Source organism: Sphingobacterium sp. Mn56C (assembly GCF_049319645.1).
Classification (GTDB): Bacteria; Bacteroidota; Bacteroidia; order Sphingobacteriales; family Sphingobacteriaceae; genus Sphingobacterium.
In genome coordinates this window covers 115344-230686 of record NZ_JBMOUC010000001.1, presented here as the reverse complement: position 1 = coordinate 230686, position 115343 = coordinate 115344, and the positions used below count along the sequence as shown (strand labels likewise).

General features: G+C 40.4%; 93 protein-coding genes, 3 tRNA genes and 3 pseudogenes (2 of these 99 cut by a window edge). 35 read left to right on the top strand and 64 right to left on the bottom strand.

Annotation, left to right across the window (positions count from 1 at the left end; genetic code table 11):
• Together ACL9RF_RS01050 and ACL9RF_RS01045 are read left to right on the top strand one after the other, a co-directional pair.
• Positions 1-197, top strand: partial view of a GNAT family N-acetyltransferase gene (locus tag ACL9RF_RS01050; RefSeq protein WP_422798735.1) — the 3' portion only. Its footprint begins 343 nt before the window's first position; the window shows 197 of its 540 coding nt (coding positions 344-540); its start codon lies beyond the left edge, outside the window; the stop codon is at positions 195-197.
• Between the two features lie 100 nt (positions 198-297).
• On the top strand, positions 298-744 hold the full coding sequence (locus ACL9RF_RS01045) for a GNAT family N-acetyltransferase (RefSeq protein ID WP_422798734.1): 447 nt from the start codon (positions 298-300) through the stop codon (positions 742-744).
• A gap of 1898 nt (positions 745-2642) precedes the next feature.
• Here ACL9RF_RS01045 and ACL9RF_RS01040 read toward each other — a convergent pair.
• From ACL9RF_RS01040 to tnpA, 12 genes are all read right to left on the bottom strand, one after another.
• Positions 2643-4802, bottom strand: coding sequence for an IPT/TIG domain-containing protein (locus tag ACL9RF_RS01040; RefSeq protein WP_422798733.1), 2160 nt, complete (start codon positions 4800-4802; stop codon positions 2643-2645).
• A gap of 56 nt (positions 4803-4858) precedes the next feature.
• Entirely contained in the window at positions 4859-8140 is a 3282-nt protein-coding gene (locus tag ACL9RF_RS01035; protein WP_422798732.1) for a TonB-dependent receptor, read from the bottom strand.
• A 22-nt stretch (positions 8141-8162) separates the two neighbouring features.
• Positions 8163-9161, bottom strand: coding sequence for a fasciclin domain-containing protein (locus ACL9RF_RS01030; RefSeq protein ID WP_422798731.1), 999 nt, complete (start codon positions 9159-9161; stop codon positions 8163-8165).
• A complete protein-coding gene (locus tag ACL9RF_RS01025; RefSeq protein WP_422798730.1) occupies positions 9162-10508 on the bottom strand; it encodes a fasciclin domain-containing protein in 1347 nt (448 codons plus the stop codon).
• Positions 10509-10512: 4 nt separating this feature from the next.
• Positions 10513-11625, bottom strand: coding sequence for a fasciclin domain-containing protein (locus ACL9RF_RS01020; RefSeq protein ID WP_422798729.1), 1113 nt, complete (start codon positions 11623-11625; stop codon positions 10513-10515).
• A gap of 22 nt (positions 11626-11647) precedes the next feature.
• Entirely contained in the window at positions 11648-12850 is a 1203-nt protein-coding gene (locus tag ACL9RF_RS01015) for a hypothetical protein (RefSeq protein ID WP_422798728.1), read from the bottom strand.
• Complete coding sequence (locus tag ACL9RF_RS01010; protein ID WP_422798727.1) at positions 12850-14562, bottom strand: DUF4397 domain-containing protein; 1713 nt, start codon at positions 14560-14562, stop codon at positions 12850-12852. The genes ACL9RF_RS01015 and ACL9RF_RS01010 overlap by 1 nt, the downstream gene beginning before the upstream one ends.
• 2 nt (positions 14563-14564) lie before the next feature.
• Positions 14565-18038 (bottom strand): carboxypeptidase-like regulatory domain-containing protein, encoded by a 3474-nt coding sequence (locus tag ACL9RF_RS01005; protein ID WP_422798726.1) that lies wholly within the window; start codon positions 18036-18038, stop codon positions 14565-14567.
• 130 nt (positions 18039-18168) lie between these two features.
• Positions 18169-19380, bottom strand: a complete 1212-nt coding sequence (locus ACL9RF_RS01000) for a FecR family protein (RefSeq protein ID WP_422798725.1) — start codon at positions 19378-19380, stop codon at positions 18169-18171.
• A gap of 193 nt (positions 19381-19573) precedes the next feature.
• Positions 19574-20203: an RNA polymerase sigma-70 factor gene (locus ACL9RF_RS00995; RefSeq protein ID WP_422798724.1), complete on the bottom strand. Its 630-nt coding sequence runs from the start codon at positions 20201-20203 to the stop codon at positions 19574-19576.
• Between the two features lie 172 nt (positions 20204-20375).
• Complete coding sequence (locus ACL9RF_RS00990) at positions 20376-20924, bottom strand: DDE-type integrase/transposase/recombinase (RefSeq protein WP_422799977.1); 549 nt, start codon at positions 20922-20924, stop codon at positions 20376-20378.
• A 54-nt stretch (positions 20925-20978) separates the two neighbouring features.
• A complete protein-coding gene (tnpA, locus tag ACL9RF_RS00985; protein WP_422799976.1) occupies positions 20979-21236 on the bottom strand; it encodes an IS66 family insertion sequence element accessory protein TnpA in 258 nt (85 codons plus the stop codon).
• A 226-nt stretch (positions 21237-21462) separates the two neighbouring features.
• On the opposite strand from tnpA, the gene ACL9RF_RS00980 reads away from it, so the two are divergent.
• Positions 21463-21795: a hypothetical protein gene (locus tag ACL9RF_RS00980; protein WP_422798723.1), complete on the top strand. Its 333-nt coding sequence runs from the start codon at positions 21463-21465 to the stop codon at positions 21793-21795.
• Between the two features lie 658 nt (positions 21796-22453).
• On the opposite strand, the pseudogene ACL9RF_RS00975 reads toward ACL9RF_RS00980, so the two are convergent.
• The 12 genes and pseudogenes from ACL9RF_RS00975 to ACL9RF_RS00920 form a co-directional block, all read right to left on the bottom strand.
• A pseudogene (locus tag ACL9RF_RS00975) lies at positions 22454-23138 on the bottom strand (transposase).
• Between the two features lie 654 nt (positions 23139-23792).
• Positions 23793-24629: an alpha/beta fold hydrolase gene (locus tag ACL9RF_RS00970; protein ID WP_422798722.1), complete on the bottom strand. Its 837-nt coding sequence runs from the start codon at positions 24627-24629 to the stop codon at positions 23793-23795.
• The gene (locus tag ACL9RF_RS00965) at positions 24626-24991 is read right to left on the bottom strand and encodes a DUF4180 domain-containing protein (protein ID WP_422798721.1); all 366 of its coding nucleotides are present in this window, start codon (positions 24989-24991) and stop codon (positions 24626-24628) included. Before ACL9RF_RS00965 ends, ACL9RF_RS00970 begins: the two co-directional genes overlap by 4 nt.
• Before the next feature lie 33 nt (positions 24992-25024).
• Entirely contained in the window at positions 25025-25747 is a 723-nt protein-coding gene (locus ACL9RF_RS00960; RefSeq protein WP_422798720.1) for a class I SAM-dependent methyltransferase, read from the bottom strand.
• A gap of 93 nt (positions 25748-25840) precedes the next feature.
• Complete coding sequence (locus tag ACL9RF_RS00955; protein ID WP_422798719.1) at positions 25841-26296, bottom strand: VOC family protein; 456 nt, start codon at positions 26294-26296, stop codon at positions 25841-25843.
• Between the two features lie 44 nt (positions 26297-26340).
• A complete protein-coding gene (locus ACL9RF_RS00950) occupies positions 26341-26775 on the bottom strand; it encodes a GNAT family N-acetyltransferase (RefSeq protein ID WP_422798718.1) in 435 nt (144 codons plus the stop codon).
• A gap of 17 nt (positions 26776-26792) precedes the next feature.
• The gene (gene lpdA / locus ACL9RF_RS00945) at positions 26793-28205 is read right to left on the bottom strand and encodes a dihydrolipoyl dehydrogenase (protein ID WP_422798717.1); all 1413 of its coding nucleotides are present in this window, start codon (positions 28203-28205) and stop codon (positions 26793-26795) included.
• Positions 28206-28261: 56 nt separating this feature from the next.
• Positions 28262-28858, bottom strand: a complete 597-nt coding sequence (locus ACL9RF_RS00940) for a TetR/AcrR family transcriptional regulator (RefSeq protein WP_422798716.1) — start codon at positions 28856-28858, stop codon at positions 28262-28264.
• Between the two features lie 337 nt (positions 28859-29195).
• A complete protein-coding gene (locus ACL9RF_RS00935) occupies positions 29196-30038 on the bottom strand; it encodes an NAD-dependent epimerase/dehydratase family protein (protein ID WP_422798715.1) in 843 nt (280 codons plus the stop codon).
• Positions 30039-30344: 306 nt separating this feature from the next.
• The gene (locus tag ACL9RF_RS00930) at positions 30345-31244 is read right to left on the bottom strand and encodes an alpha/beta fold hydrolase (protein WP_422798714.1); all 900 of its coding nucleotides are present in this window, start codon (positions 31242-31244) and stop codon (positions 30345-30347) included.
• Between the two features lie 11 nt (positions 31245-31255).
• Positions 31256-31603: a GIY-YIG nuclease family protein gene (locus ACL9RF_RS00925; RefSeq protein WP_422798713.1), complete on the bottom strand. Its 348-nt coding sequence runs from the start codon at positions 31601-31603 to the stop codon at positions 31256-31258.
• 9 nt (positions 31604-31612) lie between these two features.
• The gene (locus ACL9RF_RS00920) at positions 31613-32038 is read right to left on the bottom strand and encodes a MarR family winged helix-turn-helix transcriptional regulator (protein WP_422798712.1); all 426 of its coding nucleotides are present in this window, start codon (positions 32036-32038) and stop codon (positions 31613-31615) included.
• A gap of 295 nt (positions 32039-32333) precedes the next feature.
• On the opposite strand from ACL9RF_RS00920, the gene ACL9RF_RS00915 reads away from it, so the two are divergent.
• Positions 32334-33499 (top strand): IS3 family transposase gene (locus tag ACL9RF_RS00915; RefSeq protein ID WP_422798711.1). Its coding sequence is split into 2 segments (ribosomal slippage): positions 32334-32574 and positions 32574-33499, totalling 1167 coding nucleotides; the frame shifts between segments, so codons are not numbered across the junction.
• A gap of 20 nt (positions 33500-33519) precedes the next feature.
• Here the strand turns inward: ACL9RF_RS00915 and ACL9RF_RS00910 are convergent.
• From ACL9RF_RS00910 to mobB, 4 genes and pseudogenes are all read right to left on the bottom strand, one after another.
• Complete coding sequence (locus ACL9RF_RS00910; protein WP_422798710.1) at positions 33520-33948, bottom strand: helix-turn-helix domain-containing protein; 429 nt, start codon at positions 33946-33948, stop codon at positions 33520-33522.
• Positions 33949-34179: 231 nt separating this feature from the next.
• Positions 34180-34299, bottom strand: a pseudogene (locus ACL9RF_RS00905) (YWFCY domain-containing protein); the annotation flags it as partial.
• A 139-nt stretch (positions 34300-34438) separates the two neighbouring features.
• Positions 34439-35137 carry a hypothetical protein gene (locus ACL9RF_RS00900; protein WP_260040329.1) on the bottom strand — a complete coding sequence of 233 codons (699 nt, stop codon included), beginning with the start codon at positions 35135-35137 and terminating at the stop codon, positions 34439-34441.
• Between the two features lie 270 nt (positions 35138-35407).
• The gene (mobB, locus tag ACL9RF_RS00895) at positions 35408-36706 is read right to left on the bottom strand and encodes a conjugal transfer protein MobB (protein ID WP_422798709.1); all 1299 of its coding nucleotides are present in this window, start codon (positions 36704-36706) and stop codon (positions 35408-35410) included.
• Positions 36707-36791: 85 nt separating this feature from the next.
• Between mobB and ACL9RF_RS00890 the strand changes: the two genes are divergently transcribed.
• Positions 36792-37166: a hypothetical protein gene (locus ACL9RF_RS00890; protein ID WP_422798708.1), complete on the top strand. Its 375-nt coding sequence runs from the start codon at positions 36792-36794 to the stop codon at positions 37164-37166.
• A 38-nt stretch (positions 37167-37204) separates the two neighbouring features.
• On the opposite strand, the gene mobA is transcribed toward ACL9RF_RS00890, so the two are convergent.
• On the bottom strand, positions 37205-37642 hold the full coding sequence (gene mobA, locus ACL9RF_RS00885) for a conjugal transfer protein MobA (RefSeq protein WP_422798707.1): 438 nt from the start codon (positions 37640-37642) through the stop codon (positions 37205-37207).
• A gap of 695 nt (positions 37643-38337) precedes the next feature.
• Here mobA and ACL9RF_RS00880 point away from each other — a divergent pair.
• Genes ACL9RF_RS00880 through ACL9RF_RS00865 form a run of 4 tightly spaced genes read left to right on the top strand, consistent with a single transcriptional unit; the run spans position 38338 to position 40452 of the window.
• Positions 38338-39105 (top strand): ParA family protein, encoded by a 768-nt coding sequence (locus ACL9RF_RS00880; protein WP_422798706.1) that lies wholly within the window; start codon positions 38338-38340, stop codon positions 39103-39105.
• A 5-nt stretch (positions 39106-39110) separates the two neighbouring features.
• Positions 39111-39524: a DUF3408 domain-containing protein gene (locus ACL9RF_RS00875; RefSeq protein ID WP_422798705.1), complete on the top strand. Its 414-nt coding sequence runs from the start codon at positions 39111-39113 to the stop codon at positions 39522-39524.
• A gap of 11 nt (positions 39525-39535) precedes the next feature.
• Positions 39536-39811, top strand: a complete 276-nt coding sequence (locus ACL9RF_RS00870) for a DUF3408 domain-containing protein (RefSeq protein WP_422798704.1) — start codon at positions 39536-39538, stop codon at positions 39809-39811.
• 2 nt (positions 39812-39813) lie between these two features.
• On the top strand, positions 39814-40452 hold the full coding sequence (locus ACL9RF_RS00865; RefSeq protein WP_422798703.1) for a conjugal transfer protein TraD: 639 nt from the start codon (positions 39814-39816) through the stop codon (positions 40450-40452).
• A gap of 15 nt (positions 40453-40467) precedes the next feature.
• Here ACL9RF_RS00865 and ACL9RF_RS00860 read toward each other — a convergent pair whose 3' ends face one another.
• Positions 40468-42228 (bottom strand): DUF4209 domain-containing protein, encoded by a 1761-nt coding sequence (locus tag ACL9RF_RS00860; RefSeq protein WP_422798702.1) that lies wholly within the window; start codon positions 42226-42228, stop codon positions 40468-40470.
• 338 nt (positions 42229-42566) lie between these two features.
• Between ACL9RF_RS00860 and ACL9RF_RS00855 the strand changes: the two genes are divergently transcribed.
• From ACL9RF_RS00855 to ACL9RF_RS00845, 3 genes and pseudogenes are all read left to right on the top strand, one after another.
• On the top strand, positions 42567-42872 hold the full coding sequence (locus ACL9RF_RS00855; protein ID WP_058699049.1) for a DUF4134 domain-containing protein: 306 nt from the start codon (positions 42567-42569) through the stop codon (positions 42870-42872).
• 11 nt (positions 42873-42883) lie between these two features.
• Positions 42884-43216 (top strand): DUF4133 domain-containing protein, encoded by a 333-nt coding sequence (locus ACL9RF_RS00850; protein ID WP_422798701.1) that lies wholly within the window; start codon positions 42884-42886, stop codon positions 43214-43216.
• Positions 43213-43734: pseudogene (locus tag ACL9RF_RS00845) on the top strand (TraG family conjugative transposon ATPase); the annotation flags it as partial. The gene ACL9RF_RS00850 and the pseudogene ACL9RF_RS00845, both read left to right, overlap by 4 nt.
• Before the next feature lie 16 nt (positions 43735-43750).
• Here the strand turns inward: ACL9RF_RS00845 and ACL9RF_RS00840 are convergent.
• The 12 genes from ACL9RF_RS00840 to ACL9RF_RS00785 all read right to left on the bottom strand — a co-directional run bounded on the left by ACL9RF_RS00840 (position 43751) and on the right by ACL9RF_RS00785 (position 59600).
• Positions 43751-44629, bottom strand: a complete 879-nt coding sequence (locus tag ACL9RF_RS00840) for a phage integrase SAM-like domain-containing protein (protein WP_422798700.1) — start codon at positions 44627-44629, stop codon at positions 43751-43753.
• A gap of 578 nt (positions 44630-45207) precedes the next feature.
• A tRNA-Lys gene (locus tag ACL9RF_RS00835) sits at positions 45208-45280 on the bottom strand.
• 214 nt (positions 45281-45494) lie between these two features.
• Positions 45495-48875: a DEAD/DEAH box helicase gene (locus ACL9RF_RS00830; RefSeq protein ID WP_422798699.1), complete on the bottom strand. Its 3381-nt coding sequence runs from the start codon at positions 48873-48875 to the stop codon at positions 45495-45497.
• A gap of 217 nt (positions 48876-49092) precedes the next feature.
• Positions 49093-50340, bottom strand: a complete 1248-nt coding sequence (locus ACL9RF_RS00825; protein WP_422798698.1) for a peroxiredoxin family protein — start codon at positions 50338-50340, stop codon at positions 49093-49095.
• Between the two features lie 215 nt (positions 50341-50555).
• Positions 50556-51554 carry a GTPase ObgE gene (gene obgE / locus ACL9RF_RS00820; RefSeq protein ID WP_422798697.1) on the bottom strand — a complete coding sequence of 333 codons (999 nt, stop codon included), beginning with the start codon at positions 51552-51554 and terminating at the stop codon, positions 50556-50558.
• 122 nt (positions 51555-51676) lie between these two features.
• Positions 51677-52246, bottom strand: coding sequence for an adenylate kinase (locus ACL9RF_RS00815; protein ID WP_422798696.1), 570 nt, complete (start codon positions 52244-52246; stop codon positions 51677-51679).
• Between the two features lie 74 nt (positions 52247-52320).
• A tRNA-Arg gene (locus ACL9RF_RS00810) sits at positions 52321-52394 on the bottom strand.
• A 209-nt stretch (positions 52395-52603) separates the two neighbouring features.
• Positions 52604-55765 (bottom strand): efflux RND transporter permease subunit, encoded by a 3162-nt coding sequence (locus ACL9RF_RS00805; RefSeq protein WP_422798695.1) that lies wholly within the window; start codon positions 55763-55765, stop codon positions 52604-52606.
• 19 nt (positions 55766-55784) lie between these two features.
• Positions 55785-56843 (bottom strand): efflux RND transporter periplasmic adaptor subunit, encoded by a 1059-nt coding sequence (locus ACL9RF_RS00800; RefSeq protein WP_422798694.1) that lies wholly within the window; start codon positions 56841-56843, stop codon positions 55785-55787.
• 14 nt (positions 56844-56857) lie between these two features.
• Positions 56858-58207 (bottom strand): TolC family protein, encoded by a 1350-nt coding sequence (locus ACL9RF_RS00795; RefSeq protein WP_422798693.1) that lies wholly within the window; start codon positions 58205-58207, stop codon positions 56858-56860.
• Entirely contained in the window at positions 58208-58816 is a 609-nt protein-coding gene (locus ACL9RF_RS00790) for a TetR/AcrR family transcriptional regulator (protein WP_422798692.1), read from the bottom strand. It abuts the gene before it with no gap.
• A gap of 127 nt (positions 58817-58943) precedes the next feature.
• Positions 58944-59600, bottom strand: coding sequence for an NrtR DNA-binding winged helix domain-containing protein (locus tag ACL9RF_RS00785; protein WP_422798691.1), 657 nt, complete (start codon positions 59598-59600; stop codon positions 58944-58946).
• Between the two features lie 145 nt (positions 59601-59745).
• Here ACL9RF_RS00785 and pfkA point away from each other — a divergent pair, with 145 nt between their 5' ends.
• Genes pfkA through gap (ACL9RF_RS00770) form a run of 3 tightly spaced genes read left to right on the top strand, consistent with a single transcriptional unit; the run spans position 59746 to position 62588 of the window.
• Positions 59746-60729 (top strand): 6-phosphofructokinase, encoded by a 984-nt coding sequence (pfkA, locus tag ACL9RF_RS00780; protein WP_422798690.1) that lies wholly within the window; start codon positions 59746-59748, stop codon positions 60727-60729.
• A gap of 4 nt (positions 60730-60733) precedes the next feature.
• Positions 60734-61582 (top strand): hypothetical protein, encoded by an 849-nt coding sequence (locus ACL9RF_RS00775; RefSeq protein ID WP_422798689.1) that lies wholly within the window; start codon positions 60734-60736, stop codon positions 61580-61582.
• Positions 61583-61589: 7 nt separating this feature from the next.
• Complete coding sequence (gene gap / locus ACL9RF_RS00770) at positions 61590-62588, top strand: type I glyceraldehyde-3-phosphate dehydrogenase (protein WP_422798688.1); 999 nt, start codon at positions 61590-61592, stop codon at positions 62586-62588.
• Positions 62589-62629: 41 nt separating this feature from the next.
• Here gap (ACL9RF_RS00770) and radC read toward each other — a convergent pair whose 3' ends face one another.
• Positions 62630-63316, bottom strand: a complete 687-nt coding sequence (radC, locus tag ACL9RF_RS00765) for a RadC family protein (RefSeq protein ID WP_422798687.1) — start codon at positions 63314-63316, stop codon at positions 62630-62632.
• A gap of 151 nt (positions 63317-63467) precedes the next feature.
• Between radC and ACL9RF_RS00760 the strand changes: the two genes are divergently transcribed.
• Both ACL9RF_RS00760 and ACL9RF_RS00755 read left to right on the top strand, forming a co-directional pair.
• Positions 63468-63926: a peptidylprolyl isomerase gene (locus ACL9RF_RS00760; RefSeq protein ID WP_422798686.1), complete on the top strand. Its 459-nt coding sequence runs from the start codon at positions 63468-63470 to the stop codon at positions 63924-63926.
• A 15-nt stretch (positions 63927-63941) separates the two neighbouring features.
• On the top strand, positions 63942-64346 hold the full coding sequence (locus ACL9RF_RS00755) for a DUF5606 domain-containing protein (protein WP_422798685.1): 405 nt from the start codon (positions 63942-63944) through the stop codon (positions 64344-64346).
• 82 nt (positions 64347-64428) lie between these two features.
• On the opposite strand, the gene ACL9RF_RS00750 is transcribed toward ACL9RF_RS00755, so the two are convergent.
• Positions 64429-65112, bottom strand: coding sequence for a prolyl oligopeptidase family serine peptidase (locus ACL9RF_RS00750; protein ID WP_422798684.1), 684 nt, complete (start codon positions 65110-65112; stop codon positions 64429-64431).
• A gap of 132 nt (positions 65113-65244) precedes the next feature.
• Between ACL9RF_RS00750 and ACL9RF_RS00745 the strand changes: the two genes are divergently transcribed.
• The 3 genes from ACL9RF_RS00745 (at position 65245) to ACL9RF_RS00735 (ending at position 70148) form a co-directional block, all read left to right on the top strand.
• On the top strand, positions 65245-65658 hold the full coding sequence (locus tag ACL9RF_RS00745) for a c-type cytochrome (RefSeq protein ID WP_422798683.1): 414 nt from the start codon (positions 65245-65247) through the stop codon (positions 65656-65658).
• Between the two features lie 230 nt (positions 65659-65888).
• Positions 65889-67115, top strand: a complete 1227-nt coding sequence (locus ACL9RF_RS00740) for a metallophosphoesterase family protein (protein WP_422798682.1) — start codon at positions 65889-65891, stop codon at positions 67113-67115.
• A gap of 3 nt (positions 67116-67118) precedes the next feature.
• Positions 67119-70148, top strand: coding sequence for an AAA family ATPase (locus tag ACL9RF_RS00735; RefSeq protein ID WP_422798681.1), 3030 nt, complete (start codon positions 67119-67121; stop codon positions 70146-70148).
• Positions 70149-70217: 69 nt separating this feature from the next.
• Here the strand turns inward: ACL9RF_RS00735 and ACL9RF_RS00730 are convergent, their stop codons facing one another.
• The 4 genes from ACL9RF_RS00730 to ACL9RF_RS00715 form a co-directional block, all read right to left on the bottom strand.
• A complete protein-coding gene (locus ACL9RF_RS00730) occupies positions 70218-70949 on the bottom strand; it encodes a menaquinone biosynthetic enzyme MqnA/MqnD family protein (protein WP_422798680.1) in 732 nt (243 codons plus the stop codon).
• Between the two features lie 78 nt (positions 70950-71027).
• Entirely contained in the window at positions 71028-71648 is a 621-nt protein-coding gene (locus ACL9RF_RS00725; protein WP_422798679.1) for a histidine phosphatase family protein, read from the bottom strand.
• 9 nt (positions 71649-71657) lie between these two features.
• On the bottom strand, positions 71658-72851 hold the full coding sequence (gene mqnE / locus ACL9RF_RS00720; protein ID WP_422798678.1) for an aminofutalosine synthase MqnE: 1194 nt from the start codon (positions 72849-72851) through the stop codon (positions 71658-71660).
• A 66-nt stretch (positions 72852-72917) separates the two neighbouring features.
• The gene (locus ACL9RF_RS00715; protein WP_422798677.1) at positions 72918-74756 is read right to left on the bottom strand and encodes an ABC transporter ATP-binding protein; all 1839 of its coding nucleotides are present in this window, start codon (positions 74754-74756) and stop codon (positions 72918-72920) included.
• Positions 74757-74945: 189 nt separating this feature from the next.
• Here ACL9RF_RS00715 and ACL9RF_RS00710 point away from each other — a divergent pair, with 189 nt between their 5' ends.
• Positions 74946-76112, top strand: coding sequence for a pyridoxal phosphate-dependent aminotransferase (locus tag ACL9RF_RS00710; RefSeq protein ID WP_422798676.1), 1167 nt, complete (start codon positions 74946-74948; stop codon positions 76110-76112).
• Between the two features lie 40 nt (positions 76113-76152).
• Positions 76153-76992, top strand: coding sequence for a prephenate dehydrogenase (locus ACL9RF_RS00705; protein WP_422798675.1), 840 nt, complete (start codon positions 76153-76155; stop codon positions 76990-76992).
• Between the two features lie 71 nt (positions 76993-77063).
• On the opposite strand, the gene ACL9RF_RS00700 is transcribed toward ACL9RF_RS00705, so the two are convergent.
• The 3 genes from ACL9RF_RS00700 to ACL9RF_RS00690 are packed head-to-tail and all read right to left on the bottom strand — an operon-like array spanning position 77064 to position 79625.
• Entirely contained in the window at positions 77064-77903 is an 840-nt protein-coding gene (locus tag ACL9RF_RS00700; RefSeq protein ID WP_422798674.1) for an aldo/keto reductase, read from the bottom strand.
• Entirely contained in the window at positions 77869-78645 is a 777-nt protein-coding gene (locus tag ACL9RF_RS00695) for an FKBP-type peptidyl-prolyl cis-trans isomerase (protein WP_422798673.1), read from the bottom strand. The genes ACL9RF_RS00700 and ACL9RF_RS00695 overlap by 35 nt, the downstream gene beginning before the upstream one ends.
• Positions 78642-79625, bottom strand: coding sequence for a glycosyltransferase family protein (locus ACL9RF_RS00690; protein WP_422798672.1), 984 nt, complete (start codon positions 79623-79625; stop codon positions 78642-78644). Before ACL9RF_RS00690 ends, ACL9RF_RS00695 begins: the two co-directional genes overlap by 4 nt.
• Positions 79626-79729: 104 nt before the next feature.
• On the opposite strand from ACL9RF_RS00690, the gene ACL9RF_RS00685 reads away from it, so the two are divergent.
• Positions 79730-80605 carry a zinc dependent phospholipase C family protein gene (locus ACL9RF_RS00685; protein ID WP_422798671.1) on the top strand — a complete coding sequence of 292 codons (876 nt, stop codon included), beginning with the start codon at positions 79730-79732 and terminating at the stop codon, positions 80603-80605.
• 115 nt (positions 80606-80720) lie between these two features.
• Positions 80721-81344: a 7-carboxy-7-deazaguanine synthase QueE gene (locus tag ACL9RF_RS00680; protein WP_422798670.1), complete on the top strand. Its 624-nt coding sequence runs from the start codon at positions 80721-80723 to the stop codon at positions 81342-81344.
• A 94-nt stretch (positions 81345-81438) separates the two neighbouring features.
• Here the strand turns inward: ACL9RF_RS00680 and ACL9RF_RS00675 are convergent, their stop codons facing one another.
• Positions 81439-83280, bottom strand: a complete 1842-nt coding sequence (locus ACL9RF_RS00675) for a UbiD family decarboxylase (RefSeq protein WP_422798669.1) — start codon at positions 83278-83280, stop codon at positions 81439-81441.
• 72 nt (positions 83281-83352) lie between these two features.
• Positions 83353-84213, bottom strand: coding sequence for a hypothetical protein (locus ACL9RF_RS00670; RefSeq protein WP_422798668.1), 861 nt, complete (start codon positions 84211-84213; stop codon positions 83353-83355).
• Between the two features lie 177 nt (positions 84214-84390).
• Here ACL9RF_RS00670 and ACL9RF_RS00665 point away from each other — a divergent pair, with 177 nt between their 5' ends.
• The 4 genes from ACL9RF_RS00665 (at position 84391) to ACL9RF_RS00650 (ending at position 90987) form a co-directional block, all read left to right on the top strand.
• Positions 84391-85587: a deoxyribodipyrimidine photo-lyase gene (locus ACL9RF_RS00665; RefSeq protein ID WP_422798667.1), complete on the top strand. Its 1197-nt coding sequence runs from the start codon at positions 84391-84393 to the stop codon at positions 85585-85587.
• A 136-nt stretch (positions 85588-85723) separates the two neighbouring features.
• Positions 85724-88462 carry a 2-oxoglutarate dehydrogenase E1 component gene (locus ACL9RF_RS00660; RefSeq protein ID WP_422798666.1) on the top strand — a complete coding sequence of 913 codons (2739 nt, stop codon included), beginning with the start codon at positions 85724-85726 and terminating at the stop codon, positions 88460-88462.
• Positions 88463-88526: 64 nt separating this feature from the next.
• Positions 88527-89762: a 2-oxoglutarate dehydrogenase complex dihydrolipoyllysine-residue succinyltransferase gene (gene odhB / locus ACL9RF_RS00655; protein WP_422798665.1), complete on the top strand. Its 1236-nt coding sequence runs from the start codon at positions 88527-88529 to the stop codon at positions 89760-89762.
• A 202-nt stretch (positions 89763-89964) separates the two neighbouring features.
• A complete protein-coding gene (locus ACL9RF_RS00650) occupies positions 89965-90987 on the top strand; it encodes a hypothetical protein (RefSeq protein WP_422798664.1) in 1023 nt (340 codons plus the stop codon).
• A gap of 55 nt (positions 90988-91042) precedes the next feature.
• On the opposite strand, the gene ACL9RF_RS00645 is transcribed toward ACL9RF_RS00650, so the two are convergent.
• Together ACL9RF_RS00645 and ACL9RF_RS00640 are read right to left on the bottom strand one after the other, a co-directional pair.
• Positions 91043-92980 (bottom strand): LTA synthase family protein, encoded by a 1938-nt coding sequence (locus tag ACL9RF_RS00645; RefSeq protein WP_422798663.1) that lies wholly within the window; start codon positions 92978-92980, stop codon positions 91043-91045.
• Position 92981: 1 nt separating this feature from the next.
• A complete protein-coding gene (locus ACL9RF_RS00640) occupies positions 92982-94604 on the bottom strand; it encodes an LTA synthase family protein (protein WP_422798662.1) in 1623 nt (540 codons plus the stop codon).
• 105 nt (positions 94605-94709) lie between these two features.
• Here ACL9RF_RS00640 and ACL9RF_RS00635 point away from each other — a divergent pair, with 105 nt between their 5' ends.
• Complete coding sequence (locus ACL9RF_RS00635) at positions 94710-94832, top strand: hypothetical protein (RefSeq protein WP_422798661.1); 123 nt, start codon at positions 94710-94712, stop codon at positions 94830-94832.
• 199 nt (positions 94833-95031) lie between these two features.
• Positions 95032-97647: a valine--tRNA ligase gene (locus ACL9RF_RS00630; RefSeq protein WP_422798660.1), complete on the top strand. Its 2616-nt coding sequence runs from the start codon at positions 95032-95034 to the stop codon at positions 97645-97647.
• A 44-nt stretch (positions 97648-97691) separates the two neighbouring features.
• Here the strand turns inward: ACL9RF_RS00630 and ACL9RF_RS00625 are convergent.
• The 5 genes from ACL9RF_RS00625 to guaB all read right to left on the bottom strand — a co-directional run bounded on the left by ACL9RF_RS00625 (position 97692) and on the right by guaB (position 103923).
• Positions 97692-97775, bottom strand: a tRNA-Leu gene (locus tag ACL9RF_RS00625).
• 54 nt (positions 97776-97829) lie between these two features.
• A complete protein-coding gene (locus ACL9RF_RS00620; protein WP_422798659.1) occupies positions 97830-98708 on the bottom strand; it encodes an exopolyphosphatase in 879 nt (292 codons plus the stop codon).
• Between the two features lie 209 nt (positions 98709-98917).
• Positions 98918-99511, bottom strand: a complete 594-nt coding sequence (locus ACL9RF_RS00615) for a hypothetical protein (protein WP_422798658.1) — start codon at positions 99509-99511, stop codon at positions 98918-98920.
• A gap of 71 nt (positions 99512-99582) precedes the next feature.
• Positions 99583-102159 carry a phosphoenolpyruvate carboxylase gene (locus tag ACL9RF_RS00610; RefSeq protein ID WP_422798657.1) on the bottom strand — a complete coding sequence of 859 codons (2577 nt, stop codon included), beginning with the start codon at positions 102157-102159 and terminating at the stop codon, positions 99583-99585.
• 288 nt (positions 102160-102447) lie between these two features.
• Positions 102448-103923 (bottom strand): IMP dehydrogenase, encoded by a 1476-nt coding sequence (gene guaB, locus ACL9RF_RS00605; RefSeq protein ID WP_422798656.1) that lies wholly within the window; start codon positions 103921-103923, stop codon positions 102448-102450.
• 296 nt (positions 103924-104219) lie between these two features.
• On the opposite strand from guaB, the gene secDF reads away from it, so the two are divergent.
• The 3 genes from secDF to gap (ACL9RF_RS00590) all read left to right on the top strand — a co-directional run bounded on the left by secDF (position 104220) and on the right by gap (ACL9RF_RS00590) (position 109114).
• Entirely contained in the window at positions 104220-107222 is a 3003-nt protein-coding gene (secDF, locus tag ACL9RF_RS00600) for a protein translocase subunit SecDF (RefSeq protein ID WP_422798655.1), read from the top strand.
• Between the two features lie 222 nt (positions 107223-107444).
• Entirely contained in the window at positions 107445-108077 is a 633-nt protein-coding gene (locus tag ACL9RF_RS00595; protein WP_422798654.1) for a peroxiredoxin family protein, read from the top strand.
• 44 nt (positions 108078-108121) lie between these two features.
• Positions 108122-109114 carry a type I glyceraldehyde-3-phosphate dehydrogenase gene (gene gap, locus ACL9RF_RS00590; protein WP_422798653.1) on the top strand — a complete coding sequence of 331 codons (993 nt, stop codon included), beginning with the start codon at positions 108122-108124 and terminating at the stop codon, positions 109112-109114.
• A 55-nt stretch (positions 109115-109169) separates the two neighbouring features.
• On the opposite strand, the gene ACL9RF_RS00585 is transcribed toward gap (ACL9RF_RS00590), so the two are convergent.
• The 4 genes from ACL9RF_RS00585 to proS all read right to left on the bottom strand — a co-directional run bounded on the left by ACL9RF_RS00585 (position 109170) and on the right by proS (position 113508).
• Positions 109170-109937, bottom strand: coding sequence for a TIGR02757 family protein (locus ACL9RF_RS00585; protein WP_422798652.1), 768 nt, complete (start codon positions 109935-109937; stop codon positions 109170-109172).
• Between the two features lie 45 nt (positions 109938-109982).
• Entirely contained in the window at positions 109983-111131 is a 1149-nt protein-coding gene (locus tag ACL9RF_RS00580; RefSeq protein ID WP_422798651.1) for a cystathionine gamma-synthase, read from the bottom strand.
• Positions 111132-111167: 36 nt separating this feature from the next.
• On the bottom strand, positions 111168-111953 hold the full coding sequence (locus tag ACL9RF_RS00575) for a GDP-L-fucose synthase (protein ID WP_422798650.1): 786 nt from the start codon (positions 111951-111953) through the stop codon (positions 111168-111170).
• A 79-nt stretch (positions 111954-112032) separates the two neighbouring features.
• The gene (gene proS, locus ACL9RF_RS00570; protein ID WP_422798649.1) at positions 112033-113508 is read right to left on the bottom strand and encodes a proline--tRNA ligase; all 1476 of its coding nucleotides are present in this window, start codon (positions 113506-113508) and stop codon (positions 112033-112035) included.
• 178 nt (positions 113509-113686) lie between these two features.
• On the opposite strand from proS, the gene ACL9RF_RS00565 reads away from it, so the two are divergent.
• Together ACL9RF_RS00565 and ACL9RF_RS00560 are read left to right on the top strand one after the other, a co-directional pair.
• On the top strand, positions 113687-114856 hold the full coding sequence (locus tag ACL9RF_RS00565; protein ID WP_422798648.1) for a hypothetical protein: 1170 nt from the start codon (positions 113687-113689) through the stop codon (positions 114854-114856).
• Between the two features lie 100 nt (positions 114857-114956).
• On the top strand, positions 114957-115343 hold the start of the coding sequence (locus ACL9RF_RS00560) for an OmpP1/FadL family transporter (protein ID WP_422798647.1). It continues 1182 nt past the right edge of the window; the window shows 387 of its 1569 coding nt (coding positions 1-387); its start codon is at positions 114957-114959; its stop codon lies beyond the right edge, outside the window.

Sequence of the window (115343 nt, the reverse complement as noted above, 5' to 3'; positions counted from 1 at the left end):
TATTGGATTATATTTTTCAATCCCTTTCCATGGTGTATTTCCATATCGGGGCAAATAATATCCGGTCGCAGATTGCCATCGCGCGTATCGGTGCAAAAAAAATTGCGGAAGAGGTTGTAACCTATATGGATGGAACATCCCGATTGAATTTTTTGTACGCAATACGGAAAGATGATTGGTGTAATATGGAACAGTAATTTAGTTTTTTTTGGACTACCTACTTATCCCTAAACTGTACCATTAAGTTAAGTCTGGAAGCTGATATTTTTGTGCAATAAATCAAAATAATTTATCGAAATGGAATACACTATTAAAAAAGTAGGACTTAAAGATTTGGACACAACAGCAGCGTTATTTAACCTTTATCGTATTTTTTATCGCCAAGCTGACGATTACCAGAAATGCAAAGCATTTATACAGGAGAGGTTGAACAATGAGCAGTCGCATATTTTTGTCTTGTATGCTGGCGCACATGCTGTCGGATTTGTGCAGTTGTTTAAACTCTACCATTATATCAAGCTTCAAAAGCAGTGGTTACTGAGTGATTTGTTTGTTCATCCCGATTACCGAGGTAATGGGTTCTCCGTGGCCTTGATAGATCGGGCAAAACAATGGTGCGATGAAACAGGGGCTTGTGGATTGATGCTGGAAACCGAAAAAACAAACGCTATAGGCAATAAGCTGTATCCACGTTGTGGTTTTGAATACGATGGTAATCACAATTATTACTATTGGTGGAAGTAAAATAAACGGTGGACTGAATAAGTTCGCCGTTTTGGAATTTGAACGGTGGCTATTGTGAATCATTCTGATCTTTATTTAAAGGGCACAATTTTAAAACGCTTATGCATGCTGCGGAATTACGCTTATGTGCTGTGCATCCCTTAAAAAATATTGCTGTATGTTAATGCTCCTCTTGGGCAGACCATGACTGCCCACAGGGAATTGCATACCTTCAGCCCCGCAGTCCCCTATCCTATACCCTAACTCGGCCTTCCTGGTTGGAACCCGCTGGCTGCATTATCCCCAAGGGAAACCATATAGCAACGCCCCTTTTGAGTTGCTATTTTTTATGAAAATATAGGTCCAAATCTCGAACTGTTTAACAGAAGCTTTTAGACAGCTTAACCTATCAAAAGCTATTCAAATTAAAACAATAGAATAGTACAATAAGGAAAAAGTTATCAGTGGAGAATAGGAATGTATTAATGTTGGATAATACATTATTCGTACTATAGCTACAGATTTGGCTTAATGCCATTCAGACAACCTATCCCCCACCGATGAACAAAACAAATGGTAGATGTGGTTAGCTTTTTTATTTCTGCATTACGGAACCATCTTCTACAGCCCGCTAACTATCCTTTTTGTCATATTATTTAATACCGATTAGACAAAACCCATCGACTGCATCGCTATCAGCTAAGAGTCGATGGGTTCATATAATCTAAAAAGATTAGGTATTAAATACATAGGCTATTATGAGTTGATGATCGATTTACAACTCATAAATATTTAACCATTCCTAAATATCTCCTCAAGTTAGTAATGGGTTTGTTATGGTGTCGGAAACCATATCTTCAACTATTTCATTAATACTAACTCTTTCAGAATTAATCTTATTTTCTCTTGTTTTAGAATTTATTACTGTCTTAATCTCAAATGTTGTTAATTCTCTTCTATCTCCAATTTAGTGAGATAAAATTCGAACAATTTCTCTTTTTGTTTTGTCAATAGAGTTTTCTTTGCTTTTAATGAATAAGTAAATAGATAATGGCACAGAACCTACTGATGCAATAGTTCCAATTATTGATAAAATATCATTCTTTTAAAATAGTAGTTTTACTGCTTTGTTAGCCATAATTATAAACAATGTTTTGTGTATTGCCGAAGGTGGGGAAATTTCAATACAAAAATTCAACCGAAGAACAAGAGTTTAGCCTTGTACAAATGCTCAATCGAAGAACTTTAGCCCCGCTTTTGGCAATGCCTGTTTATATACCATTTTTAAATCGTCATTTTCCCAAGTAAAAGAAATGAATGTTGTCGGATTGTTACTCATATTTTTCACTTTTGTTGATCTCACTAAAATGGAATATAACAATTGGTTTAGCAAGACGAATATTCATAATCTTTCGCCAATCCATCTCTATAGGTACATTTTGACTTTTGGGTATTATAAAACCGTAAGAGTTTCTTTTATCTCTTATTCAGACTTTTGAATCTAAGGAAAGCGAAATTATTTGGTTAACTATAATAATCTAAATCAAATGTCAGCAGGTGGTAAACTGCTTAATCTTATTCTTAAATATACAATGATATAAGGCGAAACATCTTAATACAGGGTTGCATATATATCCCCTATCTTTATAGGACATGAAGAAATCTTTGAAATTTAGGTCTATATATTTGTCAATTAACATATACTCCTCCCCGGCTTGTTCTATTAATTGCTTCACAAGATCATAAATTTTAAGTTCTGCATGTGCAAATAAAGATATAATACATTACGCTAAAATAAAACCAAAGTAAAGTTAATATTAATAGAAGTTCAGACAAGGAGAGTCCAACCGCACAAAAAAAGAAACGAGGCAGACATTAGTCTACCCCGCTCTTACAATTAATCACCTTTTATTATTATGCTATTGGAAAAACACTTTTCGAATTGCTTTATTTGCCGCATCTAGAATATACATATTACCGTCTTTATCAACAGCAAAATCATTCATACCATTAAACTTCGCTGTAAATAATGAACCATCTTGAAACCCACGTCCGTTGCCTGGTTTATATATTGTTTTTACGGTACGTGTTGCCGGATCAATTTCGCGGATATAGAGTACATAACTTTCTATAGTATACAGCTTATTTTTACTCATCGCAATACTCGAAACACCATAAAACCTAGCGTTATCTCCCACACCATCTTCCGTACCACCATCAGAGTATCCCACCCAATTACTTACTCGAGAACCATCAACACCTGCGAAATTAATAGAATTATTACCGCCTGAATTCTGATCGGCGTAATAGAAGTTGCCCATATTGTCGACTAATGGACGAGTATTTACCCAAAATGGACCTGGGAATCTTACTGCACTATTTGGAGTCGCTATCCGCATTACCCCACCACTTATTTGGTTTACACCAGCATAGAGCATCCCATTATCATTGATTGTTAAATGCGCTGGAGGAAAACCAGAAGCGTATACAGATCGTTGTCCTGAAGAAGTAATTTTTACAATCTCATTGGTTTCCATATCCCCCACGTAAATATTATTCTGCTTATCGATAGTTATACCATAAGGCCTACTAAACACCGCATCTGAACCATTCACTTGCAATACAGAAACTGTACCCGAAGGTGTAATTTTCTTTACTTTTTTAGCTTGCGTATCTGTTACATAAACATTTCCTAACAGATCAAGAGCAATTGCTGTCATGTGATTTTCGAATAGGTCGGAATTCGGCCCACCAGCCAGCGTCATTACGCCTGCACGGCGGAACTGTACTGGAGCTACAGCCTCTAGCCCTGCCACCGTTACACGAACAGCACCTGTACGTAAACCTTCAGGAGCATCAAGCACCAATTTATTCTCGGTTGCTGTTTTTACTGTCGCTAAAACACCATCAAAGTAAACTTTATTCTCCGACACATTGGTACTGAACCCCATACCATTTATGGTAATGGTTGTACCTGTTAAACCATTGTCTGGAGTAAGGCTAATAATACCTAAATTCTGATCTTTAAACTCTGGCCCTACTACTGCTTGATCATTAACGACCAAGCGAACTATTCCAGAACCTGTACCACCAGGAAGATCTAGTTTAATCTCGTTGTTGGAAGCCGATTTAATAGGTATCAATACGTTGTTAATATATACCTTGTTTTCATCCAACTCTTTACTGAAGATGTCACCAGTAATTGTCATCTCAGCACCTTTAGGTCCACTTAGTGGCGAAACCGTTTGGATAATAGGTTTGCCAACAACTGTAAATGCTGGACCTGTTATTTTTTGAGAATTGATATTTACCGAAAGAGGTCCGGTAGAAACATCATCTGGAGCAATTACAACCAATTGCTTTTCAGTAGCCTCTAACACTACTGCAACTTTACCATTAAAATCTACAACATTACCTTTTAAATCGGTTTCAAAGCCATCACCATTAATAACAACCTTTGTTCCTTTACCCCCTGTTAATGGTTTTACACCAAAGATACCTTGGTATTTAAAACGTTGCCCTTGCGACTGTTTGCCATCAACCTTAACAGCTACGGCTCCAGACCCTGAGTTTTCAGGTATTTCTGCTACAATAACTTTATCCGAGGCACTTACTACAAGTGCCTTTATGCCATTAACAAATACTTCGGCAGGTTTGTCCATACTTCCAAACCCTTCACCTTCAATACGCACCTGCGTACCTGCCCCACCGTTGGTAGGAAAAATACTTTTAATGGTTAAGTCTTGATAAGTATACGCCCCTATTGACAAAGTTTTACCATTGAATTTTAATTCGATGTTTCCCGATGTACCAGTCTCTGGCATACGCATTACAACAGCCATCTCTGTTGCTGATATAACTTCAACTGGTTTACCACCAATTGTAGCGGTATACTCGCTAATGTCGGTGCCAAACCCCTCCCCCTCGATAGTTACAAGCGTACCTGCTTTTCCAGAGTTCGGGTAATAACTCGTCATCTTGGGTTCAAGTCGAAAACCTTCGATCTCCTTCTTTTTACAACCAACTACTCCTAGTACAACAAGAAGTATTACCGTGGTTATGTGTATTACGTTTTTCATTTCTATTTCAATTTATAACTCCAAACTAATTATATCTCCATTGCACCTTACATCCTTTAAAAGGTGTAGCGTACACCAAACTGCATTTGTGTTCTAGAACTATAGTAATCTATACTGTATGGTTTTCCTGGATCAGCGAAATTAAATACTGGCCAATTTCCAGCATTTTGCTGTGGTGGAAATAAAGATGGCGTAAGACCAACACTGCTGGTTGAGTTAAATGTATTTGGAGAAAAGTATTGTACGCCCCAACTTTTGTTCAACAAATTCGTCAGATTCATAATATCAGCAGAGATTGTAAGAAACTGTCCTTTTTTACCATTTACGAAAATATCATGTGCAATGCGTACATCTGCTTGTACATTCCAAGGTGTTCTACCCATATTACGTTCGGTAAAATTGCCTCTACGGCTGCTCAAGTAATCATTGCCATCAATAAAATGATTAAAGGCTTCTGCCTGCTGTACTGCCGAAGCTCCATTTTCAATATCTTTGAAATAGTTTACAGCCTCTGCATGCGTAGGGATGTACACCAATGACACTTGTTGTGGTAAACCTTGAATAGTATTGTTTACAATACCATAAGTAAAAGGACTTCCAGACTGCGCAGAGAAGAATAAACTAATATTTGTTTTTCCTGCTGTTCGCCATGGCTGTTGGTAGTTTACACTGGTTACAATTCTATGGCGAATATCAAAGTTGCTATACGATAATTTAGGATTGTTTGGCACCAAAGCTTGGTTCAACTGCCAGTTACTTTCCATAGAGTTACGTACACCATTACTTAAGTCTTTCGACTGTCCGTAGGTATAACTTGCCGTAGCATTCAACTTTTGGTTTATAGCTTTGCTAATTGTAGCCGTTAAACTATAGCGATAACCTTGGTTTGAATTGCTCAATAAATAGATGTTTGAAAAACGAGGATCTACGTTTCCAGAATATACAGGTTGCTGATGATTTTTATCATAACCATTCCATGTTGGGTTATCCTTGGTATTTAATTGTTGGAAAAGCACATCATTTAAGTTGCGTGTATACATTCCTTCAACTGTAAATTTCCAGTTATCTGTAGTTTCATAGTCAATACCCAAACTACCACGCAATACCTGTGGCAATACAAATCCATTGTCTACTAAATCCACTTGCGTTTTCCCAGAATTAGGATCGTTGATTACCGCACCATTCTGAGCAATAAAGTCTGCCAAACCATTTGGACTCGGTTTAATCGCATCGCTACCCGGAGCAAAAGGTTTCTGGTCTGCACGTTGATCAAAAGCTCCATACTTATCACCAGTATTGTAATAAGCGTATGCCAACCAAGCAAAAGGAATACGTCCAGTAAATAAACCAGCACCACCACGTAGTACTAAACGCCTATCTTCAGTAGCCTCCCAACGGAACCCTATACGAGGAGAAATCTGAACACGGTTCATAAAGTCGTTTTTAATTCGACTAAGCGGCGTATACGAATAAGTCATCCCAAAATTAGGGTCAGAATTGATTGTTTTAATCTTCTCACTCAGCGTTGGCATATTGGGTAGTGCAGCAAAATCTGCACGTAAACCTGGGGTTATTTTCAACCTATCGTTTACGCGTATTTCATCCTGTACGTACAAGCTGTACATATTTACATTAAAATCTGCAGCAGGATTGTTTAATATATAGTCTCTGCTATTGTTAATGTAGTTGTAACTTCCTCTAACACGGTAAGGGTTGTTGCTTAAGAAATCTTGAATACTATTGTAGTCTACACGACCATTCCAAGCATTTACAAACCCATAACGAATTTTATAAAGCTCGTTGTGCGTACCTACCAAAAACTTATGTATACCCACATTCCAATTTAAGTTTGCTGTAATTTCAAAAGTGCGTTGCTGCATATCAAAAATACTCGCCTCTCTATCGGTACCTAAGTAAATTGTAGTACCCGGTGTACGTCCTTGAATTTGTACCTGCGGAAGCGTAGGATCACTTAAAGGGTTACGGCTATCGTTTACCTGTGTAAAACCTATAAGGGCATTACCAGACAAGGAATTGCTAAACCTGCTTTTTAACTCGGCAACGGTACTGGTTTGGTTATTCTTTTGCTCAAATGCCATACTAGAGAAGCGAAAATCTTGCTGATCTCTATCCATGTGTGTCGCTTTACTGAAGATGGTATTATTACGAATTGAGAGCTGATGTTTGTCATTAATATTCCAGTCTAAGCGATTGAAAAACTTGAGCGATTTAGACCAATTTGTATAAGAGCCTGCTGTGCCTACATCAAAAATATTTCCGTAACGGCTTTGTGCGGCAGAGCTTATTGCATTGGCATCTGCTTCGCTTAATATATGCGCAATTTCAGAGGTGCCAATAAACAACTGTGTAGGGTCTTGGCGACGAGTAACTTCTTCATTTGAAAAGAAGAATAGTTTGTTTTTAATAATTGGAAAGCCAATACGAAAACCACCTTGATAATCATAAAAGTCTGAATTCATTCTTCCCAATCCACCAACTCTGTCCTTGCCTGTTACAGCAGCATTACGTCCGAAACCATATATTGAACCTTCCACTTTATTTGTACCACTACGTGTTACTGCATTAATAGAACCACCGGTAAAATTTCCGATTTTAACATCAAAAGGCGCAAGATATACCTGCATATCTTGAATTGCATCAATAGATACGGGATTTGTACGTGTACTACTACCAGCCATGCCCGATGTCCCTGTTTGTCCACCTAATGAAGGGCTAAAACCGATGGCATCGTTATTTATGGCACCATCTATAGTTACGTTATTATAACGAAAGTTGGTACCGCCAAAACTATTATCACGACTGGCTTGCGGCGTTAGGCGCGTTACATCTGTAATAGAGCGACTTACTGTAGGTGCATTACGCACTTGCTCGGCAGAGATGTTTTTGCCCGTACCATAACTATCAGCACGTTGTTTCTGACCAGCTCTTGCCGATACCACAACCTCGTCCAACGCTTTTGAGCCTTCTTGCATAATAAAGTCCAAGTCTTGGGCTGCTCCTAAACGAACAAAGATATCTTCTCTTGTTTGTGTATTCTGCCCAACCATTTTTACCGTTATTTTGTATGGCCCACCAATACGCATATTGTTAATGGTATAACGACCAGATTTATCTGTAGAAATGGTATATCGTGTTCCTGAAGGCAAGTGAATAGCTTCTATAGATACCCCTGCCAACACCTGCTTAGACACATTTTCTACAGATCCTGTTAGGGCTCCTGTAGTTTCTTGCGACCATGACAATTGTGGTGTAATAAATAATAGAAAGAGTGATATTAAAACACTGGGCCAACTCTTTATTTTATGAATCAAATTCATTTTTTTGTTCCTTAATAATTGATTATTGGGTAATACGTAAAGTTTGGTCTATAATATGCAGCACCCCATTACCCGTTAAAATATCCTGTTTTATTACTTCTACGTTTTTTGTATTTCCAATACCACGCAACGTAATACCCTCAAAAGCCACTGTAGAACCAGCTGCTTTAATTAGAGTTACCGTAACACTGTTTCCATCAAGCATAGCTTGTTTTGAAGCATTACTAGGTCCCGTACTTAGGATATAATCATAGATAAATCGTCGATCTTTAATAATATGGTAATTTACCAATCGTTTAAGCTCTTCCACACTGGTCGCTTCGATCTGTTGAACAGATCTATAACCTAAAGTAGCCATAGCGCTATTATCTGGAGCAAATACAGTATAAGGCCCTGCTTCTGAAAGGGTTTGTGCTAACCCTGAACGTTGCAAAGCTTGTGCAAACAATGTAATATTTGTTTGTGCTGTTATGGCGTCCATAATTTTATCGTGTTGATAAGGTGTAAGCACGCGATCTAAGACCTGTAATAAGCCATTTGATGAGGGTATATTGCTAGCAATTACCCTTGCCCCATTTAAGGTTAATACGGTATCCACTCCCTTTATCCAATGCGTTGCAAAAACGTTCCCTCCACGGGTACGGATTTCCTGGTTAAAAAGAAATGGTAGCTTGTTTAACTCGTATTTACCATCCAAAACATGGTACTTTACCATCTGCGAAATAACCGATGGTTTTTCACTTAGTACTGCCACCGTATTTCTGTAACCAGCCTTGTTAAATGCTGCGTCCGAAGGAGCAAGCACCGTTAAGGGGCCAGCATTACTTTGTAAATCCTTATCTACACCACTTAGGCGTAAAGCTGCATTTAATAAGGAAAGGTTAAAGTTGTCGGCAATAACCATATTCAGTTTATTGCTATCAAAATCAACTTCGCTTTTGTTATCCTTCTTACAGGCTACAGCCAACAACCCCAAGAGCAAGACTGCAGATAATTTATGTTGTTTTATGTACTGTATCATCTATTTAAATTTAAATCCCTTCGGAACAAAAAGATTATCTACGACATGGATAGGCCCGTTTAAGCTCAAGATATCAGCGTCAATAACTGTTGCTGCAGGCGCACTAGAACCTTTAATTTTAATCTGAGTACGACCATTATTAAAAGAAAATTCTAAAGGCATAGTGAAAGCATATTCTGGCCCCACATTTCCTCCAAGCCCCACTAAATAATTGTTTAATTGAGGTCCTAAATCATTACTAAAGAAAACTGTAGCATTGTTTGAAGGCCCATCTCCACCAGGAGTGCGAGGTCGGTTAAAACGCCCGAAATCACGATGATAGTTGTAAAGTGTATCCATTGGATACCCTCCTTTAATTTCAAAATAATCTTCATCAAAACGTGCATCCCCATGTTCAAGATTAAAACGAACAATATCTTCAGCAGTATTAAAACCTACTTTACGGAAAGCCTCATCGGTTGGAGCAAACAAAGTAGAAACAGTAAGATTTTGCCCAATAAATCCTTCATAAATAGGTTTTGTGAATTTCCAACCCGTCGTATAATAGAATCTATAAGTAGCCCATGCAGACCTCATTTCCTCATCATCTGGAATATACCCTATATAAGGTTCTAAGACTGGGGCAATGGTTTCAAAAAACAACTGATCTGTTAAGCGCTGTGATTCTAAAAATAGCTTGAACCTACCATTCGCTTCTAAAATTTCCAGGATTGTTTTAGTTGGTTTTTCTATCGTACGCGTTAGGGTATATAAACCGCCGTCTGTTGCTGGGATATAATTTAACTTGCCTGTTTTTTTACCATTTGCAAGCAATTCATCACCCTGAATTTTCATGTAATACCTATGGAAGTATAGATCGTAACTCATCGTTCCAGGTACATTCCCCTCATAGTACTTTACATAAACCCCAGGTTTTGGTAAAAGTGATTTCACCATTAAATTATCTGAACGGTCCTGTAGATTAATCGGTTTGATATCACCTAAACTCACATAAAATAATAGTAGGCTATCAATGTTTGCTGCAGTCATTTTTTGGATGCTAGCCACGGTAATTCCTTGACTTTGAAAAGCTGCATCTGAAGGAGCAAAAACAGTAAATCTTGCCTTGTCGCCCTTTTCTTTTAAAAGGTTTTTAATATTTCCCTTTTCCCAAGCGGCATAAAATGTTTTTAACGTTGGGGTAGCACGAATAATATCTACTAAGGAAGACTTTACAGTATCTGGAAAAGGTACTTTTTCACCTTCCGGGTCCGGCATAAATTCTGTTTTCTGGCAAGCCGTAAAAAATAAGGCTACTGCCAAAAACAATAATCCAAATACCGGTATAAAATTTTTTCGGTTTTTCATTTTCTTATTTTTTAATTGCTTGTTCTGGCTTCATTAATCCGGTGCTAACCTTATGAATTAGCCCATTGCTACATAGATAATCCATCTCGGCTTGAACATTAGAAGATACACTGCCTATAACACCATCAAAAGGACCTGTACCAGCTCTAACCCCTAAACCAAAGGTCAGATACCAGGTAGGGTATTCTTCCAATGAAGAGAAGGTAGCATTATGCTTATTATCACGAAGCATATAGGTTATACTCCCCTTGCCACTAATTTTGCTAAACACCACAGGATCTGAGATAAAGTAGTGCTTCTTATAAATTATATAAGCGCCAAACAATACATTTCCATCGTATTTTTCGGGTGTTAAACTTTTTAGGTTTGCTGCAGTAATACCTATTTTCTCCAAGGCTTCATTATTGGGCACTATGATAGTAAAAGGGCCTTTTCCTGCAAGTTCATCCCAAAGGCCAAACTGTTTTAGCCCTTCTACAAAAACACTATATTTAGGCTGTTTTGATAACCAATCGTGTACCGAAGTTTCAAATTGTGGTTTCATTACTTTCTCTAGAATGTGCAATACACCATTTGCTACAGCCACATCTGTACGAATAGCTTTTGCTCCCGAGAAATAAAGCTTATCATAATCACTTACCTTACCTGGTTTATCTGATGCTAAAGAGGTATACAATTCACTGCCTTCTAGGGTAGCATAACGTACGTCCACCGAATTTGAAGGGATATCTTGTACATACAAACGACGAGGTAAAATATGGTAACCAATTACGCGTTTTAAACTATCGATATTCATCTTATCAAAATCGCTAGCACGCATTATCCCCATTTCCTTAAAAGCATTGTCGCTAGGAGCCAATACCGTAAAAGGACCATTTTCATTAAGTTGTTTGTCGTAGCCTGTTTTCTTTAAAGCCGCATTAAAAAGCTGTGTATCGTAATTGTTTTGAATGAATTCTCCGGCTAAACGGACATTTTCATTCGGTACAGGCATTGTCAAATCGTCGTATTTACACCCTGTAAAACTTAGGGTAATCAGCAATACTAAGTATCTGTAATAGGAACTGAATAGCTGCTTTTGCACACGCACCCCAATATTCCAATTTGTTGTTTTCATTTTTATAATCTCCTTTTCCGAATTAATAAATAGGGGGTGCATATTTACGTTGAATCGTGGTTAAATAGATTCTCCCGTTAACCACTTCAATAGTATTTACTGTAGCAAAGGTTTTAGGATTATCTTTTCCAGAATGTATATTCACCAATAGATTGGGTAGTAAAGTCCCATTATCATTACTCTGCAGACGGACCTTTCCATTCAATAACAAGTTTACGGATGCCCAATTGGCACCAGTTCGTGTATCACCGTCATAAAACGGGTTTGTACTTGGGCTCATTCCTGGAACAAAAAAGTCTAATCGTTGCCAGATATCAGTTTTTATACCGTTAGATTTATTACTCGCCCATAGTGGGAAATTAACATAAGGACTTACTGCCGATGAGGTAGTATTTCGCTTTACGGATGCCAGGTATTTACCCTTAAAGCCTGGAACAGTTGCGCCAGTATGCTGCAATACCGCCTGGCTCTCGTATAAAGAAAGGTAGATATTCATCTCATCTCTAATGCCGCTTTTAAAGCTTCTCAAATCAGAATCGTTATCTTTTAAGGATTCATCTGCTTCCCAAAACCCCTTAGAACTCATGTTATAAAAATTTACATACACCAAGGAGTCTGATAGAGGTAGCTTATAGAAATTTTCATGACGCAATAAAACATCATGCTGTTTGGTGTTAAAGTCGGTCTGCAATAAATGTAAAGTATACACTTCTTTACTATCCAAATTTATTACAGTATCGATAAGGATATCCTTTTTTAAGCGTTCTTCAAGTTGAAAGAAGGGCACTGTATTTTTAGGTCTGTATGCAAAAACAATACGAACCTTTCCAGAAGGAACCTGTGCCCAACTGCTTAAATCAAATCCATTTAATATAGGCCCTACTAATACGTTTTCTTTACCAGGGTATTCTGGATTGTTGACAGAGGTGCTACTTCCTACATGTGATGGATATGGCGGTGCGTATGCATCTCTTTTATCTAAGAAGTCTCCTACAATTTCTGCCCCTGTTAACATTCCACCTGCATCTGTAGTTGGATTAATTAACATACAGAAATAAGGAACCTTATCATCCTTGGTTTCTAGTGTTTGAATATAATTCAGGTTATTGAAAACACGTAAATATGCTGGCTCATTAATTTTGGTATACTCCACCTTTGTACAACTTGTAATTGCTAAAAAGGAAATAAGCATTCCCAAAACGAGATATAAACTATTTCTTTTCATTACTTATTATGTTTAATAATGACTATTCTTGCTTTTTCGTTGGCATTAACATTACTACCTGTTTTTCCAATTAAGGCTACCGTAAACACGCCTGCCTCTTGTGTTGGTAGCTTTCTGCCTGCTTTAAGGTATAGTTCCTTGTTTGCAATAAACTGTTCGCTAGATAACACTTCGATATCTTTGGCCCAAATACCTGGCACTACGGTTGGTGTAGAGCGATAAGCCATAATTTGATAGGAAGGCAGCATTAGATTAGCACGTATATACGGCTGCTCAAAAATTGGAATTCCTGGTTGAAGATTTATTTTTGCCGTACTTAAAGCCTGACCATTATCTGCCGTAAACGTGATATATGGGTTTCCAACAGAAAGATTAAGGTACCTGTCAAAATTGAAAAAGTTTATCTCTGTACGACCATAAGTCCCATCTTCTTCAACAGGCAAAGACTGTGTACCACTCAAGTCATTTGAAAGCACTAACAATTTTGGATTTCCATTTGCTTCAGGATGTAACCATAGGGTATAATTCTGAGCGGGTCTTAGCAATTGATTGGCCTCTGCAAGGACTTTACCCGATGCATCTATCGCTTCAATTTTAGCCTGCCCATGTACAAATGTGCTATAACCACTGGCTTTACCAAAGTCTATGCTTTTTGCAATTTCATTTCCATTCACACGAAAACCAATGGGCTGATTGTTAAAAGCATTTGCACCCTGTACACGATAGTAAGTTTGGTTCGCGGCAGCACTAATATCAGAAAGAACCTGAAACGAATTTTGATACATGGTAACGGTTTCACCAAGTTCATTGCTTATGTATTCGAACTTTTGTGGTGTAATTACAATAGTATATACTCCACCCGGTTGATAAGTCTGAATAGGTGCAAAAGTTAAATTCGTTATACCCTTGTAATCTACAGGCATGGTAGATGTAGGTGGATCTATGATTGCAGATTCTGGAAAGGATTTGCTTTGTGAAGGCACCTGACGGCCATCTGCCATCAATACTTTAAACTGATAGGTTCCATAAGGCACTTCGACATACTCCGAAAACTTCGCTGCGGTAGTAATATTACTTGTTTTCGCGTCTACTAAGGTTCCATCGGCAAAGGCTAAAGACACCGGTCCAGATAGGTTTTCTTGTGCCCCTGTAGGTCCGTTAGCTAGGCTTTTCAATTGTCCTGAAAGGTTAACTATACGGATTTTAAAATGATCGGCCTTTTTAGGCGCTGTCACATCACGTGGAACAGGCACTACTTCGGGCTGTCCTGTCATAAAAAAAGTAGGCAACAAGTAATAATCCGTAGGGTTTTGGTAGCTATTTACAGCTTGAAATGTAATATCTTCATTAACGCCACTTCCTAAGTATACACGTGTAGCAATATGAAAGTTAATTTTTTCATTTTTATCAAAAAGGTCCTGTGGTACATTCCAAGTTTTCCCCAATCGCCCGTCACCAGGAAAATAAGAGGTGGCAGGATATTTATAATAATCAGGACCACGTGGGTTTTGTACAACGAAATTAGTTAAGCTATCGCCATTTGCTATGACCTGATTAAAGCTTGATAAATTTATAATACGAACATTAGAATTTGTGCGGTTTTGAGGCACCAAACGATTGTCTACCTTCATATCCATTTTATCCTTTTTACACGCAGCAAATAGGAGTGCAACAAATCCCAAAAACAAAAGATAATTTCTTTTATGTTTCATGGTTAAAACAAGTTATAGGTAAAGCCTAACATAATTTCGGCTCCACGTTGAAAACTACGGTTGATATAAGAGTTGCCATACCATTTTCCTCCCGTTTGTGGATTCGCATATACGGTTTGTATAGCAGGATTTAAGATGTTTTTGGCATAGCCTTTAAACTGAATGTGTTTGTTGATACGCTGGCGCCAAACAAAATCTAAATAAGGTACTGGACGACTATAAAGGTCTGGTTCCCCGGTTAGGTTAATTTGTACTAAACGTTCACCAACAATATTAAAGGTCAGGGTTAAATCGGTACCGATTTTCTTGTTATCATAGTTTAACCAAGCATTAACTGAATAAGGAGCTTGCTCAAACAAAGGGCTATTTTTAGGCGTATAACGGTCTAACGAACGGTTAGCTTCATAGCGCTCTTTCGTTTTTTTGATATCACTTTGTGCAAGCAATAAGTTTGAACCTAAGAAAAAGTTTTCCAAAGGATCATACCATAAACCTAAGTTTTTAACCAACTCTAATTCTATACCCCAAACCTTACCTACATTCGGATCGTTTTGGAACTGAATAGTAGGGAACTCAGGATAAGTTGCAGCCAACCCTTCAGTTTGTAAATTAAATACCTTTACCAATTGGTTTTCTATGCGTTTTCCAAATGCTGATACGGCAATAACTTCCCCTTTTTCTGGAAACCATTCCCATCTAAAATCGGCATTTTGCGTATACTGATTTTTAAGGTTTGGATTACCTACAACTAAGCCCATTTGAAAGGCATCAAACTCAAATACATTGGTAATTTCTCGTAATTCAGGACGGGCCAATGTAGAGTTAAACGCCGCTCTGAAGTTCATGTTCTCGTTTAGTGTATAAGTAGCGTTTACCGAATAGAATGGTTTGTATCCCGTTTTATACACCGAATTCGGATTCGTAGGATTTAATGGAATACGAGTTCCATTTGGTGATGTTGCTGTCAAAGACGGGTCTAAAAACACGTTTGCTGTATCTACAGCCGATCCTATATTTGTTCTTTCGAAACGTACACCACCAGCCATTCTAAAGGTTTTGGTAAGTCTTAAATCCACCATACCATAAATGGCGTTGGTTTCAAAGTGTCCTTTATAGTTATTAGGTGATTTCTGCATATTATACAAAAAGCCTCCTACCGGCATTGTGCCTTCACCCTGCCCTGAGGTTGGCAACCTCACTCCAATAACTTCATTACTAACCAGGCGGTCTAGGTTTCCTTGAACATCATATAAAGCATTTGCTTTGTTTTGAGAGAAATTTGATCCTGGAAGGAATAACTGATTCTCGGTAAACTTACGGTCGCGAAATAAATAGTTAAATCCTGTTTTGAACTCTTGTTTCTCACCAAACAATTTAAACGGTATGGTTAAGTCTGCTTTATAGTTATAGTTTTGTTCATCCAAGTTGCGCCATCTACGCCCGTTTGGTTCTGCCTGCATAACACCAAAAGGACCAAAACCGTTAACGTATCCTGAAGTAAGTGCGTATAAATGGTCTGAGTATACTATTTCATCCGCTCCTGCTTGAGGTCCAACCCTAGAACGACGATAATACCCTCCTCCACGTGGTGTGTAATCAGCAAGACTTATAAAACGAAAATCGGGATCATTTTGAGTAGATTTAGATTGCGCAGCATTGTAACTTAAACGAGGAGATAGTTCGGTATTTAAAAACTTATGCTCTCCTTGTACGTTAAAAGTGTTTAGGGTGCGGTACGATTGCTTTAAGGAATAAATGGTACTACGTACATCTCCTGGTAAACCTGTATATTCATAACGACCATTTAAATTTGTTGACATGGTCTCCCCTCCCCAGCTACCTAAGTACTGCATACTTATTTCATGCCTAGGATTAAAACGATAAGTTAGTCCAGCTAGTGAACCGTAGTTTAAAGTTTCTGTACCTGTATTTTCTTTATAGGTTTGGTATTTACCCATAAACAAGCTATTTGGCGTGATGTAGTTAGGGATATTACGGAAGCTATAAACATCTGGGTTTCCTGTTACCACACCTTGATAAATGCTATATTGTGTAAGGTCTCCTTGGCTAATATCGGTGGTTCTACGGTAGTAGTTAGCCCCTAAAACTACACCTAACTTATGTTTTTTAAATACGGTATAGCTATTTCCAAATGTTGCAGAATACAATTGATTTAAAGGAGCTTTACGATAAGAAGAGGTCATAACGGGATCAAAGCGTTGCATAATCCCGTTTATACGATTTACCTCTTGATATGCGGTAGGGCTATAATTACTGTTAGCAATCATCGTTTGGATAGATGAAAGTCCTCCAGGATATTCTTTCGAAAGGTTTAAGAAGTCATTAGGTAAATTCTTATTGTTAATCTTAGTACCCAAGAATCCCATATCACTATTCCAGAAACTATTGTAACTCCCCCCGAAACCGATATTAGAATTCATACCGGTTTGTGCTATAAGCTCAAAGGTCATTTTATCAGGAACAGACTTTGTTTTCAACTCAACAATACCAGATGCCGCATCAGCGGGTTTATCTGGAGTTACAGTCTTATAAATTGTAATATTATCCAATAACGAGGCCGGTACTAGATCCAACGGTATAGCACTTCTATCGGGGTCTGATGACGCTAAACGCACGCCGTTAAGTTGTCCAATAACCGAACGATCACCAAGACCACGTACCGCGACATATTTATCATCGGTAACGGTAACCCCCGTTACGCGTTGTAAGGCTTGGGTTGTAGTTAAACTTCCTGTTCGTTCAATAAGTTCTGCAGAAATGGCATCTTGTACGATGGAAGCCTTTTTACGTTCTTCTAATACAGCAACTTCGGTATTAGCTTTACGTCGAGCCTGTACGGTAACTTCTACTTCTTCCAACTTGGCCATTGCAGGCTGCAAACGAATGGTAATATTGCCGCTATTGGCATCAACTCTTTCTTCCTGAGTTTGGTACCCTATATAGGTAAATACCAAAACGGCACCCTTTTCGGGTACGTTGATGGCGAAGCTTCCTTTTCCATCCGTTAAGGCAGAACTAGTAGCACCTTTTACTTTTACTGATACCCCTTGCAAAACGGCCATACTACTTACATCAACTACCCGCCCCATAATACGTATGGTTTGTTGTACACTCGTAGTGGTAGCTTTAGCCTGTTTATCCTCAGTTATAATTACCGATCCATCTTGAATACGATAGGTAAATGGCTGTCCTAAAAAGCAAATCTGTAACACTTGCGCTAAACTTGCCTGACTAACCTGTACGGTTACAGGTTTAGCTTTTTTAAATAAGTCCATGTCATAAAAGAAATCGTACTTTGTTTGCTTTCTGATTTCTTCTAGTACAGCTTGGATATGGCTGTTTTGCTTGTTCATTGTAACACGTTGTGCATAAGTATTTGCACTCAACTGTACCAATAAGCAAGTCATTAATACCATGGTGATTTTCATAACACGCATGATTTGATAAAAATTCATACTTTTGTTTACGTTAATGTTATCCAACTATTGATGTTTTTCCGACATTGTAATACGATAGTTTTAACTTTTAGTCCAAAGGTGTTCCCGCACCTTTGGATTTTTTTTATAGCCTATCGTAGCGATTGTATTATTCTGTCACGATAAGCCTCCTTCCTTGTAATTCTATATTAACTTTCTGTGTAGATTGAATAATATTAATTAATGACGACAGAGGTTTACTGCGCGACACCATCCCATTAAACCGAAGTTTCCCTAATTCTTCAGGGCAGTCAATATCAACATCGTACCAACGTGATACTTGACGTAAAATATTCGCTAAGGATTCTCCTTGAAAAACAAAGTCACCATTTTTCCAAGAAATAACTCCCTGTACAGCAATCGTATTCACTGTAAATTGATCTTTTAAAACAGCTTGTTGTCCAGGTTTTAATAATATGCTATTAGAAGAGTTTGCTGCATGTATACGTACACTGCCTTCAACTAAGGTCGTTCGAGTAAAGGGTTCGTCGGTATAGGCATTCACATTAAACTGGGTTCCTAAAACTTGAATAGTTTGTTTATCTGTTTCTACAAAAAACGGTACACGACCGGTACGTTCTTTATTCGCTAATTTTGCAACCTCAAAATATACCTCCCCTGTCATTTTTACTCTACGTTCATTGGGTTGAAACTGTACCGGAAAACTTAAAGAGGACGCTGCGTTTAACCAAGCTTTAGAGCCATCTGGAAGAACCACTTGATATTGTCCGCCACGAGGAGTGGCAATAGTATTGTATGCACTAGTAGCAATAGCATCTTCTTTTACGCTATATACAACATTACCATCTGCTGTTTTTTCAATCTGTACACCAGACTGCTCGGCAATCTCTCCATTGCTAGCTTCTGACAAGGAAACAACTTTTCCATTTGCTAAGGTCAAAGTCGCTTGGTCAACTCCTGGCAATACTTGCTCATTCTTCTGTGCAAAATCTTGTGTGCTTGGGGCTATTTTCGATTTTATTAAAAACCATGCTCCTGATGCTAAAAAGATAAGGCCAATTACTGCTGCGGCATAACGCATAATATTTTGGTTCCATAATTTCTTTGGAGAATTGTTTTTGTCGAATTCATCTAAAACAGACTGGCCTATTCGAGAGGAAATTTCTTTTTGCCAACCCAACATTTTAGAATCTGTATCTAGAGCATCATTTGTTTCTTCCACATTCCGATCAATCTCTTCCATCAACCTATATAACAAGGCTAACATCTCCGGCTGATTGAGGAGCTCATTAACTTGCTCTTCCTCTTGAGCGGTACATGTATTGTTTAAATATTTTATAAATAATTCTCTTATTTCCATTGTATACTAAAAGCCTCTTTTAGACTCTATATACTACTACTCGTAAACATGTACAGCTTACCACCTAGTGGAAAGAAAAAAATATTAAAAAAAATATTTCTGAAAGATAAAATGCTATATATATATACGCGTTGCCGTTTAATTTCTGCAAAAACAAAGGGAAAGAATACCTACAATAAGGGGGGGGGGGGAATTAAATGTACAATACAGAAACAAGCATAAACAACATTCCTAAGGTTATATAAGCATTAGTCTGCGCGCGAAAAATTATCAATGCTGAAGCCATATAGTTTTCAACCGTATTGACTGAAAGATTCATTTCTTGGGCTATTTCTTTATAGGTAAAAGCTTGTTCGCGGCTCATTTGAAAAACTTTACGACGCTGAGGGCTCATCTTTTCCAAAGCTTGAATATATACCTTTTCAGCATCATCACACATTATTCTATCATCGCCCTTACTGCTCTCGGTTAGGGTATCCAATAGCAATCCTTCTTCTATAGGTATAGTTTTAGGAACCATTTTACGACGTTGATCAACAATCTTATTTCGCATGCAACGGTATAGGTAGGCAGACAATTCACCACTAATATCGCGGACATGTCGTTTCTCCCATAGGGACAACATAATATCCAGCATCAATTCTTCTGCAACCTCAGGATTAACAAGATATCGGTTGCCCTGTTTATACAAAGGCGTTGCATAACGTCGGAAAAGTTCGTTAAAAGCCTTTATGTCATCATGCTTGCAGGATGCTAATAATTCAGAATCTAATGCTTGATAATAATCCACCACGTAGTTAGTTTTCGAACGTAAAATTGTCAAAGTGGCGTGTGCTCAGTATAAGCATAGTATTAAGTTTCTGTTAAATAGGTTTAGGGTGGAAACTTTTTAAGAGAGTTTATTACACGCAAAATGATCGAATTGGAGTTTTAATTTTTTTTCTATAAATTCTTTTTAGCCAATTATTACCTGACCTGGCATTTTAGACACACTTTCAATAGGTACACCATCCATTGTCCGATAGTAATTTCGGCTTGGCTTTCGATTTCAATTTTGCTTTAGCAATCGCTGTATCTACTGTCCTTTTTACATCGTCAGCTTTCATCGAGTCGCATAATTCCCAATGAATAATATAGCGGCTAAAATCGTCCAAAACAGTACTCAAATAGTACCATCCCCAACTGGTAATCTTGAAATAAGTGAAGTCCGTCTGCCACATTTGATGTACAAATGCTGTTTTATCTTTGAACTCATTAGCTGCTGAAATAAGAAAATGATTGGGTGCAGGAATTAAATCTCTTTGTTTTAATATTCTATAAACACTTGATTCAGAAATAAAAACACCTTGTTCATCCGTTATTATGTAAGCTAATTCTATTGAAGACAACTCGGTATGTTCCAGTGCAATTTCTACAACCAGATCCTTTTGCTGTTGGGGGATACTATTCCACTGCCTACGACAACTTCTTTTGCTTGTTTTCAAACCATCAAAGCCACTTTTGAGATAATTCTGGTACCATTTGTAAAAAGTGCTACGTGCAATCCCAAAACTATCTAAAGTACGTTTTACACCGATTTCACTCTCTGTGCCAACATCCTAATAGATATGGATTAGCCTAGCGATCAATGAAAGATCTCCATCAGTGCAGATCTTGATTCCGTTGGGGTAGATAATCTCAATCCGCTGGGATGGATTGGAAGTAGGAAGAATCTCCTTAAATCCAGAGCCATCATAATCTTGCTCATCACTACGCTTAATCCAACGCCCCAATGTACAACTCTTAATCCCGTGGATGAGGCAGAAATCTTTCCGGTTCTGTCCGCTCTGACGCCACTGCTCGACTAATACCAACATGCGCTCACGTTTATTTAATGTGAAATTCATGGAAGCAAAGGTAAAGTCTACAGAAGGTTAATTACATATGTATTTGGTAGGGCGGATACCTATGCCCTATAACCGGAGAACAAGAGAAAAATAGACAGAACCCTTAATGTTCTGCAATAATTATCTGAAAATCAAAACAATATAAAATTTAATTTGTTTTGTAATTATAACTATTCTAAATAAAAAACATTAGATCATGAATAAATTAATTTACATTTTAACACTTTTATTTGTTTTATTTTCATGTGATAAAGATTATAATACGGAAGATATTCCTAGAAAAGTAAATGAAAGATTACATATAACAAGACTTGAATTATTAGATATTTCAAAAAATAAAACAAACATTGATTATTTCAAAAATTTCCAAGAGAAGAATTCTTATAAGCCATTAATCAAAATTAATTCAATTAAAGCAAAGAGTTCTAATATAATTAGTTTAGATTCTAAAAGTGCGTTTTTAGGACTATTTAATTCAGATAACGTGTTTCAATTTGATAATTACATTGTATTTTTAGAAAATACATAGAATGTTAGTGATAACATTATTATAAAATAATAAATGTTAAAGAATATGATGAATTTATTTCTAATAATCCACCTAAAAAGTTTAATATTCCAGATAATATAGTTCTATTTTCATATACTATTAAATCACCACTTCCAAAATCTAATTGCACTGATTGTGAAGATAAAATAGATAAATGGGCATGTGGACTTTGTGCTGTTGCTATCGGTGGAACTTTTTTTGGATGTGGAGCTGGACTATTAGAAATAGCTGCTTGTGTAAGTTGTATTGTTAGTGTTAAAGAATATAGAAAATGCGTAGATTCTCAATAGATAATATAATCTATAAACCAAAAATTAGATGTAATAAATACTACTTTATAGGATTTATAATATTTATAATAATAATAATATTGCTTAAGTTATGAAGTTTACTCACTCTATAACATTTTGATTAAATATATAGTTGAAGATTCAATTTTCTAATCTATCAAAATATTAGAAACCTTTCGCAAAAACAGCTTTACAAAAGACCCCGTTCTCCACTATCTCTAGGGCTTTAATTAGGGCTTTTGTTTGTTTACTACAAAAAAAACTTCACTCCAAGGGAGTGTAATGCGAACTGTCACTAGTTCCTTTAGGAATCGGATTTAAGAGGCTGTAAGCCTCGAATCCGATGCCTAAAAGGAACCGCAGAAGGCTTTAATCTTATCCCCAAATTTAATGTGTAGCTGTTGCATTGTCATGCCCCAATTGTGAATAGGCATTGTCCATTTTTTTGTAATATCTTGAATAACCAAGTAAATGAGCTTTAAGAGAGCCTGGTCAGAAGTATAAGCTCCCTTACTTTTAGTAACTATCCTGACTTGCCGGTGCATTGCTTCATAGCATTAGTTGTGTAAATTGCTCGTCTTATCTCTGGTGAATACTCAAAATAAGTGGAAAGATTTACCCAGTTATCCAGCCAGCCTTTGACTGAAAGCGGGTATTTCTTACCGCATTTATCCTCAAATTCAAGGAGTTTCTCGTAGCCCTGCTCTTGGTTGACTGCTTGATATACTGGTTTCAGGTCAGTAACAACTGCTTTTTTGTCCAACGACCGCTCTCCAGTTCATAATGTCCCGATTGAAGGCTACGAACCGTCTTTTTTGTCTTCCCATTTTTACGGTTAGTCTCTCCAGAATCTTTACTCTCATGCAGATGGTGATCAAGCTCGCCTTCCAACATAGATTCCAAAAGGTGTTTCAGCATAGGAGCAAAAACACCATCGGTACCGCCCATTTTTCTACCTTCATAAAGGCCTCGTATTGCTTCCTCTTTGAAGCGCTCAAAACGGCGAAGCCCTCTTGAATACCCTAGAAACAAACATTCATGAAAAATCAAATTCCTCTTTCATGATTATCTTCATCCAATCCACAGGGAAACAAAAAAAGCAACCCTTTTGGAGTTGCTTTTTTTTGTGATCCCGCTGGTACAAAACTCGAACTCTTTTTTGGAAGATTTGAGACGACTGAATCAACTAAAAGATATATCAATTCGAAACAATGGAGCCTCTAAAGAAAGTGAAAATGCCACAAAAGATAAACCGCAGCAAAAAGGAAAGGTATACAAATCAAAAAGATAAATATTTGAATAATCAGCAAAACATCTATTTAATCGGATGAGGCTGTATCATAAATCATGGGTAGGCTCCTTTTTGCTTAGTCTATTCCGGAATCTGATGGAATTATTATTCTTATAACCTATTTTCAGGGGGAAATTTTGAGTGCTGGAATAGGTTAGTATCTGTTTTTTCATTTTTTTAGTTTTTGTAAAGGTAATTCCTCACTTAAGGTTATTTATTTTAAAATAGCAGAATAGCTTGCAAATCCGTATTCACTATTTGGTTTAAGCTACAAATGTTCTTCAAAAGAATAGTTTGTAAAAACACTCGTTCTATTTCAAAGGAACATTGCAGAAAGATTAACAAGGGATACAAAATACGTACAACGTATCTAAGACCCCTTGCTGTTTAACGGTTTATCCTTTTAAAAACTGATTAATAGTCGCTGCGGTATCGACTAACACATGGCCCTTTGCAGGATCAATGATCGACTTGAAATTTGGCAATACGGCCTGAAGGCGTGCGGCTATCTTATCTGCAGAGCGAATAACATCTTTTGCTCCGCCAATAAACAATGTAGGCATGGTAACTTTGCTAAGCTCTTGATCTTTAAATAGATATTCCTTATCCATCCGCGCTTGAAAATTACTTTGCGTTAAATCCATAAAGCTCCTAACTTTTGGGTCTACCACTTGGCCCCCAAGTACAAGTTTATTTATTTTTTTCTTTCCTAAAGTTCCTAATAGACTATATAAAATCGCTTTAAGAATAAACTTTCCCTCGGTTGGAACAATTCCGGCCGGGGCAAGTAGCACTATTTTATTTACTTTTTGAGGGAAAGAACTTGCAAAACGAATGGCTAACCACCCCCCCTGAGATAAACCAACGATGTTTACTTTCTGAACATCAAGGGCAGTTAGTACTTCGTTAAGCCAATTAGCATAGTCGTTAGTCGTATAAGGAAGTCTTGTTTCGGCACTTTTCCCTGCTTCACCAATTATATCTATTGCAATAATGCGGAAATCTTTCTTGTAGATTTCCCAGTCCGAAAGCCAGGAGCTGGCATTTGATGAGGCGCCATGCAACAGTAACAGGACTTCTTTTCCTTCATTTTCATTAGTTAAGAGGTGCGTATCACCAAAGCTTGTGTGAATAAAGCTTGATTGTAACTGTCCATCCAACTTTTGCAAAGCTTCATCATAAGCTTTGATGATTTGTAACTTTCCTGCCTCTGATTTAAAGATACTTTTCATGGCTTACTTAATTTTTCCAAAGCAACAGCTTTGCTTTCCACAAAGTTGATCTTGCCTCCCTTATTACTTTCGTAAATAAAGTCATTCAGACTCTTGCTTCCATAGCTCGAAAATTCACCAACGATAGCAATATCAAAACCATATTGCGTAAATTTTTGTAGAATTTCACCCGCCAGTTTGGTTTTTAACGCAAAGAAATCTGCCGTGATATTCTCCTGGTAAAAAATAGCTTTATAAGCATTATGACCATATTTGCAGTCCATCATAAGTTGGACGGCCTCATCCGCTGTTTTGATAAAAACGCCTTCACCTACAATTTCAGCGATATTCTCATCAGCTATTGTAATTATGTTAATTTCCATACGTATTTTTTTTAGGTTGAAAAAGCCTATATTTTATTTATCTCTTTTTTTTGATGCCGTCAAAGCATACAACATTGGGATCTTATCGCCTAGATGAGCAATCCTGAACTTTCCAGGCTCAAATTCAACGGAATTATTGAAATTAGGATAAGGTGAATAATTAAATTCTTCAAAGGAGTTTAAGTCCAAATCAATTTTCATCAATGCGCCTATTACCTCGCCTAAACTATGATTCCAACCGATTGATTTCAATTCGACTTTGGCTTCTTTATCCGCATAAGTCCCGGTTTCTGTTTCTACAATAGGGCCTGTATTAAAATAGCTGTAGTCAATTGTTTTAAAAGCCGAATCATACATCCAAACAAATGGATGAAATTCAACAAAAACAAATTTACCTCCTGGTTTCAAAAATCTTGAAACGACCTGCGCCCAGTTATCCAAGTCAGGGAGCCAGCCAATGGTGCCATAACTGGTAAAGACAATATCAAACTGACGATCTAAATGATTGGGCAAATCATAAACATCACTACAAATAAACTCCGTGGAAGTATGGAGTTGTTTGGCCAATTGTTGTGCCTGATAAATAGCCGCATCGGATAAGTCAATACCAACAACTTCAGCACCTAAACGGCTTAAAGAAATACTATCATGTCCGAAATGACACTGCAGGTGTAAGACCGATTTGCCAGACAAGTTTCCGAGTAAACGGAGTTCGATATCGTTTAACGAATTTTTGCCATTCAAGAAACCCTCCAAATCATAAAAATTAGATCTGAGATGTGTCTCTGTTCTCGTATTCCACGAATGACGATTGATGTCTAAATAGTTTTCTGCTAAATTCATATTGTTCTAATGAGATGAATTCAGCTTTGTCCATTTTTCGTAACTAACCACACCAAGCTCTGGTTTACTTTCACCTTCCAGAATATGGATAAACTCCAGCTGATTTCCGTCTGGATCGTCAAAGTAAAGGGCTAATGCAGGCATCCACGCAAAAACCATTGGTTCGTTGGTACCGTCTTTAAGGAAATTATACGCTTTTAATTCTCTTTCCTGTAAAAAAGTATTTGCCGATTTTAGTATAAAATCTTTGGAACAGCTGAAAGCAAAGTGTCTTTTCTGTAAATTCTCCGGCTGTTCCCACAGTCCGAGCATGGCCTTCTTGTTTTCACCGATCCAAAGAAATGCGATAGGTCTGGTTTCATCGTAATGTGCCAGTTGCAGTCCTATGATTTCAGTATAAAACTGAACAGCTGCGTTCAAGTTACTCACCTGAATATGTGTTTCATATAGTCCGTCAATCATATGTTTATTATTAACAATACATTTAATTTTAAGCAGGTTTTCTTTTAAAGCCCCATATGTATAATAGGATAGTTTTTACCCGAACCATCCTGTTCAGATCTTCCTATTTTCTTAAATCCTAATTTTTCATAAAAGCCAATGGCCTGAATATTCTGTTCATTGACATCGACCTTATCAACAGCACAGCTCGCTTTCATAAATTGAAATAGCCTTTTACCGTATTTTTTCCCTCGATAATCATTATGGATAAAAAGCATTTCCAGATTTCCTTCTGCTGCTGCAGAAAATCCGATAGGTATCTCATTTTCGATAAGTAAGAATACCTCCAGGTTGGGCAGATAATCTGTTGGAATAACCTGTTTAAAATGTATAAAATCTTCCTCGCTTAGAAAGTGATGTGTAGCGCTTACCGCTGATTCCCAGATTTCCATAATTCTTGGATAATCTTCGATGGTTGCAAGCCTGAATTGTTCTGTCATTCTTGTAAAATTAACAATTAAATATTCAAAGATGCCTTGCCTGATGCAATGGTATATGCTTCTTTTAACACCTCAGCATAGGTTGGATGTGCATAGCAAACGGAAGCCATATCTTTCGCTGTAACCTCATATTCCAAGCCCACAACTGCTTGTGCAATTAAATCTGCGGCTCGGGCACCTATAATATGCACCCCCAATAATTCGCCGTATTTGGGGTCAGAAAGTACTTTTACAAAACCATCTGTTTCCATGCCAGCCCTGGCTCGGGCATTTACCGCAAATGGAAATTTACCAACATTATAAGCTAATCCTTGTTTTTTTAATTCTTCTTCTGTAGCACCGACCGAAGCAACCTCTGGCCAGGTGTATACAACAGCGGGAATACGATTATAATCTAAATGAGGCTGCTGTCCATGTATTGTTTCGACAACGAACACCGCCTCTTCTTCTGCCTTGTGGGCCAACATCGCCCCACCGATTACATCACCGATAGCATAGATATTAGGCACCGTTGTTTCAAGCATAGCATTCACATTAATAGTCCCATTGCCATTTAGCTCTACGTTTGTATTTTCTAAACCCAGATTGGTTACATAAGGTTTTCTGCCTACGGCAACCAATATATAATCAGCGGTCAGTTCCTGTTCGGCACCTTCTTTATTTTTAAAATAGACTTTGGCACTGTTGCCTAAATTTTCAGCTTTATATACCGCTTCGCTAAGCTTGATTTCTACGCCTTCCTTTGTTAAGATTTTGGTGAGTGTACTGCCCAATTCATGATCCATAGTAGCAATCAGGTTATCGGCATACTCTAAAATAGTCACTTTTGTTCCCATTCTATTGAAGATTGAAGCCATTTCCACACCAATTACGCCTCCGCCAATGATCACCATGCTATCTGGCTTTTCTTTCATTGTCAATGCTTCAGTAGAGGTAATGATCCTTTCTTTATCAATTGTCACGCCAGGGATAGTAGCGGGTTTAGATCCCGTAGCAATGATGAACTTCTTTGACCTGATAACGATCTCATTTTGATCCTTATCTTTAATTTTCAAAGATTCATTATTGAGAAAATTGCCTGAACCTTGTAAAACTTTAATCTTGTTTTTTCTCATCAGAAAATCTAGTCCCTGTGTATTTTTAGTGACCACATCAGCTTTGCGTTTAAAAACCTGTTCGAAATTGAGTCGAAGGTCAGAAAATTCAATCCCATGATTTTCAAACTTCTTAACGGCATCGGCATAATGATGTGTTGTATCTAAGAGTGCTTTCGTCGGGATACATCCTACATTGGTGCACGTGCCACCAAGAGTATTGTATTTTTCTACTAAGGCAGTTTTATAGCCCAGTTGTGCACTTCTTATAGCGGCTACATATCCACCAGGTCCTGAGCCGATAACGGCTATATCAAATTCTTCTATTTCTTTCATTGTTACTCGTATTTTACAAAAATAGACCGATTGGTTTATTTTGCGTTAAAAAAAATTTAATTCGTTAGATTTTTAATTAATTTTTCTAAAAAGGACATGGCAATATGGAGTTCTGCCATGCGATTGTTGACCTTTGCCTGCATAAAGGCGCCTTCAATCATGGAAATCATAATCACGGCAATTTCGGTTGGATCCGTATCTTCTTTTATTTCTTTTCTTGCAATACCACGTTTTATTTGATTCTCAATGGAAATCTTCCAAATATCAAGTGCTTTTTGAACACGTTCTTTTAGCTTTGGATGCGTATCATCAGCTTCTGTAGCGGTATTCAAAATCGGACAACCAGCCTGTAAATAGGGGTATCTGAAATAGTTTCTATAGGTTTTCGGATAAACCAGCAAGCGCTCTATGGCAAAGTCTGTAGCCAAGATACGTTCTTTCATATGCTGGGTAACCTTAGCAAAGTTGTAATCAAAAACATGCAATGCAATCTCATCTTTGTTTTCGAAATTACCGTAGATGCAACCTTTTGAAAGACCAGTAGCCATCATTAAATCACTTATCGATGTACCCGCATAGCCTTTCGTATTAAAAACTGTTGCAGTTTTTTCAATAATAAATCTTTTGGTATGATCTGACTTTGTCGTTTTCATCGCGTTGTACCTCTAAGTGGATACAAAGTTAAATAAAAAAAACCGATCGGTTTTATTTTGTATAAAAAATAATCATTGTGATTTTTTTTGTAATTCCGCTGGGATTGGTTTAGTCGCGCTGTGCCCGTACGCTTGGCCTGAACCTTCTGCGAATTGCATTTAGTGCTAAAATCCACGTTTTTACAATATCTAATGGCTTTTGCTACTGGACTCCCAGAATAATGCACCTTTTTTAATATACTTAGGTTACAAATACTATACCCTGATATAAGAATTTACTTGATATAATTGAAGAATTGTTCCGTTTAATTATCTTTTTAACAACGCTGACGATCAATTAATTATGCAAAAGAAAATCAAACGTATATTTAGGGCGATAACCAAAAATAGTCCGGGCTTTATCAGAGCTATATACCCGATCAATGGTAATGGGAAATGTCCAGCCTTTTTTCTTATATATTTCTTCTGCTTCAGGATAATATTTTATGATAACATCAAACGGAGAAGATTTTAATGTAGGCAAATCTTCTTTGCGAAACGGAGAACCACTTGAAATATTAAAAATATCAAACTGTTTGAAGGTATGTCTTAAAGATAATCTAATCGCTTCGGCACCATCTCTTTCATCTAATCCCCGGTATAACCTATGATTTAGTTTCAAGTTTTCAACTTCAGGTAAAAATCGGGCAACCCTGAGTACAATTGCTTCCAATCCTTCTTTATCAAAAAAATCTCTACATAGCTGTTCGCAACATTGTTTCGTGATATCGTAAATATCTCTGGGTTCTTCAATTAAAGTCTCATCGACCCAAACGGCTTGTGTTTCACTATTCATTGCTGTGCCGTAGATGGACGTTGTACTCGTATATATAAATTTCTTGACTCCATTTTTAACGGCAGCATTTAGTAGATTAAGGGTTCCTTTGATATTTACATCTATAAAAGCTTCCCGAGAATAGTTTAGATCATAGTGTCTGCCATGAAGGGCTGCTGTATGGACGATAGCATCTACGCCTTTTGAAATATGTTCTATGGCTTCAAAATCTAAAATATCAATCAATTCATCTGTTGAAGGGTGTTCCATCAAATCTATGCCTGTAACCTCATAGCCATATCTTCTTAGATGATCTACTGTAACTGAGCCTAAACGACCCGATGCACCTGTAACTAAAATTTTCATGCTTTTTTTACAAAAAAAAAAATTAAGGAAGGGCTATGCAAACCCTTGAAAGTAAATCGAAGAATCAAATTTTTACAAACCATAATTTTCCTTTTGGAAAGATTACCCCATTGGTTCATGGCTAAGAAACCATAAACCGATAAGCTGCCTCCTGTTTAGCTTTTGGCCTATACGAAAAGTATACTTCCAGTTCCTGCTGTTAAAAATTGATGCTGTGGTATTCAATCGGTAACATCGCAGGGCTGTAAAAAACAAGTCTTGCAATTTGTGGCCAGTTTATATATCTGTTGTTGTGACCGATCAATTTTATTCTAATTTATTTAAATGTGTAAAATTATTCTCCATAAATGCATCAACGACAGTTATATTCAAGTCATTAGGGAGAGAATGTCCCATCCCTTCAATTTCCATAAAACATGCATTCGGAATCGAGTTGGCGATGTCTTTGCCACAGGCTAGGGGAAATAAAGAGTCTTCTGATCCATGAATTACTAAAGTAGGTTTATTTATTTTTTTTAATCGATCCAGATTATAAGATGTTAATGCTATTGCACAGATTTGTCCTAAAATATTGGCCGATGGCGACCTTTGCAGGTCTTTTAAAATATTTTCTTTTTCTTCATCTATATTAATTGGAAAACCACTTCCCGCTATGGCTTTGACAAATTCTAGTCTCATGTTCAGATATAAATCCAAATCTTCTTTAAAATTGGGCATTGGACGAAGCATTAACCCCATTACTTCCGCTTTTGGCTGGGGCAAGGTAGGATTTAAAGAAGTCGACATAATAATGGTTAAACTCTGTACCCGTTCTGGATAATCTGATGCGATGATTTGACCCACTATTCCACCCAAAGAACGGCCAATTACATGAACTTTTTCGACCTTCAATTCATCCAACAAAGATATCACATCATTGGCCATATCGGCCAATTTATAAGCGTTTTTTGGATATCTTCCTTGTTGTAGAAGACCGATCATTTCATTCACATTTTTAATATCAAATTCTATAAAGGTTGACAAACCTGAATCTCTATTATCAAAACGAATGACTCTAAACCCCTTATCTACGAATTCTTGACAAAATGAAGAACTCCAACTTGTCAATTGACTTCCTAATCCTGAAATCAACAATACCGTTTTTGTATTTTCAGGCCCCATGACATCGTAGAAAAGGTTAATTTTATTTAACTTGGCTATCGGCATTTTTAGTAAAATTAATAATGTTCAACCTCATTCTTTAACAAGCCTTCATACACAGCCTGTTTCATTTTTGTCAGTTCTTTTCGATAATCAAAAAATTGATTCTCATTTTCTTTTAACACTGCAATCATCTCAAAGCTGAAATTATTTTCCCCTAGGGTAGTCCAATCATTTTGGAGCTCAGTGTTTTCAAACTGTCCGTTTTTCAACATAAATTTTGTTTTATTTATCCAGGCCTCTGCATTTAGGGTGGGTTTTAAAAATACTTTTCTATTTTCTTTATTTTTTATAACAAGAATTCCCATCTCCACATTCTTGTTTTCAAACTCCTCTTTGTACCTCTTTTTTGTGTTTTTATCCATAATATTATTTTAATTAAACTTTGCAATCAAATCATTTAAAACATCGATCATTATGCCGTGATTTTTCTTTTTCACAGCGGAGAAAATTTCTTCGGCAACTTCTTCTGCAGTTAATTTAGCCTCTTCAAATATCTGTTCACCTGTTTTGGTCAATACAACATAGCTCACTCGTGCATCACGAGCATTTGACTGCCGATCAACTAAACCTATTTTCTCCATCGGAGCAAGTAATCTTGTAACTCCAGATGCAGTAATGCCCATTTTACCTGCCAAATCAATCCTTCTACATTGATTACCAGGGCTATTTTTCAATAGATAAAGTATGATGAAATCACTCATACCCAGACCGTGCATATTCAGTTTATCGAATTTTTTTGAAAGGATCGATTGTGTTTTTATAATAGCTAAAGCTGAATTTAAATTTTTACTAATCATTGAAAAGTATTTGAGTTCTTAAGTAATTGCAAAGATAGTTTTTTATTTGGATACTAAATATAGTTTTTAATAGATGTATCGTTTTCAGTAAATACTTACCATGCATCGCAATAGCAGTACGTTTGTCGCTGATAAAAAAATCGAATTCTTTATTGGAAGATTTGAGACGTTTAAACCAGCTAAAAGACATTCAAAGTCAATTAGATATAAGTTCTAAAAAGGAGGACAAACCTAATTGGAGTGTCTACCTTTGTTGAGACGAATTACTTGAGTTCGAAATTTATATATTTGAACAATGGCAAAACAATATGACAATGAATTCAAGGTTATGATAGCCGAGCTATATAAATCTGGAATAACGGCAAAACAGATCAGTGATGATTACTCTATCCATGACAGTATTATAAGACGATGGAGCCGTGAGTATGATTCCAAGTCTGGTGATTTCTCTAAAAAGAAGGGATTATCAATTGAGGAGAAAGAGTTGAAGGATTTAAGAAAGCAATTAAAGGATGTAACCGAAGAGAGAGATATATTAAAAAAGGTAGTAGCCATCTTCTCCAAGAGCGACAAGTAATATATGAGTTTATCTTAAAGAACAAGGATATTCATACTGTTGAGAAGATGTGCAAGTGCATGAGATTGAGTAAAAACTCTTATTATCATTGGCTTCGAAATAAGGATAGGCAGAGGATTACCTCATCATCGACATTATTTCTTAAAGACCGAATCAATACTATATTTGAGCAGAGTAGACAGATCTATGGGAGTTACAGAGTTCAAAAAATACTGGAACGCGAAGGGCTTATTTACTCCCGTTCTTATGTAGGATTCTTGATGAAGAAAATGGGGCTGAAAAGTGTCTTGAGAAGAAAATTCACGATAACTACCGATTCAAAACATTCTTTTCCAATAGCAAGTAATGTTCTTGATAGAAGTGTTGAAAGTCTAGAAATAGGCAAAAAGTGGGTATCTGACATTACCTACATAAGAGTGAATGATGGGGGGAATTATCTGACTACAATTATTGATCTTGCGGATAGAAAAGTGATTGGATGGTCTTTAAGTGATGATATGACAACCAAAAATACAATACTTAAAGCTTGGTTATCAGCGAGAGGAAACAGAGATATTCAACAAGGACTCATTTTTCATTCAGATCGCGGAGTACAGTATGCTTCAACTAAAATGACCAATCTTTTTTCTTTTAATAGAAAGATAATACAAAGCATGAGTAGAAAAGGTAATTGTTGGGACAATGCTGTAGCCGAAAGTTTCTTTAAAACAATAAAGTATGAGTGGCTATATAGATTCAAATACAATTCCTTGGAACAATTATCTGATTCTATTGCCGAGTATATAAAATGGTATAATACAAAAAGAATACATTCCAGTCTAGGCTATCGAACTCCGCTGGAAATGGAAATCAAATTAAAGAGTATAAGTAAAAAGGTGGCTTGAGAAAATTAGTCCTAAAAACATTAGGTAGTCCAGATCTTATCTCCTGCTTTATGATCAAGGTGCATCACAGGCTTAGAAAGTTGAAGATAGGTATGGATGGCATTATTGAAACGGGAGCGCGCATAACCCTCGGGGTGCTTCGAGATATATTCCAGATGAAGTAACTCACGGGTTACACCTTTCTTTTTTAGTCGTTTACAGTAGTCTGGCAGCAGCAGTTCCAACTCCTGCATACGTGAGCTACATATCGATTTGGTAGCCGTCGTATTAAAAAGAATGGATAGTTCACTATCGCTCTTGGAATTGAACTCCTCGTGGGTGAGACCCAGTTCGTGCCAGATTCGCACATATTTTTTGATAGTCGTACGGGAAGTACCTAAAATCCCATGAATAGTTTTTGTGCCGGTTCCCTGGCAATAAAGGCGGATAATCTGTCGTAGTTTATTCATTTTTATCGGTGTATTGGACATCGTAATCAAGGGTTTTTGTTCATCAAAAATCTAAACAAAAACCACATCTAACGAAACCGATTAGTAAACTACTTTATATTCTTTTCAGGGGATCACTTTCCTCTGGCCAAAGGGGGACACTTTGCTTTGGCCGAAGGGGATAACTTTCCTCTGGTAGAAGGGGACAGTTTCAGATGGTATAGGGGGACCATTTTGGAGAGGTTTATCCACCCGTTCGGCAAAGAACCCGTAACAGAACCAGTAAAAGTGCATCATTACCAACAGAATACTTACGGCACGCATAAAATCCATGATTTTGGCTAATCCTCTCAAATCGTCTTTACCTTGCATAACAAAAAATTTTAGTGATGCAGGGAATTTAGAGGCTATTTAAAAGCACTTACACAAAGGGGGGGCGGATGGCTTTTGGTGGCGATGTTTGGCTATAGAAATCGGGTACAATGAAAAACTGTACCCGATGATATGTATTCTAAAAGAAAAACTCGCCCTCTGTTTTATATCCTGTTGCTGTCTGTGGGGGTAGATTAAATAATTCCTCTTTATCTACATTTCTTGTGTAGATGTCATAAATTCTTTCTCTTCCTTTGCCCTGAATAAACTTTCCGGTTTTTCTTTCCAACCATGCGCTTGCTGTAACACCTACAATTTTTTTGTAGTGTTGTCTTTTTGCCAAAGGGCTTGTTGTGGTAAAACGCTCACGACTGTTTCCGCTAAGGTTAGCTTGTGGATGTTGGCTGTGGTCATATTTCCACCAAACTGATATCCTTAGTTCTTCATAGCCTATGTCCTGCCACATTACAACAGACGGATAACCAAATAAATCAGTAAATAAATGTCCATCTTCATTATCCTTAGGTGAGTAGTCCAGTGAGATAAGACCTTTATCAAGTAAAATATTTATCCCTGCAACAAGTAGATTTCTATATGGATTGACTGCTTTTTGAGTGGTTGCAGGCTTAGTTTGAGTAATACCGTGTTCAAAGTTTTCTTTAAGATTTGTTTGGTTTGCATCTTTACTGGCATTAAGAAAGTGTTTCCAATTCTTAAAGCCTGCATTTATAGATGCTTTTTCCAATGCTTGAACATGGCTGATATTTTCCTGCTTTTTGATTTTCTTGGCTTGACGTTTAATGAAATCGCCTGTATGCCCATTTACTTTATTATTCATCTTTCTACAATTTCTCGTCTGAAAAATGTCACCCATCTACCATATTCTCGAAACGAGATAGTTGTTTCGATGATAATAATATATTAAGAGGTACGGTGCTGATACAGCTTTGCTATGATGAGTGGCACGCTTCCGTCTAAAGCATAGGACAAAGTTAAACAATTATGGGATAAATTTTTTAGTGCTTAAAAATAATTGAATTTAAGTAACTGTTGAAACCAAAACCACAAAGACCAAGATGTTAATCCTGGTCTTTGATGGTCAAAAAAGCTATTGCTGTCTTCCATGCTTTTTGCGTTTCTTCTTTTTCTTCATACGGTTGGCAAATTCCTGCTCCTCGTAGTCTTCGCCCTGTGCCTCCGGCAGTAGCCCACCCAATCCGTCTATCAACAAATCATCGTTCGACTGTCCTTTATTCAGAAAGTCAAAAAGTGCATGGGCTTCCTCTTTCTCTACGGTGTTGCTCGTGGTCGATGGCTGATTTTGTGTGGATGTTTTTTCGGCTTCTTGGCGTTGCCCGATTGCCTGCACGTTCCACCAATCATTAAAGACATTAGCCGAGAGGTTTTTGCCCAAAGCTGAACCGTTACAAACGGTACGGCTTTCGTGGTCGATAAAAGTCATACCATATATACGCCCCTCATCGTTGCGCCGTACCACGGTATTGATACCCTGTTCCAATAATTGCTTTTTAAAATCGGCTTCATTAATGGCGGTGTGCATTGCGACTTCAATAGTGCTTTTGAGGACGGCTCTTACAGGGTCGGATTTCATTTTCTCCTTAGCTGTTGCGAATTGGTTTTGCAGTTCGTCCAGTCCTGCCTGCTTGCCGAAAAGGGATGCCTTAAAAGGATTGCTCGCTTTTTCTCCCTGCTCGTTCAGTGCAAAATAGACAAGCCCATTTTTGGGCTGTCCGTGCAGTTCCCCTTTGACTTCCTCGGCGATGATATTGAAAAGTGAAAGCAAGGCGTTGTATGCTCCGAGGCTTGCGTACCCGTAATACTTCGGCAGGTGTCGCACCACCGAAGCGATTTGGCTCTTAACGTCTCCGGCTCTGTAATCCACCGGACGGAATACCTGCTCATTTCCCGTGCGCTGTTTCTCCGTGGCAGGTATCAGATTATACGTTTGTTCCAAATCCCGACAGATTGCCATTGAACGTGGATGGTCGTAGCTGTCCGGTAGTTTCTTCCCGTCCAAACCCACACAGACCGTTACGATATGGATATGGGTGCGCTCAATATCCGTATGCTTGAAAACGATATAGGGTTGCTTGCCATACCCCATGCGCTCCATATACTCCTGCGCCATTTCCACGAACTGCCCATCGCTGACCCTATCCGCAGGATCAGGGTTCAGCGATATGTGGCGCACTGGCTTTTCTGTTCTGATATTTGCGGACAGGTACGGCTCAAAACACTGGTGCAGGTAGCTTGTCGAATAGGTATTATCCAACGTTTCGGGTATTCTATTCAGCAACAAAACCTGCCCGTTTTCACTGTCAATCTTCTTTTGGTTATAGGAGATAGTCCCGTATAAATTATCACCCTTTCCAATTTTTGCTATCATCTCTTTCCTTTTTGATTATATTAAATATCACGAATTTTCCTCTTTGATAAAAAAAAGCTTATTATTATAATAAAATCGTATAATCATGACCAGAATTTTTACCTTTTTTATCGTTGTTTTATTGTTTTCCTCTATTACCAGTTGTGAAAAGTCAGATGACACTTCCCCTGTGTTAAATCTGAGTGGGACTGAATGGCAGATGTCTAATGAGGAATTTCGTGTCAATCTTCGTTTTATGAACGATAGTGTCTGTGCTATTACTACAGGTGCTACTGATGGTAGATTAGGAGTAAATTATTCTGAATACACCTACAAAAGAGCTTTTGGGATAGATTTGATGATATTAAACCACTCTACTGTAGAATATACTGTTAATTTTTTGGATAGCCATAATCTCCAATTGAGCCGTTCGGTTGAAAATAAAAGTGTAGACCCCATCGTTTTGGAAAAGCTTAAATAATAAAAATTATCCTAAAGACTTCTTTTTTCGCTATCATCCTATCCGTGTTTTTGCAGGTGTTCTTTTTCAAATTCCTGTGTTAGCTCAATCACTTTCCGGCATAAGTCCGCCATTTCTGCCGTCTGCTTTTCCAGTTTAAAGAGGTAAGCCGATGCCTTTTTCTCCGAGAAATTGCTGTAAAGTATCTTCACGATTTGGTTGTAGTTCACGCCAACCGCTCTAAACTGGCTGTAAAAATTGGTGAGCATCGTATGAAAATCGACTGCATCCATATCAATTTTTACGGTCTTGATTGGCTTCTGAAAAATGCAGGCTGTAATGAAATGTGCCATTACTTTCATTTCCGATTGCTCGAACAAAGTAAGGAACTTTGCATTTTCTTCGTCCGTAAGACGAAATACATAACGGTGGATGCTTGGGTCTGCTTTAGGCTTGCGCCCACCTTTGTTTGTTCGGTTTCTTCTGTTGTCTTCCATATCTAAATCCATTAATAACCGAGCTTCAGCGAGCTCAACTTTAGTTAATTAACATAAACTCCGACTGCGGAGGGTGTTTACCAAGCCCCCTGCAAGGGCAAGTGGTTTTGAGGCACGAAACGGGTTTCGAGTGCCTCAAAACATAACTTGCTCTGTTCGGGTGAACAGAAAATCCGCCCTACGGGTCGGATTGGGTAAAGCGGAAAAAAACGGCTTTTCGCCGTTCCGCCCACAACTTCCATACGCCAATAATTTTTTCATTTACCCCTTGTATTTAAGTCCTTACAAAGTAAGGGTAGCTTTTCCGAACGATTGCCCTGTTGCCCACAACCAAACATTGCCAACAAATGCCCCGAACTACCGCATTAAAAGAGTGCATCGGAATAACCTGCTTCTTTGCGCTATCAGTCACGCAAGCCTGTTTGCAGGCATCCACTCCCGATGGCAGTTAGGAAAGCCGGAGCGCAGGATTGCAGGAAAACAGGAACGCCGGAAAGCATGACGGTATTCCATACGGCAGGCAGGACAACAGGCAAGCAAGCTATCGGTCTTGCCTGCATGAAAGCTCGAATGACGGCAAGCCGGACAGATGGAATTGTATCAAGACTGCCGGACGGTGTGCAGGAGTGACAGCCCTGCTCCATGCAGGACGGCAGGCAGTCCACGGAAACAGAAAACTTTAAAATAGAATAGAAATGGAAGCAACAAACAGGACAAAATTTATTGCCTTTTCAAGCCAAAAGGGAGGCGTTGGAAAAAGCACGTTTACGACAGTTACGGCAAGCATACTCCATTACCAAATGGGGTATAATGTAGCCGTCTTTGACTGTGACTATCCACAGCACAGCATCTGCCAAATAAGGGAACGGGATTTGAAAGCGGTCATGCAAAACGAGGTGCTGAAAAAACTGGCGCACCGCCAATTCTCCACCATCAACAAGAAAGCCTATCCGGTACTGCAAAGCAAGGCTGACAATGCAATAACAGATGCGCAGGCATTCGTACAGGCTTCGACTGTTCCCGTGGACATGGTTTTCTTTGACTTGACCGGAACGGTGAACACTACAGGCTTGCTCAACACACTGGCAGGGATGCACCACATCTTTTCGCCCATCACGGCAGACCGTGTGGTCATGGAAAGCACATTGAGCTTTACCGATGTGCTGACCAATGTCCTTATGAAGCACGGACAGACCTCCATCGAAACGATACGGCTGTTTTGGAACATGGTCGATGGCAGGGATAAATCCCAACTGTACGAAATCTACGGCAACGTCATTAAGGAAGTCGGACTGCAAGCAATGGAAACACGCATTGCCGATAGCAAACGCTTCCGCAAGGAAAGCGAGGCAACGGCAAAGACCGTCTTCCGTTCCACACTATTGCCCCCCGATAAAAGGTTGATGAAAAACTCTGGACTGGATTTGTTCATCGGTGAATTTTTAAGAACCATTGACCTGTAATCGCTATGGACAACGACAACAAGAAAAAGCCGATTGACGAGGCGTATCTCATGTCGATTATGGCAGGCGAAACAAAGAAGCCCCAACAGGCGGTAGCCCCCCAAGAGCCAACGGCAGAACCGCCAAAGGAAAGGGCAACAGAAAAGCCCGTAGCCAAAGAGCGTACCCGACAAAAAAGGGTTTCCGATATAGGCTACGGCGAGCGGTTTCTCGATAGCCATACCATGACACGTCGAGGCGATAAGAGTATCTACATCCGGCAGGAATACCACGAACGGCTTTCCCGTATCGTGCAGGTTATCGGCAAGGATAATATACCCCTATATGCCTATTTGGACAATATTCTCGAACATCATTTTGAACAGTTTGAAAAAGCTATCACCGAGGATTTCAACAATAAGTTTAAACCCATTTTTTAAAATATTCGATTATGAACAAGACACAGCAAAACCAACCGAAAAAGGTACTGCGCATAGCCCGATATAAGTCGGTTTTTCTAAGACCGACCGGAGTTGTCGCAAGGTGTGGCAAGTCGGTGTACATCTGCCCCGATTTCCACAAGAAGTTATCCCGTATCGTCTGTATTCTCGGAGACGGGGAAATTAAGCTTACCGATTATCTGCACAGCGTATTGAAACACCACTTTGAGGATTTCGGCGAGGAAATAAATACCATCCATGCCCGAAACCAAAAGCCAATCTTATAGCTATGGAAACATTGATTGTAATATGCCTTATCATCGTCATCATCCTTTTGCTGAAAGATAAGGTGGTCATCTATAAGACCGTCCGCAGGGAGGCAAAGCCGGAAAAGCAAAGACCCGACCTGCCGGATATTATGGGGCTTCCAAAGCCTGTGGAACGACACACGTTGCCACTGAATGCCACAAAGAGCCAATCCGGCGAAAGTGACGGGATAGCTGATAATTTTGATGCAGAAACCTACGGGATAGGTTTTGGATTGGAAAATCCGCAGATTGAGGGAGAACCGGATGAAGTCTTCGGAAGTATGTCCGATTTTGAAAATGAGGAAGACGAATGGGATGAATACGGGTTTGAGTACAGCGACAATGAGTTTGCCACAGGGGTTACCTTTGACGAATTAACAACCGTGGGAGCATGGTTGGAGCAAGATGCGCTCGAACCTGCTCAGCAACAAAAAGCGGTCGATATAGTTCAGCGATTACAGGGAACAGAATTGTTCGGTCTGCTCGAAAACTCAATGGAGGGGGCTTCACGGAAGATTGCAAAGCTGTTGGACAAGAGCCTCTCCGCCGGAACGGATTTCAGTTCTCCCGATTTGCGGAACAATGATTTGGATGGTTTCGATATTGGGGAGTTTGTGTAAGCAAACTCCCTTTTGTTATGAAAAATTAATAAGTCCCAAGCATATTAATGAGTGTAACACTCTATCTGCTGTTTGTTGGTTAAACATATCAGGATTTGCCATACCGTGACATACACTATTCCGTAAATTCCATCCTCTTTGGTCGGTAAATAGTATTCTAAAATAGTCGGCAAAATCTTCTCCTAAAGATTCTCTTATTATTTCGTCTCTAAGAATTTCATCAAATGTCTTTAAATGATATCCACCACCTCTTGAAGACTTTAAAACATTACCTCCAGCCATCTCAACAATATTTCTAATGGCTTCTTCTATTTGAGGAATTATTAAGTGGATAAATACTAAGTAATCATTTTCAAAGTATGCACCCAAAGCTCTTTCTATTACAGGTATTCTTTCAGGATTTAAGATTGGTGTTTTTACTACAAAATCCAAAATATTTGTTTTGGAAAGACCTTTATTTGTTATAGATTCATTTAAAACTGCTCTGATAAAAACAGATGAAAATGAAAGACTTTGTGAAATCTGTCTTATAATATGTCCCTCTAAGTCATTTTCCAACGAACCAATTGTTGCAACTACACGTCCTTTTTCATCCTGAATTTGTTGAGGTATTAAAAACACCAAAGATGCCTGATTTGATAAATGAAACACCTGCTCCTTTACTTGTTCTTTGATTGGAATGTATTTACTTGCAATACGTGTAATTATTTCATCAGGATTACCATCAGTCATATAATTTATATATTCATCTACTTTATCCTTTGGAAATTCAACTGTTTGGGCTATTGGCCTTAACTCTGATGCTACCTGTGGTCCTAGTTCTCTAATTCTCAAAAGTAAATTTTCAGCTTCACTATTAAGATTAAATTTTAGATATAATTTATATAGATGGTCTAGCCAACCCGAAGCTTGCATAGCAGAAGCGTCTTCAATAATTTTATCAAATGCGTTACCTATTTTAAGAATAACTCTCTTTACATCATCCATTTTTTGTTTCTTTCTGTAATAGATTGCTAATCTTTCTGCAGCTGCTTCTGCTGCCCAAGGGTCAATTTTTTGAGTTTCTGTGTCAGCTGTGGTTAATCGAGTTAATTTTTCTTCTAATTCTTTTATTATTTCCTGCTCTTCTAAATAAGAAAGTTCTATTTTTTTATTTCCAACAAGTAGATCAAAGGAATAGCCCCACAACCCTGGCTTATCATCGACTGAATGTCTTGTTTCGAAAGATAGGATGGCATTTTTAACCCCTTCAATCAGTGAGGTGTCGTTTATGGTTATTGCAAGATTTAAGGCTCGTTGTAATTTTACATAGGTACTAACTTCATATTTATGAAAATCTCCGTTAGCGGAATCAAGTATAGAATTGATATATAGCCTGCAAGTATCATGTGTAGGATTGTCACCGATTATCTTTTTTTTAAAATCCCATACAAGCCCACTATAACGAGATTTAAGAATGGGGTTAATAGAGTCGTTTGCCCTTTTCTCCCAGTAATTAATCATAGTAGGCGTGATTAATTTTATTGAGGGCGATTCTGTAGCTGTGTTATCACCATTGTTCCACACAAACTTAGGACCAAAATAAGTTCCCCATCCCGTTGTTTTGTCTTGATAATTCTCAGAAAAATCAAAAGCCATTATTTCAGCTTTTAATTCTTCATCCACTAAATCTTGGTCTTCAGGAATTATTGTTCTTAAAGCTGAACCAAGGTCATTTTCATCAAAGTTCTTTTTCTCAAGAGTGTCAAAATCGTTTAAAATATCATTTATTGCCATATTCAATTGTCTTTTTGTGAAATTATTAACTTGTTTATATACAAAGCATCTCCATTTTACCAGAGTGTGAATGTCTGTTAAGTTTATTGGCTAAACTACGAAAAAAGATTTCTTTACTTTAAGCTTTATTAGCTTCAAATATTACAATCATCCTATTTAAAGAAATGTCATACGCTCAAATTTGACGTTTTCATAGCCTTTTCTCACCTATACTGCCACTCACTGCCAACTAATTCCTTCAATTTCCAGTTTCCCATAACGCTTCGATTTCCATAAGACTTTTGTTGCGAAAGCCCACACGGGGTGGGCAGGCAATAACAATTTAATTCAGTTAAATCATGGAAAAACAAAGCAAAAAGGTGTTGCTGACCGGCGTTGCGTTACTGTCGGCATTTGGTGTGTTCGCCCAGGGCAACGGCTCGGCAGGCATCCAAGAGGCTACGCAGATGGTAACGAGTTACTTCGACCCTGCAACGCAGTTGATTTATGCCATCGGGGCAGTGGTAGGGTTAATCGGAGGCGTTAAGGTGTACAACAAATTTAGTAGCGGAGACCCCGATACAAGCAAGACGGCAGCATCGTGGTTTGGGGCTTGTATCTTCCTAATCGTAGCGGCGACCATTCTCCGCTCATTCTTCCTTTAACCTGGCGTACTATGAGCAATTACAATATCAATAAAGGTATCGGCAGGACGGTCGAGTTTAGAGGGCTGAAAGCACAGTACCTGTTCATCTTCGCAGGTGGTCTGCTCGGTGTGCTTATCCTCGTCATGGTCATGTACATGGCAGGCGTAAACTCCTACGTGTGCCTGTTTATCGGGGCAGGCGGTGCATCGCTCATCGTATGGCAAACATTCGCATTGAACGGCAAGTACGGCGAACACGGATTAATGAAAGTCGGTGCAAAGAAAAGGCATCCGAAATACATCATCTGTCGCAAAGCCGTACATCGCTATTTGAAGTTCAGCACTAAATACAAAGCCTTATGAGAAATACTGCAAAAGCCACAACGTTGGAAAGCAAGTTTCCATTACTGGCGGTGGAACACAACTGCATCATTTCAAAAGATGCAGACATCACGGCTTGCTTTCGGGTACACCTGCCGGAACTGTTTACAGTAGCATCGGCGGAGTACGATGCTATCCACTCGGCATGGCACAAGGCTATCAAGACTTTGCCGGATTACACCATTGTACACAAACAGGACTGGTACATCAAGGAAAATTATGCGTCGGATATGGCACAGGACGGGTTGAGTTTCCTTGCCAAATCCTATCAGCAACATTTCAACGAACGTCCTTTTTTAAACCATTACTGTTACCTGTTCCTAACCAAGACGACAAAGGAAAGGATGCGGATGCAGAGCAACTTTAGTTCGCTTTGCAAAGGTGTCCTTATCCCAAAAGAAATTAGGGATAAAGAAACCGTCCGCAGGTTTATGGAAGCGGTCGCACAGTTTGAGCGCATTATCAATGATAGCGGTTTTGTGAAACTGGAACGCTTGACTGGACTACCTAATGTTTTTAGGTGCTAAGTGTTCCTGTTTTGGTACGGTTAATAGAGAGCCAATCCGTTCCATCAATCCCCTTAAAAACATCTGTAACTTTCAACTTCTCTACATCGGAGTAGGCTAAACCCGTAAAGCAGCAGAAAATAAAAATATCCCGAACCTGTGATAACCTCTCTGTAGCAAATTCTTTCGTCACTATAGTGCTAAGTTCTTCTTCGGAAAGAAATGGACGCTCTACAGGCTTTGTACGCATCTTATAGCCAAACATAGGGTCTTTATCTATCCAGTCCATACTTAGAGCTATACGTATGATTTTACTAAGGTTTTTAAGGTACTTTACCGCCGTATTATTGGCGCAGCTGTTTTCGGTGCGGAGGTAAAGTTCAAAATCACTGATAAAGCTTTGATCAACGTCTTTAATGTCGATATCAGTATAGTTGAATTTAGCAAGTAGAAAAGCCTGCACATGCCTTTCTAAGACAAGAAACCTCTTCAGTGTTCCACTAGCGTATTCAATACCAATTAAAGCCCTTATTTTATCGTTATGAAGCTTTATGACCTCCATTAAGCTATGTGTTACTATGTCCTTTCCAAGAAAGGCAGTCTTCAACGATTCAGTGGTAATCTTTGTTTTTTTATTCGACAGGGTTCTATAAGCTTCATAAACTTTAGCCTTCATGTCGTCTAGAGCTTTATTGAAATGTTTTACATCTTCCTTGGTTCCGATTTGGCGACCAGATTTAACATTCCAGCGATTAGGAAGGCATTTACAACCTGTCGAAATTTCTGTACGTTTTCCTGCTACGGTAATACGCAGGTAAATAGGGGCTTCCCCAGACTGATAATTTTTTTGCCGCTTCATATAGAATAGCATGCTGAAATTAGTTTTCATCGTAAACTGATTTAAGGTAAACAACCCGAGTCCGATCTTCGGACAAGAGCTGCATCGCAGATAAAATACAATAGGAATCAACGATGCAAAAGTAGCCTTACAGTCTAAACGTATCAAGATGTTTTAAAGATGGTATTAAACTAGTTTTTAAATAGTTACACGCAAATTAGGTGAGTAATAAAAACCCTTAAAACACGAACCTAATCACTCACCTTTTTTATGCGATTTTCGGCAAAATTTAGGATTTTCCAGAAAACAAAAAAGCTTGCAATATTTTGATTTAAAAGCTTTTACGTAGTTTTCACTATTTCTTAAGTGATCCCGCTGGGATTGGCTCAGCCCCGCAAGCCCCCAACACACACCCTGAGCCTTCACGAATCGAACCCCCTGGGTTCTTCATCCACAGGGAAACAAAAAAAGCAACCCTTTTGGAGTTGCTTTATTTTGTGATCCCGCTGGGATTGGCTCAGCCCCGCAAGTCCCCAACACACACCCTGAGCCTTCACGAATCGAACCCCTTGGGTTCTTCATCCACAGGGAAACAAAAAAAGCAACCCTTTTGGAGTTGCTTTATTTTGTGATCCCGCTGGGATTCGAACCCAGGACCCATACATTAAAAGTGTATTGCTCTACCAGCTGAGCTACGGAATCCTAATTCTTTTTTTCGAATTATGTCTCCTTGTTTGGAGTGATGCAAAGGTAGAAAAAAGGTTTATAAATGCAAAACTCTGGCAACAAAAAAAAACAATATTTCGCTAACTAACTGAAGTGCAAGGAGAATAATTTTAAAAAACTATAAAACAAAAACTGCCCTGACAGTAGTTTAAGGGGCATTTGTAAGGTGAGGAAGCTGTGGTAGCAGCCGCTACAGCACTTTGATGACCTCGCTGAGGATAACATCCTGCGCCAACAATGTCTTTTTCTGCTGCAGGAGCATTATTTTTTCTTCTACAGTATCTGTGCAGATAAGGCGGACGACAACGACATTTTTATCCTGACCGATACGGTGGCTACGATCGATGGCCTGGTTTTCAACGGCAGGATTCCACCAGGGGTCGACAAGGAACACATAATCAGCTTCAGGAAGATTAAGGCCTACTCCACCCGCTTTTAGGCTTATCAGAAATACGCGCGTTTTAGCATTGTCTTTAAAATCTTGTACGATAGACTTTCTATCCTTACTTTGCCCATGTAGGTAGGCAAAAGGAATATTTAGGAGCTTAAGGCGATCGGCGATAAGATCTAACATCCCTACAAACTGCGAAAATACCAATATCTTGTGCACCGATGCTTTTTCTTCAATCTGCTGTAGCAGCACATCGATCTTCACCGAATCGGTAGCACTATACCCATCCTTCAGCAGGAATGGTGAATTGCATATCTGCCGAAGGCGTGTTAGCCCCGCCAATACATGGAGTCTATTTTCGGCGACATCTAAGTCGGGCACCTTGTTTATAAAATCACGGAGTTCCTTTTCGTAGGTATCATACACCTGCCGCTGCACAGCATTCATGACACAGTATAGCACCATTTCTGTCTTCTGGGGTAGCTCCCTGGCGACCTCTCTTTTTGTACGACGTAACACAAAAGGCTGTATACGCTGCTGCAGCTCGACAGCGCGAGGACCATAATTAAACTGCTCTACGGGTGTAATATAGGTGTCTTTAAAAAACTGCTTATTACCCAGTAAACCTGGACAGGCGAACGATAGCTGACCGAAGATATCTAGGAGATGGTTTTCAATAGGTGTTCCTGTAAGCACAAGCCTGTTGCGGGCCTGCAGCAGCCGCGCTGCTTTATAACGTTCGGAGTTGGGGTTTTTTATTGCCTGTGCTTCGTCGAGAATGATGTAGTTAAAATTAAAACTTTTTAAAAGTCGAATATCCGAAAGCAAGGTTCCATAACTCGTAAGTACGATATCATAAGCATTAAAAGTCTCCATACCGACCTCCTTACGACCGTTTCCATAGTACAAAAGCACCTGTAGGGAAGGTGCAAAACGCTGAACCTCGTCCTGCCAATTAAACAGCAGTGAAGTAGGCACAACCACCAAACTCGTTTGTTTTCCTCTTTTTTCCTGCTGCAGCAACAGCAAGGCTATAACCTGCAAGGTCTTCCCCAAGCCCATATCATCGGCAAGGCAACCCCCGAAATTCAAATCGTCCAAATAAGATAACCAATTTAACCCCGCTTGCTGGTAGTCGCGCAGCGTAGCCTGCAAGGCTTCAGGCGCGGCGACGGCAGGGATATCCTTTTTCCTTAAAAAATTAGCCTGGAGGAGGGCAATTTCATGTGAAACCTCTTTGGAAAGCAGCTCCTTATCAAATAATGTAACCACCTCCGAAAAGTTGACCTTAGGAATGGTGAGAAAATCCTCCTGCAGTGAAGCAATGCGGAAGTACTGCGCAATTTTTGCCATCCATACATCTGGCAACAGGCCTTGGCTACCATCATCTAGCAGCACAAAATTTCGTTTATAGCGGATGGCACTATGCAGCTGTTTAAGGCGTACCATAGTATCTCCAAATTTCACCTGAAGATGCACCCTAAACCAATCGGTGCCACTACGTACTTGAATATCAACCGTAGGTTTATAGGGATTCCATTTATTTTGATCAAGCGTATCATAACCCAAAATTTCTATTCCAGCATTACGCCATACTTCGAAGGCTTCTAAAAACCAGTTGTCGTCAAAAAAACGATCATGGTGGAGATAGAAATACCTAAACTCCTGCAGCTGCTCTTCAAAATCAGGATGCTGCAGCATCACCAAGGCCGTTAGCTGCTCTTCGAGTACAGTATCGCGGTGCACCAGAAAACGGTTACCAAACGGATCATAATCAAATACCTGTTTCTTGCTGTATACGGGTACCTCGGTAGCACCATACTGTACAACGGGTAGAATAGTAATATAATTGCCCTCCTGCTGCAGGTAAATATTTTTTACCACGGCCCCATTCTGGGCTATGGGATAAACCTCCGCAGCCTTATGGATATAGGCATAATCGATATGGATAAAGTGCGCTAACGGATTAAGAAAGCTTTCCTCAAACTCGGCATACTTGGAGGCGTGAACAATAAGCATATAATCATGCTTTTTCAGATACTGCAGCGCTTGTAATAGCAATATATTATCAATCAAATAATAGTTGCCTGCATAGGCGATAAAGCTGTCGTAACGCAGCAACACATTACGCAACGGGACCTGTATATCGTTTATTAATATGCTTCCGGTAACCTCAAAAAAGGTGTCTTTTTGCACTACCGTTAGCTTTAGTGTTAATGCAGCACAATGAACTGTGGTATACCGCAAAGCTTTAGCAATCTTATTCTCGCTCATATTTTTATCATGAAAATATATCGGCAGGGCCAATGGATTTTTAACGATAAGCTTGAGCGTCGCTATGTCTTGCGCGCTAAGATCCTCACTAAATCGATGCTGCATGGCTATACAAGCGGCATAAAATTTAATGCTATCGGCATCGCTGGTATAAGGCAACAAGCCGATCGGGTCATAGGCTGCGGGGGTACCTTTTAGTTTATAATCTTTCCCTACTTCGGCTTCCATAAGCTGCGCCGTAAGGTGGGAATAATATTTATGGCGGGCAAACACAAGAATGGTTTGCTTTACGACTTTATGCGGTTTAAGGGATTTAGTAGATTTAGCAGGTTTAGCAGGTTTAGGGGGTTTAGGGAGTTCTGTCCCCTTATTATGTAAAGATGCTGCCGCCAGCGTAGGCGGTAAAAGAGGATTTGCGTTTAGCACAACGTCTGGTATACTATCTTTAGTGACCTTCACCAACTCCTTTACCTGCATCTTTACCGCTACAGAATTTGCACTATACTGCAGCAGGAAATAGGCATCCAGATTCGGCTCATTACAGATACCATAATCCTTTGCATATGGTAGCAGGTAGTCACGGCGCACTTTAGCATCAAAAAATATACGAAACATAGGGACCTGCAGTAGGGCATACCAAACCTCTGCCTGATGCACACATAGTCCTTGGCTAGCGCCGTAGCACGAACAAGCCAGTACCATGGTCCCGGATGTAAGCTGTACCGATACATTCGGATATGCTAATAAGCTGTTGGATTTACTAAACAGACCTGCAGCATAAGACAAACTCAACGCATAGATCGAAGTTAGATCACGCGTGTCGGGTAAGGGAGCAAATGGAATCGTATGTGCATCGAACGTTGTGATATCAAATCCGGAGTAGCTGTATTCGAAGTAAGTTTCCATTCCCATCTATTAAACTGCATTTCGTCAAAAATCCTCAAATAAATTGAAATTAACAAGTTACAAGAGAACACAAGAATTTACCCCTAACGCTAACCTTACCTAAATCAGCCTAAACCAACCTAAACCAGCCTAAACCTAAATAAAAAAGGTATTTAAAACCAATTCCGACTCTAAACACCCTTTTTATGTTTTACGATATAACACACAGCATTAATGGCTAATTCAACAATGCATTAATGGTATTTTCAAATTGCATTTTATACTTTTCATAATATAAGCCCGTACCTGGCCCATAAAAAGCCGTATTTATTTCATGTATGGTACCCGTTTTGTCCAATATAATACTCGTCGGGAACACCTTTATATCCGTAATCTGAGGCAATGTCTTTGCGGTACGCTCCGGATCACGAACCGTAACCCCCGTATTTAAAATCGGGTATTGCACATCAAACTGCTTTTCGAACTTCTCGAGGCTTTTTTTCGAACGTTCCACATCCGTAGAAAGCTCGTAAGCCAGCGCCACAAATTCTACCCCCCTATCTTTATTTTTTTTATAATAGTCGCTAAAATACGCCATCTCGTCCATACAGTTAGGGCACCAAGAGCCCATAATCTGCACGACAACAACCTTATTTTTAAAACGCGCATCAGCCATAGAAACGGTATGGCCCTGCAAATCCGTAAAGCTAAAATTAAGCTTACCATCGCTACCCGGTTTAACCGTAGTAATTGGCGCTTCGACCAGGGCAGAATCATCCTTTACAGCCTGCCAAACCGTTGCAGCTGCATTGCTACTATAAAAATTGCCCTTTAGCGTATCCCCATTTATAGCAGCTTTAAAAACCATAGCATGAATACCATCAAAAGTCGACAGCATTAACGAATCGCCTTGAATAATACCATCCAGGTAACGGAAGTCACCACTTGTGGTCAGCACCGCGCCACGCACCACATTACCCTTTTGTGTAAATTCGCCTACCGAAGGCGCCTTATCCGGCTGCCCATTACGTAAGAAGCTTACACGCCACTTCCCTTCCACCTGATGGCTTACCCTACCGGAGGCGGGCACAGCATTGCCGAAACGCGCTTTGCCGGCCGTGGCCTCAAATGGCATCTGCAAATCCTTATCAGCGCCTCCCTTAATCCAAACCCCCGATAATCTATTATTCCCCTGCAACTTGACCCGAAAAGCGGACTCAAAAACGGGCATCTGAATAAGTAAAGAGTCATTAACCTGCACAATATCCGGCGTCTTAATACGCTCTTCGCCATTAACAACATACAGCACCGTCTTTTCTGCCTCTTTGTCTACAAAAAACTCAAACGGTATAGCCACGCCATCCGCACGCAGTATGCTGGCATTCCACCGACCAGTTTTAAGCGTAAGGTGCTTTGCTGGTTGCTGCGCCATAAGGTTAAACCCCACGAGTACGCTCAATCCTACAGTTACAATTTTTTTTATCATCGTCATGCTATGTATAAAATCACCCATAGGGCATTTAAGAATGCTAATCTACCAAAATAGTAGTATTTAAACACCCTACATTATGCGAATTTACATTACAGCGACATGAATAGTAGCAACAACCAGGATAAGGCTATAAGCCAGCGCCATTAGGGCACAAAAAAGGCCGTTTACAATACATAAACAGCCTCAATAATACAGTTCTTGGTTACAAATTAAGCATTGATCGCTTTCCATAACATATCTTTAAGCTGGGTAATATTTTTACCAGCAACAGACGAGATAAATACAAAAGGAATATCGGCAGGAACCTGTGCTTTCATCTCCTCCTCCAGTTCCTCATCCAGCATATCCGATTTTGTAATCGCTAGCAAACGTGGTTTTTCCAACAGCTCTTCGTTATAGGTGGTAAGCTCGTTCAATAGGATATCATACTCCTCCTGAATGGTACGATCCGTGTCTGCTGGCACCATAAACAATAAAACCGAGTTGCGTTCAATATGACGTAGGAAACGTATTCCCAAACCCTTACCCTGAGATGCTCCTTCGATAATACCCGGAATATCGGCCATCACAAAGGATCTGTTATCGCGGTATCCCACAATACCCAAATTCGGTACAAGCGTTGTAAAAGGATAATTTGCAATTTCCGGCTTTGCAGCAGATACTACAGACAATAAAGTGGATTTCCCTGCATTCGGGAAACCTACCAAGCCCACATCCGCCAACACCTTAAGTTCCAGTATTATCCACTCCTCTTTCCCTGGTAAACCCGGCTGAGCAAAACGTGGTGTCTGCTGTGTCGACGACTTAAAGTGCCAGTTTCCTAATCCACCACGACCACCTTCCGTTAAGATTTTAGTTTCGCCATCTTCCGTAATTTCAAACAATACCTCACCCGTTTCGGCGTTCTTGGCTACCGTACCCAATGGCACCTCTAGAATTTCATCTTTACCTGTTGCCCCCGAGCATAAGGCCGCTCTTCCTGGCTGTCCTGCTTCAGCAATAATATGCTTCCTGAATTTAAGGTGCAATAAAGTCCAGTGCTGTGTAGACCCTTTTAAGATAATATGCCCACCACGACCACCATCGCCACCATCAGGACCACCTTTGGCCGTAAATTTATCGCGATGCAAATGTGCTGAACCAGCCCCACCATGCCCCGAACGACAACACACTTTAACATAATCAACAAAATTAGACCCCTGAGCCATTGTTCAAAAAAAATTAAAATTTAAAAATTACTAATATAAAATCTATACCTACCAACAGAACAAAAATAGTAGCTATAAACTGTACATACAGCCGTATAGCTACTATTTATATTCTTAAAAGACTAGTAAGCGTCGATAACAGCTGTAAGTTCAGCAAAAATTGTTTCGATATCTCCGATACCATTTACTTTACTAAGCTTACCTTGGCTTTCGTAATACGGTAATACATGAATTGTTTTACCAAAATACTCTTCAATACGTTTTTTCAATTTATCGGCAGCATCATCCGCACGACCTGTTATTTCCTGACGTTTAGCGATACGCTGTGTCAACTCCTCTTCATTAACATCCAAAGCAATAACTCCGGTGATAGCGGTATTATTGTCTGTTAAGAACTTATCCAGAGACTCCGCTTGCGCTACCGTACGAGGGAAACCATCAAAAATAAAACCCGTTGCATCGGGGTTTCTTTTAATTTCTTCCTCCAACATTGCAATCGTTATTGAATCTGGAACGAGGTTACCATCAGCGATCAGCTGACTAACCTGCTGTCCCAATTCGGTCTGCCCTTTAATATGTGCACGGAAAAGATCTCCGGTAGAGATATGTACAAGGTTATACTTTTCAATCAGCTTCTCCGATTGCGTACCTTTTCCTGCTCCTGGAGGACCGAATAAAACAAGGTTTAGCATAGTGTTGAGTAAATTTACAGTGAAAAATAAAAGCCTAATCCTGGTTCAAGAATTAGGCTTTTCAGTTAACTAAGTGCGCTCAAAGGGAGTCGAACCCCTAACCTCCTGATCCGTAGTCAGGTGCTCTATCCAATTAAGCTATGAGCGCGGCAACCATCACTTCCGGGATATAGCCTCTTCCGTTTTGGTGATGCAAATATAGAACAAGATTTATAAACTCACAAAAAATATTGCACTTTTTTTCACTATAAATCCTAACCCACTAACAATCAGGAATAAGATTTTAAGCAGCAGAAGAGCTAAAAATGCATAAAGCGAAATATGCGCCTTCCTGCTGCTTAAAATTACATGTAACGCTTAATGTTTTTCGACATAATCTGCGTTGGGTTCGTAGTCGGCAACCATCTCTTCGGCGTAATTTGTAGGCTCACCTCTACGTAACCTACGTTGTATACCATCGATAATGGCATAAACGACTGGCACCACCACAAGGGTTAAAAACATCGACGACAACAAACCACCAATAATTACAATAGCAATACCACGGTTCATGTCGGCACCATCGCCTGTTGCCAAAGCAATCGGAATCATACCAAACACCATCGCAATGGTTGTCATCAAAATGGGGCGTAGACGGGCGTGGTTTGCCGCAACCAAGGCGTCGTGCGTACCCATCCCCTCTTCACGTCTATGGTTGGCAAAGTCGACCAGCATAATGGCATTCTTTGCTACCAATCCGATCAGCATAATAATACCTAAGATCGTGAAGATATTTAGCGATTGGTTGGTTAATGCCAATAACAACAACGCACCGATAAACGACAATGGAATGGAGAACAATACCACAAACGGCGTTGCAAAGTTGTCGTATAAAGCAACCATCACCAGGTATACCAAAATAATAGAAGCCAATAACGCCACACCTAAGGTACCAAAACCTTCCTGTTGGTTTTCCATATTACCGCCCCAAACATAAGATACACCAGGCTTTGCCTTAATCTCGTCAAACCTCTTCTCCCAATCTTGTGCTACGGTACCTGCCGGACGACCAACAACGTTACCTTGCACCGATACCGCTGGCGATTTATCGCGGCGCTCCAACAACGTCGGCCCCGAGCTGTACGCCACCTCCGCAAACTGCTCCAACGAAATTGCCTGTCCGCTGCTATTGATAAACTTCAGGTTACGCACATCGTTCAGGTTGGCACGTCCTTTATCATCAAACTGAATATTAATATCATACTCGTTATCTCCGGCTCTAAACTTATTATCCGTATTTCCGGAAAATGCCGTTTGCATAGTCGTACCTACGGTAGCCACACTTAAACCTAAAGATGTCATTTTCTCGCGGTCTACCTTAACCGAGATTTCCGGGTTCCCAGACTCTGAGGTCAACTTCACGTCTTTTGCTCCCGGCACAGCACGCAATAAGTCTGCTGCCTGCTCGGCAAACTCCTGCGCCTCCTCTACCGACGGCGCGATTACCGTAAGCTTCAATGGCGCTTGCTCTGCCCCCATAGGGCCCACATTCACCGACTTAACTTTCGCACCTACTAATTCCTGCATCAACTGATTACTCAGCCCCGCAGAGAATACTTTAGAGTTTACATTATGCTTAAATTCTTTCTTCAGGATAACATGTATCTCGGCCTTATAGCGCGATCCTGTTACGGTATTCATACCGTCGGAAGACTGCCCTACCGTAGTAATCAACTTATCGATCTCCGGTTTTTCCGACAAAAACTTCTCGGCCTTCTGCACCATAAAGTTGGTCTTCTCTAAGGAAGCATCTTTCTCCAGCTCAAACTGCAAAAAGAACTCACCACGATCACTGGCCGGGAAAAAGTCTGTTCCGATATATCCTGCAGGCACCAGCGCTACAGACCCAACAAACAGCACCAGCGATAGCAATAAGGTCCACAGCATATTCCAACGGTTTCCTAAAGCCCATTTAAGGATATTAGAAATACCATGCGTAAAGGCATCCAGGCCAGCTTCGAAGCCATGGATTATTTTTCCAAAAAAGGAATGCTTATTGATATGCTCTAAACGTCCAAAACGGGAATACAACCAAGGGACAATAGTAAAGGACACCAATAAAGACAATAAAGTCGAAATAATAACCGTAACACAGAACTGCGCCAAGATATTTGCTACCAAACCATTGGCCATAGCGATTGGCAAAAACACAACCACAATAACCAAGGTAATTGCTGTTACGGTAAAACCAATTTCGGATGCCCCATCATAGGCTGCCCGAACTTTATTTTTACCCATCTCCATATGGCGGTGAATATTTTCGATTACCACAATAGCATCATCCACCAAGATACCTACCACCAACGATAGACCAAGTAAGGACATCAGGTTTAGGGTATACCCCATAAAATAGAGCCCGATAAATGTAGCTACCAAAGACAACGGAATCGCCACCATTGTAATCGCTGCATTCCGCAAACTGTGTAAGAAGAATAGCATAATAAACCCTACCAGACCAATGGCAATCATTAAATCGTGGATAACATTGTCGGCAGCCGTTAATGTATAATCCGAAGAGTCGTTGGCAACCAAAATTTTAACATTCTGATCTTTATAGTCGCGCTCAATCTCTTCTACTGTCTTTTTCACCAACTCAGATACTGCAACTGCATTGGCATCAGACTGCTTAAAGACCTGCAATAAAATTGTATTCTGCCGATCTAAACGGGCAATTTTTTCTACCTCGGCAATACCATCTTGCACATCCGCAACATCTTTAAGGAAGACAATTACACCCTTAGGGGTAGTAATAGGAAGGTTACGCAGCTCTTCGATAGACTGCACTTTACCCGCCAGGCGGATGGTGGTACGGCTATCCCGCGAGGCCACATTACCTGTAGGGAAATCCATGTTGGAAGCACCTATTACCTGCTGTACTGTACTTAAGGACAGGCCATACCCTTGCAGTTTATCGGGATCTACCTTCACCTGAATCTCCCGCTCCTCGCCGCCGATCATATCTACTTTTGCCACCCCGTTTATACGTGCAAAAACAGGCTGAATTTTAGTATCCAACAAATCGTACAGCTCTTTTTCAGAGAGGGATGAGGTAGCGGCTAAACTCATAATTGCCACATCATCCAAGGAGAATTTATTTAAAGATGGTGTTTTGGCATCATCCGGCAAATCGTTGATAACAGCATTTATTTTACGCTGCGCATCGGTAAGCAGGAAATTTACATCGGCACCATTGTTCAGTGTAATAACTACAACAGACACATTTTCCATCGATGTAGACTCAATTTTCTTCACCGACTCCAACGATGCTACGGCATCTTCAATTTTTTTCGTTACGGTAGTTTCCACCTCGGTAGGCGAAGCCCCCGGATAAATCGTCTGCACCGTAATGACGTTAACTTCAAACTTTGGAATCAACTCGTACCCCATTTGTTTGTACGAGAAAAGACCGCCCAAGGTCAATATGATAAAAAGTACCAGAATGATACTCGGACGCTTTATCGAAATTTCAGAAATTTTCATACGCTATAATTGTCCAATCTTATTTAATAATTTCGATTGGCGTTTGATCTAATAAGTTTATTTGTCCTGAGATAATAACCAGATCACCGGCAGTTAAACCCGATATCACTTCGATGTTATCACCAAAACTTCTACCCGATACTGCTGTAACGGCTACTGCTTTACCGTTTTTAGCAACAAACACTTTATTATCACTCACCGAACCTACAAAAGCGGTACGTGGCACAACCAAAAGATTTGCCGCGGTTGAAGCATCAAAATTTGCCGTACCGTACATACCCGCACGCAGGCCGCTGCTTCCTGGGTTTGGCACCTCAATTTCTACAGGAAAATTTAAGCTACCATCCGATTTGGGAGCGATAAAAGTAATTTTTCCGGTATAATTTTTATCGCTGTACACCGATGCTGAAACATTTACCGTCTGTCCGACACGCAATACCGCCACATTTTTCTCGTCTACATTAACGCGCAACTTCAGCGTGCTGACATTCACGATATCAAAGGCAGGTGTACCCGGACTTACATACGTTCCAGGTTCAATTTTACGGGTATTTACAACTCCACTAACCGAGGTTTTAATGGTGATATCTCCTGCCGTAAGTTTTGCTGACCTTAAGTTATTTTTTGCATTTTCAAGCTGTAACTTCGCTTGATCCAACTGTTGCAAGGTTACACCACCGCTAGAATATGCGCTTTCAAAACGCTGTACTGTCGATAGGGCATTGTCGTAGTTCGCTTGCGCATTAACCACGTTTACATTGAGCTTATCGCCTTCAATGACAGCCAAAGTCTGGCCTGCACTCACTTGTGTACCTTCTTGCACCAAAACACGGACAACACGACCTGCAGTTTCTGCCGATACCGTTACCTCCTGTTTAGGCTCGAAAGTTCCGTTGGCGATATACGCCACATTTATAGCCTCACTACGCACTGTATCTACACGAACCGCTACAAAAGTATTGGTCTTTGCTGCCTCCTGTGTCAGGGCGTCATTTTTTGTTTTGTTCTTATTTAAAATGTAGAAAATACCACCCAGGGTAGCTGCAATAATTACTACAGTTATAATTACTCGTTTCATATTGTGTGAATAGATTATTTTTCGTTTACTAAAGTTTTTAATTCCCCTTTTGCCTTGATCAACTGTACCTCGGCAACCTTATAATTTAATAGCGCCGTATTTAAGTTATTCTGCGCATCCGCATACGCCCGCTCGGCATCTAGAAGCTCCGTTAATGTGGCCAAACCATTTTTATAGTTATTTTCGGTGTCACTTAACACCTCTTTAGCCAGCTTAACATTTTCCTTATTATTGTTTATCGTTAATAAGGAGTTTTTAATCTGCGCACGCGCATTTTCGTTGCCTAAACTTAAGGCCAGCTTGGTATTGTCTAAATCAACTTTTGCCGTTTTAATCTGAATATTCGCCTGGTTAATTTTCGACCTTGTTAAACCACCATTAAATATAGGAACCGATAGGTTTAAACTTAAGCCCGAAAAACCAGACCATTTAACCGCTTTATCGGCCGAAAATATCGGAAACGATGGCCCCATACCTAAGTACCCGTAATTTCCGGAAAAGGAAAGTGTAGGGTAATAATCTGCCGACATGGCTTTTTTATTTAACTCCAAAAGCTCCAGTTGCTTATTTAAAACCTTCACCTCTGTGCGCCCCTCTAAATTTGTTGTTTCCAATACCGCAACGGCCGGATTTATAGCGAATGTTTCCTTCGGCAAGGCGATATTTTCCTCAATGGGCATCCCCACGGCAAACTTCAATGCATTCTCCCTTAACTCCAAGGCATTTAATGCAATCTGGCGGTTAGCCTTTAAGTTGTTTATCGCCACATTAGTACGATCCAAATCAATTTTCTTCCCTAACCCAGCCTTTACCAAGCCTTCGATTACATCTCTGGTTTTTATGGTATTGTTTAGGTTAATATCAATGGTCTCTACCTGTAACTTGGTTTGAAATACATCGTAATATGCGGTTGCAATTTTTTCAATCAGTTGCTCATCGGTCATATCCTTGTTTAGCACATAAAACTCTCTTGTTGTTTTTGCAGCTTTAAGGCCGGTAAATAGGGATTGATTAAAAATCTGCTGGTTGACTTGTAAAGCACCGTTTGATTGCCACTTTTGCCCCATCGCAACCAATAAGGTTTGGCCTGGCATACCTGCCAATTCACCTGGAAGGGCAACCTTTTGTAACATCGGATTGTAGGTTAACGTACCGACACCGGTAAGATGTGGCAATGCACCCGATCTAACCTCATCGATTTTATACTGCGAATTCTCCAGATCCAAGCTCGCTTTTTTTGCGTCTGCTTTATTTTCGAGCGCAAATTTTATAGCCTGTTGTAGGGTTAGTACCTCTTGCGCACTTGCATTAAAAAATGCAAATAGGCCAGCAGCTAAAAAGCCTATAATTTTTATTCTTTTCATTTATTTAGTGTGTGTAACGATTCGTTTTTCAAATATTAACTGTGCTGCACGTTTCTGACTTTCCAGAATTCGGGTAACATTATCTTTATTGGGAATACCGGTAATAATATCCTGAGCGTTATGCATAAAACTAATGCTCTTACTAATTTCAACGTAGGCAATACTTGCCTCTTCGATATCCTCGAGCACCAGATCGCCTGCCTCCACTGCCAGGGTAAAGAATCGTTTTACCACTTGTATATCCCGCTGTAGGAATTCTTCCATAACTTGTGCAATATCAACGCCTTTTATCCACTCCAAGTTTTCGTTTATATGCAGCATATAATACCGCCGCATAAAACTTGCACGCAACTCCAAAGACTTAAACACGGTATCCATAAAATCTCCGGAGTAGTTGGATAGTATCTCCTCCTCCGCAGCATACAATGCCTTGCCTACAACATATATTGAATCTTTGATTAAGGCTGATTTATCTTGATAGTAATAATATAGATTAGCTTTTGTAATATGTAAATCTTCTGCAATTTCATTCATGGTAGTTTTGCTAAAACCATAATGACTAAACCGCTTCAAAGCAACCTCAATAATTTCCTCTTTTCTCTTGTCCATCTGCCTGTTTTACCTTTTGACTTTTATTAATTAAAGTTCAAAAGTACAAAATGAAGCGTATGTTAAACAAGTTTTATTGAAATAAAACAGTACTATGACAAAAAAGTCATATGTAAGAAACTAATAATTAAGAAAATAGTTTTTGAAATTTCCGTTTATCTAATTTATATAAACGTGCTGCACGGTAGGAAACACCGGTCTGAAATTCATTGAGTTCTTTCAGATACCCTAAATTACTGATACGCTTTCTAAAATTACGCTTATCCAATGGTTCGCCAAGAATGGCTTCATACACCTGCTGAAGCTGTGTTAGGGTAAACTTTTCGGGTAAAAGCTCAAAGGGTGCTAGGGAGTAATGGAGGCTGGTTTTAAATTTCCGTAAACTTAAACTCAGAATATTACCGTGATCAAAGGCTAAGGCAGGCATCTTGGAGACATCAAACCATTTCACCTGTTTCATATAGTTGGTAACAGGTTTAATTTTATTCTTTACATCCTCGTAACGCACCAGCGCCATATAGGCTACAGTAAGCACGCGACCTTCAGGATGACGCTTCAAACCCGCAAAAGCTGCCAGCTGCTCCAGGTATATATCTTTAAGACCGGTATGCTCATAGGATATCCGTTTTACTGCATCTTCCATCTCCTCTTCTTTCTCTACAAAGAAGCCCGGCAGCGCCCACCAATCTTTGTATGGATACTCGTTACGCTCGGCTAATAATATCTTTAGCGCCCCTTCATGAAAAGTAAAAATAACACAGTCTACAGTAAAAAATGATAACACAAGCTTTAGATTTACGTAAGTAACTTTTTAGTTGATCAATAAGCAATATTGCTTAAAAAATGTAAAATAAACAAAAAAATTGATCTAAAAGTTTATTAGTGTAAAAAATACACACTATATTCGTATTGCCTAAAATTAGACAGATTTGAAAAACGTAACAAAAATCGGAGTTTTTACATCAGGAGGCGATGCGCCAGGAATGAATGCCGCAATCCGTGCGGTAGTAAGAACTGCCATATATGAAAACTTAGAAGTAGTAGGAATTTACCGCGGATATCAGGGCATGATTGATGGTGATTTTATCCCCATGAACCGCCGTACGGTAAGTTCCATTATTCAAAAAGGCGGTACCGTCTTAAAGTCGGCTCGCTGTTTGGAATTTAGAACCCCTGAGGGTAGAAAAATCGCGTACGAGAATATTAAAGCGCAAGGGATTGATGCACTTGTCGCCATTGGTGGTGATGGTACTTTCACGGGAGCAAAGTTATTCTCTGAGGAGTACGATATTCCGGTAATGTGTATTCCGGGTACTATCGACAACGATTTGTATGGTTCGGATTATACCCTTGGCTATGATACAGCCAATAATACCGTAATCGAGGCGATTGATAAAATCCGCGATACAGCATCGTCACATAGCCGTGTCTTTTTTGTGGAGGTTATGGGGCGCGACTCCGGATGTATCGCACTGAATGCCGGTGTCGGCGGTGGTGCAGAGTCGATCTTACTGCCCGAGGTTGAAACAGGCCTGGAGGAGCTTATTCAGGAGCTTGAACTGGCAGAAACCAGGGAAAAGAGCTCGATGATTGTTATTATTGCCGAAGGCGACCAAAATGGCGGTGCTTATGAAGTTGCTAAAAAGGTAAAAGAAAAACTTACGCACTTAGATATTAAAGTTAGTATATTAGGCCATCTTCAACGGGGTGGAGCGCCAAGTAGCTTCGACCGCGTATTGGCTACACGTATGGGTTATAAGGCTGTGCACGAGTTAATAAATGGCAACAGCTGTGCCACGGTTGGTATGCGTGGCACCACGATTATTACTACGCCACTAGCCGAAGCGCTCAGCAAAAAAGAGTTTAAGCTGGATGAAGAGCTTTTAGAAATCGCTAATATAATGAACAAATAGGGCTATGATTTTAGTTATTTTCACTGGATCCAGATACGCCGATTGGCGTTTGGCCGACAAAGGTAAGGTATTACATGGGTTTCGAACTCAGGGAATAAACTCTTATATCCAAGATGATAACTTTATCAATCAGCTGTTAAATAAAAATATACATTTATTATACAACGCCGAACGTATACGCAAAATATTCTTCTTCGGTGCTGGCGCTTCCTCCAAGGATCGACAGGATAAAATTGTACATGTTTTCTCTTCCTTTTTTAAAAATGCACGCGTTAAGGTTTCCCACGATTTGGATGCCTCGGCAATCGCTACCTTTGGCGATGAGAAGGGTATTGTAGGTATTTTGGGCTCGGGTAGCAATGCTGCTTATTTTACAGGAAAGAAAATTGTCGATAATAACTATGGCTTAGGCTATATTTTGGCGGATGAGGGATCGACAAATTGGATGGCTCAGCAGCTATTGCGCGACTTTCTGACGGATGCTATGCCGCAGGGATTCCGGGAGAAGCTGTTGGAAAAACATACGATTGATCGTAAATTAATCTTAGAAAGAATTTATAATAGCCCTAACCCGAATATCTTTTTGACCTCTTTTGCCGATCTGATTTTTGACAATAAAAGCGACCCTTATATGGCGGCGATTATTAAAAGAGGGGTCGAACTGTTTGTAAAAACGTACCTTGTTCCGCTTGCCGACAATTACCCGGATGCGGTTATTAATATGACGGGGTCGGTGGCACAGAACTGTAAGGACTGCTTACTGGAAATTGCAGAGGAATATCACCTTAATATTGAAACTATTGTTAAAGAACCTATACAGAATTTAACAAAATATTACATAAACAAAAATTAAGACAAAAATGAAAATTGGAATTAATGGATTTGGTCGTATTGGTCGTTTAGCTTTTAGAGCTGCCGTAAATCGTGCAGATATAGAGGTTGTTGGTATCAACGATCTTGTAGAGCCAGATTACATGGCTTATATGTTGAAGTATGACTCTACACACGGTAAATTTGACGGTACAGTAGAAGTTAAAGACGGAAACCTTGTTGTTAACGGTAAAACAATCCGCGTAACAGCTGAAAAAGATCCTGCAAACTTAAAGTGGAATGAAGTTGGTGCGGAGGTTGTTATCGAGTCTACAGGTCTTTTCTTAACGCAAGAATCGGCTCAAAAACATATCGATGCGGGTGCGAAAAAAGTTATTATGTCGGCTCCTGCAAAAGATGATACCCCTACTTTCGTAATGGGTGTTAACCATAAGGATTTAAAAGCAGACCAAAACATCGTTTCTAATGCTTCTTGTACAACAAACTGTTTAGCGCCTATTGCTAAGGTATTGGACGACAAATTTGGTATTATTGAGGGTTTAATGACGACTGTACATGCTGTTACTGCAACACAAAAAACTGTTGATGGCCCTTCTGTTAAAGACTGGAGAGGTGGTCGTGGTGCTTACCAAAATATTATCCCTTCATCTACAGGTGCTGCTAAAGCGGTTGGTTTAGTGTTGCCTCAATTGAAAGGTAAATTAACAGGTATGTCTTTACGCGTTCCTACTGCCGATGTTTCTGTGGTTGACTTAACAGTACGTTTGGATAAAGGTGCTTCTTACGAAGACATCAAAAATGCGATGAAAGAGGCTGCTGATGGCGAGTTGAAAGGTATCTTAGGCTACACCGAAGATGAGGTTGTGTCTACAGACTTCTTAGGCGATGCACGTACGTCAATCTTTGATGCTAAAGCGGGTATTTCTTTAAACGATAACTTCGTGAAAGTGGTTTCTTGGTACGATAACGAATGGGGTTACTCAAACAAAATTATCGACTTAGCACAAGAAGTTGGTAAACATATTTAATAAACAAAACGCTGCCTTAATTAAAGGGCAGCGTTTTTTTATTATAGCAACTCCGCATCCCGAAAACTATAGTATGCTGTATCGGTAAAAATAAGGTGGTCATGTACCGCAACATCTACAGCTTTTGCCCCTCGTACAATATTTTTTGTCAGTGTTCTATCTGCTTGACTGGGGTGTAAACTGCCGGAAGGATGGTTATGTGCCAAAATCATCGCATGCGCACGGCATTCTAAGGCATAACCTAATATTACTCGTAAATCTACGGGTGTAAAATCGTTTCCGCCACGACCAATCAATTTGGATTGGATAACTTTACATGCGGTATTAAGGTAGATAACCCAGAATTCTTCATGGGGCAGATCGACCATGGTGGAGCGAAAGTAGGCGTAGGCCTTGTCGCTGCTATTTAATACAGCTTTCTCGGGCTCCTCCAGCATATCACGCCGGCGCCCTAACTCCAGTGCCGCCATAATCGCTATTGCTTTTGCTTTTCCTATGCCTTTGTAACGGCAAAGCTCCGTTATTTCTTTTTTTGATAGCTGATTTAGGTTGTTGTTGGCATCGCTTAATATTCTTCGACATAGACTTACGGCAGACTCATCTGTAGAGCCGGAGCTTATCAATATTGCCAATAGCTCTGCATCCGACAAGGCTCTACGGCCTTGTTCTACTAATTTCTCTCGGGGTCTGTCTGACTCGGCCCAATTTTTAATCACTAATCTTCCCATGGCTTCAATATCTTACTGTAAATAATTGGTGCTCATAAATTTACAAAAACAATAATAAGTTAACAAACTTTAACCAAGACGGCATTTAGCTAAAACGCATAGTTTTGCAAAAAAAAGTTATCTTTGTACCTCAAAATAAATTTATTTAGAAATGAGTAAAGCAATCATTAAGACAGAAAAAGGCGATATGACTGTACAATTCTATACAGCAGACGCTCCTAATACAGTAGCAAATTTTGTGAAATTAGCGAAAGAAGGGTACTATAATGGCCTTTCCTTCCACCGTGTTATTCCTGACTTTGTTATTCAAGGTGGTTGTCCTAACAGCCGTGAGGGTGCCTCTGGCATGCCTGGAACGGGTGGCCCTGGTTACAAAATCGATTGTGAATTAACAGGTGAAAACCAATACCATGACCGCGGTGTATTATCTATGGCGCATGCTGGCCGTAATACAGGTGGTTCGCAATTCTTCATTTGCCATAGCCGCAACAATACTGCACATTTAGATCGTAACCATACTTGTTTTGGTAAGGTGATTGAAAATGTTGACGTAGTAGATGATATCCGTCAAGGCGACCGTATTTTGGCTATTGAAATTATTGAAGATTAATACCTAAACATATCTATGAATTTAAGAGCTTTAGTATCTGTAACAGGGAAACCTGGATTGTTCAAGTTGGTTGGACAAAATAAAGGTGGATTTATCTTGGAATCTTTGGATAAGGCCAAAATTAAATCTGTTGTAAACTTAAATACAACGAAAATGGCTACGCTTGAAGATATTACCATCTATGGTGAAGAAGAAGAAATCCGTTTATTGGATGTATTAGAGAAAATTAAAGCCGATGGCGGTAATACACCAGATAGCAAAGCGGATGGCACTACACTGAGAAACTTCTTCCGTGAGGTGGCTCCGGGACATGATGAATCGCGTGTGTATACTTCGGATATCAAAAAAATTATTTCTTGGTATGCTATTATTAAGGAATTCCCGCTTTTTGATGAGGAAGCACCAGAGCCTATCCGATAAATAAAAATTTTATAGTGTAAAAATAAGGCTGTCTTTCCAACGAAAGACAGCCTTATTTTTTGTGTGCAAGATGTATCGCTGGTTACTTTTTATACGAAAATAACCAGTCGTAGATTTTTGAGCTATGAAACAGGCGCTCAACACTGCCGTGTGTGCCTCCAGGTATAATCGTTAGCGTTGCATCGGCGTCTTTATTATATTGTTTTATGGCATTAAAAATCTTTTTCGATTCCGATACCGGAACAGCGCGGTCTCTATTGCCATGCTGTATCCATAAGGGTACTTGTGCCAGGTTTTGAGCATCCTTTAGCAAACCTCCACCGCATATGGCAACCGCTGCTGCAATGCGGTCTGGGTATTTACCAGCAACATCCAGGGTGCCGTATGCGCCCATACTCATGCCACATACGTAAACGCGCGAAGGGTCGGCGTTGTAATTTTCTAAAACATAATCTATGACTTCCATAACGTCATCGGCCTTCCAGCCGTTGGCCGTTTGTGGCGCCACAACAATACCGGGCACCTCCTGCCCCCTATCCATGGCATACAAGACGCCATAACGCTTTACGCGGTCTAGATTATTTCCGGATAAACTCTTGCCGTGCAAAAAAACCAGGATAGGCTCTTTGTCGCCATTTTCTGAATACGAGTCTGGAAGACGGAGCAGGAAATCGTATTTGGTTTTATTCTTCACAGGTTTTACATCTGCCCTTAAGCTAGAAGCATGCCCTAAAATAAACGCTAGCAGTACTAATAATGATCGCATAATCTAATATCCTGGAATAGTTTAGTTTTTAAGGCTCCAAAATACTAAAAAAAGAAGAGAAATCCTACATGACATTGCTATGACTATATCGTTTTATTTTGTATACTTGTTATAGACTTAAAGGAGAGAACCATGATGAACTTAAAACAAATGCTGACTTTATTCAGTATTAGTGGCCTGTTATGTATTATCAGTTCCTTTACTGAAATCACAACGCAAGAAGAAAAAAAAGATCCTCCAAAAAATTTAAAAGTGCTTCCAAAGGATATAACGAAGGAGGATTTAGAGCATGTCATGCGTGGCTTTACAAGTGCGCTGGGAGTTAAATGCAATTACTGCCATGCTGCACAGAGCAACGGCGCCGCCGGCTTAGACTTTAGCAGCGATGCTAATCCGCGTAAAGAGGTAACGCGAAGTATGATAAAGATGACCCACAAGATTAATAAAAAATACTTCAATATGCCTCATCAGGGGATACTCCAAAATATTAGCTGTATTACCTGCCACAACGGACAAAGTATTCCTAAAACAATAACCATAAACTAAATTTAACGCTGCTTTTTTCCTTTTGCTTTTAACTCGGGGGCCTTCCGCCTTGGTATATGTGCTGGATATGCTGAATGAACGAATGAACGCATTAAAGAATTAACGTATAAGGGCATCGAAGCATACCTAAGCATCTAAGCAGAGGCGTTGCAGGGGTATCACCTTAGGTATCGCTTCCTGCTGACGTTTTTTAAGCGATAGTTTTTATTTTTTCCGTATTTTTATATCCTATGAAGTTACTGCATACCGCGGATTGGCATTTGGGTAAACGGTTGGATTTTGCACATCGGATAACCGAACAGAAAGAGGTACTAGATGAAATATGTCAGCTTGCTGATTACCATGCTGTTGATATGGTTATTGTCGCTGGTGATCTCTTTGATGCTTTCAACCCACCTGTAGAGGCCACCGAATTACTATACAAAACGCTAAAACGCCTTACCAAAAATGGTAAGCGCCCAGTTGTCGCTATCGCTGGAAATCACGATTCTCCTGACCGTATCGATTCACCTGATCCTTTAGCCAGGGAATGTGGCATTATTTTTATCGGCTATCCGAATGCAGCAATAACCCCCTTATCGATTGAAGATGGCTTTAGTATCACACATACTGATTTGGGGTTTTTGGAGTTTAAAATTCCACATATCGGTTTTCCGGTACGCTTATTAACCACGCCATATGCCAACGAAATACGCCTTAAACAGTTTTTAGGCATCACAGATAAAGCTACACAACTGCATAAGGTTCTTGAAAATTCCTGGGCAAACCTGGCATCGAAATACTGCGATACAAATGGCGTTAATTTGCTTACCGCGCACTTGTATATGTTGCAACGTGCAGGCGAGGTACTGGAGGAACCCGAAGGGGAAAGACCGATAAAAATCGGAAATGCTGATATTATCTACACTGACGCTATCCCTCCACAAATACAGTATACGGCACTGGGTCATTTACATCGCTATCAACATATTGCGGGCCATAATTCTCCTGTGTTGTATTCGAGTTCGCCGTTGGCGTATTCTTTTTCCGAAGCTGGACAAACTAAACATATCGTTTTAGTAGACCTATACCCAAACCAGGCGGCGCGCGTTACCCCTGTTGCCTTAACCAAGGGCCGCAAGCTTTACCGTAAACAGTTTACCGATGTAGACAGTGCCGTAAATTGGTTGCATGCCAACCCCAACACTTGGGTGGAACTAACTTTGGTGAGTGATAACTACATAAGCTCGGCAGAGTTAAAGCGCTTACACGAATCCCACGACGGTATTATCCATATTATCCCCGTTGTAGCTAAAAATAACGCGTCCCAGCAGGATACGCAGCCGGTAAAACTGGATCAGGATATCTATGGCTTATTTAAAGATTTCTTCCGGAATAAATATGGACAGGATCCAAACGATGAAATCAACGATTTATTTAAAGAGGTTTTAGCACAAAATAAAGATTTGGAGGATTAGTGTATGTTGCCCTTATATTTAAGTATTGAAGGTTTATATTCCTATCAAAATAAACAAGAGATTGATTTCTCAAAGCTTACGGAAGGTGGCCTCTTTGGCATATTCGGAAATGTAGGTTCGGGTAAGTCTTCCATTTTGGAAGCGATAAGTTTTGCGTTATATGGCGAAACAGAGCGCTTAAATAAACAGGAGAAACGAGCGTATAATATGATGAACTTAAAATCGGATAATGCTATAATCGATTTTAGGTTTTTGAATTTCGAGGGTAGAAAGTTTCGTTTTATCGCTCAATGGAAACGTAAGAAGCGTTTTGAAGAAACTACAACTATTGAGCGCTTTGCCTACGAGTGGAAAGCAGAAAACTGGATTCCGCTGGAGTCTACTGACGGCGCTGCAGTAACCAACCTGTCTTACCCCAACTTTCGCCGTACTATTATTATTCCGCAAGGTCAGTTTAAAGAGTTTCTCGAACTTAAGGGGAAAGATCGTTCGGATATGATGAAGGAGATCTTTTTCTTAAACCAGTATGACCTGGGCCCTAAAGTGGGTATGCTGCAGGCCGACAATAATAAAAAACTGGAAAATATAAACGGCGCCTTAACGGGGTTTGAGGAGGTCTCGGTGGAGATACTGACCAGCAAGAAGGAGGAGTTTGAACTGGCATTGCTAAACCTTAACCTGATAAAGGATGAATTTGAACAGGTAGAAAAAAGCTACCAGCAGCTGCATGTAGCACGTGAAAACCGTAAGGTTTTGGCGGCAAAACAACAAGAGCTTCAAGCCTTATACGCGCAAAAGGCACAGATTCAGCAATATGAAAAAGAATTGGCTGAGTACGAATCGGTAAGCCAGCATTTTAAAGAGCATATCAACAATCTGCATAGCCTTACTTACCATAAGGAGCTGCTGCTGGGAAAAATTGAAAAACTGAAGGATGCCAAGGGGCAGTTGATGATACAAATCGACGATACCGACCACAAGTTGGCCGGAATACGGGCAGACTACGACAGTTTAGATACCTTTAAAAAAGAGGTAGACGATTTTAAACTGCTTATACATAATGCCGAATTGCAGGCTAAGCGTACCGAGCTGGAGAGCCGTATTGAAAAAGGTAGCCCCATTATTACGCAGACGGCAGCGCGCGAACAGCAGCTTAATGCCGACTTGAATAACGAAGAACAGCAGCTGGCAAAACTGAAGGATGAGCAGGTAAATATTGCCGAATTGCTGGCCATTGAAAGGTGGTATCAAATTAATGATCAATACAAAAAGCAGTCGGCAGATATAGAACATAAACTGCAGACCTTAGAGATGGAGCTGGAAAGCCATAGGCTTAAATTTTCTGAACAGGAGCTGTCGCCAAACAATTGGCAGCAAGCGCTACAGCATAAATTTACGGCCTTTGATAATGCTAAGCTGTTGTGGTCAAAAAAGGAATCTGAGGTACGCCTGAAGCAGGAGCTATCGCACTATATATCAAATTTAAAACATGGCGACCCTTGTCCGCTGTGCGGGGCTATGGAGCATCCCCAGCCGATGCATGCCGACGATGTGTCGGCAGAACTACAGCAGCTACAGCAGGAGCATGTACAGCTGCAGCAAGAAGAGGATGCCCTGCGTACACTACAGCAGGATCTCGCGAATGTGGCCACACGCATAACGGAGAAAAACAATCAGCTTCTTAACTTAGAGGCCGATTTAAAGGCCGTACGATCACAAATGGAGCAGCACGATGCTACCTTTGTATGGCCTGTATTTGAAAGGGAAAACAGATCGGCTTTTGAGCTGCAGAAAGCAGCAATACAGGAAAAAGAAAACCTCATAAAAAATAAAGAAAACACCATTAAGTCGCTGCGCGAACAATTGCAGCTTACGAAAGACAACTTAGTAAAATACGAACGTTCAATTGACGACCTTAAAAATCAAAGGCTACTGATCGACGGTAGTATCAACCAGAATATACAGCAACTTAAAGTTTTACGTACGGTAGACCATAATTTAAATACCGTACAGGAGTTGATGCAAAAGTCGACATTAGTACAGGAGAAGATTGCCACTACACAGCAGCAGTTTACAAGCTGGAATGAGGCCAATATTTTGGCCAAAAATCAACTAGCATCCATCCTGGGCCAATATACCGAGGCACATGAGCAATATATCGCCATGAGCAATCAGTTGCAGCAGATCCAAGGTACCATCAAGGGCTTGCTAAAGACATTTATGTTCGATGATATTACGCAGGTGAAATCGATACTGGAAAAACCAATGGATAGCAATGGCTTAAAAAAACATATTCAGCAGTATCATATCCAGGTTAGTAGTATCGGCGACCGCATTCAGGAGTTGCACCAATTAACCCGCGATGATCGGTATACCGAACAGCTTTTTGAAGACACCATACAGCTTTATAAATTTAAAAAAGAAGAACAGGCATTACAGCTGACGTTAACAGGGGCTTTGGAGAAGGAATTACAGCGCCTTACGCTGGAGCTGGATAAAAAGGAACTGCTATTGACGGAGTTTAACAAGCTGAGTGCACGCAAGGAAAACCTCCGTTTATTAGACAATATGTTTAAGGGCAATGGTTTTGTAAATTATGTGTCCAGCATACATTTAGCTCGTTTATGCGAAGTTGCAAACTTACGTTTTCATAGACTTACCAAAAATCAGTTGAGCCTATGTATCAACGACAACAATGAGTTTGAGGTTATAGATTACCTGAATAATGGTTTTAAGAGGTCTGTTAAAACACTATCTGGGGGGCAGGGCTTTCAAGCATCTTTATGTTTGGCACTCGCACTTGCGGAAAGTATACAATCGCTCAATAAGTCGGAACGCAATTTCTTCTTTATCGATGAAGGCTTTGGCACACAGGATACCGAAAGTATAAACACGGTATTTGATACCCTACAATACCTACAACATGAAAATCGCGTTGTGGGCATTATTTCACATGTGGAAGAATTGAAAGAAAGAATACCACGCGCCATAACGGTGGTAAAAGACCCGGAAAAGGGTAGTTTTATATTCTAACAAAGGCTGTCTCTAGTAGACAGCCCTATGCTTTATTTCTGATGCTATGTTAAGGTACAATACGGCCTGTTATAAGGCTTTATAATAGGCTAAATATTTCGCTATAGCTTCGCGTTTAGCTGCCGTTAAATGAAAATCCAGACTTTCGGTAAGGTAATGTGTATAATCAAAATTCGCATAGGCTGGCAACCCTGGAATGACGTCCGTCGTACGGGCAACACCATCTGCCAACGCGGCATTAAACGCCTTTATAAAATCGGCAGGCAGCTCCTTATTAGATACCCAAACGGCAAAGGCAAAAGGCAAACCTGTAAATTCTTTCCAATAATAGCCGAGGTCATAAACATAAGGCACCGAATCCTTTTTACCGAAGGTACGGTCGCCAATCAAAACATAAGCATCTGCTTCCACCTCAGCATCTTCCGCTTCAAATAAGGTAATGTCCTGCTTCCAATACTCTTTAAAGAGCACCCGTGCCAAACCGTTTGAGGTACGCGACTGCTTATCCAGCTTTAGGGTTCTTATTTCAGATAATGGCTTATTCGAAAATATAAACACGGAGTCCACAGCACCTTCCGTTCCGATACAAAAATCCGTTATAATATGGGGGCTATCAAGGCTTAACAATGCAGCAACAGGAATAATGCCAAGGTCGGCCTCGCCACTAATAACCTTACGTGCACATTCTGCGGGGTAATCCACAGTTAAGTCTAATTTTTCTAGTATTGGAGATGATTTTATTCCTTGTAAAAAAGGCAGTGTATTGGTATAACTTACTGCCGACACGCGTATCTTTTGCATCTGAAAGTTAGGTAAAATGTATCGGAAAAACTAGCCCTCTGCAGCACTTAATAGGGCCGCCCTGCAGAGGGGTAATAATTATTGTATGGCCTCTAAATGCTTGGTATTGTAATAATCGGTTATGGTAAATTTACCATCCGCATACTCCAAAACATAAAGGGCGGTATTGGTATGCGGGAAATCGTCCATTAGATGAACGGGAACGCCAGTTATATGGCACAACAATATACGCAATGCCCTACCGTGCATACACACCAGCACCAAGTTTTCATTTTCTTGCTCCAACATATGTGCAATTGCAGCCTTCTGTCGTACCACCAAAGCATTTGGCGACTCGCCATGTTCTACCGCAACATCCAGGTTATTATTGCGCCATGCCGCAACGAGCGCCTCAAACCCCTTCATAATGGTCTCATCCTGCTCTTTACCCTCGTATACACCCCAGCTAATTTCGTCAAAGCCCTCATGGGCCTCTACCGGAATACCCAAGGCAGCAAAAGGAGCTATAGTTTGGTGGGTGCGCAATAATGTAGAAGTATATATCTTATCGAAAGGAACCGTTTTATAAGCCTCAAAAAAGGCTTGCGCTTGTTTAAAACCATTTTCATTCAGCGGAGAGTTTACCCCTCTCCCCTGCACAATTCCTCTTAAGTTTAAATCCGTTTGCCCGTGGCGAATAAAATAAAATGTTTTCTTCAAAATAGTATCTTAATTAACAACAGGTAAAGCATAGTATTTTTTAACCTTGTCCTCTTCAAAAGCAACATCCTGATAATCGGTCACCACATTATACAAAGTATCCCTTTCTATAGGATGACGGCCCACATGTTTAATAAGCGCTACCAACTCCTTCGTACTCATTGCCGGTGTTTGCTCTTCTGCACCTGCCATGCTATATATTTTGGTGGTATCGTCTAAGGTACCATCAATATCATCTACACCATAGGCCAGAGAAAGCTGTGCTGTTTCCCGTGATATCATCGCCCAGTAGGCTTTTATATGGTCGAAGTTGTCCATATAAATACGCGCGATAGCATAGTTTCTTAAATCCTCAATAATAGAAACCTCTGCTACAGCGGACATTTGATTTTCCTTATTACGAAATTTTAAAGGTATAAAAGTCTGAAAACCGCCGGTTTTATCCTGCAACTGCCGCAGGCGTTCCATGTGGTCTACACGATGCCAAAACTGCTCGATATGGCCATAAAGCATAGTTGCATTGGTATGCATACCCAGGTTATGCGCTTGCTCATGGATATCCAACCACTGTTCGGCAGTACACTTATCATGTGCAATCTGCTGTCTAATTTCAGGGTGAAATATCTCTGCACCACCACCAGGCATCGAATCCAGGCCGCAAGATTGCAGGTATTTTAAACCATCATAATGGCTTAATTTAGCCTTCTTAAAGATGTAATAATACTCTACAGGAGTTAAACCTTTGATATGTAATTCAGGACGGTGTGCTTTACAGCTTTTAAAAAATTCGGCATAAAACTCCAGGTTTTGCTTCGGCACCACCCCACCGGTAATATGCACTTCCGTAACAGGCTCATTATCATACTTACGCACAATATCCATCATCCCTTCCACCTCCATCTCCCAGCCCTGATCACGTTGTTTTATTAAGCGCGAGTACGAGCAGAACTTACAATCGTATACACAAACATTCGTAGGTTCAATATGGAAATTCCTATTGAAATACGTAATATCGCCATGCCGTTTTTCACGAATATAATTCGCCAGTACACCGAGGTAATTTAATTCTCCTTTTTCGTATAAGATCACACCTTCATCAAAAGTGATCCGTTCTTCGGCAAGAACTTTCTGTGCTATTTTTCTGAGGTCGGCATCAAGATTTTTATCCTCAATCAGAAAATTCAGCTTTATCGTTGCATTCATATGACTCTCCTTCTACTACAAATGTACCAATTACTGTACAAAAAAAAACTGTTCAATTGTCAAAAACTAGGCCTCCGCAAATTGCTGCATATCAATCAAACGTTTGTATAAACCATGCTTTGACATCAGTTCGGGGTGCGAGCCTACCTCTACAATTTTTCCGTCCTCTAAAACCACAATTTTATCGGCATTCTGTATGGTACTCAAGCGGTGTGCTATAACGATTGTCGTACGGTTCTCCATCAGTTTATACAAAGAATCCTGCACCAATCTTTCCGACTCGGTATCCAGAGCCGAAGTAGCTTCATCCAACAGCATAATCGGCGGGTTCTTTAACACCGCACGCGCAATACATAAACGCTGCCTTTGTCCGCCCGACAATTTAGATCCCCTATCGCCGATATTCGTTTCATAACCACATTCTGTTTTCAAGATAAAATCGTGCGCATTCGCAATACGTGCTGCATTTTCCACCTCTTCTTGGGTAGCATCCGTATTGCCAAAAGATATATTATTGAAAATGGTATCGTTAAACAAAATAGACTCTTGATTTACTAAACCTATAAGCGCACGTAAGGAATCTTGCTTTAGGTCGCGTAGGTCGATACCATCGAAGCGAATAGCGCCCGCACTGACATCCATAAAACGCGGTATAAGATCTACTAAGGTAGATTTACCGCCACCCGAAGGCCCTACCAAGGCTACGGTTTCGCCCTTTTTAATGGTTAAGTCAACACCTTTTATAATGGGCTTATCTCCGAAATTAAAATGCACATTTTCCAGCACTATGCTATCCTTAAAGGCATTCACAGCCACCGCATCCGCCTTATCTTCAACGGCATTTTTTTCGTCTACAAGCGCTAACACACGCTCACCTGCAGCCAAGCCATTATGAATATTACTGAAGGAATCTGTTAAGGCTTTTGCAGGCCGCATCACCTGCGAGAAAATACCAATATAGGTAATAAACGCTCCAGCATCAAGACTTCCTTGTCCAGACAACACCAAACTTCCTCCATACAATAGAATGATGGCCACCATCGCTACCCCAAGTAGCTCGGATACGGGCGATCCCATTTGCTGTCTTGCCGCCATTTTACGCATTAAAGCGGCATACCGCTCGTTCTCATTTTCAAAACGATCTTTTACAAAGGGGATTGCATTAAACGATTTAATAATCTTAACCCCCGATAGTGCTTCATCGAGGTAGGTTATCATATTGGCAAAAGACTCCTGCCCTTCCCGAGCTTCGTTTTTTAAATTTTTTACAATCCGGGCGATAATAAATGCCGACACCGGAATTACGGTAATGGAAAATAAAGTTAGCTGTGGCGATATTAAAAATAAGGTAACTAGGTAGGCCAGCAATTGAAGAGGCTCCTTAAATACCACCTGCAGGGTTCCGGTTACCGAATATTGAACCGTTTGCACATCGGAAGCAATTTTAGAGATTACATCGCCTTTACGCTGGTTGGTAAAAAAGCCCAGGTGTAAATCCATCACATTATCAAATACAGCTTTACGTAGCTTTAGTAGGGTATGGATTCTAAAATTCTCCATAATTCGCTGACAGAAATACCGGAAAAGGTTTGAAATAAATACCGATAGCACAATAACAATACAAATATACTGCAACGCTTGGTACGGCCCTAACTCATAATAAAGCATATTCGATAGGTAATTAAACCATTCCTTAATATGGTAGAAATGTTCAGGTTGATGTAAAACTGGCGCTACAACACTGGCCTCTACATCTGATCCTTTAAATAAAACCGAAAGCAAAGGCATCAGCAATGCCAAGTTTAATGTTCCAAATACAACAGTGATAATGGTACAAAGAACATAAGGGATAGCAAATTTGCTGATAGGCTTAGCAAAGGATAATAATCTAAAATATGTTTTCATTCAATTTCGTAAGAAAGCAAAAATAGCAAATTTTAAATGAGAATTGATTAAAGCTGTATGAGTATTCATAGAATTCATAGAATATGAATTTTAAATGATGTAAATTACTAGCAAAATAAGCGCGAGTAAACTGCGGTTTGGCCTAGGCAATCGTATTTTTTTTATAACTTTAGCGGCAAATAAAAAATAATGGAAATCGAAGTTGCGAAAAGGCTAAAACAGACGGAGGAATACTACTTCTCGAAGAAACTTAGAGAAATTGATGAAATGAACAAAGCAGGTGCTCAGGTCATTAATCTAGGTATCGGCAGTCCCGATCTTCCTCCACATCCGGATGTTATCAAAACGTTGAATGAGCAGGCCGCTCTGGGCAGTACCCATGGTTATCAAAACTATAAGGGGTCCCCAATACTGCGCCAAGCTATGGCCGACTGGTACGACCGATATTATCGTGTTAGCCTTAACCCCAACACCGAAATTCTGCCTTTGATAGGCTCTAAAGAGGGTATTGTACATATATGCATGACTTATCTGGAGGAGGGCGATGAAGTTCTGATCCCTAATCCAGGTTATCCGGCCTATTCGAGTGCGGTACGCCTTTCGGGGGCTACAGCGGTGCCTTACACCCTTACCCAGGAAAATAACTGGTTGGTAGACTTTGCCGATCTGGAAAGCAGAGATCTTTCTAAGGTGAAGATGATGTGGATAAACTATCCGCATATGCCTACAGGGGCATTAGCCAATAGAGCATTTTTTGAAAAGGTTATAGCCTTTGGACGCGCACACAACATATTAATATGCCACGACAACCCATACAGCTTTATCTTAAACGATACGCCTGAAAGTATTATGGCCGTTGATGGTGCTAGAGAGGTGGCTATTGAGTTAAACTCGTTGAGTAAATCTTCAAATATGGCGGGATGGCGTATTGGAATGCTGGTTGCTGAAGAGCAACGTATTAACGAAATACTACGCTTTAAAAGCAATATGGATTCGGGCATGTTTTTACCGCTTCAGCTGGCAGCGGCAAAAGCCTTGCAGCTCGACAAATCCTGGTATACACAGCTGAACGAGGTTTATGCCAAACGCCGAGACAAGGTATTCGCTATTATGGATCTTTTGGGCTGTACATACGACCTTCAGCAGGTCGGATTATTTGTGTGGGCAAAAATTCCGCAGCAATATACGGATGCCTACGCCCTGTGCGACAAAATCTTATACGGCGCCAAGGTATTTATAACCCCTGGCGGTATATTTGGTACAGCGGGCGAGCAGTACATTCGTATTAGCCTTTGTGCAAAAGATGAGGTTCTGGACAGCGCTATAGCACGAATTAAAGAAGATATCAACCCTTAAATATGTCTAGTAGCTATGCTACGTTAACACCATTATATACATGAATATTGCCATTGTCGGAATAGGTCTTATAGGCGGTTCTATTGCCATCCGATTACGAGAAACCAAAACCTTTGATAAGATTATTGGTGTAGATAAAAATGAAAATAACCAAAAGAAGGCATTACAGTTGAATTTGGTTGATGAGGTGTTGCCGCTGGATGAAGCCGTGCAACAGGCCAAGGTTATTGTACTCTGTACACCTGTAGATGTTATCATGAAATTGGCACCGACCATATTGGATAAAATCGACGACCAGGTGGTAATTGACATGGGGTCTACAAAAATCAATATACTGCAAAAAATTGCCGACCACCCAAAAAGAGGGCGTTATGTTGCGGCCCACCCGATGGCAGGAACCGAATATTCAGGTCCTGAGGCTGCTATACCTAACTTGTTTAAAGATAAGGTTATGGTATATGTGGAAGCATTTAAATCGGATGAGGATGCTTTCGATATAGCAGATGCCATTACTGATCAGCTAGAAATGAAGTCTGTTTTTATGAATGCCGAAGAGCATGATATACATACCGCGTATGTTTCGCATATTTCGCATTTAACCTCCTTTGCCTTGGCTTTAACCGTACTGGAAAAAGAAAAATCGCAGGGACGTATTTTTGAACTTGCAGGCTCGGGTTTCGAATCTACGGTACGCCTGGCAAAGTCGTCGCCAGATATGTGGACTCCAATTTTTAAGCAAAACCGCAGCAACGTCCTGGAGGTATTGGAGGAGCATATTAAACAGCTGCAAAAGCTGCACGATAAACTCCAAGATGAAGATTACGAGGGTTTACATAAACTGATCAAAAAATCAAATAAAATAAAACGTATTATCAAATAAACTAAAAAGGCGTCGCACAATGCGACGCCTTTTTAATATGCCTGAATTTTACTCAATTTCACTCAATTTTACTATGGATTAAAAACAGCAGGATACGACAAGATTATATCCTTAAGTTGCTTTTTATTCCGTATGCCAATAACAGCCGAAGCTACTGCAGGTTGTTTTAATACAAACTGCAACGCTACCTGAATTGCTGTGCTATTTTGTTCGGATGCTTGTTTTTGCTGCTGCCGTTGTAGGGCTGCAACCTCTGTCGCATCTAATGCCTGGTAGGCGGTTGCCGGTTTGCCAGCCAGTAAGCCCTGTGCCAGCGCACCACGCACGACAACGGCGACATCTGCCTGTTCAAAAGACTCAAAATAGGACTCAAATCGCCTGTCTAACAGGCTATAGGGCATCATATTGGTTGCTATCTGCGCATGCTGCACATAGTGCGTAAAAACTTTAGGCCGTATAGAACTAATACCATAGGCTCTAATCTTCCCCTGCTGCTTAAAACCTTCGAAGGTATCAATAATTTCAGCAAAGTTATCCGATTCTGTACCGCCATGCAGTTGGTAGAGATCGATATAATCTGTTTTTAAACGACGCAGTGAATCTTCTAAACCCTGGCAGAGGTACGTTTTGGATGTATTCCAATCCCAACCCGATTTATCGGCACGCCATTGATTGCCCACTTTTGTTGCCAGCACGATATCCTGACGGAAATCTTGTACGGCCTTACCCACCAAAATTTCATTCGCACCATGATCATACAAGTCGGCAGTGTCAAAGTAAGTGATTCCGGCATCAAATGCCGTATGTATTAAGTCGATATCGGCAGTGCTGTCCTTCCCTTCCAACGACATCGCACCGAAACCAATATCGGATAGCTTAATGGATGTGTTCTTTAGCGGCTTCTGTCTCATGGGCTTTTTTTATTCCTAACAATTCAATATCAAATACCAAGGTGCTGTATGGTGGAATGCCACGTGTTCCACGTTCGCCATACCCTAAGTTATAGGGAATAAAAAAGCGATATTTTGCCCCTACCTGCATTAAAGGCACGCCAATTTTCCAGCCCTCAATAACGCGATCTAATTCTAAGGTTACGGGTTCATTTCTAGCGTAAGAGCTATCAAAGGTTTCCCCATTTGCTAAGGCTCCATGGTAATGTACCGTAACCTCATCCTCGGCCGTCGGATGTGCGCCGGTACCCGCTTGCAGCACCTCATACTGTATGCCCTCTGCTGTTTCTTTAATTCCCGCTTTGGCTTTATTATGTGTAAGGAAATCAGCACTCTCCTGTTTTAACTTAGCATTTTTCATTTCCGTGATGTTCATCGCCGCAGCCTGAATAATACCGTCGGTTTTATTTTCGTCCAACAAAAGTGCTTTGCCCTGGTACAGGTTACTTATCCCCAGATTTAACACCTGGAGATCCAAATCGAAGTCGGCAGATTTTATCGATTTGCCAATCTGTAGACCTATGGCATATGATAAGGAATCTTTGGCTGTTTTAAGAGCCGGTAATGCAGCTGTCGCAGCTGTCGGTTTGCTGTGTGTTTTCGTTGTTGTTTTCGTTGCCACTTTCGATTTATTTTGTGCATTCGCAAAAGAAGAAGAAAATGCCAACGCAAGGGCAACAGCAGAGATATACTTTAAATTCATGAATGATTTTTAATAAGTGTTTCAATAATTTCCATGGTCTGATCGGGATAATAAACCTGAACATTCTCGTCGTTATTAAGCCATAAGTCGATATTAAACTCATACTTACGCTTGAGGCTTTTAATAACGGGAACGCCAATTTCTTTTAGGGCAGCTGCATTTAGATGCTGCTCATATTGATTCTTCATCGGAATAACCAGCAATTTTTTTCCCAGGTACAACGCCTCGGCAGGCGTTTCGAAGCCTGCACCACATAAAACGCCAGCAGAGGAAGCCATGCTTTTCACAAAAGCATCGCTATTTATGGGATTTACATGGACATTCCTAAACACAAAGGGTTTGCTATTGTGTTTTGAAAATACCTCCCACTTGACATCAAATTTATTTAAATGCTTTAGCAGGTGGGCATCATCGTACGAAGGAAGGTATACGGTGTAGTGCCCTTTATTTGAGGGCACCAAATTTCGAATTGGCTCTCGGATAACGGGGGTATAAATAGATTTATGGTAAGATTTAAAATGAAAACCATAGGAATGTGTTACAGGGGCATAATTTTTCATAATAAATTTACCCATAACATCCCCCTCGTCGGGTTTGGGACTGCTGCTATGTAAAGCCCCTATCTGATGACTCAACCCAATGCAGGGAACATCCTTCGTCTGACAGGCCCAGGCGGAAATAGGCTCAAAATCGTTGATCACCAAATCGTATTTCTCTACCGGGAGCTCATTTATTTCTTGGATAAACTTACGTATAGTAGAGCTCATGAAAGTACGCCACAGGTCTACGCCACCCGATTTACCGAATATAAAACTCATCCCATGTAGTTTATACTTTATCTCAAAAGGTAGTTCAATATCAGCTTGAATACCGCTTATCAGTACATCAACCTCACCGAATTGCTGTAAACAAGGAATGATATCCATGGCCCTGCATAAATGCCCATTTCCTGTACCCTGAATTGCATATAGTATTTTCATGGTTTTAGCGTCTATATAGCCGAAAGTAAACATTTTTTTTGAATGCCTTTATTTTCCGCAGGTTAAATATTAGTCATATTTTTATTTACTACCTTTAGATTAGGATGAGTAAAAAGATGAAAAAGGGGGTATGCATGCTGCTGCTGCTTGCTGTGCCATACATGGTTAAGGCATGGGGCTTTTATGCCCATAAGCTTATTCATGAAAAGGCGATCTTTCTACTGCCTAAGGATATGGCGGGTTTTTATAAAAATCATCGAAAAATAATTATTGAAAAAGCTGTAGCTGCCGATCAGCGGGTTTTTGTAAATCCCGATGAACCGCACCGCCATTATATAGACCTGGACCGCTACCCGCCGCCAGATAGTATTCCCAGGTATTGGGATGCTGCCGTAGCAAAGTTTACAGCACCTTATTTAATCCAAAGGGGCACCGTTCCCTGGCAGATATACAAAACGTTTAGAAACCTTATTTTCGCATTTAAGAGCAAAGATGTCGGTCTTATTATACGTTATAGCGCCGATTTGGGGCACTATACGGCCGATGCCCATGTTCCGCTACACAGCTGCAGCAACTACAATGGGCAATTTACCGGGCAGCTGGGTATACATGCGTTATGGGAGAGTAATATTCCGGAAATGTTTGCTAAGGATTATAATTTCGCAATTGGCAAAGCGGAATATCTTCCCTACCCACAGCGCAAGGCCTGGGCCATAGTACAGGAGAGCCATCAACTGGTCGCAACGACACTAAGCACAGAGAAAAGCTTGGGTGCAGCCAATAAAAAATTAACTATCAAAGCCTTCACAGAACGTAAAAACCAGCTTATTTTCACCTATTCCGACAGCTATATCCAGCAATACCATAAGGCCTTGCATGGAATGGTCGAACAGCGCATGCGGGCATCCATTCATGCGGTAGCGTCCTTTTGGTATACGGCATGGATTGAAGCAGGGCAGCCCGACATAAGCGCGTTGTAGGCTTTATAAATTTTATAATATTCCTGTAATAAAGTTACTGCCGACGGTTATAAATTTAGCAAGCGAACAGCATACCATAAAATATTGCTACCTTTGCACATTAATTTTTTTGGAAATGGCACATCAAATACCTGCGGATGGCACTATGCTACCGTTAATGGAAGATTTTTACACAATACAGGGGGAAGGATATCATACCGGAAAGGCGGCATACTTTATTAGGCTCGGTGGTTGTGATGTCGGTTGCCATTGGTGTGATGTAAAGGAAAGCTGGGATGCCGAGCTACATCCATTGACATCTGCAGAAACCATTGTTGAAAATGCCAAACAACATCCTTCAAAAACGGTAGTGATTACGGGTGGAGAGCCGTTGATTTATAACCTAGATCACCTGACGCATCGTCTAAAAGAAGAAGGTATACAAACTTTTATTGAAACCTCCGGTGCCTACCCCTTAAGTGGAGAATGGGACTGGATATGCCTGTCGCCAAAAAAATTCAAAGGCCCCAGACAGGATGTTTTAGATGCTGCCGGCGAACTGAAGGTCATTGTTTTCAATAAGAGCGACTTCAAATGGGCAGAAGAGCATGCCAAGCGCGTCGGAGCGAACTGCAGGCTGTACCTACAACCCGAATGGTCTAAAGCGGAAGAAATTACCCCCCTTATCATCGCGTATGTTAAGAACAATCCGCACTGGAATATTTCCTTACAAACGCATAAATATTTAAATATCCCTTAAAAATTAAGGTCCCATAAAACTGCGAATCCGATAAAACTGGTTTTATCGGATTCGCAGCTTCATCCTAAAGCTGAACTACAAAAGCCTTAAACCCTTAAACGTCTAAATGTCCTAAGGCTGCACCTTTCGTAAAAAAGCGATCTATTTTTCTTTCCACAGCAGCATCCTTAATTAAATCAGGCGCATGGTGAGGCTTCCTACGGGCATCAATAATCAGAGGACCATCGCAACCCCAGTGTTTAAATCGTGTAAAGGAACCTATGCCATAGATATCATAGGCCGGATTAGATTTTGTGAAGGTCACCCATACGAAATTATCCTCCCTGGCCGCTGTAAATTCAGCATCGTCAGCCAGCACAATCAACTGTATACCCTCCCAGTTTACATCCTTAGCCGCTTCTGTCCAGGCTGCTAGCACCTTAATCTCATTCGCGTAGTCGGTAAATGCAGCCCCATCGACAACAACCACACCGGGCAGTGCCAGCTTAGCCTGATTAAAAGGTCTTGGCAAATTTAAATCCGACGGCAGTGTCGTTGCCAGCGATCGCTTTTTAGTACCTGCGGCAGCAAATATAACCTTTGAGCCTGCATTTAAGCCGTCGCCACTATAATCCAAGGTATCTATGGTGGTATTGGTCTGGAAATGTAAGTCTCTAGACAAATCTATACGCTCGAACATATGGGTAAAGAAACCCGCAATATTATGGATATCCAATTGTGGATTATCCTCGCCAGCCGCAATAAAAAGGTACTTCGCCAAGCTCAGCTGGTTTTTCCCTAAAACCTGGTTTGCAATGGTTAAGATCTCCTGTGGGCGGTCGACCTGCTGATAAGGCGTATAACTTTCCCTGCCTATAGCAAACAACAGCGGGTGTACACCTGCAGGGTCCACGGCATGAACGGCTTTAAGGCCGTTTATCTCTTTAGGGATCGCACTTCCCGTAATTTCATGGATAAGATGCCCAAAGCTGGTATCCTCCTGCGGCGGCCTGCCCACAACGGTAAACGACCAGATAGCATCTTTTTTATGGTATACATTATGTACCCGCATCAATGGAAAAGGATGCGTAAGGCTATAATAACCGATATGGTCACCAAAAGGGCCTTCAGGCTTATTTTCATTCGGATACACAGTACCGGTAATAACAAAGTCAGCATCCGCGGAAATGCAAAACCCCTCCTTGTCGTAAAAATAACGGAAACGACGGTTCCCTAAAGCACCGGCAAATATCATTTCTGATAAACCTTCGGGTAGCGGCATAACGGCCGACAGCGGATGCGAGGGCGGGCCACCGACAAATATACTTACCTTTAAAGGCTTACCCAGGGCATTGGCTTTTTGCTGATGCACACCAATACCACGGTGCAGCTGGTAGTGTAAACCAATCTCCTGATCTTTAATATAGTCATTTCCCGAAAGCTGTATGCGGTACATCCCCAGATTAGATTTCATAATACCGGGCTGGTTTATATCTTCGGTATAGACCTGCGGCATAGTAACAAAAGCGCCGCCATCCATGGGCCAGTTAACAATCTGTGGAAGTTTCGAAATCTGCGTTTTACCATATAATATGGGCGCATTGAACTTTTTCTTCCAGGGTAGTGCCCCCATAGCAACAGCCGAAGAGCCCAGGTATTTCATTGGGTTTTTTAATACTGCCGTGGGGTCCATCTTAACATCCACCAAACGTTTCACATGGTCCAAGCTGTCGCGAAACATAAACTTAGAACGCTCCAGTGTACCGAATAAATTTGCTACGGCCGGAAACTCGGAGCCCTTAATATTTTCAAAGAATAAAGCGGGTCCGCCGGCGTCATAAACACGCATCTGAATGGCTGCCATTTCTAAATAAGGGTCTACTTCTTCTGTAATACGTACTAAACGCCCATGCTGCTCTAAATCTGCGACACAGGCCGCTAAACTAGGATATCCCATTGTTATGAAGTGATGATGTCTTACAAAAATAGAAGAATAAAAGAATTTTATACCATGAAATGGAGGTATAGCCTATATTCCCTTAGATAGTGGGCTAAATTTAAAATCGACGATATCCTGCCAATCCATAGCAGCGCTGTCGTGAAAACCGTTCATTTCCTGTATATAGGCTAAAAATCGATCCGAATTTATACCGTAAACAAACTGGTTTAACTTTTTGGCTAAAAAACGATTTCGAATAGGGATAATGGTATACCGTTTACGTATACCACGGACTTGTATAAACAACTTTATAAGTTCTTCAATTTCCAGCTTCTTCTTGCCGCTAAATTTAATCCAGGTATTCAGGAATTTTTTTTTCCAATCTACCTTAGTCAACCAGGTCAAAAAATCCTCCAACACAACGGGTCTTATATAAACTTTATCCCGAGGTTTATATAGAAAAATAGTCCTGTGCGCCAATAAGCTATCGATATATTGATTCATGCAGGTACCCATACCTATAGACACATCTTTCATTACAATGGTATACTGCACATTAAGGGATACAAACAGGTCCTCCAGCAGCGGAAGGTAGGTGTGTGCATACGATTTGCATACATAAACAATTCGGTTACAGCCGTTACGTTGTATTAAATTTATGTAATTGCGTAGGCCCAGCTGCTCGTAGTGTAAAGCAATCTTATCGCTTAGGTCTGGAATTTGGGTAAAATAAAAGGCAATATCTAAATCTGGGAGTTTAAAGAAATCAAATTCAAAACCCTGTCGGATAATATCTAACGGAAAAATAGGCGTTTGAATAGCCTCCGGCATTTTGTCTTTTAGTAATGTTGGATCTCGGACCAAACCATATACTGTATTATCGGAATTTTGAAAATATTCCAATGCTGCTCTACCCAAATAAAAATTTAATCCACAAAGCAAAACCTTCATAACTTTACATGCTAGCCTACCATTTAGTAAGTTAAAACGTTAGGAAAACGATTTTGTTTGTAACAATTGGTTTTGTATTATTAGTGTCAATATTGGCGCTAAGGGCAACAAATTGGTTAAATTGTAATATCTTTACCGTACTTGAAATTAATCTAAATAAGGTAGGAAGTTTGGTAAATGAGTAAAAAGGTTATATTAGTTTGGTTCAGAAATGATCTTCGTACTTGCGATAATGAGGTACTAAATAGCGCTATTGAAAAGGCTGATTTTGTAATTCCCGTTTATATTTTCGACCCACGTTATTACCAAGAAAACCAGTATGGATTTCAGAAAACTGGTGTACATAGGCATGGATTTATGCTTCATGCCGTAGCGGCATTAAAGCATAAATTACAATCGCTTGGCGGCGACTTACTGACCTATGAAGGGTACCCTGAGGAGATCCTTCCTCAACTGGTTCAGAAGTACGATGCCGATGAGGTATACCACCACAGAGAGGTAGCCAAAAGAGAAACCGATATCTCAGAACTTGTCGAAGAGTCGTTGTGGAAAGTAAAGCGCAATTTAAAGCATTTTATCGGCCATACCTTGTACCATAAGGAGGACCTTCCCTTCCCTATTAAAGATATTCCAAATGATTTCAATACCTTCAAAAAAAAGGCGTCGAAAGAATCTTTTGTAAGGCCTTACTTACCCGATATAAAGGCGGTAGTTATTCCGCCACATTTAGAAAAAAATGATTTACCAGAATCGGTAGATGTGGAGGTCGCGCTAGCGCAGCATAGCGAAGATGCTGCTATACAATTGTTAACACAACTAACTCAAAGCACAGATATCACAACGCTATCCTTTGCGGAGGTTTCACCGTTTCTGACCTTTGGTATTTTATCGCCTGCATTTACCTACCACTTTCTCCTAAACAGTATCACGCCGAAAAATAAAAAAAGCATTCATTTTTTGGTAGATCACTTGATTTGGCGGGATTACTTTCGGTTTATGCTTAAAAAATATCCTAACTCGTATTTTATAAGCCGTAATACGGCGACAAACGATGCCCCTGAAAACTTAAAAAACTGGACCGCAGCGAACACCGAATTTGAGCCTGTAAATAAATTAATGCGTAAATTGAATGCTACAGGCTATCTTTCATTCAAAGAGCAGGAACTCCTGGCGATGTATCTTGTATACGAATTAAAGTATAATTGGGTGGCCGGTGCAGCATGGTTTGAACAACAATTAATTGATTATGCTCCGGCAAGTACATATGGCTTTTGGGCACATATTGGCAACGAGGGCACAAGCAGCAAAAACAATAAAACATTGGAGGATTGGGAAAAAATAAAAGAGCAAATTCTGAAACAAGAAATTGTTTAATAGTCGATTGAATTAGACCGTATATGAGGGAACACTTACCGTCTTATTTTTTGCGGATAAAATCTTAAATTACAATCGCTGAAACTCCTTTATTATTATTATTTTTGACAAATTCTTTAGATAATATCAAAAGTAGATGGATAAATTGACCTATTTGAGTAATGCTGACTCGAGTTATATCGACAGCTTATATCAAGCGTACAAAGAGGATCCGAGCTCAGTAGACTTTGGATGGCAGAAATTTTTTGAAGGTTTTGATTTCGGCAAAGGTGCTGAAACAGTGAACATTGACCCAGACAATGTATCAGAACATGCTTTAAAAGAAATTAATGTATTGAACATGATTCACGGGTATAGAGACCGTGGTCACTTGTTTACCGACACCAACCCTGTAAGAGAACGTCGTAAATACTACCCTGGAAAGGAATTGGAAACTTTCGGCCTTTCAGAGGCTGATATGGATACCGTTTTCAATGCTGGTATTGAGGTTGGTTTAGGCCCTGCCAAGCTTCGCGATATCCGTCAACTTATTGAAGATACGTATTGCCGTTCTGTAGGTGCAGAATTTAAATATATCCGTAACCCGGAAAAAATTAAATGGCTGCAAGGAAAAATGGAAGCATCCCGCAACAAGCCTTCCTTCTCTGCTGACCAAAAGAAGCGTATTTTACAAAAATTAAATCGTGCTGTTGTATTCGAGAGTTTCTTAGGAACAAAATTCTTAGGTCAAAAACGATTCTCCCTGGAGGGTGCAGAGAGCTTAATTCCAGCCTTGGATTCGGTTATCGAAATGGGCGCTGATTTAGGTCTACAAGAATTTATGATTGGTATTGCCCACCGTGGCCGCTTGAATGTTTTAGCGAACATTATGGGTAAGCCTTATAAAACAATACTTTCAGAATTTGAAGGTAAAATGGTGAAAGATAACGATCCGGAATTACACTTTGGTGGCGACGTTAAATATCACTTGGGTTACTCTTCGGATGTGACCACAAATTCGGGTAAACATATTCACCTGTCGTTGGCGCCAAACCCGTCGCACCTGGAAACTGTGGACCCTATTGTGGAGGGCATGGTGCGTTCTAAAATCGATATGAAATACGATGGCGATGCGTCTAAGATTGCTCCGATTTTAATTCATGGTGATGCCGCTATTGCGGGTCAAGGGGTTGTTTACGAGGTTACACAGATGTCTAAATTAGACGGTTACAAAACCGGCGGTACCATACATATTGTGGTGAACAACCAAATTGGTTTTACAACAAATTATAAGGATGCGCGTTCGGGTACGTACTGTACGGATGTAGCTAAGATTACCTCATCACCAGTGTTCCATGTGAATGGTGATGACCCTGAGGCGGTTGTACATGCTATAAACCTGGCTGTGGAATACAGACAGAAATATAAAACGGACGTATTTATCGATTTACTATGTTACCGTAAATATGGCCACAACGAAGCGGATGAGCCTAAATTCACGCAGCCGTTGTTGTACAAGGCTATCGATAAACATCCGAACCCTAAAGAAATATACGCGAAAAAACTTATCGACGAAAAAACGATTGATGCTGATTATTCTAAAGAGGTAGAAAAAGATTTTAAAGACTACTTACAAACGCAGTTGGAGGCATCTAAAGCTACTGAAAATATTGAAGATGAAGTGCCTATGTTTGGTGGTGCATGGAAGGGATTAAAAGCGGCAAAAGCTGCTGATATTCAAACGCCTGTAGACACTAAAGTTAGTGCCGACCTTTTCAAAGAATTAGCGCAGGAAATTACCGCATTGCCGAAAGACAAAAAGTTTTTCCGTAAAATATCGAAGTTGTTTGAAGATCGTGCAGCGATGATCGATAAGGATGCTTACGATTGGGCAATGGGCGAGTTAATGGCGTATGCGACTTTATTAAATGAAGGCAAAAGGGTACGTATCTCAGGCCAGGATGTGCAACGTGGTACCTTCTCACACCGCCATGCTGTACTTACCTTAGAAGATTCGGAGGAGAAATATACACCGTTAGCAAATATTAAAGGTGGCGAACGTTTTAACATCTACAACTCCTTACTTTCAGAATATGGGGTTTTAGGTTTCGACTATGGTTATGCCTCGGCAAACCCACAGGCGTTGACCATTTGGGAGGCTCAGTTTGGTGACTTTTATAATGGTGCTCAAATTATTGTGGACCAGTATATTTCTAGTGCAGAAACAAAATGGAAAAGATCAAACGGTTTGGTGATGTTGCTTCCACATGGTATGGAGGGTCAGGGGCCTGAGCACTCTTCAGGACGCATTGAGCGTTTCTTGGAGTTATGTGCTAACGACAATATTATTGTGGCCAACTGTACTACACCAGCAAACTACTTCCACCTTTTACGCCGTCAGCTTACTTGGGATTTTCGTAAACCACTGGTGGTATTTACGCCGAAAAGTTTATTGCGCCACCCTAAGGTTGTGTCGTCATTGGAGGATTTCACCACGGTAAACTTCCAGGAAGTTATCGACGATACGGCAGTTAAAGCGGCTGCAGTAAAACGTGTATTGTTCTGCTCGGGTAAGATCTATTATGACCTACTGGAGAAACAACAGGCAGACAAACGGAACGATGTGGCCATTGTTCGTATCGAGCAGTTGTACCCTACACCAGTAGAGCAACTTGAGGCTATACACAAAAAATACAATAAGGCTACAGAATTTATCTGGGTGCAGGAAGAAAACGAAAATATGGGTCCTTGGCCTCATTTTTGCCGTAAATTTAGAAGAACGGCACTTGAGTTTACGGATGTTATAGCGCGTGCAGAAAACGGTAGCCCGGCTACAGGTTACATGAAAAAACATGTGGCCCAACAGGAAGAAATTGTAAATAAAGCATTTCAATAAATAATTATTCAAACCGGCATTGTATGTAGATTCTACATACAATGCTGGTTTAACGAGAGAACTTATGAGCTTAGAAATCAAAGTCCCTACAGTTGGTGAATCCATCACCGAAGTGACATTAGCCCAATGGCTAAAACAAGATGGCGATTACGTCGAAATGGATGAAAATATTGCCGAACTGGAATCAGACAAAGCTACATTTGAATTGCCTGCAGAAAAAGCGGGTATTCTACGTATTATTGCCCAAGAGGGGGATACCCTGGAAATAGGTGCGGTAGTATGTACAATTGAAGATGGTGACGCTCCGGCAGCGGGTAACACCGCAGATGCTCCGGCGGCGACAAAAGAGGCAGCGCCCGCAGCAGCAGCAGATGCGCCTTCAGAGAACCCAGATTCTTACGCTGCAGGAACTGCTTCCCCGGCGGCAGCGAAAATATTAAGAGAAAAAGGTATCGATCCTGCCCAAATTAAAGGCACAGGTAAGGATGGTCGTATTACCAAAGAAGACGCTGAGAAAGCACAGGCACCGGTGGCAGCAGCTACGCCTAAAGCAGCAGCAAAACCGGCAGCTACGGCAGCGCCGGCGGCCGTTGCTGGTGCACGTAATGAGCGTCGTGAGAAATTAAGCTCTTTACGTAAAACTATCGCGAAACGTTTAGTAGCGGTGAAAAATGAAACGGCCATGTTAACGACCTTTAATGAGGTAAACATGCAGCCTATTATGGACCTAAGAGCGAAATACAAAGATGTCTTCAAGGAGAAACATGGCGTAGGTTTAGGTTTTATGTCTTTCTTCACTAAAGCGGTTACAACAGCGTTAAAAGAATGGCCTGCAGTAAATGCTCGTATTGAAGAAAATGAGATTGTATACTCGGACTTTGCGGATGTATCTATCGCTGTTTCTGCACCTAAAGGGTTGGTAGTACCGGTTATTCGTAATGCCGATACTTTATCGTTGCAAAATATTGAAAAAGAAATTATCAATTTAGCAACTAAAGCGAGAGATGGTAAATTAACAATTGAAGAAATGACTGGCGGTACTTTCACCATTACCAATGGTGGTGTTTTCGGTTCGATGATGTCTACTCCAATTATCAATGCACCACAATCGGCCATATTGGGAATGCACAATATTATACAACGCCCTATTGCAGAGAATGGCCAAGTTGTAATTCGCCCGATGATGTATATCGCATTATCTTATGACCACCGTATTATCGATGGCCGTGAGTCGGTAAGCTTCTTGGTACGTGTAAAACAACTATTGGAAGATCCAGCTAGACTTTTATTAGAAGTTTAATATAATTTATTACATTTGTAAGAGAGGCTGTCTTTTAAGACAGCCTCTTTGTTTTGGGTTATAAAAAATAATGACCAATACTCTAACCCAGCTGTATTGTATGACATATGTACGTGGTAAAGGTTAGCCCATAAAATAGCAGGTATGTGTTCTGGTGATATCTTCGTTTTATGTAATGGCCTTTACACATGACTAACAATGTATGAGAAAGAACCAATTTATTAGCGGAGTTATCCTTTTTATGGGTATACTTTTGAAAGGAGCTCCATTATATGCACAAGAAATAGGGCTTAATATAGATTTTTTCGGCTATGCTGATAACCGCGAATTCCGCGCCCCTTATACGAAAGACAAAACCATTTTTGGAACCTTGTTATCGCCTTCTTTTTACTTCAATATTGATAAAAAAAATAGCATCTACGGCGGTATGCATTACAACCAGGATTTTGGTAAACATCCTGAAAATAAAGACCGCTTAAACCCCATCGCATACTACAACTACAAATCAGAGCATATCGACTTTGCCTTAGGCTTTATGCCGCGTTATCCTAGGCTTAAGGATGTTCCGCGTGTGGTATTGGCCGATACTTTTATGTACGACCGTCCTAATATAGAAGGTATGTACTTTGAATACAAAAAGAAAAATATACGCCAAAGCGTTTTTATCGATTGGATAAGCAAACAGAGCGAACATTACCGTGAACAGTTTATTGTTGGTATTAATGGGCATTACCAGTGGGGTATGTTATTTTTAACAAATAGCGGTATTTTGTTTCATAATGCTTTAACCAGCATAGAAGATAAAAGTGCGCATATACAGGATAATGCTGTTGTAACAGCCAATATCGGCTTGGATTTCAGTAAGCGTACCCTGCTCGATTCGCTGACGGTAGATGTGGGCGGAGTTTTAGGCTTCGACCGGGTACGCTCGGTCTATGAAATGCGCAAAAATGCAGGTTTTATTTCGAATATATACGCGGGTTTTAAAACTTTCTTTCTCAAGAATACGGTTTACCTGGGCCAGGTGCAAACCCTGCCGAATGCCGATTCTTTTTACCATCGTGCCAAGTACAACAGATTAGATCTGGGCTGGACGCCCTTTAAAATGCAGCATCTGGAAGGCAAGCTTATCGCGACCTTTCACTTCTCCAAAGGCTTTATAGATAATCAGCAGTCTTTTACGCTACGCTATAATTTTGGAAAGAGTTTTGATAAACGTAACTAGTGTAAAAAATAGACTTCCCTACCCCTTGTATCGTTGGCCATCAAGTAGCACTAGCTTATGGTGCTACTAATTTATTATTTATCATGCGCTCATTATACCGCTGGATAAAGCCGTGTAAAGACGCTTCCAAGCTATCCTGAATGGGCTTATCTTTACCCAACAGATTATTTTTTAATAACCTGTCTAGCTTTAGGTTGTACATAGCGGTAGTTTTAACGCCGTCGTTGCTCATATAGTAGTCGCCCTGGAAGAAGTTATAGGTGCCTCCAATATTATTGACTACAAAATTGTTTGTAGCGCTAGAGAATGCGTCAAAACCAAAGGCAAAATATGGTTTTGGGTAATGTAGGTAGTTTAATACGGTGGGCATAATGTCAATCTGCTGCACCAATTTATCCGATACCCCAACTAAATTGCCTCCGGGATAATAAAATATAATGGGTATAGCAAACGAACCGGGTGTATTTTGGTATTCCGGTAGGTAGCTTACGGTAGCATGATCTGCACAGATTACAAATAATGTATTGGCGTACCAGTCGGACTTGGCTGCACGCGCAAAAAATTGCTGTAAGGCATGGTCGGTATACCCTACCGGCTCCTGTACTGGAAGGGGGCCTTTCGGAAACTTCCCGGCATACTTTTCGGGAACCTTAAAGGGGTGGTGTGAAGATAAAGAGAAGAAACTAGCGAAAAATGGTTGCGGCAAATGGTCGATTTTTTCGGCCATGAACTGCATAAATGGCTCATCCCATATCCCCCAGATGCCATCGAAATCTTTATCGTTGTTATATTCATTCTTGCCGTAGTAATGTTTTATGCCGGCCAGTTGGGTGTAGGCCGAGAAGCCCATGCTCCCATTTGGCGCACCATGGAAGAAGGCCGTTTCATACCCCTCATCGCCCAATAATTTAGCAATACTGGTGGTCTTATTACCCGAATATATAGACAATACAAATGGCTCTCCAACGGATGGAATACCAGAAATAACGGAGGGCAGTGCATCTATAGACTTACGGCCGTTAGCATAGGAATGCTCAAAGGTATAGGCGTGCTGAATCAAAGAATCTAAGAAGGGGGTATATCCTTTATAATTACCGTTGTCTATCGCCTTGTTCAGCGCCCCAACATGTTCTTTAGCAAAACTTTCCAGGATTAAAAATACCACATTCAGCTTCTTAAAGGGTAAGGAGTCTTTCGGGCTATGAATCACCGGATAACGTTTATCTAAATCTGCAGCAGTAAAATAATTCTTTTCCTGTAAACGTACGGCCTTCAGCGTTTTCAGCATGCTGAAGGGTGTGTTTAGCACGATGTTCATCTCCTCCGGTGCTTTAACATAATCGCCGGCATTACTCAAGGTAATCGGTCGCGTACTATGCGCCCATCCCCCACGAACACCGCCAATAAAAAGGAAAGCAACCAGTAACAGCCCTACAGTTTGTACCGCATAAAATGGAATACCTATACGTCTTGGGCGCTCCAGCTTGAGTAAGTCATATGTTTTACTCAACCCATAAATCAAGACGATAAACAGCAAAAGCAGGTACCAATAATCGAGCATAAAGTCGACAAATAAAGAGCCTAAGTTCTGCTCGTTCGAAAATTGCCCAAATACGGTTCCCGTGGTGCGCTTTAATGTAAAGGGATAATAGGCATAGTCTACCAAATTTAAACCTATACCTATGCTATTGGTGGTAACAAAAATTACCTTCGTAATCTTCTGATAAAGGCTGTGGTATTTGAGTGGCCATGGTAGGGATAACAATACTATAAATAAAAGATTTATATACAATATGGCTACAATATCAAATTTTATACCGCCCAGTAGCATAGTGCCTAAATCCATGGCACTTACCTGCGGAAATAAGGAAACATTAATCGCATAAAAACCGAGGCGTAAGAGCGCATAGAGCAGCAGCAAGCCAACAAAATATAAACCTAATGCCCCTAGTGTATTCCCTACTCCTCTAAGTTTAATGGCCTTATTTTTCATTTTAATACTTTAAAAAATCTTTGTAAACACCTTGATAATAGGCCTTTGCTATATTTATCAAACTATCCATTTGCCCTACGGGATAATTTGGATTCGACTTATAATTTATGGATTTCCCTATATTATCGAAAGACACCGCCTGATGTGGCGTAACAATACCGAAAGCATCTTTAGAATTGTAGAAGGCTACCTGTGCTGTGGTAGGATTCAGCAGATCACGGCTCCAGGTATAGCGCGCTGTAGGAAGCCCCAGCTGATGCAATAAGGTTGCTGCAACATCGGTTTGATTACCAATACGGTTATAGATTTTACCTTTATAGGCATCTTTCAGCGCTCCACCGAAAAATAACAACGGAATATGAAAGCGCTGCGGATTAGAAAGCTCGTATTTATCAGCAGGCAAACGGTGCCCATGATCGGCAACAACCACAAACAAGGTATTGGCATACCAATCTTGTTTTTTTGCCTTCTCCACAAAATCGTTTAATACAGAATCGGTATAATAGGCTGTACTTCGAAACTTATTGGCATTATTATCGTTGCCAAACTTATAGTGCCCTTTTAAGTCGAACGGCTCGTGATTGATAAGGGTAAAGATCATGGAAAAGAAGGGGCGCTTTTCCTGTGCTAAATCTTGAATCATCCGGTTAAACACCACATCGTCATACACTCCCCAGGAGGATCTTTTTTCATTCAATCCAAAATTAGCCATATCTACAACACGTTCTATACCATGTGTAAGCATATAGGACTTAAAATTATAGAACTCCGATTGACCTCCATGATAAAAGGAGGTGTGGTAACCGGCACTGTCCAGCTCTTGTCCTATGGCCGGCATATTTTCGTGCTTCGATATGTACTTTATAATACTCTCTGGGCCCTGCGCCGGAAAACCGCTCATGACCCCTACCATGCCCTTATCGGAACGGTCGGAAGCAGCATAGATCTGATCAAAAAGTATCCCTTCTTTGATCAGCTTTTCCATATTTGGGGTAATGCCCTTTTCTCCTCCCAAGGACTCTACCAACTGGGCGACAAAACTCTCCAATAGAATAAGAACAACGTTAGGCTTTTGGGTTTTCAATACCTGCACACTGGAGTCGGGATTAGCCGTAAAGGCTGGTTTTATAGCTTCCGCAATTTCGGCATCGTTGCTATAGTAGTTATAGGGGTTTCGTAATAAGGTGCTTTTTCTGAAATAATCCTTCAGCAGGGCCCACTGTGTATTTACGGCGGCATGATTGTAAAATGTTGTTTCCGAAAAATACGCCTTACTCGGATTTAATGGTGCACGCCCATAACCACCACGTATAAAGGTGAAAAGTATCAATACGCCAACCACAAGCTGTATTAGATTGGCGCTTATTTTTTTATAGTTATAAAACCTAACAGATTTAAACATATAGCGGTATAGGAAATAACCACCAATAATACCGGCAATCATGCCTATTATAGGAAGAACGATAGGTGTCGACTCGGCCGAGGCTACGGCACCTGATGGTGATGCCCAGAAAGCATCGATTGCGCGTTTGGAAATTTTATCACCCCACTCCCGGTAAATATTGACATTAATAAAGGAGGTAACAATATAAAACAGCAGTACGATTATAGTATAAACATCCAAAAGCCTGCGTTTTGGTCGCTGTTTTGGAAAAAAACATAGGATGGAATAGACTAAAAACGGTACTACACTAATATATGCGGCAGCAGAAAAATCTAACGATAAACCATGGAAATAAATGTTGAAAATATCGCTAAATTTAGACCAGCCAATTTTGTTGAAAAAGGAAGCAATAAAAAGAAAACGATCAAAAAAACAGATGATAATCCAAAAGAAAAAATAGCGAGTTAAGGCTTTTAACTCATTTACAACATACTCCATATCATTCATTAATAACGTCCAAATTTACACTAATTTACACTTCCATTAAATAAACATTAACATATTTTTAACACTTTGCATATACTAAAACTTTATTTGCACTTATAAAATGGGATTTCACCACATAAATCCGTATTTTTGTACTCTTTTTTAAGCCATATAATAGAACATGAGCATAGCAAAAACTTACAACCCGAAAGAAGCTGAAGACAAGTGGTATTCGTATTGGATGGAAAATGGTTTTTTCCGATCTACACCCGACGAACGTGAACCTTACACGATAGTCATGCCTCCGCCAAACGTCACCGGGGTATTGCACATGGGGCATATGCTGAACAATACAATACAGGATGTGTTAATCCGCCGTGCACGCATGCAAGGAAAAAATGCCTGTTGGGTACCGGGTACCGACCATGCATCTATTGCTACAGAAGCTAAAGTGGTTGCCCTGCTGAAAGAGCAAGGTATTGATAAAAAATCATTAACACGCGAAGACTTCTTAACACATGCCTGGGAGTGGAAAGAGAAATACGGCGGAATAATTTTAAAGCAGTTGGAAAAACTGGGTGCTTCCTGCGATTGGGAACGTACGAAGTTTACCATGGACCCTGATCTTTCTGAAGCGGTAATAGATACCTTTATAAAGTTTTATAAAGACGGATATATTTACCGGGGCGTTCGTATGGTAAACTGGGATCCTACAGGAAAAACAGCCCTTTCCGACGAAGAAGTTATCCGTAAAGAAGTTAACCAGAAGTTGTACTATATACGCTATAAAATTAAAGAGAGCGACGAGCATCTTATTATAGCAACGACACGTCCGGAGACGATTATGGCCGATTCTGCCATTTGTGTTAATCCGAACGACGCCCGTTACGCACACCTTAAAGGTAAAACCGTGCTTATACCATTGGTAGACCGTGAGATCCCTATTATTCAGGATGAGTATGTAGAGATGGAGTTTGGTACAGGCTGTTTGAAGGTTACGCCGGCGCACGATTTAAACGACTACGAGTTAGGACAGAAGCATAATCTTCCGGTTATCGATATCTTAAACGATGATGGTACTTTAAATGATAAAGCACAGATTCTAATTGGTGAAGACCGCTTTATTGCACGTAAAAAAATTGCTAAATTATTAGAAGAAGTTGGGCAGATAGAAAAAATTGAAGATTATAAATCGCAAGTTGGTTTCTCGGAACGTACGGATGCTGTAATCGAGCCTAAACTTTCTATGCAGTGGTTCTGTAAAATGGAGCAGTTAGCAAAACCTGCTCTGGAGTACGTGGAAAATGGAACCATTAAATTGATTCCCGAGAAATTTTTCGCGTCTTACAAACACTGGATGGACAATGTGAAAGACTGGTGTATTTCGCGTCAGTTATGGTGGGGGCAGCGTATTCCAGCCTGGTATAATGAAAATAACGAATGGGTGGTCGCAAAAACCGAAGCTGAAGCCATTGCTGAATTAGAGAAAACAGGAAAATCTACAGCAGGAATACGCCAGGAGGATGATGTATTGGATACTTGGTTTTCTTCTGGATTATGGCCTATGTCGGTATTCGATGGGGTACGTAACCCACAGAACGCGGAGTTTAACTATTATTACCCTACAAATGATTTGGTAACGGCACCGGAGATTTTATTCTTCTGGGTGGCACGTATGATTATTATGGGGCACGACTATACGCAAAAGCCTCCTTTCCGCAATGTATACCTGACGGGAATTGTACGGGATAAGCTGGGCCGTAAGATGTCGAAATCGTTGGGTAACTCACCGGATCCTATTGAACTTATGGATCAGTATGGTACCGATGGGGTACGTGTAGGCATGCTGCTATCCTCGCCAGCAGGAAACGACTTAATGTTTGATGTTTCTTATTGTGAGCAAGGACGTAACTTCGCCAACAAAATATGGAATGCCTTCCGATTGGTAAAAGGATGGGAAACGGTGGATGCTCCTGCAACGGAGGCACAAATTACTGCTGCGACATGGTTTGAAAACCGCTTCAACCAGGCCGTAGCAGAAATTGACGAGCACTTTGCCAACTACCGTCTGTCGGATGCCTTAATGGCGACCTACAAACTGATTTGGGATGATTTCTGTGCTTGGTACTTGGAGCTTGTAAAACCTGCCTACCAAACCCCAATTGAAAAGGAAACGCTGGAACGTGTTAAAGCTCTTTTCTTAAAAGTGTTGACTTTAGCGCATCCGTTTATGCCTTTCTTAACCGAGGAATTATGGCACGATGATATCTTCGGTGAAAGAGACGCCAAAGATTGTATTATTGTGGCACAATTTCCGGAAAAGGCACCTTTCGACGAGCAGCTTATCAAAGAGTTTACATCCGTACAGCAGATTATCTCGGAAGTACGTAGTGTACGTAACAACAAGGGTATATCCCCTAAGGTGGCCCTGCCATTAGCGATTAATGTCTCGGATATTGACTTCACAAAATATCAGGATAGCATTATTAAACTGGCTAATATTTCGGAGCTTACTTTTGTACAGGAGAAAATTACGGGAGCTTTAAGTTTCTTGGCCGGCAAGAGTGAGTGTTACGTGAAACTTGCTGCAGACAACATTGATGTTGAAGCGGAACGCGAACGTATAACCAATGAAATTAATTACCTGAAAGGGTTTTTAGTGTCGGTAGATAAAAAGCTTTCTAACGAGCGTTTTGTACAAAATGCAAAGCCTGAAATCGTAGCCAACGAGAAAAATAAAAAGGCCGATGCAGAAGCCAAAATAAAAATCTTGGAAGAAAGCTTAAGCAGCTTATAAAAATAAAAGCCTGAAAACAATGTTTTCAGGCTTTTATTTTTTTGTACCTAGGAGCAGATTCGAACTGCCACGCCTTTGCAAGCGCCACCCCCTCAAGATGGTGCGTCTACCAATTTCGCCACCTAGGTATTTGGTAAGGCAAAAATATGGCTTTTTTCGAAAGCTACAAGCAAAATTGAACTTTATTTCTTAAAATTCTTGTTTATAAGGGTTTGAATTATCCCATCTGCAAGCCCCAATCGTGGCGCTACAATATTTTTCAAATGCCCGACCTTCATGATGGTCAAAAATATTTCCGAAGCGGGAATAATAACATCAGCCCTATCTGAACGAAGACCTAGTATATGTATCCTATCTTTTAAGGAGAATGCGTTCAGGTGCTCAAAGATGGCTTTCAACTTGGCATAGGTCATCGGTTTGTCGTCGTTGGTATTTGCCAACCGCGATAGCTTATTAATATTCCCCCCCGTGCCAATACCGTAGATATTTTTATACCCTTTGGTGCGCTCTTTAACCCAACGGCGCAACTCATCCCAGGTTTCGGGTTTATCTTGATTGTCCAGGATGCGGATTGTTCCTAAGTTAAAAGATTTAGAATCTATCAATTCACCGTTAGCGAATAGCGATAGCTCGGTGCTGCCCCCACCCACATCGATATACAAGTAAACCTTTGCCTTATCGAGTTTGCTACTTAAAAAAGAATTATAAATAATCTGTGCCTCTATACTACCATCAATAATATCGATTTTTATACCCGCCTTATCGCAGGCCGCCACCACATCAGCCCCATTGTCTGAATCGCGCATGGCCGATGTTGCGCAGGCCATATAGTCGCTAACCTTATAGACGTCCATCAGGTTTCGGAACGCCGTTATTGTTTTTACCATATCCTGAAACTTACCCGTAGAAATGTGCTGATCGATAAAAGCATCATCACCCAAACGCAAAGGGACACGCAATAGCGTATTTTTTACGTAGGTAATTTCATCATCTCTTTCCAAGATATCAGCAATCAATAAACGGACTGCATTGGAACCTATATCTATAGCGGCGTATCTCACGGAATAGTATTTTAGTAATTTTAGTAAAACATTATTTTATAAATCAAGGACAATAATAATACTTAAATATTAAAATCGTGTTAATTAATTGTTACTTATTAAGTTTTACAGGTATAAAATATAAACATCCCTCTTGCAGCCATAAAAAAGAAAAGGCTGCCCAAAAAGAGCAGCCTTTCGTAAAGGATATATTTTTATACAACCATCAATTAATGATGACCGTGGGCTTCTTCTTTACCTCCTAAAGCTTTATACAATTCTGCCGCTTTTGGTAGTTGATCTTTAGCAAATTTCTGCAGATCAGGGTTTGTGTTTACAGTTAAACGGGATAGTTGTTCTTTCACTAAAGCAATTTGGTGCTGTGCATGTTGTACATAACTACCATGCGCTGCTGCTCCTGCATGGGCATGTGCACTATGATCGTGCGCCGCTGTTGTCGTATCTGTGCTGGCAGATTCATGTTGTGGAGCGGCCTCTGTTACTGCAGGCACACCTTTAATCGGAAAGTCTACATGGTACGCTGTAGCTACAGAATCTAACGCAGGTAAAATTTGCTCATAAAAAGCTTTCACTTTTGAAGCGGCATCTTTAGCCGTAGCATCTGCTGATGCATGCGTTAAATCCGCAAGCTGAACACCTGTTTGTGCTGCTTCACCAATTTTATGAATTGCTGCGAAAGCATCTCCATCAACCAATGAAGTATGCGTATATTTCAATTGATTTTCTTTAGCTGTCTTATCAACACAAGAGTTTAGCAAAGTAGCTGCGCAAACTGCTGCAACAAATAAAGTATTTAATTTCATCTCTGTTCTTTTTTTCCGCTACAAAAATATAAAATATATACTATAATTCTCATACAATTAGAGAATAAGTATTAAGCCAGGTTTCTTCCTGCATTCACGACTCCGTATAAGGTACGTCCGATTAGTTTACGGTATACATCTTCCTTCTCTGCCGGCAGCACAGCACTTTTTAGCTTTCGTATAGCGTAATGCTGTATAATAAGTAAGGGAAGAATAATTTTTTCACGTTCTAAAATGGAAGAACGCTCTACCGGATAGTTCTGCATTAAAACATCGGCACCACTTAATTTTAAAAGATAAGCCTTAGTTTTTTCGTACTCATCGTGTAGTATAGTCCAGAACTCCCCAAAGGTCTCATCATCTTTCATGTAGGCCGTAATATTGAAGTTTGACTTGGTCATCGACATCATACAGTTATCAATTAAGGTATTGAAGAAACCGGAGTTTTGATACAGATTACGTACATAAGACCAGAGGTTATTTTCTTCAGCCCATTGCAAGGCTGTTCCTACACCGAAGAAGCCTGGAATATTCTGTTTCAGCTGACTCCAGGAGGTCACAAAAGAAATAGCACGTAGATCTTCTAAACGCAGATCTTTATCGCTATTACGTTTTACCGGACGGCTACTAATGTTTATCGATGCCAAAGACTTCAACGGACTCACCGACTCCAGGTATTTCAAGAATAAAGGATGGTTGCGCAAAGCCAAAAATTTAGCATGGCTCTCCGACGCCATATCATCGATAATCTGCTTTTGCTTATCGGTGAGGGTATCCCCTATCTTTTGCTTCACGTCGGCCATTAATCCGGCATGCAATAGCTGTTCAATATTATACTTTGCTGAGTCAAACGAACCATACTGACTACTGATCGTCTGCCCTTGAATCGTTAACTGAATATGTTTGTTTTCAATCTCGCTACCCATGGAGGCATAGAAACGCTGTGTTTTACCGCCACCACGTGCCGGCGGGCCGCCACGGCCATCAAAGAATACCAGGTCTACATCAAACTCCCGTGCTAATGCTGTAAGCTCTACCTTAGCGCGGTAGATTGACCAATTGGCCATTAGGTATCCACCATCCTTAGTGCTATCGGAGAAACCCAACATAATCGTCTGTTTATTGCCCCTACGCTTCAGGTGTTTGGCATAGTCTTTATTTGTATACAGCGTACGCATTACCGTCGCTGCCCTTGATAGATCGTCTACCGTCTCAAATAAAGGAACAAAGTCTATCGTTAAGGCATCCTTTTTCCATCCGCCCCATAAGAATAGCTGCTTCAGTCCCAAAATATCCGACGCCTGCTGGCAATTGGAAATAATAAAACGCTGCGCCGCTCTTTCGCTTCCCGACTTTTGCACTTCCTTCAGTAAGCGTATTACACCAATGGTATCTTGCACCAAAGGGTCGGCCTGATCATCAAAATCCAATACGGCTTCCGTAAAGGTAAAGGCTTTCTGCTTCGCCTCCTCCGTTCCATTGATGTCTTCAAGTTTAAGGTTTAATTCGGCGCCATATTTTGTTACAAGATATGCCGTAGTTTTACGTAAAATGGAGCTATCCTGGCGGATATCTAAGGTAGTAAAATAACAACCAAAGGTATTTACTTTACGGATAAGGTCTTCTACAAGTTCTACAAAAAGACCATTATGCTGTGTATTGATAACCTCCTTAATAGCTTTTAAATTTTCAATAATTTTTGCTGTCTCGTCGACAGGGTTCTCTATCGGGTTAAAACTATTGTTATATAATAAATGCTGTAGCTCTTCTAAATAGCCTTCAATACCACTAAAAGTTATGCGGCGTTTTACATTTCTGAAATCCCGGTAATAACAGCGGAACAGAATGGTGCGCAGCATAGCGGCCACTTTCTTGGTGCTTTCTACTGTCACATTCGGGTTCCCATCGCGGTCGCCTCCAGGCCAGAATCCGAGCTCGATAAGTTGCTTCACCTCCTCTGCAGGAACCTCCAACTCCTCATCGATCTTCGATTGTATGCTCGAGGTTACTTTATAAAATACATTCTCCAAATACCAGGCTAAGCTTACCGCCTCGTCTACTGGTGTGGGTTTTTGTTTCTTAATAAAGGGTGTTTTACCCAACTGCTGTAGCAAAAGATGGATATTGGAAATATCATTGCTTTTAATGGCTTCAATTAAATCGTTTATAATTGCCAAAACCGGGCCCGGATAAAACTGTGTCGGATGCGCTGTTAAAACCAAACGCACTGAAAAATCTTTTAACTTTTCGACAATCTGTTTTTTCAGGTTCTCGTCGCTATTGGCAAGTTTAAACAAAGAATTTAACCCCTGTGTCTGGTCGGCCTTTCCTACGGATTTAAACGCTGAATCTTCGATGGCATCGAATAGCACCACCTGTCTTTCAATATATTGCACAATACGGAACAACAGGCCCACCTGATCTTCCTCTTGCACATATTGCTTATATTGATCGAAAAAGCTATCTATAATATCCTCCGGAGTTTGCTTTTTACTGACCCCCTCTTCACAATGTGTGGCAAAGAATGGCAAAATAGTCCCGGTATGTTTTACACGTTGAAAGGGTAGCGTTAAGAAAAGACTTTTAAAAAGATCAAATCTCGTCAGTACTTCGTTCTCAAAGAGTGCCTGTTTTTGACTTAATTTCATTATAGTTCGGTCTAAAGTAGTATTAAAGTATAAAAAATGCCTTATTAAAAGCTTTCGAATATACGATTTTCATATTAAAACACTATATTTTTTATAAAAAATATATTTTTATGGCACAAAAAAGAACAATATACAACAGCGACCCCTATAGCATTTAAAAAAATGGTAAATAATAAAAACCAAATAGCGCAAAAAAGGAAGGAGCCTGTGTAGACACCTTCCTTTTTTTGCGCTATTTTCAGGTTTCAAAAACCTGATTTATGCGATGCTGTATACGATTCTTAGCAACTAGCCTCTACTGTTGTAGTTCGGTGCTTCTTTTGTAATCTGAATATTATGTGGGTGCGATTCGCGTAACCCTGCCCCTGTGATACGCACAAACTGTGCATTTTGCAATTGTTTTATACTTCCAGCACCACAGTAGCCCATGGAAGCCCGTAGCCCACCGATATATTGATATACAACCTCGGCTAAGGTACCTTTATAAGGTACACGACCTACAATACCTTCGGGAACAAGTTTCTTAATATCGTCTTCGACATCCTGGAAATACCGATCTTTAGATCCCTTTTCCATCGCCTCCACGGAACCCATACCGCGGTAAGACTTAAATTTACGGCCTTCCAATAGAATAGTCTCTCCCGGCGCTTCTTCCACACCCGCAAAAAGAGAACCCGCCATAATGGTGTCAGCACCGGCAGCAATAGCCTTCGCAATATCGCCGGTTTGTTTAATACCACCATCTGCAATTAAAGGAACACCTGTACCTTTTAGGGCATTTGCAACTTCGTATACCGCATATAATTGAGGAACACCAACACCCGCAATAATACGTGTTGTACAAATAGAGCCCGGACCAATTCCTACTTTAACTGCATCGGCACCCGCCTCCGCTAAATCTCTTGCCGCAGCACCGGTAGCAATATTACCCACAATAACTTGTAATTCCGGATGTCTTGCCTTCACCTCTTTAAGCTTATTGATCACGCCTAAGGAATGTCCATGCGCCGTATCAATCGTTATCACATCTACCCCAGCTTTTACCAAAGCGTCCACACGCTCGATGGTATCTGCAGTAACCCCCACTGCAGCTCCTACCAATAAGCGCCCTAACTCATCTTTAGCAGCATTTGGATAGTGTCTATATTTTTGAATATCTTTAAAAGTAATTAATCCTTTTAAAATGTATGCCTCATTTACGACAGGCAATTTTTCGATTTTATGGTTCTGAAGGATTTCTTCGGCTTTCAATAAATCTGTTCCCTCGGGCGCTACAACCAAATTATCCTTGGTCATTAACTGATTAATAGGACGTGTCATATCCTTCTGGAAACGCAAGTCTCTATTGGTTACTATACCCACTAATTTATTGGACGCATCAACGACAGGAATACCACCGATCTTATGCTCGCTCATAATTTTGAAAGCATCGCCTACCGTAGCATTTTCCAACAACGTTACTGGATCCTGAATCATTCCACTCTCTGAACGCTTCACTTTACGTACTTCTGCTGCCTGCTGCGCTATAGTCATGTTTTTGTGCAACATACCTATACCCCCAGCCTGTGCAATGGCAATCGCCAGATCCGCCTCTGTTACGGTATCCATTGCGGCTGAAACCAAAGGCACATTAAGTTTTATTTTTTTTGTCAGAAAGGTACTGGTATCTACATCGCGAGGTAGAATTTCTGAATATGCTGGAATTAATAATACGTCGTCGTATGTAAGTCCTTCCGCTACGAATTTTTGTGGATCTAATTGCATGGCAAATATGTTCTGGGTTTTCTATTTGCCAGGCAAAATTACAAAAAATTATCGCGTATACAAAAAAATACGTTATTTAATATAATAATGACGCAGAAATTATATTTAATTAATGCAAGGCTAAAAGACAATTATGCCTATCATTTTAAAATTTGACACTGCAACAACATATATGTATATTTTGTTTTCATTAATCAAAATTTTTATACCTTTGCCTTTCTTGGTAAAATATTTTTTATTATCATTAGCAAAAGAAAAAACATAAACTATATCAAACTAATAGACTAAAACACAAAATGCAGAGTAAAGGGCTGATTAAATTTTTGGTAGTGATAGTGACACTAACCTGTCTCTTTTCGCTATCATTCACTTTTGTTACAAGAAAAGTGGAACGTGACGCTGTGGCGTATGCAGGAGGCGATATTGCAAAAGAGAAAGCTTATTTGGATTCCATTGCAGGAGAAACAGTTTACAATTTAGGTTTTGCGAAGTACACCTACAGGGAGTGTAAGTCGTACGAATTAGCACTAGGGCTAGATCTTAAAGGTGGTATGAACGTTACCATGGAGATTTCGTTGGAAGAGCTAATAAAAAACTTAGCAAACAATCCTAAGGATGAAAAATTCAATGCGGCATTGACAAGTGCGGTACAGAAAAGCAAGTCTTCGAACAAATCTGTTGTAGATTTATTTATTGATGAGTATAAGACTTCTGGAGCAAGTGCATCTTTAGCATCTTTCTTTGCTACCAAAGACAATGTAAGTTTTATTAAAACGACGAGTTCAGATGCTGATGTAAAAAGCTTCCTTCAAAAAGAAGCCGACAATGCTATTCAAAACTCCTATAAAGTTTTACATACACGTATTGATAAATTTGGTGTGGCTTCGCCCAACATTCAAATTCAGCAAGGTACAAACCGTATTCTTATTGAACTTCCGGGTGTAAATGATGAAGCTCGTGTTCGTAAATTATTACAAGGGTCGGCAAAATTGGAGTTTTACGATACGCATGATAACCATCAGGTGTATCCTTTATTGGAAAACATCAACCGTACCTTAGCTTCTACGCTGGCAACAGCAGCTCCTGCTACAGTTAAAGAAAGCACTGCAAAAGATACAACTGCTGCAGACTCAACTAAAAAAGACGACAACTTATTGGCCAACTTAGGTGGTGCAAAAGGGGAGTCTAAAGATTCTGCGGCTAATCTGGCGAGCCTTAATGCACAAAACCCATTATTCTCGGTGTTGATGCCTAGCGTTTACCAAGCAGAAAATGGACAGCAGCAATTGGCGCCGGGTGCTCAGGTTGGTATTGCCAATTTAAAAGATACTGCTCGTGTAAATGAATATTTAGCAAGACCGGAAATAAAAGCACAGATTCCTGCTAATTTAAAATTATTGTGGTCTGTTAAACCGGAACAGCGTAATCCTAACTTCTTATCCTTATATGCCATTAAGGTTGCACCGGGTGAAACGGGTTCAATCTTAACGGGTGATGTGATTACGGATGCTACACCAAACTTCGACCCAACGAATAATGCGCCTGTTGTAAATATGACCATGAACTCTGTTGGTGCACGTGAATGGCGTAAAATTACGGCTAAGGCGGCACAGAATAGAGATGCTATTGCTATCGTATTAGACGGTGTTGTGTATTCAGCTCCTTCTGTAAATCAAGAAATCCCTGGTGGTAGCTCGGTAATTTCGGGTAACTTCACTATCGAGGATACAAAAGACTTAGCTAACGTATTGAAGGCAGGTCGCCTTCCTACAACGGCAAAAATTGTGGAAGAGGCTATCGTTGGTCCATCCTTAGGCCAAGCAGCAATTGATGCTGGTGTAAACTCTGCTGTAATCGGTATTGTTGTGGTTATGATCTTTATGATCTTGTATTACAACCGTGCAGGATGGGCAGCAAATATTGCCGTTATTTTCAACGTATTTTTCTTGTTGGGTATTCTAGCGTCGTTAAATGCGGTATTAACGTTGCCGGGTATTGCGGGTATCGTGCTAACCATGGGTACTGCAGTGGATGCCAACGTATTAATTTACGAGCGTATCCGCGAGGAATTACGCTTGGGTAAAACTATCCGACAAGCTATTGCGGATGGGTATAAACATGCCTTACCATCCATTTTAGACTCGCAGATTACTACTTTCTTGGTGGGTGTGGTATTATTCTTCTTTGGTTCAGGACCGATTTTAGGTTTTGCAACGACGATGATGATTGGTATTATTACCTCGTTGTTTACGTCTATCTTTATCTCTCGATTAATTTTCGAATTTATGTTAGAGAAGGATATAAAAATCAACGTATCCTTCCCATGGTCGGAAAATACATTGGTAAACGCAAACTTCCAGTTTATTAAAAAACGTAAAGTGTTCTACAGTATTTCTATTGTAGCGGTTATAATTTCCTTATTCTTTATCTTCACGAAAGGTTTTACTTTAGGCGTTGACTTCCAAGGTGGTCGTACCTATACGGTAGCTTATGATAAACCTGTGGATTTGGAAGAAGTACGTAAAAATTTGGATGAGACTTTCCAGTCGACAACAGAGGTTAAAACTTTCGGTAATAGCAATCAAGTTCGTGTAACAACGACATATCATATCACCGAAACTTCCGATGATGCGGACCAGGAGGTATTGGGCAAACTAAACGAAGGATTATCTAAAATTTCGGGCAATAAGTATGAAATCTTATCGTCGCAGAAGGTGGGTCCTTCCATTGCTTCGGATATTAAAGGCAGAGCAACATGGTCTGGTGTTCTATCGATCATTATTATTGCGGCTTATATTTTAATCCGTTTCCATAAATGGCAATATTCTGTAGGTGCGGCTATAGCGACCTTACACGATGCTATTATCTTATTAGGTTTATTCTCTATCCTGGATGGTATTGTTCCATTCTCGTTGGATATTGACCAGCACTTTGTGGCAGCAATCCTGACGGTTATTGCTTACTCGGTAAATGATACTGTTGTTGTATTCGACCGTTTAAGAGAGTTCCTGAACAGGCCAAATGCACACAATGAAGATTTCTCCGGTACGGTAAACCATGCGATAAACTCGACATTAAGCCGTACAATTATTACTTCCTTAACGATTATTTTCGTATTGGCTGTATTATTTATCTTCGGTGGCGAGGTTATTCGTGGTTTCTCTTTCGCTATCTTAATTGGTATTGTTGTGGGTACCTACTCTTCCGTAGTATTAGCGGCAACAACGGTATACGACTTGGGTAGAGGGAAACACTTTACTACACCTAAAGAAGCTAAAGTTAAGGTGGTAACTCCTTAATAAGGAAAAATAAAATATTCCATTAAAAAGGCCTTCATACAAATATGAAGGCCTTTTTTTTAGGGTATGCGGGTCGTATTGCTTAAAAAGAGCTTCCTTTGTATTTTTAATGTAACAACTTTAAGAATTAAAAATTTCTAATCCCTATTCCCGACGATAAGGTGTACGCCCTTTCTATTTTTTTTATAGCTTTGTAGGAAACAGAACAAAAAGATGAGAAAAATGATGATACCGGTTTATTTTGTAGCAAGTGCAGTAATGAGCCTATCCAGCTGTAACAATGCACCGAAAAATGCTAACGCCAGCACCAATCAGGTGGAGACGGTAAACGGCGACCATGCTAACCACGACCATGCTGACCATGCAGGACACGACCACGGTACTGCTGCTGAAGGACAGCAGCCGGCTATGGATAATTTAGCACAGGGTGCTCCGGCACAGACCATCCCGGCTTTTAATTTTTACAAGGTTAAATCGGGTGTTTCGTTTACAAATGCAGATATCCCTAAAGGTAAAAAAACAGTTTTTATCCTGTTTGATCCAAATTGTTCACACTGTAGAGATGAAGCTTCTGCTTTAGGCAAAAACTACAACAAGATTAAAAATGTAAATCTTTATTTTGTTTCGATGAATGACCCGGCTTTAATGGCCTCTTTCTTAGAAACTTTTGGTAAAGAATTAGTGGGCAAACCTAATGTTGAGGTGTTGTACGACAGAAACCAGGAGTTTATACAAAAAATACATGTTCCTAAGCAATTTCCTGCAAACTATGTTTATGGTGCCGATAACAAACTGCAAACGTTTTGGGATGGCGATAAAAACATCAACGATATCGTAGCCGCATACACAAAGTAGGGAGCGATCCTCTCTACTTTTTTTCAATTTATAGTATTAAAGAAATGAATATTGCCATCAATGGATTTGGCCGAATTGGTAGACATACCTTAAGAAATCTGCTAACCCGACAATTGCCAAACCTTGAAATTATCGCTATTAATGACCTCAGCGACCCCGAGACTTTAGCGCACTTATTAAAGTACGATTCTGTACACGGCCCCTTTCCGGGGGAGGTTACTGCTGGCAAGGATTTTATCACCGTCCATGGTAAAGATATTGCCATTTACAAAGAGAAAAATCCTGCTCTGCTACCTTGGGAGGCCCTGAAAATTGATGTCGTTATCGAGTCTACAGGCTTTTTTACGAGCGGTGAGCAGGCGGGTTTACATTTAAAAGCCGGTGCTAAGCAGGTAATTATTTCAGCACCATCGCCTGATAAGGATATCCCTACAGTAGTATTAGGAATAAATGACGATACCTTTGATTGGAAAACACCTATTTTCTCGAACGCATCGTGTACAACAAACAATGTAGCGCCCTTAGTTAAAATCTTGGATGAAAATTGGCGTATTCAGGATGGCTATATTACCACGGTGCACTCCATGACGGGTGATCAGAATTTACATGATTCTCCACATAGAGACCTGCGCAGAGCGCGTGCCGCATCTTCGTCTATTATCCCGACTTCTACTGGAGCGGCAAAAGCCATTACCAATGTTTTTCCGCACCTTGCGCATAAGTTGGGTGGTGCCGGTATTCGTGTGCCCGTATTAAATGGTTCACTTACGGATTTTACCTGTACGCTGGCCGAAAAAACTACCGTAGCGGAGATTAACCGTAAATTTAAGGCGGCAGCAGAAGGACCGCTGAAAAATGTTTTGTTCTATACAGAGGATCCCATTGTCTCGGTTGATATTATCAATAACCCCTACTCCTGTGTGTTTGATGCACAGCTTACCTCTATTGTTGGCGGCTTGGTAAAGGTGGTAGGCTGGTATGATAACGAATATGGGTATTCCAACCGTTTGGTTGATATTTTACAGAAAATCAGCTAGAACGATTTTAATGATTGCTAATGCGAATGGTATACGATAAAGGTATACCATTACATTACATTTCTCCCTCTACACCTAGACCAAATAAAGCAAAATCATACTTTACAGGATCCCTGGGGTCTAATAGGCGTAAATTCTCCGTTAATTCTAGCGCTGTTTTCCAATTTACCTTTTCCAGGGTTATCAAATGCAGCTTCCGTGCCACGCGCTCTACATGTACATCGCATGGGCAGATCAGTTGGGCGGGTTTTATACCAGTCCAGATTCCAAAATCTACGCCCTTATCATCTTGCCGAACCATCCAGCGTAAGAACATATTAAGGCGTTTACAGGTTGATTTTTGCAGGGGCGAGCTTACATGCTTGCGCGTGCGAATGGGATAATCGGGCAACGAAAAGAAATAGTTTTTAAACGTATTCAATGCCGTTTCAATGGAAATTTCGGGATTCTGCTCCTGCCCTTGTATAAAAGCCTGCTCTAAAGAATTATAATGCTGATAATGTTGCTTAAAGAAGGCTATAAAATAAAGCAGATCGGTATCGTTAAAGGTGCGGTGCTTAAAGCCCAAAAGTTGCTTAAGATCAGCATCTTGATGCTGTACAACAAAATCATACGGACTTCCATCCATACGCTCAATAAGCTCCTTACACTTGTTGATAATAGTTTTACGTTGCCCCCATGCTAATATGGAGGCAAAGAATCCCATCACTTCGATATCTTGTTTTTTACTAAAAAGATGGGGGATAACAATAGGGTCGTTTTCTATAAAATCTGCTCTATTGTATAGCTCAACCTTTTGGTCTAAAAAATGCTGTAAGTTCAAAAAATAGAAATTAAAAATTAAAATGTAAAATGTAAATATATTCGCTTAAGCGTCCAAGGCCTCCTTAAGGTCTTGCAAGAGGTCTTCTACATCTTCAATGCCCACAGAAATACGTAGCAGGTTGTCTACGACACCCACTTTCTCACGCAGCTCCTTTGGAATAGAGCCATGTGTCATCGTCGCTGGATGATTAATCAAAGACTCCACCCCGCCTAAGGATTCGGCCAATGTAAACACCTTGAACCGGGATGCTATCCGAAAAGTTTCCTCCAGATCTGCATCCTTTAACACAATAGATAACATACCACCAAAACCACGCATTTGCGCCGCTGCAATAGCATGTCCAGGATGATCGGAAAATCCGGGCCAATAGATCTTTTCCACCCGAGGATGGGTCTTTAAAAATTTTGCTATAACAGCCGCATGCGCACAATGGGCTTGCATACGTAGGTGCAGTGTTTTTAGGCCACGGAGGGTAAGAAAAGCGTCCTGTGGTCCTGGAGTGCCGCCACATGCATTATAGTAAAAAAATAACCTCTTATAGTAGCTTTCATCGTTCATCACCAGTGCCCCCATTACCACATCGGAATGCCCATTAATATATTTTGTTGCGGAGTGCATAACAATATCAGCACCAAAATCCAGTGGGTTCTGCAAGTAGGGAGACGCAAAGGTATTGTCCACTACATAAAGTATATTGCTGCTGTTAGCCAATTTTCCTATCGCCGCGAGATCGGCTATTTTTAGAGTGGGGTTAGTTGGCGTTTCGATCCAAATTAGACGTGTTTTAGGTGTTATAGCATTTGTTATGGCTTGTATATCGGAACAGTCTACAAAGCGAAAGGTGATACCATAATCCGCATATACCTGCGTGAAAATACGATAGGAACCGCCATAAAGGTCGTCGCCTGTTACCACTTCATCGCCTGGTTTCAGCAAGCGCAAAACACAGTCTGTTGCAGCCATACCACTCGAAAATGCCAAGCCAAACTTCCCATTTTCCAATGCCGCCAAACAATCCTCCAGTGCCTTTCGTGTGGGGTTTGTGCCACGCGAATATTCATACCCTTTATGGTCTCCGGGGGAGGCTTGCTGATACGTGGAGGTTTGGTATATAGGTGTCATTACCGCTCCCGTTGTAGGGTCGGCCTGCTGACCGGCATGGATAGCCTTCGTTGCAAATTTATAAGTCATTTTTTACTTGTTTTTAATACATTAGCAGTAAACTTACTAAAAATTTAGCGGCGATGGATACCGGAAAGTATAGTTCAGGCGCTCCCTAATTTTATCGGAACGAACGATCTTCTGGGTTGTATATACAGGCTTAAAAGATTCGGGTAGCCTATAACCATAACGCTGTGCCGAGGCTTGGATTACGGCTGCCTTGGAGGGGTGCTCAGGGGCCACAATATTAAAGATTTCCTTGCTGCTCAGTTCCTCCGTCAGGCCTAAAATCAGCAAAGCAACCACATCGTCAAGGTGTACAAAATTAGCCGGTTGCTCCCCTGTTGTACAAACTTTATCTTCAAAATACTTAGCAAATATGCGGTTTTTGCCGAAAAGACCAGCCAACCGATAGACCAGCGTATTCGGTAAGGCCAGCATGCTATCCTCAGCGGTTTTTAAACGTAGGTTTAGCCCTTCAGTATGGGTTTCATCAAATACCAGATCAGCATCCGGATAGATACCAATAGAACTTAAAAAAATATGCCGCTTATAGTTTATGCCCCGCAATGTCGCCGATACATGGGCAAACCTTTCGGCTATCGCTGGTACGCTACTCTTGCTACTTGCCGGCACCGAGGTTACCATATAATCCACAGCAGCAGGTAGCGCAGCCCCAACAGCTGTATTGTCAAAGTCGACAACAATAGCCTGAATACCCATTTCCCTTAAACGCGCACATTTTTCGGCGCTAGTTACGGTGCAGTACACCTGATATCCTACCCTTAAAAGAGTCAATGCCAACTCCTCGCCTACCCAGCCACAGCCTAAAATTAAAATTTGTTTTCCCATACCCTATGCTATAAACCACAAAGGGAATAAAAGCTTACTTTTATCCCCTTTGCTAATTTTTTTAAAAAAAATGTAAACCTTAATAAGCCTTAGCAAATAAAACACGTTTCCCGATCGAAGGTTTGCCGGTGAAGATACAAACCCCTTCTTCTGCTTTAGCATCTAAAGGAATACAACGGATGGTTGCTTTTGTTTCTTCTTTAACACGCTTCTCGGTTTCTACCGTGCCATCCCAATGGCAAGCTATAAAGCCACCTTTGTTTTCTAAAACATCTTTAAACTCTTCGTATGAATTTACCTCAGTAATATGTGAATCTCGGAATTGTAGCGCTTTATGGAAGATGTTATCCTGAATTTCTACCAATAGGTTATCAATTAAAGTACCTAGTCCTTCTTGTTGCACCGTTTCTTTACTTTGGGTATCCCTACGTGCCAGCTCTACAGTACCATTCTGCATATCCCGCGCTCCGACCGCAACACGCAATGGCACGCCTTTCAACTCCCATTCAGCAAATTTAAAACCTGGACGCTGCGTATCTCTGTCATCGTACTTAACGCGAATATCTTTTGCTTTAAGCTCCTTATTTAAAGCATCCACAAAGGCATCTATATTGGCTTTCTCTTCTTCAGTTTTGAAAATCGGAACGATAACCACCTGAATAGGCGCCAGCTTCGGTGGTAATACCAAACCCTGGTCGTCGGAATGTGCCATAATTAAGGCGCCCATCAAACGTGTAGATACCCCCCATGATGTTGCCCATACATATTCCTGTTTACCTTCACGCGAGGTAAATTTAACATCAAATGCTTTTGCAAAATTTTGCCCCAAAAAGTGAGATGTTCCTGCCTGCAAAGCCTTTCCGTCTTGCATTAACGTTTCAATGGTTAAAGTGTCTAAAGCACCGGCAAAACGCTCGTTTTCGGTTTTATTACCCTTCACAACAGGTACGGCAAGTGTGCCTTCAGCAAATTCAGCATACACCTCTAGCATTTGTTTTGCTTCTGCAATAGCCTCTTCTTGTGTAGCATGTGCGGTATGTCCCTCCTGCCATAAAAACTCGGCTGTACGTAGAAATAAACGCGTACGCATTTCCCACCGTACCACATTTGCCCATTGGTTTACTAAAATTGGCAGATCGCGGTACGACTCTACCCAACCTTTATAGGTATTCCAGATAATGGTTTCAGAAGTAGGACGTACAATAAGTTCTTCTTCTAATTTAGCCTCCTCATCAACAATAATATTTCCGTTGCCATCATTTTTTAATCTATAGTGTGTTACAACCGCACATTCCGTTGCAAAACCTTCCACATGAGAAGCCTCTTTTGAAAAGAAAGATTTTGGGATAAATAAGGGGAAATACGCATTACTATGACCTGTTTCTTTGAATCGGGCATCCAATATAGCTTGCATACGTTCCCAAATAGCATAGCCATAGGGTTTGATAACCATACATCCACGCACCGCAGAATATTCTGCCAAATCTGCCTTGATTACCAAATCATTATACCACTGTGAATAATCTTCACTACGACTTGTTATTCCTTTACTCATTGAATTATTTATCTATTAATTGTAAAAAATCTGCTGTATTGCTATTTATTGTCTTTGGGATATAGACCCTAAAAAAATATGTTTATTTTTGAAAATAGGATTAAACCTTTACCAAAATTCGCGTCTAAGTTAAGAAAAAGAGGTAAGATATACTATACACTTTAGGGATAAAGATATTATGAAAACATATAACGTATTACTAGGTGGTTTAACATTAGCAGTCACAGCATTGGTAAGCTCATGTTCTACCGGAAGGCAGGTCACCTACCGCGACGATGTATACAATAACCGTCAGGCAAACAAGCAACGCGAAGTTTACCAGAGCCCGGATTATTACTATACGGATGGCCAAAACCAAAACCAAGATCAGTATGCTGATAATGGGTATTATGCCGATGAATATTCGGATCGGGATTACAACGATAGTCAATATGAAGATTTAGAATATGCTAACCGTATCAACCGTTTTTATTATGCCTCACCAGGTATGGGCTATTTTAACCCGTGGTTTGACCCTTGGTATGGCTATGGTGGTATGGGTATGGGCTTTGGCTGGTCCAACTGGGGCTGGGGTTCCAGATGGTCTATAGGCTTTGGCTACGGCTGGGGAGGCTATGGCTGGGGAGGCTATGGCTGGGGTAATCCGTACTATGGCATGGGCTGGGGTTATCCAGGCTACGGCTGGGGTGGATATGGTGGTTATTACGCCTACTATAACAGCTGGGGACACCCGTATTACGGTACTGGTTATTACAATAATGGTTACTATACGCGCCGTGCACCATCACGCTATGATGGCGATCGTTTCAATAGACGCGACAACAACTACTCGCGTAGAGATTTGACACCATCCTCCAGACGTGATAACGGAATAAGCCGCGATGCTAACGGACGGATTTTGACGGGACGTGAAGCCTCATCAAGACGCGCTACAGATAACGGTATTAGCACGGGAAGCCGTCGTGATGGGGTCATGGATCCTAACCGGGCTTCAATGGGTAGCTCCCGTAGAGGAACAACGGCCGACAACCGAGGTATGGAGTCTTCAAGAAGAGGTGACTATGGCAACCCCAACAACATGGGGTCATCACGTCGCTCAGGGGCAGACCAGGGTAATATTTATAACAGACCGACAACGACAGATCGCTCAAATTCTGCAGGTAGCAGTAGAAGATCATCGGACGGTGGTTTTAACCAGGGCAACACCAGAGGTTCGTCGGGCAACTATACGCCACCAGCACGTTCTAGCTCATCAATGGGTTCTTCTAGAGGATCATCTGGCGGTGGCTTCAGCGGCGGCGGCGGCGGCTCTTCTCGATCTTCAAGCAGTGGATCGTCTAGAAGATAATATATTACAAAATTAAGATAAAAATTTTTCCTCATGATTTAATCCAATTCCACAGTCTTCGTTGACTGTGGAATTATAACATAGCTTTAGATTTCATTTTATGCAATTAAAACACCTTGTTTTATCCTTATTTGTATCCAGTATATTTTGGGGCAAAGTACAAGCTCAATCGATTGATGATCCTTTAACTTTTTCGAAAGAAGATAATGGTGGTTCGGCTCGTATAAAGGGTTTGGGAAATGCGCAGACAGCACTGGGTGGAGATATATCGTCCATTAACGGTAACCCGGCAGGCTTAGGCTTCTTCAGCCAATCGGATGCTTCGATTACCACGAACTTTTTAAACAGCAGGTATAAAACCGATTTTTTGGGTAGCAAAAACACCAGCAAAAAAAATAATTTCGGCATCGATCAGGCCGGTGTGGTGTTTAACTTCCCAACAGCCAATCATTATTATGAAACGTCAGGATGGCAAAATTTTAATGTC

Bases quoted from the DNA above. Each gene is read 5' to 3' on its own strand.
- ACL9RF_RS01045 (WP_422798734.1), top strand. From the start codon at position 298: ATGGAATACACTATTAAAAAAGTAGGACTTAAAGATTTGGACACAACA.
- ACL9RF_RS01040 (WP_422798733.1), bottom strand. From the start codon at position 4,802: ATGAAAAACGTAATACACATAACCACGGTAATACTTCTTGTTGTACTA.
- ACL9RF_RS01035 (WP_422798732.1), bottom strand. From the start codon at position 8,140: ATGAATTTGATTCATAAAATAAAGAGTTGGCCCAGTGTTTTAATATCA.
- ACL9RF_RS01030 (WP_422798731.1), bottom strand. From the start codon at position 9,161: ATGATACAGTACATAAAACAACATAAATTATCTGCAGTCTTGCTCTTG.
- ACL9RF_RS01025 (WP_422798730.1), bottom strand. From the start codon at position 10,508: ATGAAAAACCGAAAAAATTTTATACCGGTATTTGGATTATTGTTTTTG.
- ACL9RF_RS01020 (WP_422798729.1), bottom strand. From the start codon at position 11,625: ATGAAAACAACAAATTGGAATATTGGGGTGCGTGTGCAAAAGCAGCTA.
- ACL9RF_RS01015 (WP_422798728.1), bottom strand. From the start codon at position 12,850: ATGAAAAGAAATAGTTTATATCTCGTTTTGGGAATGCTTATTTCCTTT.
- ACL9RF_RS01010 (WP_422798727.1), bottom strand. From the start codon at position 14,562: ATGAAACATAAAAGAAATTATCTTTTGTTTTTGGGATTTGTTGCACTC.
- ACL9RF_RS01005 (WP_422798726.1), bottom strand. From the start codon at position 18,038: ATGAATTTTTATCAAATCATGCGTGTTATGAAAATCACCATGGTATTA.
- ACL9RF_RS01000 (WP_422798725.1), bottom strand. From the start codon at position 19,380: ATGGAAATAAGAGAATTATTTATAAAATATTTAAACAATACATGTACC.
- tnpA (WP_422799976.1), bottom strand. From the start codon at position 21,236: ATGTTGGTATTAGTCGAGCAGTGGCGTCAGAGCGGACAGAACCGGAAA.
- ACL9RF_RS00980 (WP_422798723.1), top strand. From the start codon at position 21,463: ATGAATAAATTAATTTACATTTTAACACTTTTATTTGTTTTATTTTCA.
- ACL9RF_RS00970 (WP_422798722.1), bottom strand. From the start codon at position 24,629: ATGAAAAGTATCTTTAAATCAGAGGCAGGAAAGTTACAAATCATCAAA.
- ACL9RF_RS00965 (WP_422798721.1), bottom strand. From the start codon at position 24,991: ATGGAAATTAACATAATTACAATAGCTGATGAGAATATCGCTGAAATT.
- ACL9RF_RS00955 (WP_422798719.1), bottom strand. From the start codon at position 26,296: ATGATTGACGGACTATATGAAACACATATTCAGGTGAGTAACTTGAAC.
- ACL9RF_RS00950 (WP_422798718.1), bottom strand. From the start codon at position 26,775: ATGACAGAACAATTCAGGCTTGCAACCATCGAAGATTATCCAAGAATT.
- lpdA (WP_422798717.1), bottom strand. From the start codon at position 28,205: ATGAAAGAAATAGAAGAATTTGATATAGCCGTTATCGGCTCAGGACCT.
- ACL9RF_RS00940 (WP_422798716.1), bottom strand. From the start codon at position 28,858: ATGAAAACGACAAAGTCAGATCATACCAAAAGATTTATTATTGAAAAA.
- ACL9RF_RS00935 (WP_422798715.1), bottom strand. From the start codon at position 30,038: ATGAAAATTTTAGTTACAGGTGCATCGGGTCGTTTAGGCTCAGTTACA.
- ACL9RF_RS00930 (WP_422798714.1), bottom strand. From the start codon at position 31,244: ATGCCGATAGCCAAGTTAAATAAAATTAACCTTTTCTACGATGTCATG.
- ACL9RF_RS00925 (WP_422798713.1), bottom strand. From the start codon at position 31,603: ATGGATAAAAACACAAAAAAGAGGTACAAAGAGGAGTTTGAAAACAAG.
- ACL9RF_RS00920 (WP_422798712.1), bottom strand. From the start codon at position 32,038: ATGATTAGTAAAAATTTAAATTCAGCTTTAGCTATTATAAAAACACAA.
- ACL9RF_RS00910 (WP_422798710.1), bottom strand. From the start codon at position 33,948: ATGAATAAACTACGACAGATTATCCGCCTTTATTGCCAGGGAACCGGC.
- ACL9RF_RS00900 (WP_260040329.1), bottom strand. From the start codon at position 35,137: ATGAATAATAAAGTAAATGGGCATACAGGCGATTTCATTAAACGTCAA.
- mobB (WP_422798709.1), bottom strand. From the start codon at position 36,706: ATGATAGCAAAAATTGGAAAGGGTGATAATTTATACGGGACTATCTCC.
- ACL9RF_RS00890 (WP_422798708.1), top strand. From the start codon at position 36,792: ATGACCAGAATTTTTACCTTTTTTATCGTTGTTTTATTGTTTTCCTCT.
- mobA (WP_422798707.1), bottom strand. From the start codon at position 37,642: ATGGAAGACAACAGAAGAAACCGAACAAACAAAGGTGGGCGCAAGCCT.
- ACL9RF_RS00880 (WP_422798706.1), top strand. From the start codon at position 38,338: ATGGAAGCAACAAACAGGACAAAATTTATTGCCTTTTCAAGCCAAAAG.
- ACL9RF_RS00875 (WP_422798705.1), top strand. From the start codon at position 39,111: ATGGACAACGACAACAAGAAAAAGCCGATTGACGAGGCGTATCTCATG.
- ACL9RF_RS00870 (WP_422798704.1), top strand. From the start codon at position 39,536: ATGAACAAGACACAGCAAAACCAACCGAAAAAGGTACTGCGCATAGCC.
- ACL9RF_RS00865 (WP_422798703.1), top strand. From the start codon at position 39,814: ATGGAAACATTGATTGTAATATGCCTTATCATCGTCATCATCCTTTTG.
- ACL9RF_RS00860 (WP_422798702.1), bottom strand. From the start codon at position 42,228: ATGGCAATAAATGATATTTTAAACGATTTTGACACTCTTGAGAAAAAG.
- ACL9RF_RS00855 (WP_058699049.1), top strand. From the start codon at position 42,567: ATGGAAAAACAAAGCAAAAAGGTGTTGCTGACCGGCGTTGCGTTACTG.
- ACL9RF_RS00850 (WP_422798701.1), top strand. From the start codon at position 42,884: ATGAGCAATTACAATATCAATAAAGGTATCGGCAGGACGGTCGAGTTT.
- ACL9RF_RS00840 (WP_422798700.1), bottom strand. From the start codon at position 44,629: ATGAAAACTAATTTCAGCATGCTATTCTATATGAAGCGGCAAAAAAAT.
- ACL9RF_RS00830 (WP_422798699.1), bottom strand. From the start codon at position 48,875: ATGGAAACTTACTTCGAATACAGCTACTCCGGATTTGATATCACAACG.
- ACL9RF_RS00825 (WP_422798698.1), bottom strand. From the start codon at position 50,340: ATGATAAAAAAAATTGTAACTGTAGGATTGAGCGTACTCGTGGGGTTT.
- obgE (WP_422798697.1), bottom strand. From the start codon at position 51,554: ATGGCTCAGGGGTCTAATTTTGTTGATTATGTTAAAGTGTGTTGTCGT.
- ACL9RF_RS00815 (WP_422798696.1), bottom strand. From the start codon at position 52,246: ATGCTAAACCTTGTTTTATTCGGTCCTCCAGGAGCAGGAAAAGGTACG.
- ACL9RF_RS00805 (WP_422798695.1), bottom strand. From the start codon at position 55,765: ATGAAAATTTCTGAAATTTCGATAAAGCGTCCGAGTATCATTCTGGTA.
- ACL9RF_RS00800 (WP_422798694.1), bottom strand. From the start codon at position 56,843: ATGAAACGAGTAATTATAACTGTAGTAATTATTGCAGCTACCCTGGGT.
- ACL9RF_RS00795 (WP_422798693.1), bottom strand. From the start codon at position 58,207: ATGAAAAGAATAAAAATTATAGGCTTTTTAGCTGCTGGCCTATTTGCA.
- ACL9RF_RS00790 (WP_422798692.1), bottom strand. From the start codon at position 58,816: ATGGACAAGAGAAAAGAGGAAATTATTGAGGTTGCTTTGAAGCGGTTT.
- ACL9RF_RS00775 (WP_422798689.1), top strand. From the start codon at position 60,734: ATGATTTTAGTTATTTTCACTGGATCCAGATACGCCGATTGGCGTTTG.
- gap (WP_422798688.1), top strand. From the start codon at position 61,590: ATGAAAATTGGAATTAATGGATTTGGTCGTATTGGTCGTTTAGCTTTT.
- radC (WP_422798687.1), bottom strand. From the start codon at position 63,316: ATGGGAAGATTAGTGATTAAAAATTGGGCCGAGTCAGACAGACCCCGA.
- ACL9RF_RS00760 (WP_422798686.1), top strand. From the start codon at position 63,468: ATGAGTAAAGCAATCATTAAGACAGAAAAAGGCGATATGACTGTACAA.
- ACL9RF_RS00755 (WP_422798685.1), top strand. From the start codon at position 63,942: ATGAATTTAAGAGCTTTAGTATCTGTAACAGGGAAACCTGGATTGTTC.
- ACL9RF_RS00750 (WP_422798684.1), bottom strand. From the start codon at position 65,112: ATGCGATCATTATTAGTACTGCTAGCGTTTATTTTAGGGCATGCTTCT.
- ACL9RF_RS00745 (WP_422798683.1), top strand. From the start codon at position 65,245: ATGATGAACTTAAAACAAATGCTGACTTTATTCAGTATTAGTGGCCTG.
- ACL9RF_RS00740 (WP_422798682.1), top strand. From the start codon at position 65,889: ATGAAGTTACTGCATACCGCGGATTGGCATTTGGGTAAACGGTTGGAT.
- ACL9RF_RS00735 (WP_422798681.1), top strand. From the start codon at position 67,119: ATGTTGCCCTTATATTTAAGTATTGAAGGTTTATATTCCTATCAAAAT.
- ACL9RF_RS00730 (WP_422798680.1), bottom strand. From the start codon at position 70,949: ATGCAAAAGATACGCGTGTCGGCAGTAAGTTATACCAATACACTGCCT.
- mqnE (WP_422798678.1), bottom strand. From the start codon at position 72,851: ATGAATGCAACGATAAAGCTGAATTTTCTGATTGAGGATAAAAATCTT.
- ACL9RF_RS00715 (WP_422798677.1), bottom strand. From the start codon at position 74,756: ATGAAAACATATTTTAGATTATTATCCTTTGCTAAGCCTATCAGCAAA.
- ACL9RF_RS00710 (WP_422798676.1), top strand. From the start codon at position 74,946: ATGGAAATCGAAGTTGCGAAAAGGCTAAAACAGACGGAGGAATACTAC.
- ACL9RF_RS00705 (WP_422798675.1), top strand. From the start codon at position 76,153: ATGAATATTGCCATTGTCGGAATAGGTCTTATAGGCGGTTCTATTGCC.
- ACL9RF_RS00700 (WP_422798674.1), bottom strand. From the start codon at position 77,903: ATGAGACAGAAGCCGCTAAAGAACACATCCATTAAGCTATCCGATATT.
- ACL9RF_RS00695 (WP_422798673.1), bottom strand. From the start codon at position 78,645: ATGAATTTAAAGTATATCTCTGCTGTTGCCCTTGCGTTGGCATTTTCT.
- ACL9RF_RS00690 (WP_422798672.1), bottom strand. From the start codon at position 79,625: ATGAAAATACTATATGCAATTCAGGGTACAGGAAATGGGCATTTATGC.
- ACL9RF_RS00685 (WP_422798671.1), top strand. From the start codon at position 79,730: ATGAGTAAAAAGATGAAAAAGGGGGTATGCATGCTGCTGCTGCTTGCT.
- ACL9RF_RS00680 (WP_422798670.1), top strand. From the start codon at position 80,721: ATGGCACATCAAATACCTGCGGATGGCACTATGCTACCGTTAATGGAA.
- ACL9RF_RS00675 (WP_422798669.1), bottom strand. From the start codon at position 83,280: ATGGGATATCCTAGTTTAGCGGCCTGTGTCGCAGATTTAGAGCAGCAT.
- ACL9RF_RS00670 (WP_422798668.1), bottom strand. From the start codon at position 84,213: ATGAAGGTTTTGCTTTGTGGATTAAATTTTTATTTGGGTAGAGCAGCA.
- ACL9RF_RS00665 (WP_422798667.1), top strand. From the start codon at position 84,391: ATGAGTAAAAAGGTTATATTAGTTTGGTTCAGAAATGATCTTCGTACT.
- ACL9RF_RS00660 (WP_422798666.1), top strand. From the start codon at position 85,724: ATGGATAAATTGACCTATTTGAGTAATGCTGACTCGAGTTATATCGAC.
- odhB (WP_422798665.1), top strand. From the start codon at position 88,527: ATGAGCTTAGAAATCAAAGTCCCTACAGTTGGTGAATCCATCACCGAA.
- ACL9RF_RS00650 (WP_422798664.1), top strand. From the start codon at position 89,965: ATGAGAAAGAACCAATTTATTAGCGGAGTTATCCTTTTTATGGGTATA.
- ACL9RF_RS00645 (WP_422798663.1), bottom strand. From the start codon at position 92,980: ATGAAAAATAAGGCCATTAAACTTAGAGGAGTAGGGAATACACTAGGG.
- ACL9RF_RS00635 (WP_422798661.1), top strand. From the start codon at position 94,710: ATGGAAATAAATGTTGAAAATATCGCTAAATTTAGACCAGCCAATTTT.
- ACL9RF_RS00630 (WP_422798660.1), top strand. From the start codon at position 95,032: ATGAGCATAGCAAAAACTTACAACCCGAAAGAAGCTGAAGACAAGTGG.
- ACL9RF_RS00615 (WP_422798658.1), bottom strand. From the start codon at position 99,511: ATGAAATTAAATACTTTATTTGTTGCAGCAGTTTGCGCAGCTACTTTG.
- ACL9RF_RS00610 (WP_422798657.1), bottom strand. From the start codon at position 102,159: ATGAAATTAAGTCAAAAACAGGCACTCTTTGAGAACGAAGTACTGACG.
- guaB (WP_422798656.1), bottom strand. From the start codon at position 103,923: ATGCAATTAGATCCACAAAAATTCGTAGCGGAAGGACTTACATACGAC.
- secDF (WP_422798655.1), top strand. From the start codon at position 104,220: ATGCAGAGTAAAGGGCTGATTAAATTTTTGGTAGTGATAGTGACACTA.
- ACL9RF_RS00595 (WP_422798654.1), top strand. From the start codon at position 107,445: ATGATGATACCGGTTTATTTTGTAGCAAGTGCAGTAATGAGCCTATCC.
- gap (WP_422798653.1), top strand. From the start codon at position 108,122: ATGAATATTGCCATCAATGGATTTGGCCGAATTGGTAGACATACCTTA.
- ACL9RF_RS00580 (WP_422798651.1), bottom strand. From the start codon at position 111,131: ATGACTTATAAATTTGCAACGAAGGCTATCCATGCCGGTCAGCAGGCC.
- ACL9RF_RS00575 (WP_422798650.1), bottom strand. From the start codon at position 111,953: ATGGGAAAACAAATTTTAATTTTAGGCTGTGGCTGGGTAGGCGAGGAG.
- proS (WP_422798649.1), bottom strand. From the start codon at position 113,508: ATGAGTAAAGGAATAACAAGTCGTAGTGAAGATTATTCACAGTGGTAT.
- ACL9RF_RS00565 (WP_422798648.1), top strand. From the start codon at position 113,687: ATGAAAACATATAACGTATTACTAGGTGGTTTAACATTAGCAGTCACA.